This is a genomic window from Paraburkholderia sp. CI2 (assembly GCF_014201055.1).
Taxonomy (GTDB): Bacteria; Pseudomonadota; Gammaproteobacteria; order Burkholderiales; family Burkholderiaceae; genus Paraburkholderia; species Paraburkholderia tuberum.
Map to the genome: position 1 here is coordinate 1 of NZ_JACHDL010000011.1, position 113771 is coordinate 113771.

Here is a 113771-nt window from a genome sequence, read left to right on the forward strand (position 1 = left end):
AGTGCGGATTGCCCGTGTGAAAGTAGGTAATCGTCAGGCTCCCCCCCAGTCAGAAACCCCACCCGCCGCGGTGGGGTTTCTGCGTTTACGCGGCCCAAATCAACAGCAACATGCTCGACCGAGCACGAACAATAAGCGTGGTCGGACGCCGTTGCCAGCCACTGCCAAAAGTAGCCTGTTGATCGACGCTTTTTTGCGCATACCGACGTTGACCCAGAAAAACGGACATCTATCCTTTGGAGAAGGAGGTGCCGATTATGGGCAAGCATCGTACCCCGTACCCGGCGGAATTTCGGGCGCAAATGGTCGAGCTGGTGAAGGCCGGACGCAGGCCGGAGGAACTGGAAAAGGAGTTCGAGCCGACTGCACAGACCATCTACAACTGGGTGGTGCAGGCTGATCGCGACACAGATGTTCCGGTGCGACGATGGCACGCCGTTGCGCGTAACGTTCGCACTCGACTGCTGCGATCGGAGAGGCGATTGGCTGGGCGGCGGGGACCGGCGGGCATAGCGGTGATGTAGTGCGCGACGCGATGCTGGCCGCCGTCGCGCAGCAATTCGGCACCGGGCAGGTCGCGCCGCCCATCGAATGGTTGACGGACAACGGCTCGGCTTATGTCGACCACCGCACTCGCAGCTTCGCTCGCGAATTGGCCCTGGAGTCATTGACAACGCCGGCACGTTCTCCGCAGAGCAATGGCATGGTCGAATCGTTCGTGAAGATCATGAAGCGGCAATTACGTCGCCTGTATGGACGAGCCTGACGCGCCTGCGGCGCTCTCGTGTCTGGCTGTTGCATTTGAACACTACAATGAGCGCCATCCGCACAAAGCCCTGGAATACCGCTCGCCGCGTGAGTTCAGGCGTGCTGCCGCGATTTCATTGACCTAACGGTGTCCTGCGCGTCCTGAGTTACAGGGGCAACTCCAACCAGCTGCACTGGGTCATCTCCGCCCCCCAGTTGCCCGACCTCAGCAAGCAATGCTTCGTCGCGTGCAATCACCTTCGGCAGATGCGAGCGCAAGAATTCGACCCACGTGCGCGTCTTTGCATCGATGAATTTGCGCGACGGATAGAGCGCATAAACAGTCGTCTTTTGCAGCGTATATTCCGGCAACACGCGCACCAGCGTGCCATCGCGCAACCCGGAAATGGCCGCGTAGAGCGGCACCATGCCGATGCCCATGCCTTCGCGGATCGCCACGATCAATGATTCGGCGATGTTCACATGCACGGGGCCGTCGACTTCCATCAACTCACTGCCGTTCGGGCCGTCAAGCGTCCATTCATGTGGCGGGAACGCCGGCGTATGCAGGATCAGACATTCGTGATGCGCAAGGTCAGCCGGTTCTTGCGGCGCGCCGTGCGCCCGCACGTAGGCCGGCGATGCGCACAGGATGCTGAACGTCGTCCCCAGCGGAAACGATACGAGGTCCGAATTCGGCAGCGTCGATGCGCCGATCACGGCCACGTCGGCGCTGCCCTCGAACAGATCGGGCATGCGCTGCGATAGCGTCAACTCGACGGTCACATCAGGATAAAGCTCGCGGTAACGCGAAATGGCCGGCAGGACGTAGTGCTGGCCGATGCTCGCAAAGCTATGCATGCGCAGTGCGCCGGTTGGTCGCTCGTGTGCGCAACTGGCTTCTTCTTCCGCAACATCGACATCCGCGAGGATCTGCTGCGATCGTTTCAGATAGCGCTCGCCGGCGGTGGTCAGCGCAAGCCGACGCGTCGATCGATTCAGCAGGCGCGTGCGCAGATGTGCTTCAAGCTCCGAGACCGCGCGAGACATCGCGCCGGTCGTTGAATTGAGCGATTGCGCGGCCGCGGTGAAGCTACCGGCTTCGACCACGCGCACAAACACTCGCATATTTTGTAGCGTGTCCATCAAACCTTCTGTTTCATGATCAAGATCATATTTTCCGTCAGTCTCAGAACACTATTGTTGTCCGTTCTGGAACAGATGTTCTGCACCCATCGGCTTAATGTACACATCGCGGACTCCTACAATCGGCGCCTCGCCTGCCGGTGTCGGCCATTCTATCCGGAGGCTCTCTCAGCGACCACGTAGGGTGCACTGTTTTCAGATGAAACCCGATCATGCGACCGAACCGTCGGCGGATTTCGTCGGTCCGCGCGGCGTCATGCGGCGACGCCTCAGCCGAGCCAAACTCAATCGCGCCGTGCGCGACTGGGCCACCAGCGACGGTCTGACCTGGCTGCATCTGCTGAAGACGGTCACCGCCGGTCTGCTGGCGCTGGGCATCGCGATGCTGCTCGATTTGCCGCAGCCGCGCATTGCGATGACCACTGTCTTTGTGTTGATGCAACCGTTCAGCGGCATGGTGCTCGCGAAGAGCTTCTACCGGATTCTCGGAACGGCAGTAGGGACCGTGGCCGCGCTCGTGCTCGGCGGGCTGTTCGTTCAGCAGCCCGAACTGTACATGCTCGGCATGATCGTGTGGGTGAGCGCCTGTATTGCTGCGGCGGTCCGGTATCGGCATTTCAGATGGTACGGTTTTGTGCTCGCGGGTTACACCGCCGCGCTGATCGGCATTCCAAACGTGACGACGCCTCAGGGACTGTTCCTCGCCGCACTCACGCGTGCCGCGGAAGTGGCGGTCGGCATCGTGTGTTCGAGCGCGGTCAGCGCGTTGCTGCTGCCCCAGCGCTCGATCCTTGCGCTGCGACATAACCTTCAGATCAGGTACGCGAATTTTACTGCGTATGCTGTCGAGGTGCTCGCACGCGGGCTCGAGCGCAATCAGTTCGAACGGCGTTTCGCGGATTTCGTCGACGAAATCGCTGGCTTCGAAGCAACCCGCACGTTCGTCGCATTCGAAGATCCGGCGATGCGCTCGCGCAGTGCGCATCTGGCGCGTCTGAATCGCGAATTCATGGATGCGTGCGCGCGTCTGCATGCGCTGAATCAGTTGCTCAAACGGTTGCGCGCCAGCCGCGCTGTGTCGATACTCGCGGCCATCGGTCCGTACCTCGACGAACTGGGAGGCTTGTTCGAAGCACAAGCTGAAGCCGGCGTCGAAGCATCGCACGCAGCAGCCGATCTGCGCCCCTTTCGAGCGAGCTTGCCACGCCGGGTACGCGAAACCAGGCGGGCACTCGAAGCCGCGTCCGCGGAATCGCTTGCGGACTTCGACACGGCAGCCGAATTGCTGTATCGATTCGTGGGCGAATGGATAAACTATTCGCAAACCTGTGCATGCTTGTGGCGCAAAACAGCAAGCCGGCAGCACAGCCTACGATGCAGCTCAAGCCCAACCAAGAGCCACCGCACAAGCAGACCTATAAGCCGCACAAACCATTTCGCCGTATTGTTCACATTCGTGCGCTCGGCTGTCGTCATCGGAATCGCCGGTGCGTTCTGGATCGCGACCAACTGGCCGAGCGGCGGTCTCGCCGTAATTGGCGCAACACTGGTCTGCGCGTTGACGTCCACCGCGCCAAGCGCCACCAGAATGGCCATCCAGATGGCGATCGGCGCGGTGCTCGCGACGCTGGCCGGCTATGTGTTCATGTGCTACGTGTATCCGAACATCGATGGTTTCCCGCTGCTTTGCGCGGTACTCGCGCCGGTGCTCGCGCTCGGCGCATTCATCGCGACGCGTCGCGGCGCGGCTGGGCTTGGCATCGGCTTTTCGGTGTTCTTCTGTCTGCTGGCCGGGCCGGACAACGTCGTCAGCTACGTGCCCGATCTGCTGATCAACAACGGCATCGCGCTCACCGCGTCGATGCTGCTTGCAGCGGTTGTTTTCGCGGTGGTCTTTCCCGCCGATATGCGCTGGCTCATCGACCGGATCATGGGCGACCTGCGAGCGCAAACGGTGTCGGCATGCAAGGACGCGCTGCCGGGTCTGAACCAACGTTTCCAGTCGGGCACGCATGATCTGACTTCGCAGCTGCGCGTGCTGTTGACGCACCGTTCACGACGACGGCGCGACGCACTTCGCTGGATGCTCGCGACGATCGAAGTAGGTCACGCCGTCATCGATCTGCGCAACGAAGCCGCACGCGCCGATTATGCCGACCTCCTTCAGCCGCGTTGGCGCAGCGTGATCGAACACACGTGCGACGATCTCGCCCGGCTCTTCGAACGCCCAGGTCCACGTTCGCTCGAACGCGCACTCGTCGCCGTGCGCTCGGCCACCTGGCTCGCGCAAGACATGCTGCAGGCAGTGCACGCCGAGCGCGACCGGCATCACGATCTGCAACGTATCTTGAGCTGTCTGCACTTCATTCGCAGCGCGTTGCTCGACAAGGACGCGCCCTTCAATCGTCGCTGAGCAATGCTGCGTGGATCTTTCTGCCAGATGGAAAGATCCCTTCCGGGCGGCCCCGTTTATTCGCGTAGGTGGCGGTCATATAGTTTCGTCACTGCCTCGCAGTATTCGTCGCAGTAGTCGTAAGTCCTGGAGAACGAGATGAAAGTGTTGAAGATGGTCCTGATTGCCTGTTCTTTGTCCACCGCTGCCGCCGCCTATGCACAGACGGCGCCGGCCGCGCCGGAGCAGCAGGTCGCGCAAGCGGATGGCCAGCGCACCGATAAGGTTGCCCCGCGCAAGCATGTGGAAGCGCCGAAAGCGAAAGCTGATGAATGTGTCGGCCCGATGAGCTTCTGCAACATCTACTTCGGCAGCTAAGTCCGGCTGCCTCACGCGCAAGACCTGTCGCGGATCCTATCGCGCGACCCAACACCTGCTCGCGACGCCGTCCGATCGAGACGCCGCGGCGGGTGCGGCAACCGCCTATCGAGCGAAGCCCACCGCAGACGTGCGCACCAGTAGACGAAGCTGGCGACTATGGAGAGACTCCCTTTCATGTACGAAGACCGAATTCGCTGCGCCGCGCTGCGCGGAAAAATCACCACGGCCGCCGACGCGGCGCTTCTGATTCACGACGGCATGCGGGTTGGCGCAAGCGGCTTCACGCGCGCGGGCGACGCGAAGGCCGTGCCGGTCGCGCTCGCCGAGCGTGCGCGCCGGCTGGGCGAGCCGCTGCGCATCACGTTGATGACGGGTGCCTCGCTCGGTCATGACGTTGACCGCATGCTGACCGAAGCGCATGTGCTCGCGCGCCGTCTGCCGTTTCAGGTAGACAAGACGCTGCGCGACGCCATCAATCGCGGCGAAGTGATGTTCGTCGATCAGCATCTGTCCGAGACCGTCGAGATGCTGCGCGCGAACCAGCTCGGCAAACTCGATGTCGCGATCATCGAAGCCGCCGCGATCACGGAGAGCGGCGGTATCGTGCCGACGACGTCGGTCGGCAATTCGGCGAGCTTCGCGATTCTCGCGGACAAGGTCATCGTCGAGATCAATCTTGCGCAGCCGCTCGGGCTCGAAGGCTTGCACGACATCTGGATTCCGGGGCGCCGGCCGCATCGCGAGCCGCTGCCGATCGTGCGCGCGCAGGATCGCGTCGGCACACCCGCTATCGAGATTCCGCCCGAGAAAATCGCGGCGATCGTGATGACGGACATGGCCGACAGCCCGTCCACGGTCCTGCCCGCGGATCGGGAAACCGCGTTGATCGCCGGTCATTTGATCGAATTTTTCCAGCACGAAGTCACGCGTGGCCGCATGCCGAAGCAGTTGCCGCCGCTGCAGGCGGGCATCGGTACGATCGCCAACGCGGTCCTGGCAGGATTCGTCGATTCGCCTTTCGAGGTGTTCGAAATTTATTCGGAAGTCCTTCAGGATTCGACGTTCGATCTGATGGACGCTGGTAAGGTCGCGTTCGCGTCCGGCGCGTCGATCACGTTGTCGGCCGCGCGACAGGCGCAGGTATTTGGCGATATCGAGCGCTATCGCGACCGGCTCGTGCTGCGTCCGCAGGAAGTCAGCAACCATCCCGAGGTGATTCGGCGGCTCGGTCTGATCGCGCTCAATACCGCGCTCGAATTCGATATCTACGGCAACGTCAATTCGACGCATGTCGGCGGCACGCATATGATGAACGGCATCGGCGGCTCGGGCGACTTCGCGCGCAATGCGTCGTGCGCGGTGTTCGCGAGCAAGTCGACCGCGAAGAACGGCCGCATTTCGAGCATCGTGCCGATGGTGCCGCATTGCGATCACAACGAACACGACGTCGACGTCGTCGTCACCGAGCAGGGTCTCGCCGATCTGCGCGGCCTCGCGCCGCGCGAACGTGCGACGCTGATCATCGAGCATTGCGTGCATCCGCGGTATCGCGAGCTGTTGCGCGACTACTACCGCGATGCGTCGCTTTGGGGAGGGCAGACGCCGCATTGCCTCGATCAGGCGTTTGCATGGCATACACGGCTGCGCGATACGGGGTCGATGCTGCCGGCCTGATTCTGCGGCGGCCACAACCGCGGCGATAAAAGCAGAAGCAACAGGCCATAAAAAAGCGCCAGCGATTCGAACCCGCTGGCGCTTGATGACGTCGGATGCCGTGCTCAGGACCCTCGTCGCACGAGCCGGATAATAAACAGCAGAATGACCGCGCCGATCAACGCGGTGATGATCGAGCCGATCCAGCCGCCGCCAAGCGAGATATGCAGCACGCCGGCGAGCCACCCGCCGATGAACGCGCCGATGATCCCGACGATGATGTCGACGATCAGGCCGAAGCCGCCGCCCCTGACCAGCACACCCGCGAGCCAGCCCGCGATCGCGCCGATGATGATCCATGCGATGATGCCGTGTTCCATATTCGAGACTCCCTGGTTGAGTGTGAACAAATCACGGTGACAGAGCTTAGTCGAAGGTTATGGGACAGTCCACGTTCACGACGCGGAATTAACATTATCTGAATCTGCTGCCAGCTAAGTGTAGACGATGCGCGCGAACAAAGGAGACTTACGCGCCTCGCTTCACTCGGGCGTCGGCTCTGCTTCCCGCGCGGTCCAACTGACGCTGGACACGCTCTTTTCCATGCTCAGGCGGCTCGCCATCTGTTCGAGCTTCGATTGATCCTTCGGATGCATCGTCAGCGTCGCCGTCACGCGAATGCGCGCCGGTTCGTCCTCGACATCCTCGCTCGTGAGGCTCTGGAACGACAGCGGCGCCGAGTACATCGAGTTGGAAATCGCGGCGCGAATGTTGATCTCGTCGGCTTCGCGGCAGACGATCGTCAGCACGTACTCGCGCACGAGGTCGGCGTTTGAAACCGGCGTCGAGTTGATCATCCGGCTCACTTCACGCAGCGCGGTGTTGGCCAGCAGCACGACCGCGGTGCCCGCGAGCGCCGGTCCGTAATGTCCCGCGCCGCTCAACACGCCGACGGCCGCCGAGCACCACAGCGTCGCCGCGGTGTTGATCCCCTGGATCGAGCCTTTGTCGCGCATGATGACGCCGCCGCCAAGAAAGCCGACGCCGGACACCACATAGGCGGCAATCTGCGTGACGCCGCTGACGCCGTTGCCGGTCAGCACGCCGAGCGTGACGAACAGGCACGCGCCGCTCGCCACGAGCGTGATCGTGCGCAGGCCGGCAGTGCGCTGGCGCATCTGTCGTTCGAGGCCAATCGCGACGCCGCAAGCAAAAGCGGTCAGAAGCCGCAGGAAGAATTCGAGTGTCATCGTTCAGAAAGGTTGGCGTGCGTGCTGCCGCAGGGTGAAGCCTACGCGTGGGAACGTCAGGTCGTCTACCTCGTGCACGGTAAGCGCATGAGGGTGGAACGAAATACGCGCGCACACGCGTGCAGCGGCCGCAAGCGTGCGGCATCGGCATGGCATCGAGCCACGCTGCGCTTCACCGATAGTACGCGAATGACAATGAAATGAGAGCGACGTGCGCCATCGAGCCCGAGGGCAGGACGGCGACAGGGACACCTGACGCGGAACTCCTGCCGCTCAGGCGAGCGGGCAAATCGATACTCGGCTGGTACAACTGCTACTGTCCAAGATCGTGATTCCGGTTAGAAGAATTGCGCGAATTTTAGAGGGCGGCGCAAAGTTCAGTCAAGCCGCGATCGGCGGAGAGTGCGCATGTGGGTTTGCTACAGCCGTATCGTAGACAGGCCGTAATTAATTGCTCCGGACTGCGAATGTTGAGTTCAATCCGGTTCGCCCGGCACGAGTCTCAAGCGCGTGATTTCCGAAGGCGCACCGAGTCGTTTCGGCGGACCCCAATAGCCCGTACCGCGACTCGTATAAACCCAGAGTCCGTTCAGGCGCGCGAGGCCTGCCGTGAACGGCTGTTGCAGGCGCACAAAGAAATTCCACGGAAAGAACTGACCGCCGTGCGTATGACCCGACAACTGCAGCGTAAAGCCGGCCGCCGCGGCCGCTTCGGCCGAACGCGGCTGATGCGCGAGCAGCACCCTGATCAGCACGTCGCCCGGCGCGCCGGCGAGCGCCGCGACCGGGTCGCTGCGATGCGCGGGGTCGTGATGACCCGCCGAGTAATCGGTGACGCCGGCGATCACGGCGCGCGCGCCGTCATGGTCGACGATCACGTGTTCGTTCAGCAGCACCCGCAAGCCGAGCCGGCGGAATTCGGCGATCCACGAGTTCGCTCCGGAGTAGTACTCGTGATTGCCGGTCACGAGAAACGCACCGTGCCGCGCGGCGAGCCGCGACAGCGGCTGCGTATGCCGGCTCAGCTGCGGCACGCTGCCGTCGACGACGTCGCCCGTCACCGCGATCAGATCCGGCTTGAGCCGGTTCACCGCGTCGACGATCGCATCGACATAACGGCCCTTGATCGTCGGGCCGACGTGGATGTCACTGATCTGCACGATCGTGAAGCCGTCGAGCGCGGCAGGCAGATCGTCGATCGGCACGTCGATCGTGACGACGCGCGCGCGACGGCGCGCGTTGAACAGGCCGATCAGCGTCGACAGCAGCGCGAGCAGCGGCACCGCCGCCGCCGAGCCGGTGCGCCAATGCGCGATCGTGAGCGTGTTCGGCCAGATCGCGTCGATCGTCAGCAGCGACGCCAGCACGAGGTCGCGCGCGAACGTCAGTACCAGCAGCGACGAGAAGAAGCCCATCGCGAGCAGGCCCACCCACGCGAGACGGTCGCCGAGCGGCTGGCGCTTGAAGCCGCGCGCCATCATGCCGACCGGGATCAGGTAGATCGACAGCACGAGCCACAGCACGCACAGCCCGCGGCCGGCCGCGTCGATCGGCATGTCGGGAATCAGGCGCAAGCCGACATAGATATGCAGCAGGATGCCAATCAGGATGATGCGGACAAGAAACGATGAACGTCGCATAAAGAGGATCAGGGCGGGAAGGAGGCCAAAGGGCCGGCATCAGCGACAGCGCGGCGGCGATCGGTTAACGAACGCGGCGAATCATTCTACCGACATGTTCAGTCCCTTGCCGTAGCCGCAAAATTCGTGCTCCCGCACCGCACGACACGCCGGCCCCGAAGCCGCCGGGACGCGCCACGAAAGGTGTTCGCCGGGGCAGGCGCATTCCGTGCTCAGCACATACTTACAGGGCCGCGCGCCGCGCATTCAATGCCTATGCAAGCGAATTAAATGGGCTTTGAATCGTATTCATGCGTGGAGTATGCTTGAAACAAGCCAGCTTGTTGCCGGGGCAGTGTAGGGCGCTTCGGCCATGACTGGTTCTGTCGCCGGGAAAGATCGGGCGGGGGGAGGCACACCATGAAGCTGCTCAAATCGGGCCACCTGTGGCATCACGCGCACGACGTGCATCATGTTCATCATGAGCATCATGTCGGGCGCGAGGGCAGCCACGTGATGCTGCCGCTCGTCGGCATCTCGCTGATGGCGATTGCGCTTTACGTCGGCGTACGCAACATCGATTTCTCCGAACTCGGCAAAAGCGCGCTGTTCGACGTCGTGATGGTGTGCGTCGCGCTCGGCATCGCGGGCCTGTTCGGTGCGGTCGGCGCGTGGCTGCGCTCGAATGGCGACGAAGCCGAAGAGGGCTTCTGCTTCATCGGTGCGCTGATCGGCACGGTGGTCTTTTATATCGCGGTGCTGACCTGACGCGATCCGATCCAGCGCGTGGCGCGCACCCGCAGCGCCATCCATCATCAACGCCCCGTCACACTATGCGCGCGGCTTCGTCGAACGAAAAACGCGGGCTGCGCGCAAACAGCTTTGACGGATCGCCGTGGCCAAGATTGATCAGGAAGTTCGACTTCAGCGTCGTGCCCGCAAAAAACGCTTCGTCGACCTTGGCCTGATCGAAGCCCGACATCGGCCCAGTGTCGAGACCGAGCGCACGCGCCGCGAGAATCAGATACCCGCCTTGCAGCGTCGAATTGCGAAACGCCGTGTCCGCGATCAACCGCTCGTTGCCGACGAACCAGCTGCGCGCATCCGCATGGGGAAACAGTTTCGGCAGATACTCATAGAAGGCCATGTCCATGGCGACGATCACCGTGACGGGCGCGGCCATCGTTTTCTCGAGATTGCCAGCCGACAACGCCGGGCGCAGTTTCTCCTTGCCCTCCGGCGTCCTGACGAACACGAAGCGGCCCGGACTGGAATTGGCCGAGGTCGGGCCGAGCAGTACGAGCTCCATCAGCTCGCGCAGCACGGCGTCGTCGATCGGCTTGTTCTGCCAGCCATTTTGCGTACGCGCGTCGCGAAAGAGCTGCGCGAGCGCCTGATCGGAAAGTGTCATGGAGTGGTCCGTGCGAAAGAACAGAGGGAACGCGGAGAGCCGCGTCGAATGAAAGAGCAACGCGCGTGAATCAGCGGGTGAGCCGGTGTCGCCATAATAGTCAGGGTTTTGACTTGTCCGCTTGCACCCAGACATTCCGATGAGCACCGATTTATTCAACGACCTGCCGACGCCCGACGTCGACTGGTATCCAGACTGGCTCGCAGCGGCCGACGCCGAACGCCTGCTGGCCCGACTGATCGACGAAGTGCAATGGCGCCAGGACATGATGGGCACGCCCGCCGGCCGTGTTGCACTGCCGCGTCTGACCGCCTGGCAGGGCGAGCCGGACGCGGTGTACGTGTACTCGGGCATCCGCAACGTGCCGCAAGCATGGACGCCCGCCGTCGCCGAACTGAAGGCGGCCGTCGAGGCGACCAGCGGCGCGCGTTTTAACAGCGTGCTGCTGAATCGCTACCGCAGTGGCGCCGACAGCATGGGCTGGCACGCAGACCGCGAGCCCGAACTCGGCAAGCAACCGGTAATCGCGTCGGTGAGCCTCGGCGTCGCGCGCAGGTTCGATCTGCAGCACAACCGCAGCGGCGTCGTGCAATCGTTCTCGCTGAAGGGCGGCAGCCTGCTCGTGATGAAAGGCGACACGCAGGCGCAGTGGCGTCATCGGGTGCCGAAGGAGCCGCGCGTGAGCGGCGAGCGCATCAATCTGACGTTTCGCCGGGTCACTCCGAGAATGACGCCGACCTGAGGCAGCGAGCGGCAATGCTCTGACCGGCGCGCCATACCAAAACTGATATCGAGGGCGCGAATCATATGATTGGACGGTTAACGCGTCGCACAGTACGCTACCTCACGATCCATGCGTCGTGAGGGCCGCGAGGGCCGGGCAGACCGCTGGGTCGTCTACACAACAACTATTGGAGACTGTCATGGCGAATACACGACGTGCCGCGTGTCGCGCTCTGGGCGCGCTCGCGCTTTGCGCGAGTCTCGGAGCGCTGACGCTGGCCACGCCCGGCGCGCATGCCGAGGACAAGAAAATTACGCTCGGTTTTGCGCAGGTCGGTGCGGAAAGCGCATGGCGCACCGCGAATACCGAATCGGTGAAGTCGGCGGCGACGGAGGCCGGCATCAACCTCAAATTCTCCGACGCGCAGCAGAAGCAGGAAAACCAGATCAAGGCGATCCGCTCGTATATCGCGCAGAAGGTCGACGTGATCGCGTTCTCGCCGGTCGTCGAATCGGGCTGGGAACCGGTGCTGCTCGAAGCCAAGGCCGCGAAGATTCCGGTGATCCTGACCGACCGCAACATCGACGTGAAGGACACGTCGCTGTACGTGACGATGATCGGCTCGGACTTCCTCGAAGAAGGACGGCGCGGCGGCCACTGGCTCGCGGATCACTACAAGGACGATAAAGGTCCGGTCAACATCGCCGAGCTGCAAGGCACGGTCGGCTCCGCGCCGGCCAACGACCGCCACGCGGGTCTGATCGAAGTGATCAAAAGCGATCCGAAGTTCAAGATCATCGCGTCGCAAAGCGGCGACTTCACGCTCGCCGGCGGCAAGCAGGTGATGGAAGCGTTCATCAAGACCTACGGCAACAAGATCAACGTCGTCTATGCTCATAACGACGACATGGCGCTCGGCGCGATCCAGGCGATGGAAGAAGCCGGCATGCATCCGGGCAAGGACGTCGTCGTAGTTTCGTTCGACGCAACCAAGGGCGGCTTCCAGGCGATGGCCGCCGGCAAGATGAACGTCGACGTCGAGTGCAGCCCGCTGCTCGGACCGCAGCTGATGTCGGCGGTGAAAGACGTGGTGGCCGGCAAGCCGCTGCCGAAGCGCATCCTGACTCAGGAGACTGTCTTCCCGATGAGCGTGGCCGCGCAAACTCTGCCGTCGCGTAAGTACTGACGCGGCGCGCAACGTCGCCGCGGCAGCGCTCGCGCGAGCGCCGCGGCGTGTGCGGTGTTCAGGCGCCGGGGCCAACGGGCTCACGGCGCGAAGGAGATGTGCAGTACGGACGCATCGAACAGGTTTCTCCAGTGGTGCCTGACCGCCCGGGCTGCTTTCTTCTGCAGCGGGCGGTCTCTTTTCAGGAGCATGCGCCCGCGGGAGCATGCCGCTGGGGCCTGCCGAACCATGCATAGCCGATCGAGCGAGGTCCATGACCCATTCCGCTACCGAACCGAATCAGCCGGACCAGCCGCGGCGCGGCAGGCCGCCGGGCGCGCCAGGCCAACAGAATGACATGAGCGCGCGCGAACCGATTCTGGCGACCTCCGGCGTCAGCAAGACATTTCCGGGCGTCAAGGCGTTGCAACACGTCGACTTCCGCCTGTTTCCCGGCGAGGTCCATACGCTGATGGGCCAGAACGGCGCCGGCAAATCCACGTTGATCAACGTGCTCACCGGCGTGCTCGCACCCGATGCCGGCACGATCCGCCTCGGCGGCGAGGTGGTCGCGTTCGCGTCGCCGCAGGAAGCCGAGGCGGCCGGCGTGCGCACGCTGTACCAGGAAGTGAACCTGTGCCCGAATCTGTCGGTGGCGGAGAACATCTTCGCGGGCCGGCAGCCGCGCCGCTTCGGCGCGATCGACTGGCCCGACATCAAGCGGCGCGCGCAGGAAGCGCTCGCGCGCCTCGACGTGTCGCTCGACGTCACGCGCTCGCTCGACGCCTATCCGATCGCCGTGCAGCAGATGGTCGCGATCGCGCGAGCGTTGTCCGTCGATGCGCGCGTGCTGATTCTCGACGAACCGACTTCGAGCCTCGACGACAGCGAAGTCGCGCAGCTATTCAAAATACTTCGACATCTTAAGCGATCGGGCATTGCGATCCTGTTCGTCACGCATTTCATCGAGCAGACTTATGCGATCTCCGATCGCATCACGGTGATGCGCAACGGCGAGCGCGAAGGCGAATATCTCGCGCGCGATCTGTCCGCGGATCAGCTGGTCGCGAAGATGGTCGGCCACGAGCGCATGAGCGCGCGTCTGCGCGAAGCGGCGCACGAAGGACAGGCCGCCGACGATCAGGAGGTCGCGCAAGACCACACGGAAGCAACGGCCACGCAGCCGTTCATCGAGCTGCGCGGCGTCGGCCGTCGCGGCACCTTGCAGCCGATCGATCTCGAGATGCAGGCCGGCAAGATTCTCGGCCTCGCGGGTCTGCTCGGCTCGGGCCGCACCGAAACCGCGCGGCTTCTGTTCGGCGCGGATCGCGCGGACAGCGGCACGATCCTCGTCGAAGGGCGCGCCGTGCGGCTGCGCACGCCGCACGACGCGGTGCGCCACGGCATCGGCTATTGCGCGGAAGACCGCAAGAAGGAAGGCATCGTCGCCGAACTGTCGATCCGCGAAAACATCATGCTCGCGTTGCAGGCGCGGCGCGGCTGGTGGCGCAAGATCAGCCGGCAACGCGCGCGCGAGCTCGCCGATATGTGGATCGAGCGGCTCGGCATCAAGGCGTCCGACGCCGAGCAGCCGATCGCGCTGCTGTCCGGCGGCAACCAGCAGAAGGCGCTGCTCGCGCGCTGGCTGGCAACCGATCCCAAACTGCTGATCCTCGACGAACCGACCCGCGGCATCGACGTCGCCGCGAAGTTCGACATCATGGACCGGCTGCTCGCGCTGTGCGCGAACGGCCTGTCCATCCTGTTCATCTCGTCGGAGATCAGCGAGGTGCTGCGCGTGAGCCATCGCGTCGCGGTGCTGCGCGATCGCCGCAAGATCGCCGAGGTGGCCGGTAAGGCATCGAACGAGGACAACATCTACCGACTCATCGCAGGGAGCGGCGAATGAAGCTATCGAACTGGTTCGCGCGCGACGGGGTGGAGCGTCCGCTGCTGTGGCCATGCGTGACGCTCGTGTTGCTGGGCGGACTGAACCTGCTGGCCAATCCGCATTTTCTCGCGCTGCGCACGCTCGACGGCCACCTGTTCGGCGCGCCGATCGACATCCTGAATCGCGCGGCACCGCTCGTGCTGGTCGCGATCGGCATGACGCTCGTGATTGCGACACGCGGCATCGATATTTCGGTCGGCGCGGTGGTCGCGATCGCGGGCGCCGCGGCCGCGACGATACTCGCGACCCAGGCCGTGCCGAGCGGTGCGCTGATCGCGCAGGCGCTGCTGGCCGCGCTCGTCGTCGGCATCTTGAGCGGCATGTGGAACGGGCTGCTCGTCGCGTTCGTCGGCATGCAGCCGATCATCGCGACGCTGATTCTGATGGTCGCGGGCCGTGGCATCGCGCAACTGCTGACCGCCGGGCAGATCATCCCGATCGGCGCGCCCGGCTATCTGTTCGTCGGTGGCGGCTACTGGCTCGGCGTGCCGTGCTCGGTATGGATCGCGACCGTAGCCGTGCTGGCGACCGCCGCCCTGGTGGAGGGCACGGCGCTCGGTCTGTTCATTCGCGCGATCGGCGTGAACCCGGTTGCGACGCGGCTCGTCGGCTTGCGCTCGAAGGCGATCGTATTCGCGGTGTACGGTTTCTCGGGCTTGACCGCGGCGCTGGCCGGCATCCTGATCAGCTCGAACGTGCGTAGCGCGGACGGCAACAACGCGGGCCTGCTGCTCGAACTCGACGCGATTCTCGCCGTGACGCTCGGCGGCACGTCGCTGCTCGGCGGCCGCTTCAGTTTCGCGGGCACGGTTCTCGGCGCGCTGATCATCCAGACGCTCACGTACACCACGTATTCGATCGGCGTGCCGCCGGAAGCGACGCTCGTCGTGAAGGCGGCCGTCGTGCTCGCGGTCAGCGTGATCCAGTCGCCGGTGGCACGCGCGCTCGCGGTGTCGTTCGGCGCCTCGCTCGTCAAATCGCGCGGGGTGGCACGATGACGCGCGTTCTCGAAGCACTCGCCCGCCTGGTCGATCCGCGCACGCTGCCGATCGCGGTGACGGTCCTGCTGTTCTGCGCGCTGTTCGGCTTTGGTTCGGTGATGTACACCGGTTTCTTCGCGTGGCAGGTGTTGCTCGATCTGCTCGTCGACAACGCGTTCCTGCTGATCGTCGCGATCGGCATGACGTTCGTGATCGTGTCGGGGGGCATCGATCTGTCGGTGGGCTCGATCGTCGCGCTGACGACGATCGTCGAAGCCGTGCTGTCCGAGCACATGCATGTGTCGGTGTGGCTCATCATTCCGATCGTGCTGTTGATGGGCACGGTATTCGGCGCGGTGCAGGGCGCGCTGATTCACTACTTCCGCCTGCAGGCGTTCATCGTGACGCTGGCGGGGATGTTCTTCGCGCGTGGCCTGTGCTTTCTGATCACGACGCAGTCGATCACGATCACCGATCCGACGTTCAAGGCGATCTCCGCGTTTCGTCTCAGTGTCGGCGTCGGTTCGGTATCGGCGAACGTGCTGATCGCGGCCGTGACGCTCGCGGCCGCGATCTATGTCGCCCATTTCACGCGCTTCGGACGCAACGTATATGCGGTCGGCGGCAATCCGCGCTCGGCGCTGCTGATGGGCCTGCCGGTCGCGCGCACGCGGGTCGGCGTGTATGCGCTGAGCGGCTTCTGTTCGGCGCTCGGCGGCGCGGTGTTCACGTTCTACGTGCTGTCGGGCTATGGGCTGCAAGGGCAGGGCATGGAACTCGATGCGATTGCGGCCACGGTGATCGGCGGCACGCTGCTGACGGGCGGCGTCGGTTATGTGGTCGGCTCGCTGTTCGGCGTCGGCATTCTGGGCACGATCCAGACGCTGATTACGTTCGACGGCACGCTCAGTTCGTGGTGGACGCGGATCGTGATCGGCGCGCTGCTGTGCGCGTTCTGTTTGCTGCAGCGATTGATCGAGCGGCACGCGAAGTCGGTGCGTCGGCCCGGCGGCACCAATGCGATCACGACGACGGGGCATGGGCACGGGCGTGACGAGACGTCGACGACGGCGTCGGATTCGCAGGTGTTGGGGCGGGCGCCGGGCTAGCGCGCGGTCTTCCAGTCGCTTCGAACCACGGCGGCGCGGCGCACGCCGCGCCGCGTTCACGTTAGTCCGCGCGGCCGCTTCCGAGCGTCCAGCTCATGCCGTTCGCACCGGCATGGATCGCGAGCTCGGCGCATTCGCGGCTTTGCGCGTCGCCAGCAGGTGCATGCAGCGCCTGAGCGCTGCAATCGTCAGCGCACTGGGCAGCAGACCCGCAAACACATCGGCGAGATAGTGACCGCCTTGCGTCGGCGTCGACGGGATCATCGTCACGTTGAGAGGAATCGCAAACAGCAAAAGCCGTGGCATGCGACGCAGCGCATAGATAAAGACAATAGCGGGTAACGCCCACTACTCCGCTGTTCCCCGTGTTCGTGTTCGTGGCTCGACATTGTGCTCGTCCATTTTTTTGTTGGCGCTGTCTGGTGAAGGATAAGCACAGGTAATGCCTATCGTCTGACGGCCTTGTCGCGACTGGGTCGACGGGGCCGACAGGCGGTGATCGACCGGCATGGCGGTCCGGAACGTGGCAGCGTTCAGACGTGTGTTTTCCCGTCGCTATGCGGGTGCGTAGCGTCGGTGCCGATGAGCACGTTTCCGTTTGCGTGACCTATTATCAGAAAGAGTTGTGAACAGTACGACTGCGGTTGCGATGCAATCCGCGAATCGTGCAACTGAATGCAGATGCCGTGGAGAAAGAGCGATGGTTCGCATGGAAATACTCGACGCGCTGCGGGCATACACCGAGCCGTTCCGCGTCACGAGCGGCAAAGATTTCTTTCTGAAGGATTTCGATCCCGGCGAGACGCTGGGACTCAGAATGCATAAGGAAGAGGCGCAGCAACTGCTCCAGCGCGGGTCGAAATGGCTCGCGATGGAGCAGGAGATCCTCTACGCGCAGGATTCCTGGTCCGTGCTGCTGGTGTTCCAGGCCATGGACGCCGCGGGAAAGGATGGGACGATCAAGCACGTGATGTCGCGCGTCAATCCGCAGGGGTGCGATGTCATCTCGTTCAAGCAGCCGTCGGATGAGGAACTCTCCCACGACTTCCTTTGGCGCTATTCCAGGAAAGTGCCCGAGCGCGGGCACATCGGCATTTTCAACCGCTCGTACTATGAAGAGGTGCTGGTGGTGCGCGTGCATCAGCATCTGCTCCATGCGCAGAAGATCCCACCGGCACGGGTCGGCAACAACATATGGGACGAGCGGCTCGCCGACATCGCGCGCTTCGAGGACTATCTGACGCGCCAGGGCGTGGTCATTCTCAAGTTCTATCTGAACCTGTCGTACGGGGAGCAGAAGAGGCGATTCATGGATCGCCTCGACAATCCCGACAAGCACTGGAAGTTTTCCGCAGCCGACGTTCGCGAGCGTCGCTACTGGAACGACTATATGCGCGCCTATGAACAGGCGATCCGCGCGACGGCCTCCGAAGCGGCTCCGTGGTTCGTCGTGCCCGCCGACAACAAACCTTTCACGCGCCTCATCGTCGCGGCCGCGATCGTCGAGGCCGTCGAGAAGCTCGACCTCGAATATCCGAAAGCCACGCAAGAGCAGACGAAGGATCTCACCGCCGCGAGGGAGGAACTCGACGCTGAAGCGGTGGGCGAGACGAGACCCGATCAACCCGGGGACGATCCAGACCATTGAGAGCGGCCCCCTGACCCGAAATCACTGGAACCGGGAGACACGAGGATGAGCTCAGTTGAGAGTGCGACGCCGTGGCATGCGATGCCGGCCGGTGACATCGAACGGCAGTTCAACGTCGATCCCGCGCAGGGCCTCGATGCAACGGAAGCGACCGGGCGGCTGGCCACCTATGGGCCGAACCGCCTCCCGCAGGGCAAGAAGAGGGGGCCGGTCGTACGCTTCCTGATGCAGCTCCACAACGTTCTGATCTACGTGCTGCTCGCGGCCGGTTTCGTCAAGTTCATGCTGGGCCTGTGGCTCGATGGCTCGGTCATTCTGGCCGTCGTCATCCTCAACTCGCTGCTCGGCTTCCTGCAGGAAGGACGCGCCGAGAAGGCGCTCGACTCGATTCGCAACATGCTGTCCGCGGAAGCGCGCGTGATGCGTGGCGGAGCGGTTCGCTTGATCCCCGCCGAGGAACTCGTGCCTGGCGACATCGTGCTACTGGAATCGGGCGACAAAATCCCGGCGGACATGCGTCTCGTCGACGCCAGGAACCTGCGCACGGAAGAAGCGGCTCTTACGGGGGAATCCCTCCCGGCCGAGAAGGGCACCGCGCCGGTACCCGCCAAAGCCACGGTCGGCGACCGCGAGAACATGGCGTTCTGCGGCACGATGGTCTTGTCGGGCCGGGCAACCGGCGTCGTGGTGTCAACTGGGAGCCAGACGGAACTCGGCCGGATCAACCAGATGCTCGCCGAGGTCAGCGCGCTCGAGACGCCGCTGCTGCGCCAGATCAAGAAGTTCGGCTACGTCATCACGGCAGTGATTGCCGTTGTCAGCGTGCTGCTCTTCTCCTGGGGGCACTGGCTCGGACACATGACTTTCGTCGAGCTGTTCCAGGCGATCGTGGGGATTGCGGTATCGGTCATCCCGGAAGGCCTGCCGGCGCTCATCACCATCACGCTCGCCATCGGCGTGCAGCGCATGGCCCAGCGCAACGCCATTATTCGCCGCCTGCCGGCGGTCGAAACACTGGGCGCCGTCTCGCGCATCTGCTCGGATAAAACGGGCACGCTGACCCTGATGGAGATGATGGTGACCTCCGTCGTAACGGCCGAAGCGGCCTATGCCGTGACAGGCGACGGCTACGCCAGCGAAGGAGAGGTCAGCGCGGATGGCAAGCCGCTCGGCGCCGCGCCGGACGTGCTGAAGCTGATGGGCCGCGTGTCGCTGTTGTGCAACGACGCCGAGCTCTTCGAGGAAGACGGAAAATGGAAAGTGGAGGGTGACCCGACCGAGGGCGCGCTGTATCCGTTCGCTTCCAAGCTGGGCATGGACCGTGCCGCCGAGACGGCCGCCGCGCCGAGGATCGACGCGATCCCCTTCGAGTCCGAGCACAAGTTCATGGCGACGCTGAACCGTTCGACGGACGGCGAGATGCTGCTGGTCAAAGGCGCGCCAGAGGTGATCCTCGACCACTGCGACCGGCAGCAGACGGCGCAAGGCCCGGCGCCGCTCGATCGCGAGCACTTCGCGAGGGAGGGCGACCGGCTCGCCGCGCAAGGCGAGCGCGTGCTCGGGCTCGCGTGGCTGTCGGACCCGGGCCTGCGTACGGGCGGCCTCGGGCCGCAGGACCTGCCGCGTACCCTCGTACTGCTCGGCCTCGTGGGCCTGATGGACCCGCCGCGCAAAGAGGCGATCGACGCCGTGCGCGAATGCCACGGCGGCGGCATTCGCGTGACGATGATCACGGGCGACCACAAGATCACGGCGGCGGCAATCGCAAGAATGCTGGGCATCGGCGACGGCAAGACCGCCGTGTCCGGCACCGAGATCGAGGCGATGAACGATGCGGCGCTGCAGGAATGCGTGCGCGGCGTCGACGTGTTCGCGCGCGCGAGTCCCGAGCACAAGCTGCGGCTCGTCAAGGCGATCCAGGCGAATCGGCAGATCGTCGCGATGACGGGCGACGGCGTCAACGATGCGCCGGCGCTCAAGAAAGCCGACATCGGTGTCGCGATGGGGATCAAGGGCACCGAGGTGACGAAGGAGGCGGCGGGCATGATCCTCGCCGACGACAATTTCGCGTCGATCTCCGCGGCGGTGAAGGAAGGGCGCACGGTCTACAACAACATCGAGAAAGCGATGCTGTTCATGCTGCCGACCAATGTCGCGCAAGGCGCGGTGATCGCGGTGGCGATCCTGTTCGCCTTCACGCTGCCGATCACGGCGCCGCAGATCCTGTGGGTCAACATGGTTACTTCCGTCGCGCTCGGCCTGACCATTTCGTTCGAGCCGCACGAGGCAGACGTGATGCGCCGCTCGCCACGCGCAATCGACCGGCCGATCGTCACGCGCTTCGGCATCTGGCGCATCCTGTTCGTCGGCGCGGCACTCGTGATCTATACGCTGTCCACCTTCTTCTGGATGAAGTCGCAAGGGGCGTCGGATCAGATGGCGCGCACGGCCGCGGTCAACGCCATTACGCTGGGCCAGGTGTTCTATCTGCTCAACATCCGATATCTGCTCGATTCGTCGCTGTCCGTGCGCGCCCATACAGGCAATCGCAATCTCTGGTACGGAATAGCCGGCGTCGTGGTCTTGCAGCTTCTGTTCACCTATACGTTCCCGTTCCATGCCGTTTTCCACACCGAGGCTCTGCCCTTGTCGGCGTGGGGGTGGCTCGTCGGTGGTGGCGTCCTGTTTTTCCTCGTGGTGGAGATCGAGAAGCTCGTTTTCCGGCTCACCCCTGCATTGAGAGGATTTGTGACGTCGCAACAGGAGGGCGCGGCCTTGCCCAATGATCCCGCCAGGTAGGCCGCCTTGGCGGCCGCCTGCTACATCTCATGCACGCGGCGGAGGATGAAAAACAGATTAGCCGAGACTGCATTCACGATCGGTATCCGCTCGAAAGGCCGGTTCAGCTTCATGCCGATATTGGCCAGTGCGTTGAGCGCTCCGCCGCCCTTTATGCCTTTTGCGAAGGTGGGAAAGACCTGGTGATAGCCGCATTCTTCGAGCACAAACCCTGACCTGAGAAACAGGCGTTTCGCGTCGCTGAGACTGTACAGCCGATTATGGCCCGTGTACTTCTTCATGACTCTGCACGCGTTTTCGGTCACCGACAAGCGGTTAGGTAAAAATGTGATTATCAGCAAACCGTCGTTTTTCAGCACGCGCCATAGCTCATCGAGGCTCTTTTGCTCGCGGGCCACGTGCTCGAGTACACCGCTTCCGATCACCACATCGAATTGATTGTCTTCGTAGGGCAGCAGAAATTCATGATCGAGCGATGCGAAAGATAACCCGGCGTACTCATGGAATTCCGCGAATTGCCCATCCTTGCAGATGTCGCAGCCATATATATCGATGTCATGGTAGAGCGTGCGAAGCATGCACGAATCTGGCGCGTGCCGGCATCCCCAGTCGAGCACTTTCATGCCACGCTTGATATACGGTGCGTAAATTTCGAACGCGCGCACGTGGCGATCGAGACTCGCGTTGTTGGCAATGACCGATTGCACATAGTCCCGGTATTCACCATCGCTACGATGTGCAATGTAGTCCTCGCAAAGCTTGGCATAAGTCGCCTTGACCTGCTGCAATTCATTGCTCGGGATCGTTTCAGTGTCGATGGGTTTATGCATATCTCCCTCATGGCGGTGCGAACGATACGACGAATTTCAGGCTCTACCGGGCCAGTATGCTGGTAATCCTTGGTCCATGTTGAGGTCTGCGCAATCCGTTTCCGCAGTACCGGCTTTCGCTGCCCGAGTGACATCGGGGTTGAGAGGTTCGCGGGATGTTGACTACTCCGATTTTGAGCGCTGATGGACTGCGTTTGGCGAGACCTGCGGCAGCAACTACCTGGATAAAGCCGCGATAGTGAACGGGTTCAAGTTTTGAAGGATAGCAGTTGAATTTGTCAAAACCGGTCGGGGAACCTCTCCATTTCGCGCCTTATTCTGATGGTTTTGCGCCTTGACGCTCATCCGTTGTGTTCGAGCGAACATCAGTGCCAACCTCCCGTTGCTCGGCCGTCTTATTCAGCGTTAACTTAACAATGCGGTCGAACAGCGCGATGTGCGTCCTCCAACCGGCCAGTACCTCGTAGCTATCCATGTGCGCATCGACCGGCGATAGCGCTCTATCTAGCCCCCACGACCAGCGATGCGGCGAGCCCAGAAGGCGTCTCGACCCCAATTTTTTATGTTGCGGCGCATCTAAAACCATCCTATAACCATCCATATGGATGGTGCAAGGATGGTGCGATGAAGAAACCCGCGGTATTGGACACCCCCCGCTCGAAAGGCGGCGACTCGGAAAAAATCACGATCAACCTCGGACCCGTCGACCTCGGACAGATCGACCTGCTGGTTGAAGAAGGCTTCTATGCGAACCGGACCGACCTGATCCGAACGGCGATTCGCAACCAGCTCGCGCTACATGCGCGGGTCGTCCAGGAAACGGTTGCGCGTCGTTCGCTCGTGCTCGGGCTGCAGCATTTCTCCAGGCAGGATCTCGAGGCGATTCGAGCCGCGCGCGAGCGTCTCAACATTCAGGTCCTGGGATTGGCCAGCATTGCCGCCGATGTCTCCCCGGAACTCGCGCTCGCGACTATCGAAAGCGTCGTGGTGCTGGGAGCCTTTCACGCTTCGCCCGCAGTCAAGACGGCGCTTGCCGGCAGAATCCACTAGCCGCGCGAGGCCCACCCCCTCAACACCGGTAATCGGACAAATGTGATGAAACTCAACGAAGGCTTTCTGAACTCAATGCACGAAGCGATGACTTTGCTGCGTACCCGCGGCGTTGCCGAAGCGACAGAAGCGATACAACGCGCACTGCGAGGGGAAAGCGTCGGTGCAGTGAACGAAACTGCGTCGCGGGACAAGACGCCAGAGCCCGTTGTCTTCCCGTTTGCAAAGACCAAGGACGCGACTGCGCACAAGGCGCGAGAAGACTGCATTGACGTGGAGGAACGAGGACTTTTCATCACGCTTGCGTATGCGAATGCCGCCGGTCGCCGTCAATATCGGCTGTATGTGCCGGCGGGTGGCGCCGGCGAGCCGCTGCCACTGATTGTGATGCTGCACGGCTGCACGCAGGACGCCGACGATTTCGCAGCAGGCACGCAGATGAACGCGCTTGCCGAGCGGCATCGATGTCTCGTAGCTTATCCGGTGCAACCGCAGCAGGCGAACCCGTCGAAGTGCTGGAACTGGTTCAAACCTGACGATCAGCATCGCGAGCGCGGCGAGCCGTCGCTGATCGCAGGCATCACGCGCGAAATCATCTCGGCCCACAACGTCGATCCTGCGCGCGTGTACGTCGCGGGGATGTCCGCGGGGGGCGCAATGGCGGCGATCATGATCGCCGAGTATCCCGAGCTGTATGCCGCGGTCGGCGTGCATTCCGGTCTTCCGGCACGGTGCGCGCACAATTTACCCTCCGCGCTCGCGGCGATGAAAGGCGGCAAGCACCCCCGAAATGCACGGCGTGTGCAAGGCGATACAGACTTGTCACCGAGACGGCCCATGATCGTCTTTCATGGTGACGCGGATGCCACCGTTCACGTAGCGAATGCCACGCGGCTCGTGCAGAGGTTCGACGCACGGCCGGACGCCGGCAGCGAACCGCGTCGGGTCGACGCGGGCCGACGCGCCTGTACCGTCTCGCGGCTGGTTTCTGGCGACGGTATCGACGCCGAGTTGTGGACCATTCATGGCGCAGGGCACGCTTGGGCAGGCGGCAATGCACGAGGCAGTTATACGGACGCTACTGGTCCGGACGCGAGTGCCGAAATGCTGCGCTTCTTTCTTGATCATCCGCAACGACAATAATGCAGGCCTCTCTTGTGGTTACCATGATTGCGACGGAGTGGCGTCCGCTGTGCATGTAGAGCAAGTCCGCTTGCTCTACTGCATATAAAGGCTGCCCGATGAATCACTTCCGGGGCGAATCCTGGGCGGCAGGTCGGCGAAGCCGGATTTGCGCCGCAATCAACGTACGGCGGGTTGCCATTCAATTGGAGACATCCACGCGTGTTCGTCCATCGTCAACAACGGGCCGCGTGTCGCCGATCGCGGCCTTGCGAAGTTCGAGCGATGTGTGCCCATTGCATGAGGCAGTCATCGGCCAGAAGGCGACCTTCGCCCGACGCGTCGCGAGGACATTCAGACGGCAGCTCCACCGAGCGGTCATTCGATCGCCGGATGCCGGCGTCGTGTCATTGGCCTAAGCCGACGTTTGTGTATCGACGCCGATATGCCCGCTCACTGCTGGAGACCGGTCGTTCGGCAAGGCAATGGCGCACGGCCGCCACCGACTTCAGCGAATGAGTACTTTCGACCCACTTCCGCCTCTCCGGTAAGTTTCGCGAACGACGGCTCCCGAGCGGCCAGGAGACGATGGCAGATGACGTTTTGAAGTACTTGTCGTTGGTGGGTCGAGTGAAGATGCGCCACCATCGCACGCATGACGGCCTGATCAAAAGAGAAGACGCATCCGTTAGCAAGCACCGCAATCAGGTCGTCCGCGTCGCCGGGGTTTCAGTCGCCGATCGGCATGCGGTCGGTCTCGTGTTGCTGGCATTCGGCCAGGGCGGCATGTTCACGCTCCGTGCGCTGTCGTTCGGCGTGGTGGCGCTTGCGGTGTGGGCGATGGGCATCGAGACGAAGGGGCTCGCGCTCGAAACGCTCGTATCCCGCGTGCAACCGCAAGCGGCACGACTTCGCGTGGCCATCGACGATGTCCGCTAGATTGTCGCTTACGCTGCCACTCCGTGACGAGCGTGGCGAGTCGAATCAATTGCCGCGCTGCCCGCCTTCGCCTGGCCGTACCCCTTCCTGTCGCAGCGCGTCCGCCGTGCGATCGCTCTGCGCTTGCGTGGCGGCCGTCGCGTCGGCCGGGTCATCACGCTGTCGCATCAGCCAGTAGACGCTCCCCAGCGCAACCAGCGCAAACCCAAGCGCCGCGATCTGGGCAGGCGCACTGGCCGGATCGAGAATGATGAATTTGCGGGCGATAGCGAGCAGGGCAACGAGAAGCACCGTTTTGACCTGCACGATGTGATCGCGCCGCGCCATCACGCGCGTAATCGAATGTTTGAACTCCATCGCGATCAGCAGCGTCATGACCATGCCGAAGATGGTCTGAAACACCGCGTGATCCAGCGGGTTCAGCGCGTCCGAAACCAGCAATGAAATCACCGCGCGAATCAACTGCCAGAGCGACACGAGGATGATGATGGAAATCACCACGCTCAGCACATGCGCGACAAGCTGCTCGAAGCGTTCATAAAAGGTGAGCATGTCCCACTGCAGACGCAACGCATCGAGATCCCTGCGCAGCCAGCTTTTCTTTCTTTCCATGATTTGGCTCCCGGGCGGCCGTCGCTGCGCCGCGAAAGCACCGCGCGCGTGCATGGATTGCACATGCGTCGCGCACAGTTCATTCGATGATCGCGTAACGCATATGCTACGGTCTTTTGCGTTTGCGCGGGTTCCTTACGGATAACTGCCCAAAGCAGAACGGACGTATGCAGTTATTGATAACAGAGGCCGAACTATTTCGCGCTTCTGATACGAGGGTACCTTTCATGTACGCGAAGAGGTACTAAGCTTGAAGCAGCAGGTCCATGCACTGTACCCCGACGATTGCGCAATATGGAACACGCCATTTTGGCAGCGCCCCATCAGGGATTACGTCACTACCCGCCCCGCACAGGCTGCACCGAGCGGCGCGGCGGAGCACATGCGGACATCTGCCTGCTCGTCCCGGCAGACAGGACAGCTGTGGAAGCAAGTGGACGGAACAACGCCGGCACGCGAAGCCAGGTCAACGTTCGCGCGCCGTGCATCGGCCTGATTCCGGCCGGTGCAAAACTGACTGCCGCCGAGGACGATCCCCAAGGGCTCGTCATCGCGCTCGACTCGCGCATACTCGAAAGCAGATCACGTCAGGTTTTCGGCTCGTCGTCGAGCCGCGAATTGCCACTGTGGTTTCAGGCCTGGGATCCGTTTCTGCGTGAGGCCGCGAGCACGTTGATATTGCTCGCTCAAACGGCCTTCGTGGAGGCCGGCTGTCTCGATGGTTTCGCCGATGCCATCGCCCTGCATGTCTCGTACCATTACAGCCGCGATGTCCACGCACGCGTTCGTGAAGCGCCGCTCAGCCAGCTAAAACTGATGCTGATCAACGCGTTCATCAGCGAACACATTGCCGAAAACATTCAGGTCGAACAACTCGCCGCCCGGGTGCATATGAGCCCATCGCATTTTGCGCACGCGTTCAAAGAAACAACCGGCTCCCCGCCTCATTTTCATCTCACCACCGAGCGCGTGACGCTGGCCAAAACGATGCTGTCTTCGAGCAGATTGCCGCTGATTGATGTCGCGGCCCGCACGGGTTTTCGGACCCAGCAGCACTTCACCGAGGTATTTCATCGCTACACGGGCATGACCCCGCGCGTGTTCCGCCTTGCCGCCCATGGTGCACAGACTGCGACAGCGAATGACACGGCAGGAGCGCAGAAATCCGACACGTCTCGGCAGGAATGAGAAAGAAGCCTCTGCTGTCGGCGCGTACTGTGGAAATACATCGCTTCAATGGCTCCGTCAGCGGCGCGAGGCGCGCTGAGCGGGCATCTGTTCATTGTCTCGCGAGGCCCACAATGCACAATCTGCTTGGACACGCGTGGTGGATGCTGGCGCTGCGCGGCGCGGCCAGTTTCATCTTTGGCGTGCTGGCGTTGGCTCTGCCCGGTCTTACACTCACCTTTCTGGTCGCGTTGTACGCTGCGTATGCAATCGTCGGCGGCGTTGGGGCGATCAGCGGGGCCGTCCGTCATCGCGGTGATACGCCTGGCTGGTGGGCGCCGCTGCTGCTGGGACTGTGCAGCGTCGCCGCCGGGTTGATCGCGATCCTCCTGCCGACGATCACCGCCCTCGTGCTCGTCCTCGTGATGGGCGTCAATGCCATCGCGACGGGCGTGTTCGACCTTATCACCGCGTTCCGGCTGCGCGTTCATATTCGCGGCACCTGGCCGCTGTACCTGAGCGGCATTCTTTCCCTGGTGTTCGGCGTGCTCGTACTAGCGTGGCCCGGCGCCGGCGCGCTCGCGCTCGTCTGGATGATCGGTGCGTATGCCATTTTCACCGGCGCGTTGCTGCTGGCGCTCGGCGTCAGTGCGCGGGGCTGGCTCCGCGATGGGCTGAGGGGCCATCCGTCCGCCGGATGAGGGCGCGCATCGTGTAACTCAATTCATGAAAGGAGTCAGTCATGTCACTCGATCTCGACAAGTGGAACCCGTTCAGGTTTCTACGTCATTCCGCCGATGAGAAACAGAGGCAGGCTTCGTCCGGCGTCCCGCAACAGGCCCAGCAGCAGGGCACCCAGCGAACAGCCGGTGCGCAGCCTTCAGGCGCCGCCGCCTTGCCGTCGATATGGGCCGATTCGGCGCGCTGGCCGCTGGCCGATCCCTTCCAGCTGTTCACCGATCTGATCCGCGATCCGTTCGGTGGCCTCGGTCCGCTGGAACAGTGGTTCGGCGACTTCAGCCCTAGCCGGTTCCAGCCGCGCATCGACGTGGTCGACGACGGCGACGCGCTGCGTATCGTCGCCGAACTGCCCGGCCTGAACCGCGACGACGTGAAACTCGAAGTAGTCGAGAACATGCTGCTGCTGAGCGGCAACAAGCAGATCGAGTCCAAAGGGGAAGAAAAAGGCTGTTACCGGATAGAACGTGCGTTCGGGCAATTTCAGCGCGCGGTTCCGCTGCCGGCCGGCATCGATCCCGATCGCGCCGAGGCGCGCTTCGAGAATGGCGTGCTGACGGTACGCGTGCCGAAGGCCGGAGAGGTAGCACAAACCACGAAGCAGATCGAGATCAAATGACACCGGGTGACGCGCGGACCTCGCGGCATTTCCGCGAGGCCGCGCCCCCGTGCGTCAGCTGCCTGGGAATCGACAGGCAGCTGATGCTGCGCCACGAACATCACATGGAGTTCATGGCACGTCACTGAGTCGCCCGATCAGATTCCACGTCGTTTCGGGCTCCGGCCCGGTCGCAAAGGCCGCTCGGCACAAACCACGCTTGGGGATCCTCGATCACGAATCTCGGCTAGATGAAAGACTCATGGGGAGAGTCATCCTGATGACGACGGGGTTGCTCTCGTCGAGCCAGCGGTCGCTTGGCGTCACGCGTGCATCGTTCCGCAATCGCGTGAATCGTTCGGCTTCAACTTGAGCCGTCCTGTAAATGGAGAGGTTGACCATGCCTGCCCTTTGCGAAATTTGTCATGCCCGGCCCGCAGTTGCACAAGTGACGGTAGTACAAAACGGCCAGCGTAAATCGATGTCGATCTGTGATTACGATTACCGTCAATTGATGCGCCATCAAAGCATGCTCAATCCGTTCGATTCCCTGCTCGGCGGCGGTCTTTCGCGTCTATTGGGCGAGCTTCCCGGCGCGGCCGGAGACGAGCATGACGACGACGCTGGACTCGTCGCTTCTGTGCCGCGCGAGTCCGTCGATGCCACCGATGCGTTCAGCGAGCAGACAATGGAACTGCTGCAGCGCGCGGCGGAAAAAGCTCACGAACTGCAGCGCACCGAGCTCGACACGGAACATGTGCTGTACGTCCTCGCCGACACCGACGTTGTCGCGGCGCTCTTCAAGGAATTGAAGCTTTCGCCGGAGGACATCAAACGATACATCGACCAGCACGCGCAAAAGGGTCACGCCGACTCCGACGCGCCCATCGACAAGATGACGGTCTCGCCGCGGCTGAAGAAAGCGTTTCAATACTCGTTCCAGGCGTCGCAAGAACTGGGGCATTCCTATGTTGGTCCCGAGCACGTGCTGATCGGCCTGGCCGCCGTTCCGGACAGCATCGCGGGCGCGTTGCTCAGGAAATACGGCGTCACGCCTGAGGCGTTGCGGCAGAAAGTGGTGAAGGTCGTCGGCAAGGGTGCGGAAGATGGACGCGTCGACACGCCCAGCGGCACGCCGACACTGGACAAGTTCGGACGCGATCTCACCGCAATGGCGCGGCAGGGCAAGCTCGACCCTGTACTGGGACGCGCGCAGGAAATCGAGAGCACGATTGAAGTGCTCGCGCGGCGCAAGAAGAACAATCCGGTGCTGATCGGGGAACCGGGCGTGGGCAAGACCGCGATCGTGGAAGGATTGGCGCAGCGCATCGTGAACGACGACGTGCCCGAGGATCTGCGCGGCAGGCGGCTCGTCGAGATCAACCTCAATTCGATGGTCGCTGGGGCGAAGTATCGCGGCGAATTCGAAGAGCGCGCGAAGCAGCTGATCGACGAAATCACCGCGAAGCAGAGCGAGCTGATCGTCTTCATCGACGAATTGCATACCATCGTCGGTGCGGGACAGGGCGGCGGCGAAGGCGGTCTCGATATCGCCAACGTGCTCAAGCCCGCGCTCGCGCGCGGCGAGCTGAGCCTGATCGGCGCGACGACCCTCAACGAGTATCAGAAGTACATCGAGAAGGACGCGGCGCTCGAGCGGCGTTTCCAGCCCGTTCTGGTACCGGAACCGACCGTCGAGCAGACCATCGTGATTCTGCGCGGCCTGCGCGACAAGCTCGAAGCGCACCATCAGGTGACCTTCGCGGACGACGCGTTCGTCGCGGCGGCAGAGCTTTCCGATCGCTATATCACCTCGCGTTATCTGCCGGACAAGGCGATTGATCTCATCGATCAGGCAGCGGCGCGCGTGCGCATTGGCTCGACTTCCCGGCCGCCTGACATCCAGGAACTCGAAGCGGAGATCGCGCAGTTGAAACGCGAGCAGGACTATGCATCGTCGCGCAAGCGCTTCGACGAGGCCAAGGGCTTCGAGGAGCGCATCAAGGAGAAGCAGGCGAACCTCGACGAGCTAACCGAAGCGTGGCAGCGCAAGACCGGATCGGAGACGCTCGAAGTGACGGTCGCCGCAGTCGCTGAAGTCGTATCGCGTCTCACCGGCATACCGGTCACCGAGCTGACGCAAGAGGAGCGGCAGAAGCTGCTCGACATGGAGAACAAGCTGCGCGAGCGCGTCGTCGGGCAGGACGAAGCCGTGCTCGCCGTGAGCGATGCCGTACGTCTCTCGCGCGCCGGCATGGGTCAGGTCCATCGGCCGATTGCGACGTTCCTGTTCCTCGGTCCGACCGGTGTCGGGAAAACGGAGCTTGCGAAGGCGCTCGCGGAAACCGTGTTTGGCGACGAGCAAGCCGTGATTCGCATCGACATGTCGGAATACATGGAGCGACATGCGGTCGCTCGATTGATTGGCGCGCCTCCGGGCTATGTGGGGTATGACGAAGGTGGTCAGCTCACCGAGCGCGTGCGCCGCCGTCCGTATTGCGTGATCCTGCTCGATGAAATCGAGAAGGCGCATCCGGATGTGAACAACGTGCTGCTGCAAGTGTTCGACGACGGCAGACTCACCGATGGCAAGGGCCGGGTAGTCGACTTCAGCAACACGATCATCATTTCGACCAGCAATCTCGGGTCGTCGATCATCATGGACAACCTCGAGAAGAGCGACAAGGATCGCGATTCGGAGAAGGAAATCCGCGAGAAGCTGATGGACGTGTTAAAGGGGCACTTCCGTCCCGAGTTCCTGAACCGCATCGACGAGATCATCGTTTTTCACGGACTTTCGCGCGGGAACATCCGCGCGATTGTGCAGATCCAGATCGATCGCGTAGTGCGGACCGCGGCGGCGCAGGGCATTACGCTCAGGGTGCAGGACTCGCTAATCGATCATCTCGCCGACGTGGGCTATCGACCGGAATTCGGTGCGCGCGAGCTGAAGCGCCAGATTCGTCAGGAACTCGAGACGAGGCTTGCAAAGGAAATGCTGGGCGACAAGATCAAGTCCGGCGATACCGTGGATGTGGCCTTCGACAAGGGCTCGGACAAGGTGACGCTGACGACGGTCGAAGCTGAAGCAAAGCCGAAGGAGAAAAAGGGCAAGCCGGCGAGCAAGAAGGGCGCGCCGAAGTCGGACCAGGACAGGAAGGAATCCTCGAAGACCGATTCCTGATCGCCATCGTCGGCATTTGTGTATTTCGTGGAGCGCCACGCTCGGTGAAGAACACTGCCGGAGCGCAGCGGCGATATCAGTTGCCCGCGGTCACGGCTGCCGTGACGAAGATCGATGCTCGCATCGGCCTGCTCGGCGGTGATGAGCGACATGTCGGCGTAGCGTGTGATCGGCGACGACAGGAAGGACGTGATGCAGACAGTATGGGCTCCTCGCTCGCGCGCGATCTGAAGCGCGCACCGTGGCCTTTGTCCGTCGCGAATTGCTGATCCGGAACACGACGCATTTGTCGTCGAGATCCACGGACGTGAACTGCTGGATGCTCTGATCTCGGTAGAAGATGCACTTCTTGCCCACGCGAAAGAATCGCACCACGCCATTTTCCGCGGCGAGCGCGAACGGCGGGACGACCGGCACGAAAGCATTTCCCCGACGGTTTCCGTCGCCGGCAGCGCCCGGCGTTGAGAAACGCGCGAAAGATGCGACCATACAGCCGTGGCCGGCTGCTCGCGACGTCAAGATGCGCAACGCGATTGCGCCCGCCAGCCACACGGTGCGGGACTGCTGCGCGCTTGCCGCTATACTTCCCCCTCCACCACGGACCGGCCACATCTGCTCCCTTGGTTGACGAAGTGTTCGGCTGTTCGAATCTCTTCATCCCTTGGACGTCATCCTTCGGAAACGTCGCTTGCGCTACGTTCCGGGGCCATCGAGTGGCTCGCCATCTGGCTATCCACGCTCCATCACCGACAACGCGATCTCCTTCTGCGACTCGAGACTCGCGAGTTGCTTTGTCAGCGACGCACGTATCGATTCGTACGCAGACTTGCCCAGCGCAAGCCGTAGCGGAGGGGACGGACTGTCGATCGCGGTGATCATTGCGTCGACAGTTTTCGCCGCATCCGCAAAATCGAAATAGCCAGCGTCGAGTGCGCACCGGATTTCACCGACGGGCGTGTCGTCGTACACGCGCATCGGCGCCGCGCGGTCGAGACCCGCGCCAAAGTTGGTGCGCGTAGGACCGGGCTCCATGATCACGAAGTCGATGCCGAACGGTCCGACTTCTTGCGCGGCAGCTTCGACGAAACCCTCGATTCCCCATTTCGTCGCGTGATAAATGCTAAAAGCCGGATAGCCGATTCGGCCGCCTTCCGACGACACCTGCACGATCCGTCCGCCGCCCTGTTCCCGCAGACGCGGAATGACCGCGCGTATCAACTGGATCGACCCGGTCAGATTCGTCTCGATCTGCCGTGCAATCTGGGTGTCGTCGAGCTCTTCGGCCGCGCCGAACAGCCCGTAGCCCGCGTTGCTGACGACGACGTCGATGCGCGCGAGCGCAGCAAATGCCTGCGCTACAGCGGCTCTGATTGCATCGACGTTCGTCAGGTCGCAAGTGACGACCTCCAGTCGGTCGCCGTGTTGCTTGCGCAGATCGTCCAATGCGCCGGGCCTGCGCAGCGTCGCGACAACGCCGTCGCCGCGTGCCAGCAGCTTTTCCGTCAGCCCACGCCCCAGCCCGCTCGATGCGCCCGTGATCAGCCAGTTCTTCGTCATGCTCATGCTCCGTTGGAAGGATCAGGAGTTCATGCTAGAACAATGGAATTCGTCGGAGAAGCCAGGCCGATCGGCATGACGTGTTGAAGGAAATTCACCAATGGGCAAACCGACTCTCAACGATTTGCAGGCGTTCATGGTCGTCGCCGCGCGGCGGAGCTTCGTGCAGGCCGCAGGCGAACTGGGCGTGTCGCGTTCGGCGCTGAGCCATGCGATGCGCGGACTCGAGAACGATCTGGATGTGCGCTTGCTGCACCGGACCACGCGCAGCGTATCCGTGACAGAAGCGGGGGAGCGTCTGCTTGCACGTCTGCGCCCTGTGCTGAGCGATCTCGATCACGTGCTCGACGAGGTCGCGCGGGAAGATGAGGCGCTTCGCGGCACGCTGCGCATCAATGGAAGCGACGGGGCGATCCGGCAACTGCTCCAGACTGTCGTGCCGCGCTTTCTGGCGATGTATCCGCAGATGGAGCTGGATCTCGTCTCGGACGGACGTTTCGTCGATATCGTCGCGGAAGGCTTTGATGCAGGCGTAAGGCTCGGTGAAGCGGTACCCAAGGACATGATCGCGGTACGGGTCAGCGAGGATTCACGCTTTGTTGCAGTGGCGTCGCCGCGTTATCTGCGCAAGTATGGCCGGCCTGCCGTGCCGGACGAATTGCAGGCCCATCGCTGCGTCCGGCAACGTCTGCCCAGTGGCAAACGCTATCGATGGGAGTTTGCGCATCACGGTCAGGCCTTCACGATAGATCCGCCCGGCGCGCTCACGATGGACAGCAATACGTTGATGATCGAAGCGGCACTGGGGGGACTCGGTATTGCATACGTACCCGAGCCGTATGCGCGCGACGCGATGGCACGCAAGCGGCTCGTTGCGGTGCTGAGTGATTGGTGCCCGCTCATTCCCGGACTGTTTCTCTATTTTCCCGGAAGCCGACATATTCCCGCCGGGTTGCGGGCATTCATCGAGCTGGTGCGGCAACTGCCCGGCAGCGTGTCCGAGCCGTCGAGGTAGCTTCCGCGAATCAGCAGCTTCGCACGGCCTTTGATGCAACCGTTAGCTGAACTCGAGCTCAAGTCGTAACTGGATTGAAAACAGTCATGACGGTGGTCGCCATCGAACGACCTGATCGGGCAGACCAGCGCGGACTGCCTCGGGCAGCGGGCGGCCATTTTCTGCCGTTCGGCTACGCGCCGGCGCTGACGCTCCAAGTCATGCGCGGCCGAAGCTCCCAGAGGCCCCTGGCCCAGCCGTATTCGCACACCGCAAAGCACACCCCGTCAGCCACGCTCCAACCGCCTGCGTACCGTCCCCACCAACCTGTCAAACGGCAATGTACTCGCAGCCAGCGCACTGACCTCAGAAAAATTCTCCCTCACGATATCTGTCAACACCTGCCCCGGCGGCGCCTCGACCAGCACCTGCGCGCCCATTTCCTGCATCACGGTGAGCGCATCGAACCAGCGCACGGTGTAACGCATATTGGTCGCAAGATCCTCGCGAATCGCATCGGCCGTATATAACGGGCGTCCACCGCGATTGCCGATATAAACACCGCGCGGTCTTTCAAAATGCAACGTGCGCGAGTACGCCAGCAGTTCGTCGCTCGCACGCGCGAGCAATTCGCAATGCGAGGGCACGCTGACCGCGAGCCGCGTGGCCTTGCGCGCGCCGGCCGCGAGCGCGCGTTCGATGAACCCGTCGAGCGCATCGTCCGCGCCGGCCATCACGATCTGGCGCGGTGCATTGACGTTGCCGACATACACGCGTTGCCGTTGCTCCGCGGCCTGCTGTGCAACGAGCGTTTCCGCCTGCCGCTCGCTCAAGCCGGAGACGGCCGCGAGACCATAGCCCGCCGGATAAGCGGTTTCCATCAGCTCGGCGCGTCGCTGCACCATCTTCAGCGCGTCGCGGAACGCCACCGCGCCACAACTGACCGCCGCCGCATACGCGCCGATCGACAGTCCCGCGCTGATCTGCGCCGCCAATCCTTCATCGGCGAGCGCGCGCATGATCGCGACGCCCGCGATGGTCAAGCCCAGTTGCACCGCGACCGTCGAATCGAAAGCGTCGGATGAGTCGAGCGTCAGCACGTCGATGCCAAGTGTGTCGGAGGCTTCAGCGAGCGTGTCCTGTACCGCGCGATGCTGCGGCAGTCGATGCAGAAAGCCTTCGCTCTGCGCACCCTGGCCGGGGAACAGAAGCGCGAGCATCAGGCAATGCCATGGTGAGCAACCGCCGCCCACGGATCGGCGATCAAGCGGGGGCCGCTCGCATCGCGGGCAAGCACGCGCGCCTTGCCTGCGGCCCATTCCGCGAGCGCCACGCCACCCGCGGGCGTTTCGAGTTGCGCATCGATGCGGATACCGATATGCGCCGCGAGCGTTTGCAGTTGCTCCAGCAAAGCACTCGCGACATTCAGCGCCAGCGGTTGCGGCACGCGGATCAACAGATCGAGGTCGCTCGTTTCGTTGACAGTCGGCACGTGCGTCGCCAGTTCAAAGCCGGTGCTGCCAATAGGTCCCCAAGCGAATCCACCAAGCGGACCGCCCGAATCACGTTGCAACGAAAGCAGTGCAACGAACGAGGGCAATGCAGCACGTCCAGCATCGGTTTGCGTCTGCGCGAGCGATTCCGGCGGCACGGCACCGACGATATCGTCCGCATGCACCCATGTGCCGTAGCGTTGCGCTCGCTTCGCACCGCGCACGCCGATCGCGACGAAACCATCAGCGGTGAGCGCGCGTCGAACGACCGCATACGGCGCGCGTTCGAACGCGTCGCGAACCCACGCTGGTTCGTCATCGGGCGAGTCCAGCCGCCGCAAGCGCAGCACATCATGCGGCCGCCACCGCGCGTCGCACGACGTGGCGTGCACGGTGGAGAAGGGCGCAGCCGCGCACACGCGCATCACACGGCATCCCATTGTTCGGCAAGACGCCGCCGCACCTCGATCGACGCCGCGCGAGTCTGCCGCGCCGCCGCCGATTCCAGCCGACGCGCGAGCGTACGATCCCCCTCGCGCGCGCTGCGAATCTGCTCGACCAGCACCGTGCGCACGCGCTCGATCTGTGCCGCGTCGGGCGCGTCCGCGTCGATGCCTTCGATCAACTGATCGAGCAGCCCCAACTTCGCGAACGACGTCATCGAATACGACATCGGCACGATCGTGTCGCCGAGTTCGTCGAGTTCTTCGACCGTGCGGCGCGTGACACGCGCGGCCGCTTCCTTGCCCATCGCGTGGACCATCGTGCCGGGCGCGTCGAGCGCGACGATGCGGTTCGCCTGATAGCCGTGCGCGAGGAACGCGCCGGACATCGCCGGACCGACGATCAGCGCGATCACCGGATGGCCGGCGTCGCGCGCGCTCGCATAGGCGTCGACGGCGGCCGCGCAGGCGAGGTGGATGCCGAGCATTTCCTCGCGATAGCCGTACGCTTGGCTCTTCACGTCGACGATCGCGACGATCGGGCGGCGCGTGCCGGCGTCCACACCCGCATCCGCTTCGATCGCTTCACGCACCGCGCGCGCGAGTTGCCAGCCTTGTTCGAGCCCGACCACGTTGGTGGTCGCGCGCGGAAAACGGTTCGCGGGATCGGGCACGACCGTGATGAAGCGCGCGGTGTCGCCGCCGAGCGGCGCATCGCCGCTCCAGACGGGCGCCGCGCTCGACGGTTCACCGGCCACCAGTGCGTTGAACCAGCGCGCGCCGCGTGTGAGTGTCGTGTCGTTCATGCCTGCTCCTCGTTCGACGCATCGCGCCCTTGCGGGTTGTACACATCACGCAGCGTCTCGGGCGTGACGCTCGCCGGATCGATCCGCGCGAGCCTCTGCAAGAACGTGTCGACCTGCTCGCTGCGATGCGTGGCCGGCACGCCTTGCGCGAACGCGGCGCGTACGGCGGCGCGCACGGCCTCGGCATCGTCGTCGACGAGTGTGTCGGCGAGCGCGCTCGCGACGCGCTGCTCGCCGCCGATCAGTTGCCATACGCGGCGGCGGTCGCTCGCGTCGAGTTCTTCGATACCGGCTTCCTGCTCGATCACTTCAGGTCCGTTCATGCCGAGCCGTCCCTGCTTCGTCACGATCAGATACGAGCACAGCGCGGCCGCGAGCGACATGCCGCCAAAGCAGCCGACCATGCCCGCGATCACGCCGACCACCGGCACGCGCCGGCGCAGCGCGACGATCGCCGCCTGAATCTCGGCGATGACCGCAAGCCCAAGGTTCGCTTCCTGCAACCGCACGCCGCCGGTCTCGAACAGCACGACCGGGCGCACGAGCTTGCCACGCTCGCAGTCGCGTAGCGCCATATCGAGCGCCGCGGCGATCTTGCTGCCCGACACTTCGCCGATGCTGCCGCCCTGGAACGCCGATTCGATCGCGGCGACTACGGCCGGTTCGCCGTCGATCGTGCCGCGCGCGATCACGCAGCCGTCGTCGGCCTGGCAGACGATGCCCTGCAAGGGCAGCCAAGGCGACCCGATGCGATCGAACGGTCCGAGCAGTTCGCGAAAGCTGCCCGCGTCGAGCACCGAGCGGGCGCGCTCGCGCGCGGGCAGTTCGATGAAGCTTTCGCGCAGCAGCGGCGCGCTAGGTACGCTGGCGCTCGTGCTCATACGCCGTCTCCTTCCTCGGCCGCTTCGACCGCTTCGGCGAGCCGCAACGCGACCACGCCCGGCGTCGCGCCGAAGTCGTTGATCTCGATGTGCGCGGCGCCGTCGTAGCGCGTGAAGAAGCGGTCGAGCACGCTCTTCCAGATGTGGCTATAGCCGTCGACGCTGGTGCGCACCACCACGTGCGCGGCGAGCGCCGAACCGCCTGGATCGGCGGCGGCAGGCGACAGCAGCACTTCCAGATCGCCCGAGCCGACCACGCCGACGTGCGCGCGGGTCGTGACGGCGCGTTGCGCCGGATAGTCGAATGTCAGATGTTCCATGAGGCTCAGCTCCGGCTGGCGTCGCGATGCGCCAGCATGTCGAGAAAGAGGGTGGCGGCGAGCAGATCGGCCGCGCCGCCCGGCGATGCGTTCAGCGACAACAGTTCGCGTTCGAGCGCGTCGAGCGCGACGCGGCCCGCGGCTGTCGAACTGCCGCCCGCGTCGAGCACGCGCCGCGCGCCGCGCTGCCCCGCATGCAAGCCCGCGAGTCCCGCGCGATGCAGCAGGCAGGTATCGTCGAGCGTGCTCATGATCGCGAGCAGCGCATCGATGCGCGCGGCGTTTTCGTCGAGACCGCGTGCGCGGGCCGCGTGCAATGCCGGCAGGCCGACCTCGAGCGCGTGCGGAAAGCCGTCCTGCGCTTCGCGCCGCGCGCCGCCGACCTGATAGCGTCGACGCGCGCGTTCGCCGTGGCTATCGGACGAAGCGGCGAAGCGGTCCGGGAAGCAGGCGATCTGCGCGGCCACCGTGCAGATGCGCGAGGTATCGACACGGTTGGGATCGCCAGGTCTGTGCGCACGCATGGAGGAACTCGAAGCCGTTTCGAGCGCCACGCCCGCAACAAGCAAGCCGATGATCCAGATCGCGCCGCGATGCGCATTGCTCCCTCCCGTCGCCTGCATCATCTCCTGTTCGCCCGCGCGGCCGATCTGCGCGAGCTCGGCGCGCAGCAGCGCCGAGGGTTCGCCGCGGCGGCGCGCCGTGCGCGCGAGTGCCGCGAAGGTCGGTTCGAGCGCGTGCGCGGAGCGCCGCATGATCGCGAGATCGAGGTCGCGATGCGCGCCGCTGCCGCGCCGGTCGACGAGCGCGGGCTTCGGCGTGAGCTCCGCCTCGTCGATCAGCGCGATGATCGCGTCGCGCGCGAGTTGGGCGTCGGAAAACGGCGCGACCGGCGAGGTGCCACATGCATCGTGTAGGACCGAAGCATGCGGCGCGTCCAACCGTTCAGGAAGAACAGCAGCGGATGCCATCGTCACCAGCTCCGGAAGCGCGCGGGCGGCGCGTACAGTCCGCCCGACCACGTGACCAGATCGTCGATGCTGCGCGCCGCGAGCAGCGAACGCTTCGCGTCGCCGCGCCGGATGCCGAGATCTTCCGGATACGCGACGATGCCGCGCCGGCGCAATTCCGCGGTTTTCTCGGGCTTCGCGCGCAGACCGATCGGCGTGACACCGGCCACCGCCGCGACCGCCGCGCGCCGCTCGTCGATGCCTTCGGCCTTGTGCAGATGCGCGATGCCTTCCTCGGTGACCACATGGCTCACGTCGTCGCCGTAGATCATCACCGGCGCGATCGGCATGCCGTTTTTCGCGCCGACCGCGACCGCGTCGAGTTCATCGACGAAGGTCGGCTCGCCGCCTTTCTTGTACGTTTCCGCGAGTTGCACGACGAGCTTCTGGCCACGCGACACCGCGCCGTCGCCCTTCAACAGCTTCAGCCACGCCTCGCTCGAATGACGCCGGCCGCGCGGATCGTGGCCCATGTTCGGCGCACCGCCGAAACCGGCGAGCCGTCCGCGCGTGACCGTCGACGAATTCGCGTCCGCATCGATCTGCAGCGTCGAGCCGATGAACAGGTCGACGCCGTATTGCCCGGCCAACTGGCACAGCACGCGGTTCGAGCGCAGGCTGCCGTCGTTGCCGGTGAAGAACACATCGGGGCGCGCCTCGATATACGCCTCCATGCCGACCTCGCTGCCGAAGCAATGGATGCTGTCGACCCAGCCCGATTCGATCGCCGGGATCATCGTCGGGTGCGGATTGAGTGTCCAGTTGCGGCAGATCTTGCCCTTGAGACCGAGCGATTCGCCGTAGGTGGGCAGCAGCAGTTCGATCGCCGCGGTATCGAAGCCGATGCCGTGATTCAGCGACGCGACGCCATACGGCTCGTAGATGCCGCGTATCACCATCATCGCGGTCAGCACCTGCAAGTCGCCGATATGGCGCGGATCGCGCGTGAACAGCGGCTCGACCGCGAACGACCGGTCCGCCTGCACGAGCACGTCGACCCACGAGCCCGGAATGTCGACGCGCGGCAATTCGTCGACGATCTCGTTGACCTGCACGATCACGATGCCGTGACGGAACGCGGCGGCCTCGGCGATCGTCGGCGTGTCCTCGGTATTCGGGCCGGTGTACAGATTGCCGTGACGGTCGGCCTTGTCCGCGCACAGCAGTGCAACGTGCGGCGTCAGGTCGACGAACATGCGCGCATACAGCTCGACATACGTATAGATCGCGCCGATTTCGAGCTGGCCGTCTTCGAGCAGTTGCGCGACGCGCAGACTCTGCGGCCCCGCGAACGAGAAATCGACCTTGTGCGCGATGCCGCGCTCGAACAGCGTCAAGTGCTCAGGACGACTGATGCTCGAAATCAGCAGATGCACGTCGTGCAGCTTGTGCGGATCGACCGTGGCGAGCGAGCGCGACAGGAAGTCGGCCTGTTTCTGGTTGTCGCCTTCGAGCGCGACGCGCTCGCCGGGCTGGATCAACGTTTCGAGCGCATCGACGATGCGGTGCGTGGGCAGCACGCCGTCTTCGAGCCACGGCGCGATGGCCGCGAGGCGGCGGTTCTTTTCGTCGCGCCGGGTCGTCCACGAACGGACAGTGGACCGCGATGCGGCGGCTTCGGCGGGGTGGTTCATCGGCTCGGTCATCGGTTCGATCAGCTCCCGGTGGTGACGCGCGGACGGCGGCCGCGCGGCTTCGGTTGATGCGCAAGCGCTTCTTCGCGCGTGCGCTCGGTCAGGAAACGATGCAGAAGCTCGCCGGTGCCGAGCAGATGCGCGACCACCAGCGACTGCGCGGTCGCGATATCGCGGCGCTCGACGGCTTCGAGCAGGGCGGCGTGCTCACTGTCGGACTCGCCCTTGTACGACGGCAAGCCGAACTTCAGGCGCAGATAGCGTTCGCCGCGCCGGTGCAGCAAGCCGATCATGTCCTCGAGCTGCGGCCGGCCGGCGGGCGCGTAGAGACACATATGAAACGCGGCATTGCGCGTGACGTATAGCGACGGGTCCTCTTCGCGCTCGGCGGCGCGGCACAAGTCCGCGGCTTCGCGCAGCGTCGCGGCGGTGTGATGCGGAATCGCAAGGCCGAGCGCGAGACTTTCGAGCGCCGAGCGGATCTCGTAGATCTCGCGCGCTTCGTTGGCGGACAGCGGCGCGACGCTCGCGCCTTTATGGACCGCCGCGCGTGCCCAGCCCTCGCTTTCGAGCTGGCGCAGCGCCTCACGCACGGGAATCGCACTGACCGAGAAATGCCGGGCAATCGCGTCCTGGCGCAGCGGGGCGCCAGGCGCGAGCGTGCCGTCGACGATCGCCGCGCGCAGCGCCTCAGCAATCATGTGCGAGGTGCTTTCGCGCGGCGCGGCGGCCGGAAGAAACGAACCGGACATGGCGGCTTCCAGGGGAAAACCTTCAGTTGCGTCGGTCATGGTATCAAATATTATATATAAAAAGACGCGCATTTCAGCGCGGGCAAACCCGGAAGTCTTGAACCACATTCCAGGCAGGTGCTCGCGCCGTCCTCTGAATGAGTTGTACGAGGACATCGCCGATCAATCAACGTCGTCGAGCCATCCCCAAGCGCGCCCGTCCCTTTCTTCGTTACGTTCAACTATCGTAGGCCGGAGGAGCATGATGAATACAGTAACCGACCGACGAGCGGTCGCGCGTCAGCGCACACCGCTCAATCGTTCGCAGATCGCAGGGTTCTGGGGAGCGTGGGCCGGCTGGACGCTCGACGGCATGGACTCGTTCATTTACGCGCTGGTGCTCACGCCCGCGCTGACCGAGCTGTTGCCGCGTTCGGGCTTCGCGGCGACGCCGTCGAATGTCGGCCTCGCGGGATCGATCCTGTTCGCGCTGTTTCTGGTCGGTTGGGGACTGTCGTTCATCTGGGGACCGCTCGCCGATCGCTTCGGCCGCACCAAGGTGCTCGCCGCCACCATCTTCACGTTCGCGATTTTCACCGGGCTCGCCGCGACCTCGACCAATGTGTGGCAGCTCGGTATTTATCGCTTCATCGCGGGCGTCGGGATCGGCGGGGAATGGGCGCTCGCGGGCACCTACGTTGCCGAGGCCTGGCCGGAGGATCGTCGCAAAATGGGCGCCGGTTATCTGCAGACCGGCTACTACGCGGGCTTCTTTCTTGCGGCTGCGCTCAATTACACGGTCGGCGTGCATTTCGGCTGGCGCGCGATGTTCCTGACCGGCGCGGTACCGGTCGTCGTCGCGATTCTGATTCTGCTGCGCGTGAAGGAGCCGCAGAAGTGGCAGAAAGCCCACGCAAAGACGGTGCGCGTGAAGCCGTTGCGCGAGATCTTGGGGCCGGCTTACCGGCGTCGCACATGGGTCGCGTGCATTCTGCTGACCATCGCGATCATCGGGCTGTGGGCGGGCGCCGTCTACGAGCCGTCCGCGGTGATCCAACTGGCGGCGCGCGCCGGCATGTCCAAGGGCGATTCGATTCGCACCGCGTCGCTCGCGACCGGCCTGCTGTCGATCGGCACGATCCTCGGTTGTCTCGCGCTGCCGCCACTGGCCGAGCGCATCGGCCGCAAGATGACGCTCGCGGTGTACTTCGCGGGGATGGCGGTGTCGATCGCGGCGAGCTTCGGTTGGGCGTTCTATCTGCCGAACGGGCTCGCGCCGTTCATCGCGTGGCTGTTCGTGCTGGGCTTTTTCGGCGGCAACTTCGCGTTGTTCAGCCTGTGGCTGCCCGAGCAGTTCGAAACCCGTGTACGCGCGACGGCGTTTGCGTTCTGCACGTCGTTTGGACGCTTCGTCGGCGCCGGCGTCAACTTTCTGCTCGGCGCGGCGGTGCTGCATATGCAGACGCTCGGCGTGCCGATCGCGTTGACCGCGCTCGTGTTCGTCCTCGGCCTGTTCGTGATTCCGTTCGCGCCGGAGACGAAGGGCGAGACGCTGCCGCAGTAAGAACCGGGCGGGCGGCGCGCTTTACTTCGCGTGACTGCGTGCCCGCCCACCCGGATGGAGCAGCGTCAGCAACGGCCAGCCGAGATTGACGCCGAGACTCGCGGCGACGATCAGCGCCATGCCCGCCAGTTGAGACAGCGACAGCGCACGGCCATACACGAGCGCATCCACGACGATCGCGGTCAGCGGATAAACGAACAACAGCACCGCGATCACTGGCGTGCTGAGCCTGGGCAGCGCGCCGTAAATCAGTACATACGACAATCCCGTGTGCAGCACGCCCATGCCGATCAGCCAGAACCACTGCATCGGACCGATATGCGTGAGCGTCAAAGGCGCGATGAGCGGCGCGATCAGCGGCAGACAGGTCACGCCGACCGCGCATTGCGTGAGCGTCAGCAGATGCGGGCGCATTTCGCCGAGGCTCTTCGCGATCAGCGTGACGCTCGCATACAGCAGCGAGCCGAGCAGCGCTTCGCTCAAGCCGATCAGATAGCTGCTGTGGCCTTGCAGGTTTCCGGCCGCGATCACGCCCGACGCGAGCACGAGCCCGACGAACGCCGTCGCGATCCAGCCGAGCCGGTCCGCGCCGAGCCGCTCGTTAAAGAGCGCCGCGCCGATCAGCACGACCCAGAACGGCTGCACATGAAACACGACGGTCGCGACCGCGATGCTGGTGCGATGAATCGCATCGAAAAAGCCGACCCATTGCGTGACCATCAGCACGCCGGAAATCAGCGCGAGCGCGACCGTGCGGCGCGTGAACTGCGCGCGCGTGAAAAAGCCCTTCCACGCGCAATAGGCGGCGAGCGAGAGAAAGCCGAACAGGCAGCGGAAGAACACGAGCGTCAGCGCATCGAGCCGCGCCTCCTCGACGAAAACGCCGATCGTGCCCATCAGCAGGCCGCCGCTCGCCAGCGTGATCGCGCCTTGTTGACGTGAGGTGAGGGACATGCGCAACGACTCCGAAACATGATGCCTGCGAGTATTGCGCCGCTTGTGGCCTGTTCACAAACGAATTAAATTGAGCAATTCCATAAGCCCGGTTGATAAATCGTGAACCCTGAATTCGACGTCGATCTGTTGCGCAGCTTCGTCGCGGTCGTGGAGGCGGGCAGCTTCACGAAGGCGGCGGCGAGCGTGCATCGCTCGCAGGCGGCGGTCAGCATGCAGATCAAGCGGCTCGAAACGATGCTCGGCACGACGCTGTTCGCACGCACCACGCGCAACCTGTCGCTGACGCGGCCCGGCAGTACGCTGCTCGAATACGCGCGGCGCGCGCTTGCGTTGCAGGAGGAGGCGTGGTCGGCGATCGTGCGGCCCGAGGTGACCGGGCGGGTGGTGCTCGGCGCGCCGGACGACTATGTGTCGTCGCTGCTATCGCCGGTGTTGCGGCGTTTCGCGACGCTATACCCGCGCGTCGAGATCGAGATCGTCTGCGCGCAGAGCACGGCACTCGCGCCAATGCTCGCGGACAACAAGATCGACCTCGCATTCGTCACGCGCGACCGCAGGATGCGCGGCGAATTCGTGCGCAGCGAACCGATGGTGTGGGTGGGGGCGTCGGTCGATACGCCGGTGCTGAAGGCCTCGCCGTTGCCGGTGGGGTTGTACGAGCCGGGCTGCGTCGCGCGTCAGCACACGCTGGCTGCGCTGGATGGCGCGCGCATCCGTTATCGCGCGGCGTTCAGCAGCGCGAGCCTGATGGGGCTCGTCGCGACCGTGGATGCCGGTTTGTCGGTGATTGCACTGACGCGGTGCAGCGTGCCGCCGCGGCTCGCGATACTCGGCGACGCGCAAGGCCTGCCGAGAATCGCGCCGCTCGAAATCGTGGTCGCGCGCAGCGCGAAATCGGATCGGCCGACCTGCGATTATCTGGCGCAGCAGATGGTGCAGGATCTGTCGCTGCGGTAGCCGAGCGCGCCAGCCTTGGTCGTTCAGGCACGCGAATAGGCGGTCACTTCACCCTCGACCGCGAGCCGCACGCGCTCACCCGGACGCGGGCACAGATAACCGGGCACGCGCGCGCGCACCATCGCCCGCGTCGCGGACTGCAATTGCAGCGCGACGCTTGCGTCCTGCCCCTGGAAGATCACGTCAGTGACGAGCGCGTCGTGTGCGGCGCCTGTGCGCGCGGTTTCATCGGCGCGCAGCAGGCGGATCTGCTCGGGACGCACCATCACGTCGACCGCACCGTGACCGACGGGCGCGACCAGTGGGAGTTCGCCGAGTTCGCAACTCGCGCGATCGTGTTGCGCGATGCCCGGCAACAAGACCGCCTCGCCAATGAACGACGCAAGCTCGCGCGTCACCGGCCGGCGGTATAGCACTTCGGGCGTCGCGGTCTGGATCAGCCTCCCATTCCACAGCACCGCGACCTCATGCCCGAGCGACAACGCCTCGGACTGATCGTGCGTGACCAGCACGGCAGTCGCGCCGGCCGCGGCCAGCGCACTTGCGACCGCCTGGCGCGTTTCGACGCGCAGCGCGGCGTCGAGCGAGGAGAACGGCTCGTCGAGCATGATCAGCGTCGGCGTGGGTGCGAGCGCACGGGCGAGCGCGACACGTTGCTGTTGACCGCCCGACAGTTGCTGCGGCGCGCGCTCGCCAAAATGCGCGGGCAGGCCGACCAACTCCAGCAACTCAGCGACGCGATGGCGCGCGCGGCGCTGCGTGCGAGGCAGACCGAACACGATGTTGTCCGCGACCGACAGATGCGGAAACAGCGCGCCTTCCTGCGGCACGTAGCCGATGCGGCGTTGCTCCGACGGTACGTGCAGGTTGTCGCCGACGACGCGCCGGCCATCGATCTCGACGCTGCCGCCGTCCGCGCGCTCGAAGCCGCACAACAGCCGCAGCAGCGTGGTCTTGCCGCTGCCCGAGGGCCCCAGCAGCGCGAGCAGCGTGCCGCGCTCGACCGAGAGATCGAGGCCGTGCAGCACCGGGTGACCGTCGAACGATTTCTGCAGTCCGCGGATACGAAGTTCGCTCATGAAAATCCGAAGTAGTCGAACAAAAGCAGCGATGAAAAAGCCGGCGCGTGTCAGCCGCGCTCGCCGAGCAGCGCCGAGCGGCCGAGCAGCGCGAACAGCAGCCCCGACGCGCACAGCGAGATGCCGGTCAGCAGCGCCGCATACGGCGCGGCCGCGGCGAACGCCATCGTCGACGTGTCGGCCCACACCTGGGTCGCCAGCGTTTGCGTGTCGAGCGGCGACAGCAGCAGCGTCGCGTTCAGTTCGGTGACGACCGAGATGAACACCATCGCCGCGGCAGCGCCGAGCCCGGGGCCCGCGAGCGGCAGCACGACGCGCACGAGCGTCTGCGTCCAGTCAAGGCCGAGCGCGCGCGCGGTTTCCTCGAGGCGCGGTTGCGCCTGCATGAATGCCGCGCGCACGCTGACGAGCGCGACCGGCATGAACAGGATCGCGTAGGCGACGATCAGCAGCGTCGCGCTTTGATAGAGCGGCTGCAGCGCATGCACGGCGAGCGAGACGATCGCGAGCGCAATCACGAGCCCCGGCACGCCCTGCGCGAGAAACACGGTGCGCTCGAACAGCGTCGCGAAACGCGTCGGATAACGCACCAGCAGAAACGCGAGCGGCACCACGAGCAACGTGGTCAGCGCGGCGGCCGCGAGGCCGAGACCCAGCGACGAACACGTCGCGTTCCACAGCAGTTCGGGCGATACGTCGGCCGGCGTCACGGCGGCCGCGCCCGGCTGCGTGAGCCAGAAGCCGATCATGCCGAGCGGTACGCCGAGCGTCGCAAGCGTCAGCAGCGCAAAGCCCGCGACGACGAGCCAGCGCCACCCACCGAGCTCGTAGCGCAACACCGCGCGGCGCGTGCCGCGATCGACGCGCTCATAGCGCGCTGCACCGCGCACGCGAAACTCGAACGCAAGCACGACGAGGCAGATCACGATCAGCAGACACGCGAGCAGCGATGCACCGCCGCCGTCGAAGCTGGTGCGATATTCCGCGTAGATCTGCGTGGTGAACGTATGAAAGCGCAGCAGCGTGAACGCGCCGAATTCCGATAGCACGCCGAGCGCGACGAGCAGCATGCCGCCGAGCAGCGCCGGCCGCAGTTGCGGCAGCACGACGCGCGCGAAACTCGTCCAGCGGTTGCAGCCGAGTGCGCGCGCGCTTTCTTCGAGTGCCGGGTCCATGCCGCGCAGCGCGGCGGCGACCGGCAGATAGACGAGCGGAAAATACGCGCAGGTCAAGACCAGCAACGCGCCGTTGAAGTCCTGCAAGTCCTCGCTCAAGGACACCCACGCATAGCTCGAAATGAAGGCCGGCATCGCGAGCGGCGCGGCGCACAGCACCGCCCACGCGCGCCGTCCGGGAAGATGCGTGCGCTCGACGAACCACGCGGCGGCCGTGCCGATCACCGCGCAAACGAGGGTAGTCGTGACGGTGATCAACGCCGTATTGACGAGCAGCTCGCCGACGAGGGGCCGCCAGATCAGATCGAGCGCGTCGCCGATCCCGAAGCTCGCCGCGCGCCAGAACGTAAACGCAATCGGCAGCAGCACCAGCAAAGCGCTGAGTGCTGCCGCCGCAAAAAGGCCGCGCGGCGCGCGCGTCCGCCCGCGCGCCGGGGCTGGGGGGACAGCCGGCGGACCGGCTGACAGTGCTTCGCTCATTTACAGCAGGCCTGCCTGACGTAGCAGCTTGCCGGCTTGGCTATCGTCGCCGAGCTGCTGGATCGTCAGCGTGGGCGGAGTCAGTTCGGCAAACGGCTTGAGGATCGGGTCCGGCGCGACACCCGCGTGCAGCGGATATTCGAACATCACGTGGCTGTTGGCCATCAGCTGCTGTGCGCGTTCGCTGACCAGATAGGCGAGAAACTTCTGCGCGCCGTCCGCGTTGTGCGCGGACTTCAGCACGCCCGCGCCCGATACGTTGACGAGCGCGCCGGCGTCGCCGTGGCCGAAGTGATAGATCGCGCTGCGGGTTTTCGCATCGCCGATTTCCGCATGCAGACGCGACCAGTAGTAGTTGTTGATCAGACCGGCCGCGACCCCGCCGCGATTGACCGCGGCGACCACGCCTTCGTCATCGTCGAAGATCTGCGCGTTGGCTTTGAGACCCTTCAGCCACGCGAGCGTCTGCTCTTCACCCTTCAGGGCCAGCACCGCGCTCACGAGTGGCAGGAAGTCGGCGTCGCTCGGCGCGATGCCGACCTTGCCTTTCCATTCAGGCTTCGCAAGGTCGAGCACCGATTGCGGCAGTTGCGACGGCTGCAGCTTCGTCGTGTTGTATGCGAGCACGCTCTCGCGCGCGGTCACGGCGACCCATACACCGCTCGGCGAATTGAAACGTGCCGGCACCGCGCGGAGCGTCGCTTCGTCGACCTTCGCGAGCAGACCCTTTTCCTCGAGCAGCATCAGCTCAGGCGAGTTCTCCGTGAAGTACACGTCGGCGGGCGACGCCGCGCCTTCCGCGACGATCTGCGCGGCGAGCGCCGGGCCTTCGCCGCTGCGGATTTTTACCGAGATGCCCGACTGCTTTTCGAAGTCCTTTGCGAGCAGATTGACGACCTGCTCGTGCTGCGCGTTGTACAGCGTGATCGACGCCGAGTGAGCCGCCGACGGCATCGTCGCGAGCGCGGTGAGCGACAGCGCGGCCATGCTGCCGAGCGCGCGCAGACGGGTGGCAAACCAGGAATGAGCCATGTTGCAGAAGTCCGTTTTGATTGTGTTGAGTGAGCCAGGCGCTGCACGCCCGGCGTGCTTCATTTGCTGCATCACGTCTCGAACAGCCCCGCGCCGACATACGAACCCGGCTTCGCGCCCGGCGGCACGACGAAAATCGCGCTGCCGACGTGAGTCGTGAACTGGTTCATCATGTCGAACTTCGCGAGCCGGTCGTTGATCGGGATGAAGCCGGTGCGCGGGTCGCTCTGGTGCGCGATGAAAATCAGCCCCGCGTCGTACTCGGTTTCCTGGCGCCACGGCGGCCAGCGCTCGATATAGAAGTTCGTGCCTTCGTTGTACGAATACGAGCGGCGCAGAATCTGCGCGCCGTTGTTGCTCGCCGGATTCGACAGACGCACGTGCGAGTTCTCGGGGATCACCGGGTTACCGTCCTTGTCCTCGGCCTTCAGATCCACCGCGTCGAATTCATGCTTGCTGCCGATCGGCGCGCCGCTGTACTTGTGGCGGCCGAACACCTGTTCCTGGAAACCGAGCTCGGTGTTGTCCCAGTGTTCGAGCGTGATGCGGATGCGGCGCACGACCGTGTAGGTGCCGCCTTCCATCCACGGCGCGTCGTCGGTGGCACGAGCCCACACGAACTGGTTCATCAGCTCAGGCTTCGCGGTCGCCGGATTGTTGGTGCCGTCCTTGAAGCCCATCAGGTTGCGCGGCGTCTGAGCGCGCGGACCGGACAGAAAACCGGCCTGGCCCCAGCGCATCGCCGCGACGCCGTAGGCACGGCGCGTCAGTTGGCGTACCGCGTGAAACGCAACCTGCGCGTCGTTCGCGCACGCCTGGATGAACAGGTCGCCGCCGGTCTTCTCCTTGATCAGCTGATCGCCGTTGAAGCGCGGCAAATCGACGAGCGCGGCGGGGCGGCGCGACGCGAGCCCGTAGCGGTCCTTGCCGTCCTTCGTGAAGAGGCCGGGGCCGAAGCCGAACGTGATCGTCAGACCGTTCGGGCCGAGGCCCAGCACGTCGCCGGAATCGGGGGCGGCCCGGTCGCCGCCGCCGTCGCCGTCGCCGGCGGGCAGCGCGAAGGCCGTGCCGCCTTGCGTCAGGCACGCGGCTGCTTCGGTCCACGTGCGCAGCAGGGCGATCACTTCGTCGCGCTTGTCGGTGCTCAGCTCGAGCGCGGCGACGTAGGTGTGGCTCTGCTGCGGCGTGACGATGCCGCCTTGATGCGGACCGTAGAACGGCTCGGCCGCGAACTGCGGATCGGCGTTCTGGGCGCTATGCGCGGGCGCCTTCGCGAGCGCGGGCGGCGAGGTCGCGAGGCCTGCGCCGAGACTCGCGCCGGCGGCGACCGCCGCGCCCCCCGCCTTCAGGAAGCCGCGTCGTGACGGCCGTGGGGGGTGATCGTTTGTCATGGCCAGTTCACCTTCTTGAAACTGCGTGGGTGCCGCCTACTTCGCGAGCACCAGTGTGTTCACGTCGTCTTCGACGTAGTAGAAGCCGTCGCCTTCCGGCGTCATCGCGATACCGAACAGGTCGCCGTTGCCGGGGGGCGATTGCGCCTTGTCGGTATCGATCCAGCGTGCGTACAGCTGCTTGCCGGTCGCCGGATCGATCTCGACGACCTGGCCGTTCAACGCGTTGGTCACCAGCAGGTGGCCATTGGGCGCGGTGACCATCGCGAGCGGACGATGCAGCAGGCCGTCGGCGGTCAACTGGCGGCCGACGCCCGCGCTGCTGTCGCGCGTGAGCGGATCGTCGATCTCGGTGATGCGGTTGCCGATCGCGTCGGACACGTACAGCAGTTTCTGATCGGCCGACAGCGCGAGGCCGGTCGGCCCGACGAGGAACACGCCCTTGTCGGCCTGCGCGCCGAAGCCGCTGCCGATCACGGTTTCCTGCTTCACGACGGGCGGCTTGCCTGCCGGCACGTCGAGGTCGAGGCGCAGCACGGTGGCCTGCTTGAACACGGGCGGATTGCCTTGCGCGTCGCCGACGCCGAAGCCCGCGTTGCTGACGAACAGCGTTGCGCTCGTGCCGTTGTCGACGACCGCCATGTTGCCCCACGGATCGTTGATGTTCGGCGTCGAGATCGTCGACGCGATCTTGCCTTGCGGGTCGATCACGATCAGGCAGCCAGCGCCCTTGGTGCCGGTCGTGCCGTCGTTGCTCGGCGTGCTGCCGACGATCACCCAGCCGGACTTCAGCATCGTCATCGCGGTCGACAGGCCGATGCCGCCCGGGCATTCCTTCAGATCGCGCGGCACGGTCGCGAACACCGTCATCTGTCTGGTGTCCGGGTGATAGTTGATGATCGTGCTGCCGGTGCCCTGCAGGTTTGTCGAGTTGTTGAAGTTGCCGACCAGCACGTCGCCTTTCTTCACGGTGCCCGCGCTGACCGGCGCGACCACGAGCGCGTACGGATTCTGGTCGCCGTTATCCGGCACGGTGTTGATCAGCGTCGTGTGATGCTTGATCGTTTCAAGGAAGCCTTGCGGCTCGGCCTGCGCGCTGGCGGCCATCGTGAGAGCGGCGGCGCCGGCCATCGCGGCGAGCAGGGCTCGCGCGGCGCGCGCCGCAAGCTTGCGCGTGAGTTGATTCACGATCGGGCCTCCGTGCGGGTGCACAAAGCGGGAGTGGCGGTGACGATTAAAAGCATGGGAAGCGCTGGTCCGGTTGCGTGGGGTCGCATGTGCTTGCGAGGATGAAAGCGCGCGGCGGGCGCCGTCAGAAGTTGATATTGGTCCGCATACCGACGACGAAGGTGTTGCGCAGCGGCTGCGTCGGGTCGTTCGGGTTCTGGCCCGCACCGGCGTTGAACGTGTATTGCGCGTCGGCCTGCAACTGCCACCACGGATTGACCTGGTATTGGTAGGTCGCCTCGAGCGTGGTTTCGCTGGTGCGCACGCCGTAGGGGCTGCCGTTGAATGCCAGGAAGTCCTTGTCGAGTCCGTTCACGTGACTGCCGACCTTGATGTAGGTCAGCGCGAGACCGGCGCTGTCGTTGTCACGGCCCTTGAACGGCGCCTTCAGCACGACGCCGAGGTTGGCCGCGACTTGCACGAGGTTGCGGTCGCCCGGCGCGCCCATCACGCGCGCGAACACGCCGAGACTGCGAGGTTCGTCGGAGTCGGGGCGCCACACCATCTGATCGGCGACCGCATAGAAGCTGTAGTTGCCGCTGTGATTCACCGGAATGCCGGTCGACGCCGGATTCGCGAGCGACAGCCCCATGTTGTCGTAGCGCTGATCGGCGAACTTGTTGGTGTTGTACCAGACGCCGAGCTTGTAGGTGCCCGGCAGACCGCCGCCGCCCGTGCCGACCATTTCGCCTTCGGCCGGCTGGTTGATCGAGTACTGCAACTCGCCGATCCACAACGCGCCGTTATGCAGGTTGAAGTTCGTGCCGCTCATGTTGTCCGGGTCGTTGCCGAGCGGGTCGCCCGAATACACGCCGGCAAGCGCGGTCAACGAAGGGGTGATCTGGCCGCGCACGCGCACGCCGAGACCCGCGAGCGGATAGGCGGGACCGCCCGACGGCATGTCGTACGAGGGCAGCGCGGGCCAGCCGAACATCGTGTTGAGGAACAGGGCCGCATACGTGCTCGTGATGAATTCCTGGTCGAGACTCTGCTGACCGATCTTCACGTCCACGCGCTTGTTCAGGAACGACTGCTGATACCAGAGCTCCCACAGACGCGTCGCGTCGTCGGCCTCGATGCCGCTCGCGGTATTCAACGTGCCGAGCTTGTTCGCGCTCAGGTTCGCGCCGTGAATTTGCAGTGCGCTGACGTTGAAGAGGCCGCCCGGCAGGCCGAACGCCTTTTGCGTATCCATCTGCAAGGTGGCGGTGGTCACGCCGTCGTAGTTGGCGCCGCGCGCGAGACCGCCGCGCAGATTGGCCAGCACTTCGCTGGTTTCGGTCAGCGTGAAGGTCATGCCGTACTTGCCGAGCCACGGACGCAGGCCGCCCATGTCGCCGAGCAATTGCTGGCGGTTCCAAAGGCCTGTCCACTGGTCGGTCTGCGTCGCCTGAATGTTCAGGTCGGCCTCGGGCGCTTCCGGGTTCGCATCGGGATTGGCTTCGGCCAGCGCCGCGTGGCCGGTCAACGAGGCCCACGCGAAGGCCGTGCACAGTGCGACGCGCCGCATCGAAGGCAAACGCGTACGATGAGTTGCGCCGGGACCTGCGCAAGCGTCGCAAACCGGACGCGCATTGGCACGCGATCCATTGAGTTGGGCGAACTTCATCGAAATCCTTATGAGTGTTGTTTCGATCGATGTGATCAATCTGCGACTGCCTGGCGCGACATCGCGTGTTGTCCCAGGCTGCCAAAGCGGCTGATGGCGTGATCGTACGCAGGCGTATTGCGGCAGTCAACACAAATGAGAACGATTCGCAACAATATTGCTGGCATGTAATTCCCGGATTTACGGACTGCGCCTAAACTTTATGAGGACGTAAACAGATATTCATTGGCGCGTAATGAAAATGTATTGATGTAGTCAGGCCGAACGTGCGAAACGGCGAGGTGTCGAAGCGCACGAGTCACCCGAAAGTCAAAGTAAGGAGGTAGAAATGGGCAAGCGCATTCTTCTGGTTTCGTTGCTGGTGAGTGGTGGTCTGTTGCTGGGCGGCGCAGCGCACGCGCAGTTGAATCTGAAGCAGTTCGGCATCGGCGGGGGCGGCGATAGCGCGGCGGGTGCCGGGGCGTCGTCGGGCGGCGTGTCGCAGTTGCTGCAGAGTTACGTGGGCGCGAACCAGCAGGTGCTGAGCGGACAGTCGAGCCTCGCGTCGGCGATGGGCATGACGAGTGCCGCCGGCCAGGCGCAGCAGGCGGCGGGGCTGCTCAGCGGCGGCACGCCGTCGGTCAGTCAGTTGACGCAGGTCGGCAGCACCCAGCAGTCGCTGTCGCAGAAGCTGACCGATGCGTTCGCGAATCATGCAAGTGGCGGCGCGTCTGCGACGCCGGTCAACAAGGAAGCGTTCACGCAAGGTCTGTCGTCGCTCGGCAAGGGTGTGAGCCAGTATTCGAGCTTGCAGTCGGGGCTCGGCAGCCTCGGTCAGATGAGTCCGTCGTCGCTGCTGCAATCGGGCCTCAATCCGCAGACCGCGCAAAGCGCTTCGTATATCGCGCAATCGGCGCCGGGGCAGTTGCAGTCGCTGATGTCGACGCTGAGCTCGGCCGTGCAGTTCGCATCGAGCCACGGCATTACGGTGCCGTCGATCGCGACGTCGGCGTTGAAGGGCTTGTAGGCGCGTTTTCGCTTCGTCCCGCGCGCGGTCGATTCAGCGCCGAAAGCCGCTATGATCGCGTCGAACCCGCAGTCCAACCGGAATTCCGCCGATGTCCCACACCATCAATCTGGAAAACTACTTCGCCCGGATCGGCTATCAGGGCCCGCGCGCCGCCACGCTCGACGTGCTGCGGGCGATTCACCGGCTCCATCCCGCCGCGATCCCGTTCGAGAACCTGAACCCGTTGACGCGCCGGCCCGTCAGGCTCGAGCTCGAAGCCGTCGAACGCAAGCTCGTGACCGAAAAGCGCGGTGGCTACTGCTTCGAGCAGAACATTCTGTTCGCGAACGTGCTGATGCAACTCGGCTTCAGGGTCACGCCGATGCTTGCGCGCGTCGTGTGGGGCCGCGAGCCCGGCACGATCTCGCCGCGCACGCATATGGTGCTGCGCGTCGATATCGACGGCGACGCATGGATCGCCGACGTCGGCTTCGGCGCCGTGACGCTGACCGCGCCGCTGCGGCTGACCGCCGGCCTCGCGCAGCCGATTCCGCTCGGCACGTTCCGTCTCGCCGACGCGGGGCGCGACACCGTCTATCTCGAGGTGCTGGCGCCGGACGAGAGCTGGACCCGCGTTTATCACGTCGATCTGCGCGCAGTCGAGTGGATCGACTACGAAACCTCGAACTGGTACACCTCGACGTCACCGGATTCGAAGTTCGTTCATAACCTGCTGGCGTGCCGCGTGTTGCCCGAACTGCGCCTGGCGCTATTCAACGATCAGTTCAACGAGCGCGACGCACGAGGGCAGATCGTCAACGAACGGCGCCTCGCGAGCGCCGCCGAACTCGCCGACTGTCTGCGTGAGCGTTTCGGCTTGAATCTGGAGGACATCGATATCGCCGACGTGTTCGAGCGCGTGCGCACGCGCGATGAGGCCGCATGAGCCGACCGCTCGAGGGAGCCGCGATGGTCGCACGTCTGATCCTGCAATCGCTGGCGTGGCTGGTTTTCATGGGCGTGCTGCTGTTCGGCGCGGCCGGCACGCTCGCGTGGCCGCCCGCGTGGTGGTATCTGTTCGAGCTGGCGGTATTGAGCCTGTGGCTCGGCTTGTGGCTCGCGCGTCATGATCCCGCGCTGCTCGCGGAGCGGCTCGCGCCGTTCGTGCAGGCGCAGCAGAGCCGCTGGGATCGCGTGTTCATGGCCGCGATCGGGGCCGCGTGGTGCGGCTGGCTGGTCCTGATGGGTTTCGACGCGATGCGGTTTCGCTGGTCCGCGCCGCTGCCGTCGTGGCTCATGGGCCTCGGCGCGTTGTGCGTGTTCCTGTGCATCTTCATGTGCCGGTTCGTGTTTCGCGCGAACAGCTATGCCGCACCGGTGGTCAAGATTCAGTCGAGCCGCGGGCACAAGGTCGCCGACACCGGGCCCTACGCGTACGTCCGTCATCCGATGTACGCGGCCGCGCTGGTGTTCTTCGTCGGCACGCCGCTGATGCTCGGCTCGTGGTGGGGGCTCGTGGCGCTGCCCGTGATGGCGTACGGGATGGGCTGGCGCGCGGTGCGCGAGGAGCGGCTGCTCGCCGGGCAGCTCGACGGCTACACCCAATACATGGCTCGTGTGCGTTACCGTTTCGTGCCGTTTATCTGGTAGCGCGTTCCAGCCGTCTCCCAGCGTCGAACCGGGTAAGATTGGGCCCGGCCGTCGGAGAACCGGCCACGGTGTACCTCATGTACCACCGGCGAACCACCGATGAGGTTTGGAGTGAAAACAACGACACAGGCGCGTATAGCGCCCGCCGCACAAGCGGAGCAGAAACAGCATTCCGCCGAACGCGATCGCGATCGCGACACGCCGGTCAAGGCGATGCCCGCCTACGAGCAGATCAAACGCTACGTGCTTCAGCGCATCAGCGAAGGCGCATGGAAGCCGGGCGGGCTGATCCCTTCCGAAACGGAACTGGTCAAGGAGTTCGGCGTCGCGCGCATGACGGTGTCGCGCGCGCTGCGCGAGCTGACCGCCGAGCGCGTGCTCACGCGCGTGCAAGGCTCGGGCACCTTCGTCGCGCCGCAGCGGTATGAATCGACGGTGCTGGAGATCCGCAATATCGCCGATGAAATTGCCGCGCGCGGTCATCGTCATTCGGCGCGCGTGCTGACGCTCGAACCGAGCGACGACGCCGACGCGCTCGAAGCGCTCGGTCTCGCGAACGGTCCCGCGTTTCATTCGTGCATCGTGCACAGCGAGGAGGGCGAGCCGATCCAGTACGAGGACCGCTTCGTCAATCCGAAGGTGTTTCCTGAATATCTGCAGCAGGACTTCTCGGTCGAAACGCCGAATCACTACATGGTGCGGCTCGCGCCCGTGCAGCGCGCCGAGTTTCGCATCTACGCGCAAAAGCCCGACGCCCATGTGCGGCGTCATCTGATGATGGATATCGGCGAGCCGTGTCTGCTGCTGTGGCGGCGCACGTGGGTCGGCGAGAACGTCGCGACGTCGGTGCGGCTATGGCATCCGGCGTCGCGTTTTCATCTGGCGGGGACCGTCTAGTACGGTTTCGGAAGCGCGCGTTATCCCTGGCGCTGCGAGATGTTCGGCGAAAAACGGCAGCCGAGCCGGTAGCGCGAACCCGGATGCACGAAACGCGCGAACGTCACGGCGACGCCGCCCGTCCATGTGCGGCGCGTCAGCGTCAGGCACGGTTCTTCGGCGTGAATTTCGAGCAGCTCTGCTTCGGCAGGCGTCGGCAGCGCCGCGTCGACCACGTGTTCGAGATCGTGCATCGGCACGACCCTCAGCAGATACTCGGACGGCTTCAGCGCCGAGAAATCGTGCTGCAGAAAATCCGGCGCGACGGCCGGATTCACATAGCGATCTTCGAGCTGCACCGGCAGACCGTTCTCGCGATGCACGCAGATCACATGAAACACCGAAGCGCCCGGCGCCAGCCCCAAGGCGTTCGACACCGTGACCGACGCGGTCTCGCGCTGCAACAGCACCATATCGCAGCGATAAGCGTGGCCGCGCGAGCGGATCTCGTCGCCGATATGGGCGATCATCAATAGCGTGGACTGCGGCTTGTTCGCCGCGACGAAAGTACCGACGCCCGATAGGCGAGTGACGAGCCCCGCGTCGGCGAGTTCGCGCAGCGCGCGGTTGACCGTCATGCGCGAGACGCCGAGCGTCGCGACGAGGTCGAGCTCCGAAGGCAGGCGGTCGCCCGCCTGGCGTTCGCCCGAGCCGATGATCTGGCGAATGTGCTGTTTGACCTGCTCGTAGCGCGCGGCCGGCGCTTCGTCGCTGCCGCGCGCGATTTTGGCCGCGGCGCTGGCCGCGCTGGCGGACGATTTGCCATGAGGCTTGTTGCGAACGGCGGCGCTCATAGGGGCGGGGTGTCGTCGGGGCCGCGCGTCCAGAACGCATTGCGGTCGAAGTAGTTTTGCAGAAACTGCCGCAGACGCGGCTGCGCGGCATCGTGAAACACGTCGCGCGGTTTGCCCTGCACGGCGATGCGGCCTTGATCGATGAACACGACCTTGTCGGCGACCTGCGCGGCAAAACCCATTTCGTGCGTGACCACGGCCATCGTCATGCCGTCGCGCGCGAGCTGCTTCATCACCTGCAGCACCTCGCCGACCAGCTCCGGATCGAGCGCCGAGGTCGGTTCGTCGAACAGCATGATGTGCGGCTCCATCGCGAGTGCGCGCGCAATCGCGACGCGTTGCTGTTGACCGCCCGACAGTTTCGCCGGATACGCGTCGCCCTTGTGCGAGAGGCCGACCGTCTCCAGCATCGCGCTCGCGCGGCGGCGCGCTTCGTCGTGCGAAAGGCGCCGCACGCGCAGCAGCGCCTCCATCACGTTGCCGAGCGCGGTCATGTGCGGCCACAGGTTGAACTGCTGGAACACCATGCCGACGTTGCGGCGCACGCGGTTGATCTCGCCCTGCGAGGCGCGCACGCGTTTGCCGTTGCGCTCGGCATAGCCGAGCAGCTCGCCTTCGATGCGCACGTCGCCGTGATCGTAGGTTTCGAGCGCGGCGAGGCAGCGCAGCAGCGTGCTCTTGCCCGAGCCCGACGGCCCGATGATGCAGACCACTTCCGAGCGCGCAATCTCGAGATCGACGCCGCGCAGCACCTCGACATCGCCGAAGCGTTTGCGCAGATCGCGCACCTCGATCAGCGGCGCGGCATTCGATGCGTTCGCCGCTGCGCTGGCGGACGGCGCGGAAGATTGCGCGGGGGAGGACATGTCGGCGATGGCGTTCATAGGTGTTCCGGAATCATGCCATGAAGCGTGCGAGGCGGGCTTCGGCCCACATGCCCGCGCGCGAGGTCAGCTCGACCAGAGCGAGATAGCACACGCACAGCACCAGCAGGGTTTCGACGAAAGCGAAGGTGGCCGAGCCGATGCCGGTCAGCACGAACGTCAGTTCGGGCACCGTGACGATCGACAGCACTGCCGTTTCCTTGCTCAACACGATGATCAGATTGGTCAGCGCGGGCACGATCAGCACCAGCATCTGCGGCGCCTGGATGCGCAGGATCGCCTGCCAGCGCGTGAGTCCGAGACACGCCGCCGCTTCGAGATGGCCTTTGGGCACCGACTGGAAGCCGGAGCGGAACGCCTCGGCGAGATACGCGCTGCCGTAGAGACCGAGGCCGACGATGCCGGCCGTCATCGGTTCAAGCGTGATGCCGATGGACGGGCCAGCGTAGTACAGCAGAAACAGCTGCACGAGAAACGGCGTGCCGCGCAGCAACTCGATGTAGACACGCAAGATGGCGCGCAGCCAGCGTCCGCAGAACAGTTGCAGCACCGCGATCAGAAAGCCGATCGCGAGACCGATTGCGACGCCCGCGGCCCAGCTGGCGAGCGTCGTCGCGAGGCCGGCGGCGATCGGCTGCAGGTTGTGCGTGATGACGGTCGGGTCGAACGTTTGCATGGCGAGGTTCGCTTAAACGTGAGTCGATTCAGGCGTGCTGCAAACGGTGTTCGGCCGCATGCGCGACCAGCGCGAGCGAACCGCAGATCACGAAGTAGATGAGCCCGGCCGCGACATACGCTTCGAGCGGCCGGTAAGTGCTCGCGGCGATGTTCTGCGCGGTGCGCGTCAACTCGGCGACGCCGACCACCGAGATCAGCGAAGAAGCCTTGATCAGCAGCACCATTTCGTTGACGAGCGACGGCAGCGTCAAACGGAATGCTTGCGGCACCAGAATGCGCCGCAGCGTATCGAGCGGGGAAAGCCCGAGCATGCGCGCGGCTTCGAGATGTCCGGGCGGAATGCTCAGAAAACCGCCGCGCAGAATCTCCGCGATGTACGAGGCCGAGCACAACGACACCGTGCTGATCGCGGCGACGATCGGCGACACGTTGATGCCGGCGAACGGCAGCAGGTAGTACACGAGCAGCAGCTGCACGAGCATCGGCACGCCGCGAAAGAAGAACACGTAGGCGCCGCCCGCGAGGCGCGCGGCGCGATGCTGCGACAGCCGCGCGGTGCACACGCCGATGCCGACGAAGAATCCGATCACGAGCCCCGTCAGCGAAATGCCGACGGTGGCGAGCGCCGCATGCAGCAGCAGCGGCAGGCCCTGAACGAAGACGGTCGTGTTGAACATGGGTCGCGGCCGATGGAAGGGGAAGGGCGACGCGGACCGCGCGACGGCGAAACTATTGCACGATGCGGGACGCCCACGTTGAAGACGCTCAGTAGTTCGGCGTGGGCATCGTGGACGGCATCTCCATCGCGACACCGAACCACTTTTTCTGCAACGCGGCGAGGCGGCCATCCTTCTGCATCTTCACGAGCGCTGCGTTGAACGCGTCGGCGAGCGGTTTGCTGTCGGCGTCCTTGCGCAATGCATACGCGAAGTACACCTTCGCGCCGAACGGCGGCTGCACGACCGCGAACATCTCGGGGCGCTGCTTCGCGACATACGCGATGTTGGTCATCGAGTTCGCTGCCGCGGCGATGCGGCCCGCCGCGAGGTCCGCGTAAGCCTGATTGTTGTCGACGTACTCGCGGATTTCAGGCTGCTTCGGCAGCGTGGCCGCGTAGCTCTTCAGCTGGTCCAGCTGCGCGGTGCCTTTGCCCGCGCCGACCGTCTTGCCCGCGATATCCGACGATTGCTTGATCGACGCATCGTTCGCGCGCTTGAGCAGCGCGTCGGTCGCATCGGCGACGGGCAGCGTGTACGTGTAGCGTTCCATGCGCGCCTTCGTGACCGTCAGCGGGCCACCGACCATATCGAACTTGCCCGCTTCGAGACCGGGCAGCACACTCGGCCACGGCAGATCGATGAAGCGCACCTTGACGCCGATTTCCTTGCCGATCTGCGCGAACAGCTCCTTGTTGAAGCCGGCTTGCTGACCGTTCTCGAGAAAGTCGAATGGCGCGAACTGCATTTCGGTGCCGACCACCAGTTCGCCGGCTTTCTTCACTTTGGCGAGCTGGTCTTCGGCGTGCGCGGCGACGCTTGCCGCGCACAGCGCCAGCATGACCAGACGACATTTCCAGCCTGCAAGGATACGCATGGGGTTCTCCGGGGGCGAATTGGTGTTGGGTCGCCGGCGTGTCGAAGTGTTCGTTCCAGACCCGCCGCGCCGGCGGCGCGATGCGGGCTTCGCTGGGCAGTATATACCGCGTTTCCGGCGAAAAATAAATGCTCGCTTGAGTAGAGAAAAGCCCTGATCTCGAGGCGTGCGAAGCAACTTGCGGCGCTGCTTTTGGCGGTATATACCACTGCAATACCGATCCTCGAAGGAGCCGCGCGATGCCCGTGACCCGCATTCCGATCATCGATGTCGCCGACGTGCGCGCGGGCGATCAGCAGGCGCTCCGACGCGTCGCGAAGGAAATTCATGAAGCCTGTACGACGATCGGTTTTTTCTACATCGTCAATCACGGCGTGCCGCAAGCGAAGATCGATGCCGCCGCGCAGGCCGCGCGCACTTTCTTCGCGTTTCCGGTCGACACGAAACGACACGCGGCGGTCAATCATCGGCATCGCGGCTTCAATGCGCTTGGCGACGCGACGATGTATCAGGCGAAGCGGCCCGATCACAAGGAGTTTTTCAGCATCGGCCTCGAACTGCCGGAAGACGATCCCGACGTGCTGGCGGGCCAGGCACTACGCGGGCCGAACAATTGGCCGGACTTCATGCCCGGGTTGCGGCCGGTGCTGTATGACTATTACGAGGCGGTCGGCGCGTGCGGGTCCGATCTGCTGCGCGCGGTCGCGGTGAGTCTCGGCATCGAAGAAAATTTCTTCGCGCCGCGCTACACGAAGCGCATGCAGCGCACGCAAATGGTCTACTATCCGCCGCAGCCGCCGCAGCCGCCGCAGTCGGGCGAAGATCAGTTCGGCGTCGCGCCGCACACCGACTACGGCTGCATCACACTGCTGTGGCAGGATCAGGTCGGCGGCCTGCAGGTGCGCGAAATCGCCAACGATACGTGGGTCGAGGCGCCGCCCGTCGAAGGCAGCTTCGTCGTGAACGTCGGCGATCTGCTCGCGCGCTGGACCAACGACCGCTTCCGCTCGACGCTGCATCGCGTGATCAATGCATCGGGGCGCGAGCGCTATTCGATCGCGACGTTCTACGATCCGACCTACGGCGCGCTCGTCGATCCGCGTGAGCTCGGCGCGAGCGACGCGCAAAGCAAATATCAGCCGGTCGCCGCGGGCGACTATATCCTCGGCCGCATCAACGATTCGATGGGCTATCGCAAGAAACTCGCCGCGACCGCACAGTAAGGACCTCCTGCATGACAGAACCGAGCATCACCGACGACAAGACGACCCAGACCGCAACCCCGACCGCACCGCTCGCGACGACACTCGAGGCCTTGCGCGCCGCGCTCGGCGTCGACGCGGTGCGCGTCGGCGAGCAGATCGGCGAACGCGCGCTGACCGACTGGACGCGCCACGAGCCGACGCGTCCGGCGGCGCTGCTGATGCCGCGCACGACCGACGAAGTATCGTGTGCGCTCGCGATCTGCCACGCCGCGCATCAGCCGGTGGTACCGCAAGGCGGTATGACCGGACTCGCGGGCGGCGCGATCGCGCGCGCCGACGATATCGCGTTGTCGCTCGAACGTCTGGCCGGCGTCGAAGAACTCGACACCGCGTCGGCCACACTGACCGTACGTGCCGGCACCACGTTACAGGCCGCGCAGGAAGCCGCCGAAGCCGCGGGCTTCGAACTCGCGCTCGATCTCGGCGCGCGCGGCTCATGCCAGATCGGCGGCAATCTCGCGACCAACGCGGGCGGCAATCGCGTGATCCAGTCCGGCACCGCGCGCGACCAGGTGCTCGGGCTCGAAGTGGTACTCGCCAATGGCGACGTGCTCAGTTCGCTCGGCAAGATGGTCAAGAACAACACCGGCTATGACCTGAAGCACTGGTTCATCGGTTCGGAGGGCACGCTCGGCGTGATCACGCGCGCGGTGCTGCGGCTGCATCCGCGACGTGCGGCGCGCCATACGGCGCTCGTCGCGCTCGACGATTACGATGCCGCGGTGAGCCTGTTGCGCCGTCTCGCGACGCGCTTCGGCAACGACATCGGCGCGTTCGAGATCATGTGGCCGGACTTCTACGATTTCGGCGTGAAGCTGACCGGCGCGCGCTCGCCGTTCGACGCCGCGCATCCGCTCTATGCATTGATCGAGCACGCGGGCTTCGATGCCGACGACGCTGGGGAACGTTTCGCCCAGGCGCTGACCGATGCGCTGCAAGCGGGCGCGCTGTGCGACGCGGTGATCACGCAATCGGTCGCCGATGCGCGCGCGCTATGGGCGATTCGCGAATGCACCGCGGAGTTTCCGATCAAGCTCGATCCGATCAACTTCGACGTGAGTCTGCCGATTGGCGAGATCGGCACGTTCGTCGACCGTTGCCGCGCGGCGCTCGATCAGCGCTGGCCCGGCAACGAAGCGTATTTCTTCGGGCATATCGGCGATTCGAATCTGCATCTGACCGTGGATGGTCATTCGATTCCGGGCGTCGAACATCACGCGGTCTATGCGTTCGTCTACGAGATGCTGAGGCCGTTGCGCGGGTCGGTGTCGGCGGAGCATGGCATCGGTTCGCTGAAGCGCGAGTTCCTGCCGATTTCGCGCTCACCGGCCGAGCTTGCGGCGATGGTCGCGATCAAGCGTGCGCTCGATCCGCACGGCATTTTGAATCCGGGCAAGCTGTTCTGAGTTTCGATGAGAAGCAAATCAACGACTTCTGCCTCGCGTGCAAGTCCGCCATATTTTCACGATCAGCACATAAAGAACGATCGCCACAATCAGATCTATGGCCGTCATTGCGGCGATGTAAAGCAGTTCATAATCGGCCACTCCGAGCTTATCGGAGATTTCGATCAATATTTGCTGCTGCTCCAGCGTCATGGGTGATGGGTACGTGTGGACATATCGCACCGATAACAAAAACAAAGCCAAAAAAAGAAACAGCTGGCAAAGTCTACGGGCAAGTGTCGCCAATTGTCGTTACCTCGATCCATCCGTAAGCGTGTAGCCCTGAACTACCGGCCAGAACAGTCGGCGTATGCAGGAGCGTATGTCGAAGCCTGCTAAAGTCCGCGACGCTTTTCAGCGTGATACATCCGAATGAAACACCGTCGCCGCCAACCGGATGCAATCGGAAGTTACCGCGCTTGACGCCGTTCACCCAGGTCCAGTCATCGATTGTTCCGTTGTTCCGATAGAGGGCGAACCATTCGTCATGATGAGACGGATTTCCACGGGCAGCATTGTATGCATCCTTGATCAACGCCTGTAATCGCGATGCGATTCCGCCGGTCGGCCGCGCCACTATCCAATACTTCCCGGCTGGTAGAGGCCCCTTGCTCGCGGCCGCTGTACATCCCCCGCGATTGCGGTAAATGCCGTCACCAGAGAAAGCCGGGAACGCCCCTACACCGGGCACTACTAGCGTCAAGGTCGGCGCGTTATCGACTACAAATTTCCCTTGTAGAGGCATGATCAGGATCGCTCCGTCCAACTGTTCGTGAACTGGATGTTGCCGTCGATATAGTGCCAAGTGATGCGCTCATACGATAACCCGACCGATTCGACATGGTTAAGTTGAGACATTGCAGCGATTTTGGCGTTCGCCATTCCAAGATTGATGCCGACCACCTTCACACCCTCCAGCAACATGACAAAATAGACTCTTTGCGCCTCGCCTTTACGAGAGGGTCGATACTAACGTATTAATCGCGCCTCGTGATTTTGAGATAATGGTCGAACAAATCCACGCAATATTGCGACACGCCGGCTTCTATCAAAATCTCTTGTTTTATGCCTGGCTTTATTGTCCGAATGCGTGGCGCATCGGCAATGCAGCCGTGTCAATGCGCATTCAGATAGCCGACGATCAACGGATAAACATCGACCGCCGCGTTCTTGCCGAAGATGCAGTCGATATGCCCATACCCCGGGATCAGATGCCGCTCGTACGGCTGCTCGGGGAAGCGCTCGCGCAGCAGGTCGTAAGTGCGCGCGGTGCTGACCGGCAGATAGGTTTCGTTCTTCTCGCCGTGAATGAAGCCGATCGGCAAACGCATGCCCTCGAGTCCTTTCATGCCGTCCGCGCCGGTCAGATACACGTCGTCGCCGCGCGCATCGACGACCTGGCCCGCGCGCACCATCGTGGCCAGATGCTGGAACACGGCCATGTCGTGAATGCCGAACAGTTCCTGCAGGTTCGCATGCAGCGCCTCGTTCAGCTTGTCGTGCTCGTAGAGCAGGCCATACAGGAACGTCGCGCGATGACAGATCGGATTGCCGCAGCCCTCGCCGTGATCGAGCGGATAGAGACGCAGCGCTTCGTCGAACAGGTTCGCGGGCCACGAATCTTCCTGCGTATAGGCGGTGAGCTCGCGTATGCGCAGATGCTGCATCAGGTCGGGAATATGCAAGCCGGCCTTGATCCGTTGCAACGTGCCCGGCACCGGATGCGCGGACACCTGCGAAATCACCGCCGAGCGCACGCCGTCGAGTCCATGGAGAAGCGACATGCTGAGCGCGAGGCCGCCCAGGCAGTGGCCGAGTACCTGAATGTTCGGCGCGCCGGTCACTTCGCGAATCTTCGCGACGGCGGCGGGAATGTCCTCGCGCGCGACTTTGTCGACGCTGGTCGGCACGAGCACGCTCGGCAGTTCGATGCTGACGCGCAGATCGACGAGCCACACGTCGTAGCCCGACGCGTACAGATATTCGACGAGGTTGGTCGGTATCAGATCGGTCGAGAAGATGCGGCTCGATACGCCCGAGCCGTGGATCAGCAGGATCGGCTTCGCGGCTTTGCCCGCGGGCGGATCGCAGTAGCGCGTGAGCTTGAGCCGCGTGCGGTCGGGTGTGTCGAAGTACGTGACCTGCGGCGCCGGCGCGCGCAGCGTGCGTTTCGCGCGCGGCGGTATGCATGGATCGTAGAACTGCAGCGGCGCGGCCACGCCGCCGTATTCGGTGAACAGCACGCCCGCGAAGAACTTGCCGAACTTCAGCGTCCATTCGAGGCGCGTCTTCAGGTCGGGCGCGTGTGTGACTTCGAGCGTGCGCTGCTGCTTCAGGAAGTTTTCGGGCGTGATGATCAGCGTCGCGGTGCCGACGACGGGCGCATCGTCCTGCGCCGCGGCGCGAATCTCCGCATACAGCGTGTTGGTCTGCTCCCACAGGTTGATCGGCGACGTGCGCGTGATGATCTTCTTGCCGGTCAGATACCAGGTGTTGCCTTCGACCGCGTCGAGCGTCATCCGGTAGTTCATGTTGCGTTCGTCGACGTCGGATTCGTCGACGACGAACAGGTTGAAGGTGCCGTCGCTGATCGTCAGCGGTTGGGCGGACAGGGCGGGGCAGGTCAGGGTGCCGGCGGTGCGCGCGAGGTGATTCGGGTTGCTCAGCATGTCGGCGAGATCGTCGGACTCGACCGTCAGCGTGAATTCGATCGCGCTCTTCGCGGCTTCGCCCGCCACGCTGGGCGTGTAGGTGCCGACCATCGTCTCGGTGAAGCGCAGGCCGATCTTCTGTGCGGGCGGCGCGGCGGCGGTGCCCTTCGACATGTAGTCGATCGACCAGTCGTGCGCTTTGGCCAGTAGCGCGCAATTGCGCTCTGCGAGCGCGGAGATGGTCAGGAGCGGATTGACGCCGAGCGACATCGGCATCACCGCGCCGTCCATCACGTAGAGGCCGTCGTGCACCGCGACGCCGGCCGTGCCGCTGAACACGCGGCCCAGATGATCGACCACGCCATGCGCGGCGTCCTCGCCCATGCCGCAGCCGCCGAGCGGATGCACGGTGACGGTGTGCCGGCCGGCGATCTTCGTCGAAATCGGGTTGCGCAGATATTTGCCGCCGAGCGGTTTGGTCGCCTCGATCAGCACGTTCTCGATGCTCTCGAAGATCGGTTGGCGTCCCGCGTTTTTCCATTCGATGCGCGCACGGCCTTTGTCGCCGACCGTGATGCGGCCGCTTTCGTCGTCGTGCGCCATCACGAGGTAGCTTTGCGTGTGATTCAGCGCACCGTGGTACGGGCCTCGGATCAGGCTTTCGAGCGCACGCGCGTCGTAACTCATGCGCTCGAGCAGCGACGGGGCCCCAGCCGCATCCACGCCTTCGAGCGGCGCGACCGCGCCGAGCATGCCGACGAGCGCCTCGCCGACCGCACCGGCCAGCGAGCCTTCCTCGATCACATAGCCATCCCTGACGTTTTTCCCGTCGGCGCGATTGTCGATCAGGCCGGTGATGGTCGGCCCGACCGGCGGAATCTGCCCCGGCTTGTGCTCGCCCCAGCCGACGCCGTTGATCGTGTCCCCGGTGTTGTACGCGAAGGCGAGCACGTCGCCGTTGCCGGTGAAATGCTGGCCGAGCATCTCCGACGTGCTCAAGCCCGCCTCGCGCGAGCGCAGCAGCAGCGCGGTCGAGCCGATCGTGCCCGCCGCGACGATGACGACATCGGCCAGCACGAACAGATCGGGCGCGTCGTAGCTTTCGCGGCCGAGCTTCACGAGCTGGAAGTTGACCTTCCATTGCTGCGTGTCGGGATCGCGCAGTACCGAATGCACGGCCGTGCCGGTGAAAATCTGCGCGCCGTGGGCGACCGCGTCCGGCAGATAGTTCATGTGGGTCGAATTCTTCGCGTCGTAGTTGCAACCGGAGTTGCAATCGCCGCAACCGACACAGCGCTGCTGCTCGACGCCCGCCGCGTTCGGACCGTCCTTGAACGTGACCGTGATCGGCGGACGGCTGAAGCGGTCGGCCATGCCGAGCGCCTGCGCCGATTTTTCGAGCGCCTGCAGCTTCGGCAGCGGCGGGAAGTCGTCGGGCACCGGCGACGGTGACAGCATTTTCCAGGCGAGTGCATAGCCGTCGTCGCGTCCGGCCTGGTCGGCGCGCAGCGCGGCCGGCCAGCGCGGGTCGTCCCACAGGCGCGGATCGGCCTTGAGCGCGACGTTCGCATTGATCAGAGACGTCCCGCCGAGCCCACAGCCCACCACCGCGTTGACGTCTTCATTTACGTGCACTTCGAGCAGCGCGAGCGGCGAACCGATCTGCGCCTCGGCCGTGTTGTACTGGATCTGCTCGGCGCCCTGCACGGGCGTACGCGGATACTCGCCGGCCATGAATTCGCGGCCGCGCTCGAGCACGCACACGCGACGGCCCGCGCGCGCCATACGGCTCGCGGCGATCGCGCCGCCGTAGCCCGAGCCGATCACGACCACCTCGTAATGCCGTTGCAGCGCCGTCGGCGCGCTCGATAAGCGGTTCATCAGGACCACCTCGTCTGGAATCGGATGCGGGGAATGGAAGCTCGACTTCGGAACAAAGACGGCGTGCTGCGGGAGCTTTTTTATCGTAGGCGGAATATCGGCGCAAAAAAAGCGCGCCGTGGAGGGCGCGCCGAAGTCGTAGCGTGCGACGTTCAGGGCGGCACGACCGGCCGGCCGTTGCCGGGTGTACCCGGCCGTACGGGCATGCGCACTTATCGCGCTTCTTATGTGGCCTGTTGGTTATCCGAACTATTACGCGGCCACTTCATTGAATTCGCTATCGCTCGATTCCGCCGCGAGCAGATTCAACGCAACCAGAATCGCCGCGCGATTGTCGACGTCGATCTCGATGCCGAGCGCGTCGGTGAGCCAGCGGCCGATCTTGGTGTTGGAAAATTCCTCGGCGCCGGCCGTCTTTTTCATGGTGACGCCGAGTTTGACGGCGCGATAGTGATAAGAGGGCACCCGATGCCGAGCCGCGACCGCCGAAAGCCCGCCTTTGCCTTCGGAGCACCAGCCGAGGCTGCCGGCCAGCACGATCCGCTCGGGTTCGTCGAGCCCTTCGATGAACTCGCGCGCCGCGCGCCGCACGCGCTGTTCGTCGAGGCCGTATTGCAGCAGCACGCTTGCCACCGGGTCTTCGAGCGCGTGCGCGTGCAGATCGATTTCCTGCGCGACGCCCTCGGTCTCCATCGACACATTGCGCTGATGGCACGCGCTGCGCAGGCAGTCGATCAGATAGCGGCGGAAATACGCGCATACCGCGTAGCTGTTGGACGGTGCGCTGTCGGCGCGCGCGTTCGTTTCGGTGTGGCCGGGCGCAAGGCGCAACACCTTCGCGTAGATGAACTGAGCGACCAGTTCTTCCTTGTCCTCGCCGAGCGCCTGCAATTCGAGCGGGTGGTAGGTCCGCAACGCGCGCTTGACCAGTTCGACCATCGACACCATTTCGTCCGCTGAGAGCCGGGTGCGCCTGCGCCACAGATCGGGGAGGATCGCGTCGTCGAGTTGGCGGGCGAACTCGTAGCTCGGGACTGCGCCCATGGAAAACCTCCGTCGGTTGGCAGGGAGCGCGGCGAGCCGCGGCGCATGGGCCGCGAGTCGAGGGAAGGTGGCTGAAATGCCGCGCTGAAACGTGAATGCAGTATGGTTCGCGGCAAGGCCTTCGCCTATATGGATTAAGTGTTAGCCGATGGGTAAACTGCCGGGTAAACCTTCTGGTGGATTCCTGACGATTCGTCTGAAGAGCGGGCATTCGCCGTAGAATAGACCGCGAGGGCGGCGCGTTCGGTCGCCCGATTCGACCCGCGGTTGCCACGAAGCGCCGGAGCGCCGCCGCTTCGTCAGTATTTCGTCTCAACGAAGTTGCCATGCCCGCGCGATAAAGCTGCGTGGGATCGGCGTAAGCGCTAAAGCGCTCACGCCGATCGACAGAGGAGACCGCCCCATGCGGGCCGACCCGATCCAGCGTGCCATCGACGAAGACCTCGTGCGCGTGCTCTACGCGCAGGATCCGATCGCGTTCTTTTCGCACTGGTTTTCGATCGCGGTGCTGGTGGCGATCTACTGGCCGCATGTGCCGGCCCCGCCGCTGTTTATCGCGTGCTTCGTTTTTTATGCGCTCGCCAATTGCGCGGGCCTGGCGCTGTGGATTTGCAACCGCCGCTATCCGCAGCTCGTCTCGCCGCGCGACTGGATCTATCTGCACGCGCTGCGCGGTGTGCTCCTCTATAGCGGGCCGGGCTTCGCGGTGTGGTTCGCGTTCCAGAGTCCGCAAACCGATCTGCCGTTATTGCATACCGTGATGCTGGTGACGCTCGCGGCCGGCGTGTTCATGTCGAATGGATTCGATCTCCTCAATTTTTCGACCTCGATTCCATTTCTGCTGCTGCCGTCGATCGTGCTGCATTTCGGCTCGCATACGTTCGATCGCACGATTCTCGCGATCGTGCTGGCGTTCTTCTTCTGCGCGATCAACGTCTACGCGATGAGCTATCGCAAGCTGTTTCGCCAGGTCGTGCAGGCGCGTGTCGATCAGCAATACCTCGCGGAATCGCTGGCCGCGCAAAAGCGCGTCGCCGAAGAAGCGAGCCTCGCGAAGACGCGCTTTTTCGCGGCGGCAAGCCACGATCTGCGTCAGCCGCTGCATGCGATCGGCCTGCTTGCGGCATCTCTGAACGATCCGGCGGCGACGTCCGCGCAGCACGCGAAGACGGCCGGGCACATCGTCTATAACGTCGAGGCGCTCAATCAGCTGTTCAACCAGGTGCTCGATCTCGCGCGGCTCGAAAGCGGCGTGACCCAGGTGATCCGGTTGCACTTCCGGCTCTCCGAGCTGTTCGAACGGGTCGGTAGCCAGTATCGTCCGCAGGCCGCGGCGAAGGGGCTCGCGCTGCGCATCGCGCCTACGACGATGGTCGTCTACGACGATCCGGTGCTGCTCGAACGCGTGTTGAGCAATCTGCTGTCGAACGCGGTGCGTTATACGGAGCAAGGCGCGATCTGGCTCGGCTTGCGGCGCGCGGGGCGACAGAAGGGCGGCTATATCGAGGTGCGCGATTCGGGCGTCGGCATTGCGCCGCAAGAGCACGAGCGGATTTTCGAGGAGTTTTACCAGGTCGAGAATCCGCAGCGCGACGCGCGTCAGGGGCATGGGCTCGGGCTGCCGACCGTCAGGCGGCTCGTCGGCCTGCTCGGCGGCGAGTTGCAGCTGCGCTCGGCGCCGGGGCGCGGCTCGGTGTTCCGCTTTGCGGTGCAGGCGGGTGACGCGAGCGGCATCGTCGCGAGTCTGAACGATTCGGTCGCGGGCGGCCCGGCCGCGCAGGGGCGGCGCGTGCTGTGCATCGACGACGAGCCGTCGATACTCGAAGGCCTCGCGAGTCTGCTCGAGCGCTGGGGCTGCGACGTGCACGGCGCGCGCGACGAAGCCGGCGCGCTCGCCGCGCTCGCGGACGGCTTCGTGCCCGACGCGGTGCTGTGCGACTACCAGCTCGCCAATCACCGCACCGGCGCGCAGGCGTTGAGCGCGATACGGGGCGTGCTTGCGCGGGAGGGGCACGGCAATGTGGTGACGCTGCTGATCACCGGCGATATGGCGTCGGCGGAGCTGACGGCGCTCGCGTTGCAGGGGATTCCGGTGCTGCACAAGCCGGTGACGCCGGCGCGGTTGCGGCGCACGCTGGAAATGCTGTGGCAGCAGGCGGAGCTCGATCAGGGGCGGCCGGCGGGTGCAGTGGTGTTGGGGGGCGGAGCGCCGGACGACCCACCGCCGTCGCCCGCCGCGGCCGGCTCGCCGCAAGCCGAAGCGGGCTCAGGGGCGCAAAGCGAAACGCAGCCTTAGAGGCTGGAAACCAAGACGGGTTGGGCTTGCGGCGCAGCACAAAGCGCTACAACGTCTTCCCGGCCTCCAGCCATCCATTGATTACGGCGATCGCCGTCGACCGGTTATGCACACCAAGCGCCCGAAAGATCACCGACAGATGCACCTTCACCGTGCCTTCGGCGACGCCGAGATCGCGCGCGATCATCTTGTTGGTCCAGCCGCGATGCACGAGCCGCATGATGTCCTGCTGACGTGGTGACAGGTTCTCCAGCAGATGCTGCTGATGCGGCTGCAGCGACGGTACCTGCGTGACCGGTTCGAGCTGCGGGACGGTGCCGGGGCCCGGCCCGCGGACGGCTTGCGCGGCGGCGCCCGGGGCCGGCACACGTGCCGATCCATCCGCATCGGTGCCCGCGCAGCCGGCCGCCCGCGTCTCGCGCGAGCCGAGCAGACTCAGCGCCTCCATCGGCACATAGGCACCGCCGGACAGCACCAGTTCGATCGCCTTCAGCATCACGCTGGCGGGCTGGCGCTTGGGGACGAAGCCGAGCGCGCCGGCCGCGAGCACCGCGCGCATCTCGTCGGGCGATTCCTCGGCGGACAGCACCACCACCGGCAGCGCCGGATTCGCCTTCAGCAGCGTTTCGAGCGACGTCGCGCCGCTCATGCCCGGCATATGCAGATCGACGATCGCCAGATCGTGATTGGCGTCGGGGCGCGCGGCGGTCGCAAGGGTTTCCCAACTGTCGGCTTCGTCGAACTGGGCGTCGGGATCGAAGCCGCGCAGCATGCCTTTGACGCCTTGCCGGATCAGTTCATGGTCGTCGGCTACAAGAAACTTCATGATGTCTCCGCGAGTCGAGCCTGTCCGTTGAGGGCTGCCGCCGTTGCGCATGCCGCAGTTGCAGGCTGCGCAGTTGCGCTGCGACGCGCGTGGCCGGCTGCCGGAATCGTTCGATGCGCTTCGTGATGTTAAGGCAGGTCTCCCGCGCATAGGTTCCGGCTTGCTACGTAGACGAGCCGCGCGCCCCGTTTTTGAAGCGCTGACGCGCACGATCCGGAAGGTTATGCCCGCCGGATCGACACGGGTTCGCGCGCCGCTATCTGACCGCGAACAGCGTCGCATTCATCAGAAGCTTGAAGGCGAAGCCGAGCGACATCGCCGCGGTCACGCCGAAGCACCATAGAGCGATGAACCAGAGCCAGCCCGGCAGTTTGCGGCTGGGCGTTGCGGCAGTGGCGGTGGGAGCCGACGCACTGGCACCCCGCGTTTCAGTTTCAGTGATAGTGATGTTGGTCGCCATGACGCACCTTGCCTCGAAAGACCCAGTAACCCATCGTCGTATAGGCGACGATGATCGGCAGGATCACCGCCGCGCCGGCCAGCGTGAACGTCTGGCTCGAGCGTGGCGCGGCGGCTTCCCATAGCGTGATGCTCGACGGAATCGCATACGGCCACAGACTCACGAGCAGCCCGAGATAGCCGAGCAGCACGAGCGCCAGCGCGAGCGCGAACGGCGTGTTGTGATGGCGCGCGCGCACCGCGCGATGCATGAAAAACGCGCAGATCGCGACGAGGAACGGCACCGGCAGCAGACGGTAGAAGATCCCGTCATGGAACCAGCGTTGCGCGATGCCCGCATCCATCAGCGGTGTCCACAGGCTCACAAGCGCGATGAAGCCGAGCAGCACCAGCGTCAGCGGCCAGACCACGCGATGCAGCCGTCGCTGCAGATCGCCCTCGGTCTTCGCGATGAGCCAGCAGCAGCCGAGCAGCGCGTAGGTCGCGACGAGTCCGAGGCCCGTCAGCAGGCTGAACGGCGTGAGCCAGCCGAACGCGTTGCCGGCATAGGCGCCATCGGCGACCGGAATGCCTTGCAGAAACGCGCCGAGCACGATGCCCTGGAAGAACGCTGCGCCCGCCGAGCCGCCGATGAATGCGAGGTCCCACAGATGCTTCGTGCGCCGCGACTTCGCGCGGATCTCGAACGACACGCCGCGAAAGATCAGGCACACGAGCATGAACACGAGCGGCAGATAGAGCGCCGACAGCACGGTCGAGTAGACGACCGGAAACACCGCGAACAGCGCGGCGCCGCCAAGCACGAGCCAGGTTTCGTTGCCGTCCCACACTGGCGCGACCGTGTTCATCATCAGGTCGCGTTCCTTTTCGTCGGGGAAGAACGGAAAGACGATGCCGATGCCGAGGTCGAAGCCGTCCAGCACTACGTACATGAAAAGGCCCAGCGCGATGATCGCGGCCCATACGACGGTTACGTCCATTTTTTCTTTCTCTCGAAGCGTAGGTTAGACGGCGTCGATCATCTGATCGGCGGCGGACAGCGGGCGGCGCGCGGTCTGCGCGGGCGTCGGCTGCGGCAGGCCGTGAGGCACGTCGTGCGACTTGGCGCCAGGCAGCGCAGGACCGGAGCGCATCAGCTTCAGCATGTAGTAGATGCCGGTGCCGAACACGAGGAAGTAGACGGCCACGAACGTCATCAGCGACAGACCGACCTGCTGCGTGGTGAGCGGCGACACCGCCTGCGACGTGCGCATCACGCCGTACACGACCCACGGCTGGCGGCCCGCTTCGGTGGTGACCCAGCCGGCCAGCAGCGTGATGAAGCCGCTCGGCCCCATCGCGACGCACAGCCGCTGGAACCACTTCGCTTCGAACAGGCGCCCGCGCCGGCGCAGCACCCAGGCCGCGATCGACATCGCGATCATCAGCACGCCGAGGCCGGCCATGATGCGGAAGCTCCAGAACACGACGGTCGAATCCGGCCGGTCCTGAGGCGGAAATTCCTTCAGACCGCGGATTTCGCCGTCCCAGCTATGCGTGAGGATCAGGCTGCCGAGGTGCGGCACCGATACCGCGTAGCGCGTGGTCTCCGCCTTCATGTCGGGGATGCCGAACAGGTTCAGCGCGGTGCCGCCTTTTTCGGTACCCCACAAGCCTTCGATCGCCGCGATCTTCGCCGGCTGATACTTGCGCGTATTGAGGCCGTGCTGATCGCCGACGAATGCCTGGATCGGCGTGAGGATCAACAGCAGCCACAGCGCCATCGAGAACATCTTCTTGACGGCGGGATCGCGCCGGCCGCGCAGCAGATGCCACGCGCCGACCGCCGCGACCACCAGCCCCGCGACGATGAACGCCGCGAGCGCCATATGCGCGAGCCGGTAGGGGAACGACGGATTGAAGATGATCTTGAACCAGTCGAGCGGCACGACATGGCCGTCGACGACCTCGAAGCCCTGCGGGGTCTGCATCCAGCTATTGGACGCGAGAATCCAGAAGGTCGAGATCAGCGTGCCGATCGCGACCATCAGCGTTGCGCCGAAGTGCGCCCGCGGACTCACGCGCTGCCAGCCGAACAGCATGATGCCGAGGAAGCCCGCTTCGAGAAAGAATGCGGTCATCACCTCGTACATCAGCAGCGGACCGGTGATCGGCCCGGCGAAACTCGAGAAGCCCGACCAGTTGGTGCCGAACTGATAGCTCATCACGACGCCCGAGACGACGCCCATGCCGAAGGCCACCGCGAAGATCTTCGACCAGAACAGACAAAGATCTTTGTAGTAGGCCTTGCCGGTTTTCAGCCAACGCCATTCGAGAACGGCGATGAAACTGGCGAGACCGATGCTGAGCGCGGGGAAAACGATGTGAAAAGAAACGGTGAACGCGAATTGAATGCGCGCGAGATCGAATGCCGATAGTGCGGAGTTCATGATCCTGTTGTGCGTGATGGCCGCGTGAGCGGACTTACGCGCGTCGACCGATGTCGGTGCGCTCTGCGCTGGGCAGATGGCGCAAGAGTAGGGGATCGAAACAAAATGTGCTGCGATGCGATGTGCGTCAAAAAACCGCCTTGTTTTATGCGAAATACGCTTATCGATGAGGCAAGCCGTTGTTGAATATCAAGTTTCTTTTGGCGGCCGATACGTGGCCGTGTGTGCCTCGTCGCGTGAGCTGCGTCAATCGACCGCGCTGCAGCAATTCGTTTCGCGCAGCCTTGCGCGGCAAGGTCGCGGGCGGTGTCTGTCGCCAGCCGACAATCGATCCATCCAAACCGACTTCGTCGGTGGGCGTGCTGGTCAGGCGATTTTTTTACTTCTACGATGCACGCTGCCGCGTGGCCGTTTCAGCGATTTCTCTTCAGTATTCGTTGCGCATTATCCGTTCGCCATTCGTTTGGTGTTGATGTTATTTCGCGGCGGAATTTCTCAATAGGTCATGACTCATTGCCGCATTCGCACGGCGTTCTGTCATGCGTCGCGCGCATACTTCGTGAGCAGCGTCCGCTTCATCCACCTGCCGGCGACGGCAGACTTCATCGACAAGGAGTCAGCAGATGAGCACGATCAGAACGAAAGACGGTACCTCGATTTTCTACAAGGACTGGGGCCATGGCCGCCCGGTCGTGTTTTCGCACGGCTGGCCGCTGACCGCCGATGCGTGGGATGCGCAGATGCTGTTTCTCGGCAGCAAGGGCTTTCGCGTGATCGCGCACGACCGGCGCGGTCACGGCCGCTCGGAGCAGCCGTGGGACGGCAACGAGATGGACACCTACGCCGACGATCTCGCCGCGCTGATCGAACATCTCGATCTGCAGGACGCGACGCTGGTCGGCCATTCGACAGGCGGTGGCGAAGTTGCGCATTACATCGGCCGGCATGGCACGGGGCGCGTCGCGAAGGCTGTGCTGATCGGCGCGGTGCCGCCGCTGATGCTGAAGACCGCCGATAATCCGCTCGGCCTGCCGATCGACGTGTTCGACGGCATCCGCAAGGGCGTCGCGGACGATCGCTCGCAGTTCTTCAAGGATCTGGCCGTGCCGTTCTACGGCTACAACCGGGAGGGCGCGAAGGTGTCGCAGGGCGTGATCGATTCATTCTGGCGCCAGGGCATGGCCGGTTCGATCAAGGGGCTATATGACTGCATCGAGCAGTTCTCCGAAGTCGACTACACCGAAGATCTGAAGAAGATCGACGTGCCGACCCTGGTGCTGCACGGCGACGACGACCAGATCGTGCCGATCGACGCAGCCGGCCGACGCACCGCGGAGATCGTCAAGAACGCAACGCTGAAGGTTTATCCGGGCGGCCAGCACGGCATGTGCACGGTGGAGGCCGACAAGGTCAATGCCGATCTGCTCGAATTCATCGGCGCCTGAGCGAACGTAACGATGTGATCTGTTGAGGGCGCGGGCGGCATACGGACGCCGCTCGCGTCGGACGCCACGCGCCCGCTGGCGTCGGGTAAATCCACTCCTGGAACAAAAATCCACTTCGAGTTATACGATGTCGCACGAACGCGACGTTCCTATGCCTTTGCTTTTTAAAGAGGTACGAAACCGCCGCGCAGTAATTTAAGGGTAAATGCGGAGTTGAAATCCGCTTGTCCATCGTCGATAGTACGTTATCGTACAACTTGAGTGTGTTATGCGACGCGCGCAGCGCGATTCGCCGGCCGCTCAGATCCTCTGTCTGTTCTCTGAAGACCTCGCGCGCAGCGCAGTAAAAGGAACCCCTATGAAGAAGATTGCCCTGAGTGGCGCCGGCGGCCAACTCGGCTCCGTGGTACGTGCTGAATTCGTCGCGCGCGGCGTGCCGTTGCGCTCGGCCGCGGGCTCCAGAGTACTGACGCCGCTCGTCGACGGCGAAGACGTGATGAACGGCGACCTGCGCGATCCGGCGGTGGTCGACCGTCTGCTGAACGGCGTGGACGTGCTGATCCATTTCGCCGGCACGAGCGTCGAGCGTCCGCTGCCCGAGATCATCGAGAACAACCTGCGCGGCCTCGTCGAAGTCTACGAAGGCGCGCGCCGCAACGGCGTGGAGCGCATCGTGTTCGCGAGCTCGAACCACGCGATCGGCATGTACCCGGTCACCGAGCATCTGAGCCTCGACTGCGAACTGCGCCCGGACGGCTTCTACGGCCTGTCGAAGGTGTGGGGCGAAGCGCTCGCGCGCATGTACTGGGACAAGCACGGCATCGAAAGCGTGTGCGTGCGGATCGGCAGCTGCCTCGAGCGTCCGACCGAGCAGCGCCATCTGAGCACCTGGTTCGGCCACAAGGACCTGATGCATTTCCTCGAGCGCTGCATCGAAGCGGAAGACGTCGGCTTCCTGACCATCTGGGGCGTGTCGGCCAATACGCGCAGCTGGTGGGACAACAGCGGCGCCGCGCGCCTTGGCTACGAGCCGAAGCAGAACGCCGAGGACTACGCGCAAGACATCCTGTCGCGCCCGAATCCGCTCGATGAGCTGTGCCAGCGCTACCAGGGCGGTAGCTTCGTCGGCATCGACTATTCGCGCAAGGCTTAAGTCCCGTTCGGTTTGACGGGCATTGCATCACGAGGAGTGGCAGCAATGAAGATCAAGGGTATTCGCTGGGGGATGGTCGCGCTGGTCGCGGCCGGCCTGATCATCAATTACCTGGCGCGTAACACGTTGTCGGTTGCGGCTCCGACGATGATGAAGGAGCTGAACATCACGACCGAGCAGTATTCGCACGTGGTCGTGGCGTGGCAGCTCTGCTATGCGTTCATGCAGCCGGTCGCCGGTTTCGTGCTCGACACGATCGGCACCAAGGTCGGCTTCGCGGTGTTCGCGCTGGCGTGGTCGGTGGCGTGCGCGGCGGCGGCATGGGCGACGGGCTGGCGTAGCCTCGCAGTGTTCCGCGGTATCCTGGGTCTCGCCGAATCGGCCGGGATTCCGGCTGGCGTGAAGGCGACCAGCGAGTGGTTCCCGGCGAAAGAGCGGTCGGTTGCGATCGGCTGGTTCAACATTGGCTCGTCGATTGGCGCGCTGCTTGCGCCGCCGCTCGTCGTGTGGGCACTCTTTCACGGCCGCTGGCAACTCGCGTTCGTGATCGTCGGCGCGGCGGGTATCGTATGGAGCGTGCTGTGGATGATCATCTACAAGCATCCGCGCAACCAGAAGCTGCTGGGCAACGCGGAGCGCGACTACATTCTGAGCGGCCAGGAAGCGAAGCATCACGATGACATCAACACGCCGAAGCGCAACTGGCGCGCGATGCTGGCGAGCCGCGATTTCTGGGCGATCGGTATTCCGCGAATTCTGTCCGAGCCGGCCTGGCAAACGTTCAATGCGTGGATTCCGTTGTACATGATGACCGAGCGTCACATGAACCTGAAGGAAGTCGCGATGTTCGCGTGGATGCCGTTCCTCGCCGCCGACATCGGCTGCGTGCTCGGCGGTTATCTGAGCCCGCTGTTCCACAAGTACGCGAAGGTGTCGCTGTTCACGTCGCGCAAGATGGTGTTCGTGGTCGGTGCGCTGTTCATGATCGGGCCGGCGTGCGTCGGTCTCGTCGAGAGCCCGTACATGGCGGTGGCGCTGCTGTGCGTCGGCGGCTTCGCGCACCAGACGTTGTCGGGCGCACTGTACGCGATCACCTCGGACATGTTCGGCAAGCACGAGGTCGCGACCGCGACGGGCATGGGCGGCATGGCTGGATATCTGGGCGCCGCGGCGTTCACCGCGCTGTTCGGTGTGCTCGTCACGCAGATCGGCTATAGCCCGCTGTTCGTCGTGCTGGCGGTGTTCGATCTGATCGCCGCGGTCGTAGTCTGCCTGATGGCCAGGAGTTCGGACAAGATGCCGGAGCCGAAGTGGGCGTCGGCCGGTGCGGTGACGGCGAAGTAAGGCGAAGTGCGGTCGGCTTTAGTGGGCCGATGTTGTGAAAGAAGCGGCGCCCATGAGTGGGCGCCGTTTTTTTGTCGGTTTTGCGGCCGTTTGCAGGATGGCGCTGTTGCGCCGTGAGCGTTGCAGCCGGCAAGCAGATTAGTCGCCCAGCAGACGTTTTAATTCGTCAAAGAAGGATGCGGTAGTGTATCCCCACAATTTCGGATGGAAATTAAATCCATAATCTTCGTAAAACTTTTGGTCAAGATTTTCGCCTGCTTCTTTTTTATATTTATCTATTTCGCGTAGCGTCTCTGCAATTTCTTCTGTAGAACTGTCTCCCTTGAAGCATGATACAACCTGCTCCAGAGTGTCACCCCAGAGATCGCTATCTTGGTTGAGATATCCCCCGAACAGGACATAGAACTGGGGATATGATTCTTCGTTCATCATTTCAGTAGATAAGACGTCAAAATGTAATATGGCATTCCATTGTATTTCTCATATTTCAAGACAACCTGAACCGTACTCATACCCTTTACTTGCCCGGTTTCTCGGATAATTCCATAACCTACAGTTTTTCCAACGTTATGGAATAGAGTTAAAACATGTCTCGGATTTGATTGAGCCCAATTCCTGATTTTCAGTGTGTTGGATTCCATGGCATTGGAGATCGCCCATTCCGCCGTCGGTAAATCCCGAAACGACGATACTACTTCTCTTTTTGGTTCCAGGCGCAGCCGCTCGCGCAATTGCGCCTCAGTCCGCCCGACATGCTTTTCGATTGTATGCCCGCCGATCCGGCTACCGTCCTTTGCTTCGTGCTCCATCAGTCTGATCCGGCCCATCACGATCCGCGAAGTCCGTATAGCCTTGACCGAACTAGCGAAGCCAAACGGCACGACCATATCGAGCCACAGACCGATATTGTTCGCCATATCGGGACTGGCCTTCATCGCCTCGGCAAGTTTCGTCGTGCCCTGCTGGGTCAGCGTCGCCGTATCTCGCGCCGTCCAGATCTGACGCAAGCCAGCGGCCGCTGTGTCCGAGCCGTGTACGCCGAACACAACGCATCCGGCCTTGCTTGCCATGGTCGGCTCCGGCATCACACACAGCGCGCCGGCCCCGACCATTTCCAGCAGACCGCCGACAAGTTGCAATCCGCCCCATAGCCGGTTGGAAAGCATTTCGCTCTGGCTGATCGATTGGCGCGTTAGCACCGCCGCCAGTTGTGGCGCACTGAGTACGACGCGCACGCCATCCGAATCCTGGTTATATGACACTCCGGACTCCTCTGTCGTTGTTGGGGCTATCAAGCTAACAGCCGGGTGCAGAGCGAGGGAATGGGCGAAGGATGATTCTTGTGCCAGCCCGTGCGTCCCGATGGTTCGCTCGATCGGACGTTAGTTGGATTGGATGGCGCAAGGGCATGGGGCGAATGCCATGGCAGCCCGGCCACTACCCACGCCGTACGCTTTGACAGCCGCAAGAGGGGCGCGTAGCTCGCAATAAAATTGCGAAAGCATCGGCCGTTAATGAGGAGACGAAAGGTCGCGAGCTATGCTCACGCGTTGATGGTCATACGCTGGTTAGAAGCGCTGGATCAGGCGGCAATTCAGAGCGATGCCGCGGCGGAAGCCGTAATGGTCGACCGCGAGAAGAGCATCGCTCCCGATCAGACGACGAATTGCGATCAAGCCGGCCATCGGTCACATGCGGACAGACGGAAAACCCGATCGCGACTGTGAAGTGGCGCCGCGCAACAGCGCGCTTACGCGCTCTTCTGACCGATCTCGTGATTCGCGAGCACTTCGAGCGCGCGCACCATCGCCGAGTGGTCCCACGCCTTGCCGCCGTGCGCGACGCACGCGTTGAACAGCGCCTGGCAGGTGGCGGTGTTCGGCAGCGACACGCCGAGCGCCTGCGCGGTCGACAGCGCGAGGTTCAGGTCCTTCTGGTGCAGTTCGATGCGGAAGCCCGGATCGAACGTGCGCCTGGTCATGCGCTCGCCGTGCACTTCGAGAATGCGCGACGATGCGAAGCCGCCCATCAGCGCCTCACGCACGCGCGCCGCATCGACACCCGCCTTCGACGCGAGCAGCAGCGCTTCGCCGACCGCCTCGATGGTCGCCGCGACGATCACCTGGTTGGCGACCTTGCACACCTGGCCCGCGCCGACCGCGCCGATCAGCGTGACGTTCTTGCCCATCATGTCGAACAGGGGCTTCACGCTGTCGAACGTGGCCTGTTCGCCCCCGACCATGATGGTCAGCGAGCCGGCCTTCGCGCCGACTTCGCCACCGGACACCGGCGCGTCGAGATAATCGGCACCGGATTCGCGCACGCGCGCCGCGAAATCGCGGGTCGCCATCGGCGAGATCGAGCTCATGTCGACGACGGTCTGGCCGGCGCGCAGCGCGCTCGCGAGGCCGTTCTCGCCGAACAGCACGCGTTCGACGTCCGGCGTGTCAGGCACCATGATGAAGATCACGTCCGCGTTGGCGGCGACCGCGGCGGGGTTGTCGCATGCGAGGGCGCCGGCCTGCGTGAGCTCGGCGGGCACGCCGCTACGCGTAAAGGCGGCGAGCGACACGCCGTTTTTCAGAAGGTTGGCGGCCATGGGCTTGCCCATGATGCCGAGTCCGATAAAGCCTGCTTTTTGCATGGAATGCTCCGAAGATGTCGTGGCGGCCGCGTTCAAGCCTCGCCCGCCGGTTTCTGCATGAAGTGTTTCTGTGCCGCCTGCGCGGCGCCCTTGAGCAACCCGAGATCCGCGCAGACCGCGACGACGCGCGCGCCCATCGACAGATATCGTTCCGCGTCGGCCTGCAGCGGCGCGAGAATGCCGCTCGACTTGCCGGCCGCCTGCGCGCGCGCGAACACATGCGCGATCGCCTGCTGCACGTCCGGATGGCTCGCATTGCCGAGGTGGCCATACGACGCCGCGAGGTCGGACGGACCGATGAAGACCGCGTCGATGCCGTCCACCGCGAGGATGCTGTCGATATTCTCGACCGCCTTGCGGCTTTCGATCTGCGGGATTACGCAGACGTTGTCGTTGGCGATCGCGAAGTAGTCGGACACGGTGCCGTAGCGATTGCCGCGATGGCCGACCGACACGCCGCGAATGCCCTGCGGCGGATAGCGTGTCGACGCGACCGCGCGGGCGGCGTCGTCGGCGCTGTCGACGAAGGGCACGAGGAAGTTCGAGAAGCCGCTGTCGAGAAAACGTTTGATCACGACGCTGTCGTTGGCCGGTGGTCGGACGACCGGTGCGCTGCCGCTGTCCTTGAGCGCCATCAACTGCGGGATCAGCGTGAGCACGTCGTTGGGCGCGTGTTCGGCGTCCAGCAGCATCCAGTCGAAGCCGACCGTGCCCAGCAGTTCAGTGGCGATCGGGCTGGCGAGCGACGCCCAGCAGCCGATCTGGGTTTTTCCCTCGCGCACCGCGCGCCGGAAGCGGTTGGGCAAGGACTCGTAAGGCGTGACGGCGGGCATGCGGTGTCTCCTCGAACTGCGATGGATCGGGAAAGGCTGCGACAATGCTAAACCGCGAAATGCGAGTTATAAGTCGTCGTATGACAAGCTGCAGACTAGCACCGCACGGCCCGGTTGTAATGGGCGAGTATACCCGTATGCCCCTGTCAGACAAGCGTTTCGGGTTGCATAGGGCCCCCGCGACGTTGTAGGATGACCTATATCTTTAGCCTTCATTAAAGGAAAGTCAAAAATGCCTATTACCGGCGAAATGCTGATCGGTCGCAAAGCCGTGCGCGGCGAAGAAAAACCGCTGCGCGCGTTCAATCCTGCCACGGGTTCCGAGATTGCCGAGCCGGTGTTCGGCAGCGGCACCGTCGAGAACGTCGAGCACGCCTGCGCGCTCGCGCAACAGGCGTTCGACGCCTACCGTCAACTGCCGCTCGCAGTGCGCGCCGAGTTCCTGGACCGTATCGCTGACGGCATCACCGCGCTCGGCGACGAGCTGATCGAGCGCGCGCAGGCTGAATCGGGACTGCCGAAGGCGCGTCTGGAAGGCGAGCGCGGCCGCACCACCGGCCAGTTGAAGCTGTTCGCGCAGACCGTGCGCGCGGGCCAGTGGCTCAACGCTACGCTCGATTCGCCGCTGCCGGAGCGCAAGCCGCTGCCGCGCTCGGATCTGCGCATGCAGAAGATCGCGCTCGGTCCGGTCGCGGTGTTCGGCGCGAGCAACTTCCCGCTCGCGTTCTCGGTGGCGGGTGGCGACACCGCCGCGGCGCTGGCTGCTGGCTGCCCGGTCGTCGTGAAGGCGCATCGCGCTCACCTCGGCACGTCGGAGCTGGTCGGTCGCGTGATCCAGCGCGTCGCGCAGGAAATGGATCTGCCCGAAGGCGTGTTCTCGATGATCGTCGGCGCGGGTAACTCGGTCGGCGAGGCGCTGGTTGCGCACCCGGCCATCAAGGCGGTCGGCTTCACCGGTTCGCGCGCGGGCGGCACTTCGCTGATGCGCGTCGCGGCGGCGCGTCCGGAGCCGATCCCGGTGTACGCGGAAATGAGCAGCATCAACCCGCTGTTCCTGCTGCCCAACGCTCTTGCGGCACGCGGCGACGGCATCGCGCGCGGTTTCGTCGACTCGCTCGTGCTCGGCGCGGGCCAGTTCTGCACCAACCCGGGCCTCGCCATCGCGATCGACAGCGACGCGCTGAAGGGCTTCGTCGCGACGGCATCGGAAGCGCTCGCGGCGAAGCCGGCGCAGACCATGCTGACCTCGGGCATTCACGCCGCGTATGAGGACGGCGAAGGCAAGCTGGCCGCAACGAAGGGCGTCGAAGTCGTGGCACGCGGCGTCGCCGCGACCGGCCCGACCCAGGCTTGCGCGGCGCTGTTCGTGACCGACGCGCAGACGTTCCTCGCGAACCCGGCACTCGAAGACGAAGTGTTCGGCCCGGTGTCGACGATCATCCGCTGCAAGGACGAGCAGGAAATGCTGAAGGTCGCCGAACACTTCGCGGGCCAGCTGACCGCGACGCTGCAGATGGACAGCGCCGACGTGGCCGCTGCGAAGAAGCTGGTGCCGATTCTCGAGCGCAAGGCCGGCCGGATTCTGGTCAACGGCTTTCCGACCGGCGTCGAAGTGTGCCACGCGATGGTCCACGGCGGCCCGTTCCCGGCAACGTCGGATAGCCGGGCGACCTCGGTCGGCACCACGTCGATCGACCGCTTCCTGCGCCCGGTCTGCTACCAGGACTTCCCGGCCGAGCTGCTGCCGGAAACGCTGGCCGACGGCAATCCGCTGGAACTGTGGCGTCGTCGCGATGGCGAACTCACGCGCGGTTAATCGCGTGACGCCGTCCTGAACGGATGCGCGCCCGGGCCGGTCGGCCGGGCGCGGATCGAAGGGAAGGGCGGACGCAATCGCAAGATAAAAAAATGGCCGGGAGATCCCGGCCATTTTTTTCTCCCGCGAGCTTGGTGAGAATCAGCTGTTCGCTTCGCTCACTTCATTCGCGCGACGCAGCCGCTCGCGGCTATTCGACAGATGCATGCGCATCGCGGCGCGTGCGCCTTCGGCGTCGTGCCGGCTGATCGCCTCGAGGATGCTTTCATGCTCGAGGTTCACGAGCGACAGATACGCATCAGGATCGGCGCGCGCGATGCCGGCCGAGTCGAGCCGGTTGCGCGGAATCAGCGCGCTGCCCATTTGCGACAGGATGTCGACGAAATAGCGGTTGCCGGTTGCGCGTGCGACCGAGATGTGGAACTGCAGGTCGGCCTGCACGCTGTCGAGCCCGTTGTGGCGCGTGGCCTCGATCGCGTCGAGCGCGGTGCGCATGCGCGCGAGGTCGTCCGGCTTCGCGCGTTGCGCGGCGAGACCGGCACATTCGGTTTCGAGGCTGATGCGCAGCTCCAGAATGCACAGCACGTCGCGCAGCGTGGTGGCGGGCACCATGTCGATGCCGAGCTTTTCGCGTTGCGGCTCGAGCACGAAGCTGCCGATGCCGTGCCGCGTCTCGATGACCTTGCCTGCCTGCAGGCGCGAGATCGCCTCGCGAATCACCGTGCGGCTCACGCTGAGTGTGCTCATCAGCTGCGATTCGGTGGGGAGTTTGTCGCCCGGCTTCAGCAAGTTGGCCGTGATCTGCTCGGTGACGTAGTTGACGACGAACTCGGCAAGATTGCGAGCGCGTCGTGGCGGTGCCGCGGATGCTAGTGGTGTAGCCATCGAAAACGCTCCTTGTTTGAAAGATCGCTGGGAATCGTGCATTTTTATTATATCGTCGTCTGACGACTGATTATATAAGGCCGGATCGTTTCCGGCGCAAATGTCACGTATATCGGCGCAGGCCCGAAGTTTGGCGGCTCGGCGCGGATAAATCGCGCGAGGCGCCGGGCCGGTCGGCCGGAAGTACGATAACCGCGACGATAACCAAGCCTATAACGGGCTCACGCCGGGCGCAACTCGACCCGCCGGATATCCTTGACGATCACCAGATAGCTGATCACGGTCAGCAGCGCGTTCGCGCCGACGAACACCAGCGCGCCATTGAACGAGCCCGTGCGGGCGACGAGATAGCCGATCACGATCGGTGTCACGATGCCGGCGATGTTGCCGAACATGTTGAAGATCGCGCCGGACAAGCCGAGCGCTTCCTTCGGCGAGGTATCGGCGACCACCGCCCAGCCGAGCGCGCCGATGCCCTTGCCGAAGAACGCGAGCGACATCAGCGCGACGACGACCCAGTCGGTCGACACGTAGTTGCAGCCGATGATGCAGGTCGACAGCAGCATGCCGCCGACGATCGGCACCTTGCGCGCGACGGTCAGCGAACAGCCGCGGCGGATCATTCCGTCCGACAGCACGCCGCCGAGCACCCCGCCGAGAAAGCCGCAGATCGCCGGCAGCGAGGCCACGAGGCCCGCGTGCAGGATCGTCATGCCGCGCGCCTGCACGAGGTAGATCGGAAACCACGTGAGGAAGAAGTAGGTCAGCACGTTGATGCAGTACTGCGCGAGATAGACGCCGAGCAGCATGCGGTTGCTGAGCAACTGACGCACGAGCGTCCAGCCGCCGGCCTTCGAAACATCGTCCGGGCGCGTCTTGCGCGCACCGCTGACGAGCCCGCCACCTTGCTCGATGTACTCGAGCTCGGCGCGCGACACGCGCGGATGGTCGGCGGGATTCTTCATGACCTTCAGCCACGTCAGCGCGAGCAGCAGCCCGGCCACGCCCATTACGACGTAGACCATTTCCCACCCGAACGCGTGCGTGAGCCACGCCATCAGCGGCGTGAACACGACCGCGGCGAAGTATTGCGCGGCGTTGAAGATCGCCGACGCGGTGCCGCGCTCGTTGGTCGGGAACCAGCTCGCGACGACCTTCGCGTTCGCCGGGAACGCCGGCGACTCGGCCGCGCCCATCACGAAGCGCAGCGCGAACAGGCCGGTAATCGCCGCACCGGCGCTGCCGAGCAGGCCGACCGAGCTCTGCAGCAGCGTGAATAGCGACCACGAGAAGATGCTCGCCGCGTACACGCGGCGTGCGCCGAAACGGTCGAGCAGCCAGCCGGCCGGCAGTTGCGACAGCACGTAAGCCCAGCTGAATGCGGAAAAGATATAGCCCATGCGGATCGCGTCGAGGCTGAACGCGGTGCGCATTGCGGAACCGGTGACGGACAGTGTCGCGCGGTCGGCGTAGTTGAGGGTGGTGATCACAAAGATCAGCAGCAGGATCCCGTAGCGGACCTTGGTGCGTGCCGCGCTAGAAGCGGCGTCGGTGGAACTGGCCGAGCGGCTCAAGTCCATGGGTCATCTCCTGTATTGTCGGCGAGGTGTAGTCTGCACACCGGGCGGTCCGCAGACCACCTGCCTGTCGGGCAAACACACGAACGCCCGGCGACGTTGCTGTGCCGGGCGTTCGCCACGCGGCCGTCCAGGCGGCCCTCATCGATGAGGCTCGCGAGCTACTTCGCTAGAAGCCCTGACGCCGGTGCCTTACTGCGGTCCGAGCTTCTTGATCAGCGCGTCGAGCTGCTCCATTTCTTCCGGCGTCAGATCGGTCAGCGGTGCGCGCACCGGACCTGCGTCGTGGCCGACCAGCTTCGCGCCAGCCTTGACGATGCTGACCGCGTAGCCGGCGCGGCGGTTGCGGATCTTCAGGTACGGCAGGAAGAATTCGTCGATCAGCTTGCCGACGGTCGCGTGGTCGTCAGCGGCGATCGCGCGGTAGAAGTCCATCGCGGTCTTCGGGATGAAGTTGAACACCGCCGACGAGTACACCGGCACGCCCAGCGCCTTGTAGGCGGCAGCGTAGACTTCCGCGGTCGGCAGGCCGCCGAGGTACGAGAAGCGCTCGCCGAGGCGGCGGCGGATCGTCACCATGTTTTCGATCTCGCCCACGCCGTCCTTGAAGCCGATCAGGTTCGGGCAACGGTCTGCCAGACGCTCGAGCATGTCGGCGTTGAGCTTCGAGTTCGCGCGGTTGTAGATGATCACGCCCATGCCCGGAACAGCCTTGCAGACCTCTTCGGCGTGCGCGGCGATACCGTCCTGGCTTGCTTCGGTCAGGTAGTGCGGCATCAGCAGGATGCCGTGCGCGCCGAGGCGCTGAGCTTCCTTCGCGTAGGCGATCGCCACGCGGGTCGGGCCGCCGGCGCCGGCGAGGATCGGTACCTTGCCCTTGCAGACCTCGACCGCGGTCTTGACTACTTGCGTGTAGTCGTCTTGCGTCAGCGAGAAGAATTCGCCCGTGCCGCCGGCGACGAACAGCGCCGATGCGCCGTACGGCGCGAGCCATTCGAGACGCTCCGCGTAGGTGTCGGCGCGGAAGTCGCCTTTAGCGTCGAAGTCGGTGACGGGGAAGGACAGGAGGCCTTCCGAAACGATCTGCTTGAGTTCCTGCGGTGTCGTCATGATCAAAGTATCCAGGCGTCGGATTGGGTCGTTGTTGGTTCCAACCAGTACAACGGACGTCGTACTAGTAGAAGATCTTTGGAAATCAGATTTCTTATACGTCATCGTACAACAACAAATCCGGTAACTCAACGGGGTTTTCACGGCATAATTCACGCTATAGGGTAAATACGGAACATCCAGGCGAAACTTCACGTTGTAGGATGACGTATGATTTCTGGCGAAGCAGGTCTATCACGCCTCAAGGATCGATCAATGGAACAAACTCCGCTCTACATCCGCGTTCATCCCAATGACAATGTCGCGATCGTCGTCAACGACGGCGGTCTGGGCGAGGGCGCGGTATTCGCCGATGGCCTCAGGCTGCGCGAGCGTGTGCCGCAGGGCCACAAGGTCGCGGTGGCCGATCTCGCCGAGGGCGACGAGGTCATCCGCTATAACGTCGTGATCGGTTATGCGCTGAAGCCGCTGCCGAAGGGCAGCTGGATCAACGAACACTTGATCCGCATGCCGAGCCCGCCGGGACTCGAAGACCTGCCGATCGCCACCATCAAAGCGCCGGACATGCCGCCGCTCGAAGGCTATACGTTCGAGGGCTACCGTAACTCGGACGGCTCGGTGGGCACGCGCAACATCCTCGCGATCACGACCACCGTGCAGTGCGTCGCCGACGTCGTGCAACACGCGGTCACGCGCATCAAGGCCGAGCTGCTGCCGAAATATCCGAATGTCGACGATGTCGTCAGCCTCGGTCACACCTACGGCTGCGGCGTCGCGATCGACGCGCCCGACGCGATGGTGCCGATCCGCACCGTGCGCAACATCGCGCTGAACCCGAACTTCGGCGGCGAAGTGATGATGGTGAGCCTCGGCTGCGAGAAGCTGCAGCCCGAGCGTCTGATGCCGCCGGGAACGATTCCGATCGCGGCGGCGGCGGTCGTCGACGACGTCGCGGACATCGGTGATGTCGCGCTAGACCAGAACGGCGACGTCGTGGTGCTGCAGGACGAATCGCACGTCGGCTTCCAGTCGATGATCACGTCGATCATGAGGATGGCCGAAGGGCATCTGAAGCGCCTGAACAACCGCCGTCGCGAAACCTGTCCGGCGTCGGATCTGGTGATCGGCGTGCAGTGCGGCGGTAGCGACGCGTTCTCGGGCCTGACCGCGAACCCGGCCGTCGGATTCGCAACGGACCTGCTGGTGCGCGCCGGCGCGACCGTGATGTTCTCGGAAGTCACCGAAGTGCGCGACGGCGTCGATCAGCTGACCGCGCGCGCGGCCAATGCGGACGTCGCACAGGCGATCATCCGCGAGATGCAGTGGTACGACGATTACCTGAAGCGCGGCGGCGCGGACCGCAGCGCGAACACGACGCCCGGCAACAAAAAGGGCGGCCTGTCGAACATCGTCGAAAAGGCGATGGGCTCGATCATCAAGTCGGGCAACTCGGCGATCTCCGGCGTGCTGTCGCCGGGTGAGAAGGTCAATCAGAAGGGCCTGATCTACGCGGCGACGCCGGCCAGCGACTTCATCTGCGGCACGCTGCAGGTCGCCTCGGGCATCACGCTGCACGTGTTCACGACCGGCCGCGGCACGCCGTACAGCCTCGCCGAAGTACCGGTCATCAAGGTCGCGACGCGTTCGGACCTCGCGCGTCGCTGGCACGATCTGATGGACATCAACGCCGGCACGATCGCGACCGGCCAGTCCAGCATCGAGGAGGTGGGCTGGGAACTGTTCCGCCTGATGCTCGAAGTCGCGAGCGGCCGCAAGGAAACCTGCGCGGAGAAGCTCGGACTGCACAATGCGTTGACGCTGTTCAACCCGGCGCCGGTGACCTGAGCAGGCACCGTGCCCCGTCAATACTCAGGCGAGCGCCGGTCCAGCCGGCGCTCGCTTTTCCGTTCAGAAGACCCGATCGCAATCACAACAGCAAAGAGACATGACCGATTTGAACGTTGACCGCTCCGCGGCAAAGAAACCCTTCCGCCGTCTGCTGCTCACCGGCGCCGCGGGCAACCTCGGCAAGCAACTGCGTCCCGCGCTCGCGCAATGGGCCGATATCGTGCGCGTGTCCGATATCGCTGCGCTCGGCGAAGTCGCCGCGCACGAGGAAGCGGCCGTCGTCAATCTCGCCGATGAAGCAGCCGTGCACGCGCTGCTCGAAGGCGTGGACGCGGTGGTGCATCTCGGCGGCATCTCCGTCGAAGCGCCGTTCGAAGACCTGCTCGAAGCGAACATCCGCGGCCTCTACAACGTGTACTCGTCGGCGCAAAAGCATGGCGTGAAGCGCATCATCTACGCGAGCTCGAATCACGCGGTGGGTTTCCATCCGGTGACGTCGGTTCTCGATACCGAAGTGCCGCTGCGTCCGGACGGCATGTACGGCGTGACGAAGTGTTTCGGCGAATCGCTGTCGCGCTACTACTTCGACCGCTTCGGTCTCGAGACCGTGTGTTTGCGGATCGGCTCGTCGTTCGAGCAGCCGAAGACCGCACGCATGCTCGTCACGTATCTGAGCTACCGCGATTTCATCGAGCTCGTGCGCTGCTCGCTGTTCACGAACCGCGTCGGTCACGCGATCGTCTACGGCGTGTCGAACAACCGCATCTCGTGGGTCGACAACACGAACGCCGCGTTTCTCGGCTACCGTCCGCAAGACAGCTCGGCGCAGTTCGAACACCTGTTCCCGCCGAGCGCTCCCGACACCCGCTTCGACGACCCGACCCAGCTGTACCAGGGCGGCCCGTTCGTGCTAGCCGGTCCGATGGAGCCGAAGCGGGAGCCTGAACAATGAGCGCGAATCCGCAAGTGGAGCGCTTCGAAGCGGCCGGTCCGTTGCCCGCGGCCACCGGTGAAAGCCCGGTCTGGCGCGCGGCCGAGCAGGCGCTGTACTGGGTCGACATTCCGGCGAAAAAGATCGTGCGCGGCTCGCTCGAGACAGGCAAGCGCACCGAATGGCTGCTGCCGGAGCAGGTTGCCTGCATCGCGTTCGGTCACGCCGGCACCGTGCTCGCCGGCTGCGAGACCGGGTTGTTCGCGGTCTCGCTCGCGGACGCGTCGAAAGCGGCGAGCGGCGAGCCGCTGACGGCGTCGCTGCGCAAGCTCGCGGCGCCTGAATTCCCGCACGGCGGAATGCGTTTCAACGACGGCCGCTGCGACCGGCAAGGGCGTTTCTGGGCCGGCACGATGGTGATGGATATGGCCGCGGCGATCCCGGGCGGCGCGCTGTACCGCTTCGACGAGAAGGGCGTGCTGTCAGCGCCGGTCGTCGATTCGCTGATCACGCAGAACGGCCTGGGCTGGTCGCCGGACGGCACGACGATGTATCTGTCCGACTCGCATCCGCTGCGCCGGCTGATCTGGGCGTTCGACTACGACGTCGACACCGGTGAGCCGCGCAACCGCCGCGTGTTCGCCGACCTGCATCACTATTCGGGCCGTCCGGACGGCGCGGCGGTCGATGCCGACGGCTGCTACTGGATCTGCGCGAACGACGCCGGTCTGCTGCTGCGTTTTACGCCGCAGGGCAAGCTTGACCGGCAGGTTCCGGTGCCGGCCATCAAGCCTGCCATGTGCGCGTTCGGCGGCCGCGATCTCGATACGCTGTTCGTCACCTCGATTCGTCCCGCCAACGGCGCGAGCGAGCACGACGGCCACGTGTTCGCGCTGCGGCCCGGCGTGAGCGGGCTGCCTGAGCCCGAGTTCGCAGGGCAACTGTAACGTTGCTTGCATGAAGCATGCGCCGGGATGAAGTTTTTCTCCCGGCGTTTTGATTTTTCGGGACCATTCGTGTGGCCCTTTATTTGTCACTCGTCGTACAACGTGTTGTGTGAAGACCACGCCGCCACGTATTTCTTCAGCAAAAATACCACAGCTCCGCAGACTGTACCGATTCCGTCCCCATCCAATGCCGGACGGCGCGGGACCTTGTGGCATGCCACGCCGGTCATCCGTACCGGCGCTTTTCTTGATGCGGGTAAATACCGTCTGTACAAGATAAAACCCCTTTTATAGACTTCGTATGTTGTCGTACAACATATAAGCCCAAACAAATGGCTTTCTGTGTTGGTGTGACAGTGCAATTCGGTGGGTTTTCAAGGCATTCATGCCGCCGCGGTCGATGCGGCATGCATGTCCGAAGCCGGCCGGCGTGATTGAAGTAAGTAGTCGAGTTGTCGACTGGAGTGCTGGGTCAACTGTGCCGGGGAAGTCGCACAGCCAGTACGGCCAACGCCCGCACCTGCGAAGGCAGTGAGCGTGAAGCCGGAGACGCGTCAAAACCATGTCACATCCGCTGTTGCTGGGATGGTCTATTTTTCAAGGAATGTCACGATGAACAAGAAGTTTGCCTCTTCCCATGTTTCGATGATCGTCGCGGCCGCGGCGTTGGCGTTCAGCACGATGTCGGCTGAAGCGCGCGTGTTCCGCGTCGCCGATGTGCACGGCGACACCTTCCCGACCAACATGGCCGTGAAGTACATGGGCGAGGAGATCAGCAAGGCGACCGGCGGCAAGGACTCCGTGAAGGTGTTCGGCAACAGCGCGCTCGGTTCGGAAAACGACACGATCGACCAGGTCCGTATCGGCGCGCTCGACATGGCCCGTGCCAACGGTGCTGCGTTCAACGAAATCGTGCCGGAATCGATGATCCCGTCGCTGCCGTTCCTGTTCCGCGACGTCGACCATTTCCGCAAGGTCATGTACGGTCCGGAAGGCCAGAAGATCCTCGACGCCTTCACCGCGAAGGGCATGATCGCACTGACGTTCTACGAGAGCGGCGCACGCTCGATGTACGCGAAGAAGGCGATCAAATCGCCGGCTGACATGAAGGGGCTGAAGGTCCGCGTGCAGCCGTCCGACCTGATGGTCGACGAAATCAAGGCAATGGGCGGCACGCCGACCCCGATGCCGTTCTCGGAAGTCTATACGGGCCTGAAGACCGGCCTCGTCGACGGCGCCGAAAACAACCTGCCGTCGTACGAAGAAACCAAGCACTTCGAAGTCGCTCAGGTCTACTCGGAAACCGAGCATTCGATGACGCCGGAAGTGCTGGTGTTCTCGAAGAAGGTGTGGGACACGCTGTCGCCGCAAGAGCAGCAGATCATCAAGAAGGCCGCGGCTGACTCGGTGCCGTACTACCAGAAGCTGTGGACCGCGCGCGAAGCCGACGCACAGAAGGCCGTCACGAAGGGTGGCGCAACGGTCATCGCGGCTTCGCAGATCGACCGCGCGGCTTTCGTGAAAGTGATGCAGCCTGTGTGGGCGAAGTACGAAAAGACCCCGCAAATGAAGCAGATCGTCGACGAGATCGAAGCAATCAAGTAAGTCACGCGTCCCGGACGCAATCAGCAATAGCAACGCTTGTCGCAACAGCGGCGTGAATGGTCCCGCGAGGAAACTCGCGAGACCTTCCGCCGCGTGATTTCGCGCGCGCGTGCGGATCGTGTCGCATCGGGACGGCTGAATCTCAAGCACAGGTCGGTCGTAAGCAAGGACAGGGTCATGAGTTTCCTGAAACGCCCAAATGATTTTCTTTTTCGCGTGCTGCTGGTCGTGGCGTCGCTTAGCCTCGCGGTGCTTTGCCTGCTCGTGATTTATAGCGTGGTGATGCGCTACGTGTTTAGCGACGCGCCCGATTTCGTTGAGCCCATCGCATTGCTGCTGGTGATCCTGATCGCGATGTTCGGCGCCGCGCTGAAGGTTCGCGAGGGCGGTCACATCGGACTCGACTCGCTCGTCAAGAAATTGCCCGAGAAAGGCCAGGTGATCGCGAAAGGGATTCAGCACCTGTGTCTGGTCGCTTTCGCGGTGGCGGTCTTCGTCGGTTGCCTCGAGATGGCGGAAACCACGATGGGCGACCGCATTCCGATCATCGGCGTGCCGGAAGGCGTGCGCTACTGCATCCCGATCTTCGCGAGTGTGTGCATCGCGTTGTTCTCGATCGAGCATCTGCTCGAGCTCTTCGCGGGGAAACGGGAAGAGCCGGCGCTCGAACTCTCCGCCACGGAATAAAAGTAGAACCATCATGGAACTTGCCCTTCTTGCCGCCAGTTTTCTAATCTTCCTCTTCCTCGGGGTTCCGGTTTCATTCGCGTTGGGCCTGTCCTGCGTTCTGACGTACCTGTTCGAAGGCTTGCCGACCGCGACCGCGATGCAGTCGATGATCTCGGGCATGAACGGTTTCTCGTTCCTCGCGGTCCCGTTCTTCATCTTCTCCGGCGAGTTGATGCTCCACGGCGGCATCGCTGACCGCATCCTGCGTTTCGCGCAGGCCACGGTCGGCCATTTCCGTGGTGGCCTCGGCATGGCCAACGTGGTCGCCTGTACGCTGTTCGGCGGCGTGTCGGGTTCGCCGACCGCGGATACGTCGGCCATGGGCGGTGTCGTGATCCCGCTGATGAAGCGCGAAGGTTATAGCGCCGCATACGCGGTCAACGTGACCACGCACTCGTCGCTCGCCGGCGCGCTGATGCCGACGTCGACCAACATGATCATCTACGCGTTCGCCGCGCAAGGCGTGAGCGGCGTGCTGAACGGCAAGCAGATGAGCGGCGTGTCGATCGGCGATCTGCTGTTCTCGGGTCTGTTGCCGGTGCTGTGGGTGATGGGCCTCGTGCTGATCGCCGCTTACTGGCAGGCCGTCAAGTTCGGCTATCCGCGCCGTCCCGACGGTTCGACCGAACTGCAGCGTTTCCCGGGCTGGATGGCGGTGCTGCGCACGTTCATCGGCGCGGTGCCGGGTCTGATGGTCATCGCGATCATTCTGTTCTGCGTGGCGCGCGGTATCGCCACCGCGACGGAGGCGGCCGCGATCGCCGTGGGTTATTCGCTGATATTGACCATCGTCGTGTATCGCTCGCTGTCGATGAAGAAGCTCGGCCATGCGCTCGGCAAGGCCGCGAAAACGACCGGCGTGGTGCTGCTGCTGATCGGTGTGTCGAACATGCTGCGCTTCCAGATGGCCTATCTGGAGATCCCGGAGGCGATCGAACGCATGCTCGACGGCGCGACCTCGCTGCCGTGGCTGATGTTGTTGTACATCAACGTGATTCAGGTGTTCCTCGGTACGTTCGTCGACATGGCGGCGCACATCCTGATCACGACCCCGCTGTTCCTGCCGATGGCCATGCACAACGGGGTGGGCCCGGTTCAGTTCGGCATCATGATTCTGCTGAACTGCGCGTTGGGTCTCGTGCATCCGCCGATTGGCTCGGTGCAGTTCATTGGTTGCGCAATTGGCAATGTGTCGATAGGGGAAACTACTAAGGTGGCTTGGCCGTATTACCTCGCTATCTTCTCGGCCATCAATATTGTCACCTATGTCCCGTGGTTCTCGACCTGGTTGCCGAGCATCATCAACGGCCATCCGGTGTTCTGATCCAAATAAAACGTATTTCCCACACTCAGCGGCGCTCGCATAGGCCGCATTAGAAAGTTTTTAACAGAGGAGTAAAAATGAAAAAGACTCTCTTAGCTTCGGCCTTGGGGTTGGTCGCCCTGGGCGCACATGCGCAAAGCAGCGTGACGCTTTACGGTATTGTCGATACGGGCCTGGGTTGGCAGAACAGTTCGGCGTCGCTGACCACGGCGGCGAAACCGCAGACCGTCCCTGGCAACTCGCAAGTCAAGATGATCAACGGCATCTGGGCAGGCAGCCGTTTCGGTTTGAAGGGCTCGGAAGATCTGGGTGGCGGCACTAAGACGATTTTCACGTTGGAAGAAGGCTTTAACAGCGCAACCGGCGCGCAAAGTGTGTCGGGTCTGGCATTCAACCGCCAGGCATGGGTCGGTCTGACGAACGCGCAGTTCGGTACGCTGACGGCAGGCCGCGGGTACACCTCGTACTACACGCTGCTCTCGCCGTATAGCCCGACCACATGGCTGACCGGTGCATACGGTGCGCATCCGGGTGATATCGACTCGCTGGATACGACGTTCCGGGTGAACAACCAACTGGTTTATACGTCGCCGAGCTTTGCCGGTCTGACGGTTAGCGGTTCGTACGCACTGGGCGGCAATGCGGGCAGCTTCGCAGCCGGCCAAACCTGGAGCGTGGCGGCACAGTACCTGAACGGCCCGATCGGTATCGCAGCAGGTATCCAGCGCATCGACAACGCGGCAACCGTTGGCACCCCCGCGTGGAATTCCACGGCGACGAACAACGGCGCTCAGCCGTCCGTCTCGGCAATCAACAACGGCTTCCAGACCGCAGCGAAGCAGCAGCGCATTGCGGTGACGGGTGGTTACGCGTTCAACTCGCAGTGGGACGTTTCGTTCGCATACTCGAACGTTAAATACACTGCGGGCGAGGCTTCGCTGTTCCACGACACGCAGATCTGGAATACCGGTGGCGCAGTGCTGCACTGGAAGCCGATCTCGGTTCTGGACGTGGCCGCTGGCTATAGCTACACCCGTGCAACGTCGTCGAACGGCATTCAGAGCACGGCTACCTACAACCAGTTCAACCTGTCGCAGTACTACTCGCTGTCCAAGCGCACCGGCCTGTACGCACTCGAAGCGTATCAGCGCGCTAGCGGCCAGACGCTGTCGGGCAACGGCAAGTCCATCATCAACGCAGTGGCAGGCATCGGTGACGGCCAGAACGGTTCGCCGTCCTCGTCGCGCAGCCAGACCGCGGTTGGCGTGGGTATCATCCACAAGTTCTAAACAGTTACTGAATACGTGGCGGCGCGTTGTTTTGTCGCCACATCGACGCGTTTTTTTCGCGTCGTCAGTCTCGCAAAGCTGCGCACATTACGTGCGCAGCTTTTTTTTCGATGCTTCATTTTGATGCATCGCAGGCGCTGGTCTCCCCAGCTGTGCCAGATCTGGGTTGGGATTGCCTCGCGCGCGGGCTTTCGCGTTACGATGAGAGCCCGGCGCGCTTTCCTGCGCCGTTTCGCGAGGAGACGCCGATGCGTGAATTACGATGGGCTTCGGAAGAGGGCGACGGCATCGAACATCTGGTATTCGATGCGCGCGACGATGGCTTCGCCGTTGAAAGCGTCGTGGTCGGGCAGCGCTTCGGCAAGGCGTACGGGCTGCATTACGCGGTGCGCTGCGACGCGCGCTGGCGCACGCGCTACGCGCGGCTGAAGATCGTCGGCGGTGGCGAGCTGGAGCTGCATGGCGATGGCGACGGCCACTGGCACGACGGGCACGGCCTCGCGCTCAGCGCGATCGAAGGCTGTATCGACATCGATATCGCGGCGACGCCGTACACCAATACGTTGCCGATCCGTCGGCTGCAACTCGCGCAAGGCGAACGTCAGCCGATCGAAGTCGCGTATATCTCGACGCCGGACTTGCAGGTCACGCGCGCCGAGCAGGCCTACACGTGCATCGAGTTGAATGGCGAGTACCGCTACGAAGGCATTTTTCGCGAGTTCACCGCCAATTTGCGCGTGGATAGCGATGGTCTCGTGATCGACTATCCGACCTTGTTCACGCGTTTGCCGCGCGCGCGTTAGGTTGTGCGTTCGGCGTCGCCCGCTGCGTTTGAGTCGTCGTCGGGCCCAGTCGATGCGCCGCGGCCGAGCGGGCGTTGCATCAGCGTCGTGTCGAGCCAGCGGCCGTGCTTGTAGCCGACAGCCTTCAACGTGCCGGTCAGCTCGAAGCCGAGTTGCGCGTGCAACGACAGTGAGCCGCCGCTGCCGCCATCGGCGATCACTGCGATCATCTGACGCCACGGTCCGGTCTCGCAACGTTCGATCAGCGCCTGCAGCAGCACGCGTCCGATGCCGCGGCCGCGATACGCGTCGTTGACGTAGATCGAGTCTTCGATCGTGTTGCGATAGGCGGCGCGCGGGCGATACGGCGTCGCATAGCAATAGCCGGCCACGTCGCCGTCGATCTCCGCGACCATATATGGCAGTCCGTGGCTGCGCACGCTTGCGAGCCGCGCGCGCAGATCGTCGACGGACGGCGGGGTTTCTTCGAACGACGCGACACCGGTCAGCACGTGATGCGCGTAGATCGCCTGGATCGCGGGGAGGTCGGCTTCGCTGGCGTCGCGGATCAGCGGGGCGTCGAGCGGAGGGCGGGGTGAACTCATGCGGGGTCCTGTCGTGGCGGGCGCAGTTTGGCGGAAGTCTTCACTATGCCTGTCGCAGGGGCGGATTTGAAGCGGGTCAAAGATCGAATTGATCGAACTCGCTCTGCAGCTCGCGATTACGCGCCACGCGTTCGTCGATAGCCGGTCCACGCCGTTCGACGACCGCCGAGATCAGCAGATTGAACAGGCATGTCAGCGGCGCGAGCGAATCCCAGAACTGACCGACGTCGGTCGTCACCTGCAGCAGATCGCCGTCGAAATCGCGCGCCCACGGACAGTAGATATCGGTGACGAGCGCGAACGGCAGGCCGCGGCGCGAGGCCGCCTGGCAATAGCGTCGCGCGATCGTCGAATAGGCGCGCGTGTCGGTGACGATCAGATAGGGCGTGCTGAATTCCGAGTTCAGCGAATCGACGTAGGAACCCGACATGCCGTCCGAATAGAACACGCGCGGGCGGATGTATTCGAGATAGCTGTAGAACGCGTTGCTGATGCCGCGCGTCGATTGGATGCCGAGGATGTAGACCGCATCGGCGTTCGCAATGCGGTCGGCGACGCGCGCGAAGGCCGGCGAGCGCGCGAGTTCATACACGTGCCGGATCGCGCCGATCTCGAGTTCGAGCGATTGGGCGAGCGCGGCGTCGCGCGGCGAGGAGCCGTCAGCGACGCTCGGTTCATGAAGCTCACCGGTTTGCGCGCAGTCGCTCGGGCCACGGCGGAACGCGTCGAGCCGGTCCGTGATCAGCCAGGGCCGCTGCTGCGTGCCGCGCAGCTCGCGTTTCAGATCGTCGAGATTGCGATAGCCGACGCTGCGCAGAAAGCGGCCGACCGAAATACCGCTGGTGCCGGCTTGCTGCGCGATCTGATCGGCGGTCTCGAGGCCGAGCCGGTCGAGATTCGCGAGCATGTAGCTGGCGACGCGTTTCGACGTCGGCGTGAGTTCGGCAAAACGGGCTTCGACGGTTTGGGCAAAAGCGGTCGTCATCGTCAGTCGCGGCGCGGGCCGCTGGTTGTGCCAATCAGCGAAATGATGACAGATCGATCCACGGCTCGCGCAATTCGATCCTGAAAAAGTCTGTTCGCCGTGCGACGGTCGAGCCGCGTCAGACCGGCCGCCGCACCGGCGCGGCGCGCGAAAAATGCCGTGCGCCAGCCACGCAGGCGACCACGATCACGGTGACGATGATCATCGATGGCGGTACCTGCTCGTGCAGCAGCACGCCGGCGAGCAGCAGCCCGAAAAACGGCTGCAGCAACTGCAGTTGGCCGACCGCCGCGATGCCGCCGAGCGCGAGCCCGCGATACCAGAACACGAAGCCGATCAGCATGCTGAACAGCGACACGTACGCGAGTCCCCACAGCGCGGCGGCGCCGACACCGTCGAACGACACGGGCCGCGTCCACCATGCGAGCGGCAGCATCAACGGCAGCGACAGCACGAGCGCCCACGAAATCACCTGCCAGCCGCCGAGATGACGCGACAACCGCGCGCCTTCCGCGTAGCCCAGCCCGCACACGACGATCGCCGCGAGCATCAGCGCGTCGCCGAGCGGCGAGGCGTCGATGCCGTGACGCAGCGCGAACGCGGCCACCGCCGCGCTGCCGAGCGCCGAGAACAGCCAGAACGCCGGCTGCGGCCGCTCGCCGCCGCGCAACACGCCGAAGATCGCGGTGGCGAGCGGCAGCAGGCCGATGAACACGACCGCATGCGCGGCGCTCACATGACGCAGCGCGAGCGCGGTCAGCAAAGGAAAGCCGACCACGACGCCGAGCGCGACCACGACGAGCGGCAGCAGATCGCGCCGCTCCGGGCGGGTCTCGCGGAACACCAGCAACAGCAGCAGACCAAGGATACCCGCGATCGTCGCGCGCGCCACGGTCAGAAACACCGGCTCGAGGCCCTGCACGGCAAGTCGCGTGGCCGGCAGCGAGCCGCTGAAAATCAGCACGCCCGCGAAACCGCTGAGCCAGCCGTTGGTGGTTTTGTCCATGGCAAACATCCCTGCGCTGAAAGAGTCTCATGATGCTCGCCGCGGCCGTAAACGTTAAGCTACAGATCAGTACAGTCCGTACAAACTGTACCGAACATGGGAGCAGTACAGATGGCGGAAAGCGAGAACAACGAGACGGTGCCGGGCACGCGTGTCGGCCTCGTGATGAACAATCTGCGGGAGCGTATCGCGAGCCGCTCGCTGATGCCGGGCGCCCGCGTGCCGTCGATCCGCGCGATGACCGACACGCTCGGCGTGTCCAAGTCGACCGTGGTGGAAGGCTACGACCGTCTCGTTGCGGAAGGGGTGATCATCGCGCGGCGCGGCTCGGGCTTCTTCGTGTCGGGCCATGCGCCGCCGCTCGCGCTCGCCGATCTCGGGCCGCGGCTCGATCGCGAGGTCGATCCGCTGTGGCTCACGCGGCAGTCGCTGGAGACCGGCTCGAAAGCGCTGAAGCCCGGCTGCGGCTGGATGCCGGCTTCGTGGTTGCCGGAAGATGGCGTGCGGCGCGCGCTGCGTGCGGTCGCTCGTGATCCGCAATCGCTGCTCGCGGACTACGCGAGCCCGGCGGGCTTGCCCGCGCTGCGTCAGCAGCTTGCGTGGCGGCTTTCCGCGCACGGGGTCGACGCGCCGCCCGAGCAGATCCTGCTGACCGACGGCGGCACCCATGCGCTCGATCTCGTGTGCCGCTTCCTGCTCGAACCCGGCGACACGGTGCTGATCGACGATCCTTGCTATTTCAATTTTCAGGCGTTGTTGCGCGCGCATCGCGTGCGGATCGCGAGCGTGCCGTACACGCCGCAGGGACCGGATCTCACGGCGTTCGAGCGCGTTCTGGTCGAGCAGCGTCCGCGGCTCTACGTGACGAACTCGGCGATCCACAATCCGACCGGCGCGACGCTCGCGCCGGCCGTCGCGCACCGGCTGCTGAAGCTCGCCGGCGAGCACGATCTGCTGATCGTCGAGGACGACATCTTCGCGGACTTCGAAGACGAAGCCGCGCCGCGCCTTGCCGCATTCGACGGCCTCGCGCGCGTCGTGTCGATCGGCAGCTTTTCGAAGACGCTGTCGGCGGCGGTGCGCTGCGGCTATATTGCGGCACGCGCCGAATGGGTCGAGCCGTTGATCGATCTGAAGCTCGCGACTTCGTTCGGCAATGGTCAGCTCGCGGCGAGCGTCGTGCATCGGATGCTCGTCGACGGTACCTATCGGCGTCATCTGGAGGCGATGCGCGCGAAGCTGGCCGATGCGATGGGAGAGACCATCAGGCGTCTCGGCTATGCGGGCCTCGATATCTGGACACGGCCGCGCGCGGGCCTGTTCGTATGGGCGCGCTTGCCCGGGGCGCTCGATGCCGCCGACATCGCCCGTCATGCGCTGACGGCGGGCGTCGTGTTCGCGCCGGGCAACGTGTTCAGCGCGTCGCAAGCGGCGGCGGGCTTTCTGCGTTTCAACGTGTCGCAATGCAATCGCCCGAAGGTGTACGAGGCATTGCAACGGGCGATGGAAGCGTGCACGGTGTCGGCCGGCGCGGGGCGCGAGCGGGTCTGAGACGAACTCAGGGGAAGCAGGCGTTCGCGGTCCCCCGCTACAGCGTTATTTGCACAGCAGAAGCATCCGTTCTTCTTCCGAGCAAGGCGTGTGCGGTTTCGGCGCGGGTTGCGCGGCCGCCGCGCTCATCGCCGCGCTGCGGTTCGCGAGACACGCGCGCAGATGCTTCTCGACCGGACCGTAGTACTTCCACCCACGAACGAGCGTCGGCAATTCGAGCTTCACCTGTTTCCATTTCGGATGGCCATGCTCCTGCAGATTGTCGAAGTTCGCGCACAACGAGTCGGCGAAATGATTCAGATTGCTGACTGTGTCGCGCAAGCCGTAATCGTAGGTGACCAGAAACGCTTTGACGGTCAGACCCGGCACGTCTTCCTTCAACCAGCCTGGGTAGCTGCTTTGGTGGATCGTAGTCGGAAAGTAGGTCTGCTTCGCGCGGTTCGTCTCCGACGCGTTGGGATCGACGGGCAACAGACGCAACTGTGACAGCAGGTCGGGTTTCATGTCGTTGAACAGCTTTGCCGGCTGCCCGACCACGATGATCGCGACGTCGATCTTCTTCACGATCAGCGCGGCGAGCGCGTCCTCGTTGCTCAGATGCACGACGTTCTGCTCCGGAATCGGCTGGCCGAACATCAGGCGGTAGAGCGTCGTCGCCGACTGCGCGGTGCCGCTGCCTAGCAGGCCGACGCTGATGGTCTTGTCCTTGATGTCGGCGAGCGTTTTCAGCGGCGAATCCGCCCGTACGACGACGTTAATTTCCTCGTCGTAGAGCGGCATGATTAGTCGCAGCGGCCGGATCGTCGTGCCCGCATCGGGGTTGCCCGAGTTGGCCATGTCGATGAACGCCTGATACACGTCGGACTGCACGAGCGCGAGCTTCACGCCGGGCTCGAAACGCATGCGCTGCACGTTTTCGGCCGAGCCTTTCGACGCCACCACTTCGAGGTCGATGCCAACCGGCTGGGCCACCCATTTCGACAGGTCATTGCCGATCTGGATATATGTGCCGCGCTCCGGCCCGGTGACGATCTTGTAGTGCGCCGGTTCCGCGCCGGCCAGCGAACATACGACCAGTACCACCAGGCCCAGCCAGCCCGCGAGGAGTCTCTTCAGCATGATCTTTCTACCTATCGGTCAGGTTGATCCCGCTTCACGCGTGGCGCGTGGAAGCACCAGTGATCCGGTTGCCCTGTCATGTTCAAACTGCTGCCAGGGTCGCTCCGTCTGTTTCCGCTCAGAGGACGCACGATAATGTGCGAATCGGCACAGACGGCGGCCATTTGATCTGGTATGCGAAGCAATGTTTTTGCGCGACGGCGCAGCAGTTTGCGTCTCCGGGACCCGGTTCGGACCGTCGCGTCGCGCGTGAGCGCTAGTTGCTCCGCGGCGTCGCGGTTCTCACGACGCCGACTTTCGTTGCAGTCACGACCAGTTCGCCGTGCGCTTGCATGCCGACGGGCAGCGGTGCCTGCTCTTGCGCTTGCGCGAGCGGCGCGCCCGGCGCGGCATCCGTCGTCGCCGCATGCGGCGGAGTCAGCGGCGCCCAGCCGGTCTCGCGAATGACGCGCTCGAGGATCACTTTCGCCGCGTCGTTGCCGCTGTCGATCGCGAGCGCCTCGTTCGCGTGCTGACGCGCGCACGGCCACGACTGCTGCGCGACGCAGGCCTGCGCGGCCTGTAGCGCAGTATCGCGACGCTGGACGAGCGGCCGCATCTGATCGGCCAGACCCTGCGCGTCGCTGTTTCCGGGTTGTAACGTTTGCGCAGCGGCGAGAGCGGCTTGCGCGGCGGACAGATCGTTCGCGCGGAACGCTGTCCTCGCGACCTGCAATGCTTGTCCGGCGTCGTGGAATTGCGGCGCGGGCCGCATGGGCGTCGCGGCCATCGGCGGCGCGGCAGGCGGTGCGGCTGGTGTCGCTGGAATGACGGGAGCCGCGGGCACGACGGGCGCGGGCTTCGCCGCCAGTGCGGTCACGGGCGGTGGCGCAGGCTTGGCCGCGGCCGGCGCGTGCATGGTCTGTGCTTGAGCAATCACCGGGGCGGACACAAGCGGCGCGATCATGCCGGTCGTTGTTCTGGCATCCGGCGTAATCTGCTCCACGCCTGTATCTTCCGATTCGCCGCCGTCGCTGAATAGCGTATAAGCGACATACGCCAGGCCGATTGCGACAACCGCGCCGATCACGTACAGCACGCGCCAGATCGTCTGCGCAGTGTTGGGCGGCGCATACATCGGATCTTCGTAAGGTGGGATAGTGGTGTCGGTCGACACGAGCGCCGTGTGCATGACCGGCTCGGTCTGCAACAGGGGTTCGGACGCCATCGCGGCAGCGGCGATGGCGGGCTCGTCGTCGAAACGGGGCAGGGGCTTGTGCGTGGCGCTCGCACGGCTGCCTGGAATACCGGTGCGGATGTGCGGATCGTCCTGGTCGAACGGATGCGCAGCGCCACAGTAGGGGCAGGCGTCGACTTGTCGGTACAGTGCGCCACCGCAGCGTTTGCAGGGCGTGGGGAAACTTTGGCCGGATGCTGTCTGGGTGGACATGCCGTGGACCCACCTTTGGAAAACGATGCCGTAAAGGCATGCTTCGGATCGTGTTGAGGCAGGAGCCTTGTCCGCGGAATCACGATCCACATGCGCCGGAAGTCGTGGAGACGGAGGCAGCGGCTGCGTTTCCACGGGTTCCAATATGTGGCGTTTCACGGGGGACGTCAACGCGGTTGGCCCCTGGATTGTGTGCGCTACCGCTCATTGGGAGGTATGAAGAAACCCTGGCCATACATTCGAAAACGAGTGTATGTGTCTGTTGTTTCACGACAAATGGAAGGTAACCGGAAGCATCGCGCTGCATGAAGCGAGCGCGCCAAAAAAACAACGAGGCCGACGCGTCGTGCGTGCGGCCTCGTGATCAACCTGCTATCCGGCGCTTGCCGGTACGCGTTTGCATCAGCTTGCCGATCAGGCGTCGAAGTACGCTCAGTGCTTGCGCAACGGATGATCCTTCAGCAGCCATGCGAGCACGAAGGCGAGCACCACGACGCATGCGGCCGACAGATACACGGTGTGCAACGCACCCGCGAACGCATCCAGATAGTCGTTGCGCAATGCTTCGGGCAGCTGATGAATCGCTGCGGGACCCAATGCCTGCGGAAGTTCGGTGTCGGGCGGGATCAGCTTTTCGAGGCGTCCGGCGAGGCCGTTCGAGAACACCGCGCCGAAACCGGCCACGCCGATCGAGCCGCCGATCGAGCGAAACAGCGTGACGCCCGACGTCGCCACACCCATATGCTTGAACTCTACGGTGTTCTGGACCGCGAGGACCAGCACCTGCATCACCATGCCGAGGCCGCAGCCGAGCAGACCCATGTACAGATACATCACATGAATCGGCGTATCGATCTGCAGGCGCGCGAGCAGCAGCATCGCCACGGAGACGAGGAACGTGCCCATGATCGGGAACAGCCGGTACTTGCCGATCTTGCTGATCACGCGGCCCGTCACCATCGACAGGATGAACAGGCCGCCCATCATCGGCAGCATCTGCATGCCGGCGTGCGACGGCGTGGAGCCCTTCACGACCTGCAGATAGAGCGGAATGAACGTCACGGAGCCGAACAGCGATACGCCGATGATGAAGCTCACGAGGCTGCTGATCAGAAACGTGCGCTGTTTGAACAGTCCGAGCGGCATGATCGGTTCGACCGCGCTGCGTTCTTCGTGAATGAATCCCCAGATCGCTGCGAGACCCATGCCGAGCGTGAACCACAGTTGCGGCGACGACCACGGCAGGATCGTGCCGCCCTGACTCGTGAACAGGATGATGCAGGTCAGCGCGCCGGCGAGAAACGCGGCACCCATGTAATCGATCGTGTGCTTCACGTGGCGCGCGTGCGGCTTGAATACCGCGCCGATCACGATGAGCGACAGGATGCCGAGCGGCAGGTTGATGTAGAAGATCCAGCGCCACGTCAGATGCTCGACCAGAAAGCCGCCGAGCAGCGGACCGATGACGGTGGCAAGACCGAAGATGCCGCCGAACACGCCCTGGTAGCGGCCACGCTCAGCGGGCGGAATCACGTCGGCGATCGCCGCCATCGTCACGACGAGCAGGCCGCCGCCGCCGAGCCCTTGCAGCGCGCGCAGCACGATCAGCTGACTCATGTTCTGCGCGATGCCACACAGCGCCGAGCCGACGAGAAAGATGACGATCGCCGTCTGCAACACGATCTTGCGGCCGAACAGGTCGCCGAACTTGCCGTACAACGGCACGACGATGGTCGAACTGAGCAGGTAGGCGGTCACGACCCACGACAGGTTATTGAGCCCGCCCAGTTCGCCGACGATGGTCGGGAGCGCGGTCGAGACGATCGTCTGGTCCAGGGCGGCGAGCAGCATGACCAGCAGCAGCGCCGGAAACAGCAGCCGGATCGGCGGATGGTCGGCCGCGGGCGCGGGGTTGACTGACAGGGTCGTAGCGGGTTGTTCCATGGCGGCAATGCGTTGAAATTAATTAACTGAGAGATTAATATATGTGACATCGCCTCTCACGTCAAATTCAATGCAATGACAAGGATCTCGCCTGACGACGCCGCGGCGCACAATGCCGTGGCCGATACGGGGCCGCCCGCGCGAATTGCCGCGAAAGAGCGCGACGCGTCGAAGCCCAAACTCACGGCAGCGCCAACGGATATTCATGCTGCGAATATCGGAAGCAGCGCACCGGCTGGATCGGCCGCGCGCCGCCCCGGCCGGCCGTCGGGCGCCGCGCGCGGTCCCGCGCAGCGTGCGCGCTTGCTCGACGCCGCGCTGACGCTGTTCGCGAGGCAGGGCATCGTCGAGACATCGCTGGGTGAGATCGCCCGCGAGGCCGGCTTCACGCCCGCGATGGTGCACTACTACTTCAAGACGCGCGATCAACTGCTCGACGTGCTGATTGACGAGTGTTTCGCACCGTTGCGCGCGAGCCTCGGACTGCCATTTCAGGAGAATCCCGACGATCCGGTCGCGGCAATCACGCAACTCACGGAGCGGCTCGTGCAGATCGCGAGCGACAACCCGTGGTTCGCGTCGCTGTGGGTGCGCGAAGTGATCAGCGACGGCGGGCTGCTGCGCCAGCGCATGCATGAGCGCTTTGGTTTCGCGCATCAGAAGGCGTCGCTGCTGGCGATCGCGCGCTGGCAGAAGGAGGGGCGCCTGAATGCATCGCTCGAACCCGCGCTCGTGTTCGTCACGCTGCTCGGCATGACGATTCTGCCGCTTGCCACCTCGAAGCTGTGGCGCAACGATCCGCTGCGCCGCAGTATCGGCGGCGCGGAGATTGCGCGGCACGCGGTGGCGTTGCTGTTGCAGGGCATTGGGCCCGGCAAGGGCGATTGAACTGGCGCCCGGTGTGGCGCACCGGGCGCCGCGCCGTTTGAAAAGGCCCTAGATTTTGCGATTTTTCTTCCACTCGTCGAACGCCGCCTTCGTCTCGTCGTTCGGCGGATAGGTGCCGGGCAGCGCGGCGCCGGCACGAATCCTTTCGGTGAGAAACGCCTCGAGCTGTTCCTGTCCGGCGGCGGCTTGCGCGACGTCGTCGGCCATCTTCAGCGGAATTACCACGACTCCATCCACATCGCCGACGATCACGTCGCCCGGAAACACCGCGACTCCACCACAGCCGATCGGCACGTTGATATCGACCGCGTGATGGCGGATCAGATTGGGCGGCGCGCTCGCGCCGGCGCAAAACACCGGCATGTCGAGCGCGGCGATCGTCGCGCTGTCGCGCACCGAGCCGTCTGACACCATGCCGGCAACACCGCGCACCTGCAAACGAAGCGACAGAATCGAACCGAACGACGCGCTGCCGCGCTCGCCGCGGCAATCCTGCACGAGCACGTGGCCCGGCGGAATGGTCTCGACGCATTTGCGCTGCGCGTACTCAGGGTCCGCGAATAGCTCCAGTACGTCGATGTCTTCGCGCGATGGGATGTTGCGCAGCGTGAACGCCGGCCCGACCAGATTCGCGCCGCGCCGCGAACCGAGCAGCGCGACGCCCTGCATGAAGGTGTTGCGCAGACCGCGCTTGAATAGCTGCGTGGTCAGCGTGGCGGTGCTGACGTGACGAAGGATGTCGAGCGTCGCGGCGGAAAGCGCGGGCGATGTGGCGGACATGGTGTCGGTTGACCTCGGGTTGAGATGAGGGGGCATCGGTAGGCGCGCGTGCGCGCCCACGATGATAGCGCCGCGACACCACCGGTTAGCAGACCAGCGCCGTTCATCGCCGCGATATCGGCAACCCCGACCGAGCCCTTCTTTACGTGACGCGAACCGCTGCAACGAGGCACGCGACGTGCTTGCAGTGTCGTCGGATGCGAGCGGCGCAAAACGAACGGCAGCGCCGCGTTGTGCAAACAATACGAAGGGCAGAATCGATACCGGGCGGGGAAGGCCGTACGAACGGGGTTCGTACGAACCGCGCCGGAACATCGGGTGCCGGCGATCGGCGAGCCGCGGAAAAACTGCGGACACTGAGCGGCTAAATCGCGGTGTGCGTCGAGCGCCGTTTTTTCATCGACGTGCAATTTGGGCGCGTTACCGTGCGTATGCCTTGTACTCGGGAAGATGTTGCGCAATGTTTTACAAGCGCGGACCTGTCTGCAACTCGGCGTGCGAAATCGAGTCGGAATCATGGACAGCAACACCCTGGCCGCGCGAATCAACGGCAATCAGCAAAGTGAAATACAAAGTGAAACCTCCGCCCCCTCGGACGGCCTAACCGGTTTTTCAGAGCAACAACATACGATGAACGCAGCAATGAGGCTCGATCAGGCCACGATCGTGCTGGTGGAGGACGACCCGGACAGCCGGGAATCGTTGACCTTGTTACTCGAGGCGGAAGGCGCGAAGGTTTGCGCGGTCGCCGATGCGGAAGAGGGCGTCGTGGTGGCGATGCGGTTGCTTCCCGACGCGGTCGTCTGCGACCTCGACTTGCCGGCCATGGATGGCTTCTATCTGATCCAGCGGCTGCGCGACCACGAGATTTGCGGCGGTCATTCACCCTCGGTGGCAGTGGCGCTCACCGGCCATACCGACGACGCATACCGCCTGCGCAGCATCGGCGAAGGCTTCCAGCATTTCATGACCAAGCCCGCATTACCCGAAGCGCTCGTGACGCTGCTGCACGACGCGATCGACGCCCGCGCGGCGGGTTGATCGACGCTTCGTAGCGGCTCTCGTGGGAGCGGGTTTTAGACAGAGCAGGCCGGCGCGCGGCGGGGAGATGTCGTTTCTCGAAGCAGCGCACGGCCATCGACGCTTTGCAGCGCGTCACACAGCGTTGCGCACCCAATGTGGCGCGCCGCTATTTCGCCGCGGCCACCGGCGCGGCCGCGCTGGCCGCTTTGGCCGCCTGACAGGCCGCACACAATCCCTTCAATTCGATTTCGTCGCTCGCGAGCCGATAGCCCGCGTCCTCGATCTGCGCGACGAGGGCCTGACGCAGCTTCGGTTGATCCAATTCGGTGACGCTGCCACATTGCTGGCATACGACGAGAATGCCGTGCTGGCATTGCGTCAGATCATGGCAGACAGTGAACGCATTGATCGATTCGATCCGATGCACGAGCCCCACCGACAGTAAAAAATCCAACGCGCGATAGACGGTCGGCGGCGCCGAGCCGGCGTGGATCTGGCGCATTTCGTCGAGCAGCGAATAGGCCTTGGTCGCGCGTCCCGAGTTCAGCAGCAGTTCGAGCACCTTGCGCCGGATCGGCGTGAGTTTTTCGCCGCGTTCTCGGCAATATTCCTCGGCGAGTGCGAGAGCCGCTTCCTGCGACGGGCCATGTGCGTGCGACGACTCGTGCACGTCGTGATGCGCTCGATGATCGTGTGCATCGGCGGCGGGGGCGGCAGGTGTGGGAGCGACCGGACGGCCGGTCGCGGCGGGCTTGGCGGTTTTCATGCGTCGATTATAGAGGCAGGGGGATGCAAGTGCCGCGCCGGTCGAAGTGTCGAGAGAATCGGCATTGCCCAGATTTGGCTTACAACTGACAACAAACGAAAAATAGGGTCTTTACTGGCAAAAAATGCCTATTCTTTGTCAGTCAGTCTCTGAATGTGTTTGATGGGATCTCGATGAGACAACTGCTTCACCCATCGCGGGCAGTAGCCTTAGCCTTTCTCTTTGCGATTGCCGCAGGGACGCTCCTTTTGAGGTTGCCCTTGTCGCAGGCCAAAGGTGAGGCAGCGCCGTGGCTGAGCGCTTTTTTTACCGCTACCTCCGCGGTCTGCGTGACTGGACTCGTCGTTGTCGATACGGGCACCTACTGGTCAAGCTTTGGACAGTGGGTCATCCTCGGCCTGTTTCAGATTGGCGGTTTCGGTATGATGACCGCAGCCACCATGCTGGGACTCATGGTCAACCGGTCCTTGCCGCTGCGAGCGAAGCTGATCACCCAGGTCGAGACGCACACGCTCCGTCTCGGGGACATCGGCAGCGTGGCGCGCCTCGTGCTCGTCGTGACGCTCGTCACTGAACTGACCACGGCACTCTGGCTGACGGTCAGGCTTCATCTCGGGTACCACTTCCAATGGGGCGAGGCCGCATGGAGTGGATGGTTCCATGCGGTCTCCGCGTTCAACAACGCGGGCTTTTCAATTCACCCGGACAGTCTGATGCGCTATGCCGCCGACGCGTCGATGCTGGTACCGGTGATGGTCGCGATTGTCGTCGGCGGAATCGGGTTTCCGGTTCTGTACGATCTGCGGGAAAAACTTCGGGGTGCCCGTCGGCTTTCATTGCACACCAGGCTCACTTTAGTGGTCACGGGGGTGCTGCTGCTCGGCGGATTTCTTGCGTTGCTGCTGTTCGAATGGACCAATCCAAAAACCCTGGGTCCGATGCCGTTCGGTGAGAAGCTCCTTTCGGCAGCTTTCGCCTCGGTATCCGCGCGCACGGCGGGTTTCAACTCGCTCGACGTCGGCGCAATGCGTCATGAAAGCTGGGCCCTGCATTTCTTCCTGATGTTCGTTGGCGGGGGCAGCGCGGGGACGGCAGGGGGTGTCAAGATCGGCACCATCGCCATTCTGGCCTTGCTGGTGATCGCAGAGATCCGCGGGCGTGGCGATATCGAAGCGTTTGGGCGCCGTGTCAGCGTGTCGGCGCAGCGGCAAGCGATTACCGTGGTGGCGCTGGGTGCCGTGATGATCACGGTCGGCACACTGATCATTTTGCACATCACCGATTTTCCTACCGATCAGGTCATCTTCGAAGTTGTTTCGGCGTTCAGTACGGTCGGTCTGTCCACGGGTATCACGGGTGATCTGCCTGCGCCGGCACAGTTCGTGATCATCACGCTGATGTATGTCGGCCGGGTTGGAACCATTACCTTTGCAACGTCGTTAATACTGGTTGAGCGGCGTGCGCAATATAGCTACCCCGAGGAGCATCCAATTGTTGGCTGACCTGTTCAAGATTTCGCTCTCTTTTTCGAAAGGCGACAGTGTGGTCGTCATCGGTTTGGGGCGGTTCGGCTGTGCCGTGGCCCAGTCGCTGCTTCGGCTTGGCCATGACGTGATGGGAATCGACCGGGACGAGCAGCAGGTGCAGTTATGGGCGGACCGGTTGACGCATGCCGTCCAGGCCGATTCGACCAACGTGAATACCCTGCGCCAATTGGGCGTTGCCGACTTCCCTCATGCGATCGTGGGCATTGGAAGCGACCTGTCGGCGAGCCTGATGACCCTGATGGCCCTAACGGAACTTCAGATCAAGGACATCTGGCTGAAGGCGGTGACCACGGAACACGGCCAGATTGCCCAGCGCATCGGCGCGCATCACGTGGTTTATCCGGAAGCGGAAATGGGTGAACGGATCGCTCACCTGATCACAGGCCGAATCGTGGACTACGTTGAATTCGGCGAAGGATTTGCCGTCGCCACGATTCAGGCCCCGGTGCCGACACACAACCGTCCGCTCGCAGATTGCGGCGTTCTGGAGGCGTTCGGTGTCATGGTCATGGCCGTCAGGCGCGCTGGCGAAGAGTTCCAGCACGCGGGGCCTGACACCGTTGTTGTGCCGGGGGATCTGCTGATCGTGTCGGGCCCCGCGAGCAGGGTTGAAGAGTTTGCGGGTCGCGCGAATACCTGAACCGTTTCCGCCGACCCGCGCCATGCTCAGGTCAACGGGAAATCCACATACTTCTTGAACCCGGAACGCGTCGTGAGACGCGAATACCAGCGCTCCAGACTCGGCAGCGACGGCCGCTGCAAACCGTCGAGGCCGAACCAGCGCTTCGCGTACGCGCCGATCACGATATCGGCGAGCGTGAACTTGTCGCCTTCGAGAAAGAAGCGGCCCTGCAGATGCGTGTCGAGCAGGCGCCACAGGACGGTGACCGCCTTCGCGTCGGCGGCGAGTTTGGCGGCGTCGCGCTCGGTCTCGGGCGTGCGCACGAGGGTCCAGAACACGGGACGTTCCACAGGCTGCAGCGTCGACAGCGACCAGTCCAGCCAGCGGTCGATGCTCGCGCGCAGTTTCGGCTCGCCCGGATACAGCAGGCTCGATTCGCCGTATTGCATCGCCAGATAGCGCAGGATCGAGTTGGATTCCCACAGCACGAAGTCGTCGTCGACCAGCGTCGGAATCTTGCCGGTCGGGTTCATCGCGAGATAGTCGGGTTCGTTGTTGCGGCCGAATTGCAGGCCCGCGTCGATGCGGTCGAACGGCAGCACGAGTTCGTCGCAGCACCACAAGACCTTCTGGACGTTGACCGAATTGGCGCGTCCCCAGATCGTAATCATCCGGTAAATCCTTTTCTCTTACGGTTGGCAAGCCGCGCGGCGTGCGCGGCGTTCAGCCACTAACGATACACGATGTGCGCGCCTTTGCGCGACGGGCCGCCCGGCCGACATTGCGTTGCGTACAATGACCGCACTCCGGATTGCCCGCTGAAAACACGCATCCCAACTCATTGAGGCATCGCATGGCCCGCATTGTTCCCGACGACTGGAAGAGCCTCGAAGCGACCGGCGCGGCGGCGCGCGAACGTGAAACGCTCGCGCTGCTCGAAAAGGCACTGCCCGCCGACTACACCGTCTACCACGGCGTGCATTGGACGCGCCTGAACCAGAACTTCTCCGTGTTCGGCGAGGCCGATTTCGTGATCGTGAGTCCCGCCGGGCGCCTGCTGATCATCGAGCAGAAGACCGGCTTTCTGCGCGAAACGCCGAAGGGGCTCGTCAAGGTGTATCTGCAAACCGAGCGAAACGTCGCGATCGCGCTCGCGCATACGATCGAGAGTCTGCACCGGCGTTTTACCGCGGCGTTCGGCGCGGGCGCCTATTTCATCGAGGAACTGCTGTACTGTCCCGATCACATCGTCAAGGATGCGGCGATCGCCGGCGTGAATCCCGCGCGCATCGTCGACGCTACGCGGCGCGAGCGTCTCGCGGCGATCGTCCGCGAAGCGCTGCCGGCCGATGAACCGCGGCTTCCCTGCGCGGCGAAAATCCACCACTTTCTCGCCGACGAACTCGCGTTGACGCCCGACACGAGCGCGCTCGTCGGGCAGGCGGGCATGCTCGTCACGCGCCTTTCGGGCGGACTTGCGACATGGGCCCGGCGGCTCGAATTCGCGCCGTTCCGTTTGCGCGTGATTGGCACGGCGGGCTCCGGCAAGACGCAACTCGCGGTGCAGGTGATGAAGGACGCGGTCGCGCGCGGCGAGCGGCCGTTGTACGTGTGCTTCAACCGACCGCTCGCCGATCACATCGCGCGGGTCGCGCCGCCGGAGGCGAAAGTCGCGAACTATCACCAGCTTTGCGACTGGATCGCGCGCGACGCGGGCCGCGCGCCCGATTTCCGGTCGGCGCAGGTGTTCGATCAACTGGAGGCCGTATTCGCCGACACGCCGATCGAACCGCGCTGGCAATTCGACGTACTGATCGTCGACGAAGGGCAGGATTTCCAGCAGCCATGGTTTGCCGCGCTCGAGCGGCTGCTGCGGCCGGGCGCCGCGCGGTGGTGGCTCGAAGACCCACTGCAGAATCTGTACATGCGTGAGCCGGTCTCGTTGCCCGGCTGGACCACGCTGAGAGAAACCACCAATTACCGCAGTCCTCGCGACATCCTCGATTATCTGCGCGACGTGCTGGGCGCGTCGGTGCCGCTGGCCGCGGCACTTACGTCGGGCAGTCCGTTCGACGGCTCCGAGGTTTCGGTGTCGGTCTACGACGAAGCGCAGGGCGCCGATAGCAGTATCGACGCAACCAAGCGCGCCATCACGCAGGCGCTATCGCTCGGTTTTCGCAAGCAGGACATCGCGGTGCTGTCGTTCCGCGGCCGCGAGGGCTCGGCGATGAGCGCGCTCGATCATCTCGGACCGCATCGGCTGCGCAGTTTCACCGGCAAATACGATCTGTTCGGCAACCCGGAGTATCGTGAAGGCGACGTGCTGTTCGAGTCGATCTACCGCTTCAAGGGGCAGGCGGCGCCGTGCGTGATCTTCACCGAGATCGACTTCGACGCGTTCGACGAACGCAGCGCGCGCAAGCTGTTCGTCGGCGCGACGCGCGCGACGATGAAGCTGATCGTCGTCGCGTCGCAGCGGGCCGCGCGGCATTTGCAGTTGCGCGAGGCGAAGGACAGGTAGCGGCGGCGTTCGGGCGCTGCGCCCACAAGGAACGTTGCGCTCAACTCCACGCCCTTGCGCTCACCAAAATCCCCGTGCGCGTCAGCGCATCCCACCAGATCACGCGCAGCAGCGGCGCTTGCTGCGCGATCAGCAGCGCCTGCACCGGATCGCTTTCGACGAAGTGCGTGACAGCCGCGCGCAGCGCCGCGCTCGCCTTGTGCGCGGCCGCGCCGGCGGGGCTGTCGTCGTGCAGGCCGGGCGTGCGCATCGCCAACTGCATGTGAGCGAAGCCGTGTCGCGCGAGCCACGCTTCGGTGCGCGCGCGATCCATCTCCGGGCGGCCCGTGATGATCGTGCGCACCTGCTG

Annotated in this window: 101 protein-coding genes and 4 pseudogenes (1 of these 105 running past the window's edge); 49 read left to right on the plus strand and 56 right to left on the minus strand. The window is 64.0% G+C overall.

All coding sequences use genetic code 11. The features are described 5' to 3' along the window. Positions 1–414: 414 nt before the first annotated feature. Positions 415–893, plus strand: a pseudogene (locus tag HDG32_RS16755) (DDE-type integrase/transposase/recombinase); the annotation flags it as partial. Here HDG32_RS16755 and HDG32_RS16760 read toward each other — a convergent pair. Further along, the gene (locus HDG32_RS16760; RefSeq protein WP_184069068.1) at positions 862–1893 is read right to left on the minus strand and encodes a LysR family transcriptional regulator; all 1032 of its coding nucleotides are present in this window, start codon (positions 1891–1893) and stop codon (positions 862–864) included. The pseudogene HDG32_RS16755 and the gene HDG32_RS16760 overlap by 32 nt on opposite strands. Positions 1894–2092: 199 nt before the next feature. On the opposite strand from HDG32_RS16760, the gene HDG32_RS16765 reads away from it, so the two are divergent. The 3 genes from HDG32_RS16765 to HDG32_RS16775 all read left to right on the plus strand — a co-directional run bounded on the left by HDG32_RS16765 (position 2093) and on the right by HDG32_RS16775 (position 6340). Next, on the plus strand, positions 2093–4306 hold the full coding sequence (locus HDG32_RS16765; RefSeq protein WP_184069070.1) for an FUSC family protein: 2214 nt from the start codon (positions 2093–2095) through the stop codon (positions 4304–4306). Positions 4307–4444: 138 nt separating this feature from the next. After that, positions 4445–4663, plus strand: a complete 219-nt coding sequence (locus HDG32_RS16770; protein ID WP_090806192.1) for a hypothetical protein — start codon at positions 4445–4447, stop codon at positions 4661–4663. Positions 4664–4840: 177 nt separating this feature from the next. Then, entirely contained in the window at positions 4841–6340 is a 1500-nt protein-coding gene (locus HDG32_RS16775; RefSeq protein WP_184069072.1) for an acetyl-CoA hydrolase/transferase family protein, read from the plus strand. Positions 6341–6444: 104 nt separating this feature from the next. Here HDG32_RS16775 and HDG32_RS16780 read toward each other — a convergent pair whose 3' ends face one another. From HDG32_RS16780 to HDG32_RS16790, 3 genes are all read right to left on the minus strand, one after another. Then, positions 6445–6699 carry a GlsB/YeaQ/YmgE family stress response membrane protein gene (locus HDG32_RS16780; protein WP_018420763.1) on the minus strand — a complete coding sequence of 85 codons (255 nt, stop codon included), beginning with the start codon at positions 6697–6699 and terminating at the stop codon, positions 6445–6447. 162 nt (positions 6700–6861) lie between these two features. Then, positions 6862–7569, minus strand: coding sequence for an MgtC/SapB family protein (locus HDG32_RS16785; protein ID WP_090806188.1), 708 nt, complete (start codon positions 7567–7569; stop codon positions 6862–6864). Between the two features lie 476 nt (positions 7570–8045). After that, positions 8046–9209, minus strand: coding sequence for a metallophosphoesterase (locus HDG32_RS16790; protein ID WP_184038688.1), 1164 nt, complete (start codon positions 9207–9209; stop codon positions 8046–8048). A 399-nt stretch (positions 9210–9608) separates the two neighbouring features. Here HDG32_RS16790 and HDG32_RS16795 point away from each other — a divergent pair, with 399 nt between their 5' ends. After that, entirely contained in the window at positions 9609–9956 is a 348-nt protein-coding gene (locus HDG32_RS16795) for a hypothetical protein (RefSeq protein ID WP_184069074.1), read from the plus strand. A 58-nt stretch (positions 9957–10014) separates the two neighbouring features. Here the strand turns inward: HDG32_RS16795 and HDG32_RS16800 are convergent, their stop codons facing one another. Further along, complete coding sequence (locus HDG32_RS16800) at positions 10015–10599, minus strand: malonic semialdehyde reductase (protein ID WP_184069076.1); 585 nt, start codon at positions 10597–10599, stop codon at positions 10015–10017. A 139-nt stretch (positions 10600–10738) separates the two neighbouring features. Here HDG32_RS16800 and HDG32_RS16805 point away from each other — a divergent pair, with 139 nt between their 5' ends. From HDG32_RS16805 to yjfF, 5 genes are all read left to right on the plus strand, one after another. Continuing rightward, positions 10739–11341 (plus strand): alpha-ketoglutarate-dependent dioxygenase AlkB, encoded by a 603-nt coding sequence (locus HDG32_RS16805; protein WP_184069078.1) that lies wholly within the window; start codon positions 10739–10741, stop codon positions 11339–11341. Positions 11342–11522: 181 nt separating this feature from the next. Then, positions 11523–12509: an ABC transporter substrate-binding protein gene (locus HDG32_RS16810; protein WP_090806177.1), complete on the plus strand. Its 987-nt coding sequence runs from the start codon at positions 11523–11525 to the stop codon at positions 12507–12509. Between the two features lie 253 nt (positions 12510–12762). Further along, positions 12763–14397 (plus strand): sugar ABC transporter ATP-binding protein, encoded by a 1635-nt coding sequence (locus tag HDG32_RS16815; RefSeq protein WP_184069080.1) that lies wholly within the window; start codon positions 12763–12765, stop codon positions 14395–14397. Next, entirely contained in the window at positions 14394–15437 is a 1044-nt protein-coding gene (locus HDG32_RS16820; RefSeq protein WP_184069082.1) for an ABC transporter permease, read from the plus strand. The genes HDG32_RS16815 and HDG32_RS16820 overlap by 4 nt, the downstream gene beginning before the upstream one ends. Further along, on the plus strand, positions 15434–16528 hold the full coding sequence (yjfF, locus tag HDG32_RS16825) for a galactofuranose ABC transporter, permease protein YjfF (RefSeq protein ID WP_184069084.1): 1095 nt from the start codon (positions 15434–15436) through the stop codon (positions 16526–16528). Before HDG32_RS16820 ends, yjfF begins: the two co-directional genes overlap by 4 nt. 93 nt (positions 16529–16621) lie before the next feature. On the opposite strand, the pseudogene HDG32_RS16830 reads toward yjfF, so the two are convergent. Beyond that, positions 16622–16864: pseudogene (locus tag HDG32_RS16830) on the minus strand (phosphatase PAP2 family protein); the annotation flags it as partial. 364 nt (positions 16865–17228) lie between these two features. On the opposite strand from HDG32_RS16830, the gene HDG32_RS16835 reads away from it, so the two are divergent. Together HDG32_RS16835 and HDG32_RS16840 are read left to right on the plus strand one after the other, a co-directional pair. Beyond that, positions 17229–18176 (plus strand): polyphosphate kinase 2 family protein, encoded by a 948-nt coding sequence (locus HDG32_RS16835; RefSeq protein WP_184069088.1) that lies wholly within the window; start codon positions 17229–17231, stop codon positions 18174–18176. A 45-nt stretch (positions 18177–18221) separates the two neighbouring features. Beyond that, positions 18222–20975: an HAD-IC family P-type ATPase gene (locus HDG32_RS16840; protein ID WP_184069090.1), complete on the plus strand. Its 2754-nt coding sequence runs from the start codon at positions 18222–18224 to the stop codon at positions 20973–20975. A gap of 20 nt (positions 20976–20995) precedes the next feature. On the opposite strand, the gene HDG32_RS16845 is transcribed toward HDG32_RS16840, so the two are convergent. Then, positions 20996–21805: a bifunctional 2-polyprenyl-6-hydroxyphenol methylase/3-demethylubiquinol 3-O-methyltransferase UbiG gene (locus HDG32_RS16845; protein ID WP_090806167.1), complete on the minus strand. Its 810-nt coding sequence runs from the start codon at positions 21803–21805 to the stop codon at positions 20996–20998. 313 nt (positions 21806–22118) lie between these two features. Further along, positions 22119–22280 carry a hypothetical protein gene (locus HDG32_RS16850; RefSeq protein WP_184069092.1) on the minus strand — a complete coding sequence of 54 codons (162 nt, stop codon included), beginning with the start codon at positions 22278–22280 and terminating at the stop codon, positions 22119–22121. A gap of 149 nt (positions 22281–22429) precedes the next feature. Here HDG32_RS16850 and HDG32_RS16855 point away from each other — a divergent pair, with 149 nt between their 5' ends. From HDG32_RS16855 to HDG32_RS16865, 3 genes and pseudogenes are all read left to right on the plus strand, one after another. Continuing rightward, positions 22430–22855, plus strand: coding sequence for a CopG family transcriptional regulator (locus HDG32_RS16855; RefSeq protein ID WP_018420777.1), 426 nt, complete (start codon positions 22430–22432; stop codon positions 22853–22855). A 45-nt stretch (positions 22856–22900) separates the two neighbouring features. Further along, complete coding sequence (locus HDG32_RS16860; RefSeq protein ID WP_184069094.1) at positions 22901–23998, plus strand: PHB depolymerase family esterase; 1098 nt, start codon at positions 22901–22903, stop codon at positions 23996–23998. 723 nt (positions 23999–24721) lie between these two features. Further along, positions 24722–24916: pseudogene (locus HDG32_RS16865) on the plus strand (MFS transporter); the annotation flags it as partial. Positions 24917–24961: 45 nt separating this feature from the next. On the opposite strand, the gene HDG32_RS16870 reads toward HDG32_RS16865, so the two are convergent. Beyond that, positions 24962–25528: a phosphate-starvation-inducible PsiE family protein gene (locus tag HDG32_RS16870; protein ID WP_184069425.1), complete on the minus strand. Its 567-nt coding sequence runs from the start codon at positions 25526–25528 to the stop codon at positions 24962–24964. Between the two features lie 294 nt (positions 25529–25822). Here HDG32_RS16870 and HDG32_RS16875 point away from each other — a divergent pair, with 294 nt between their 5' ends. The 4 genes from HDG32_RS16875 (at position 25823) to HDG32_RS16890 (ending at position 31215) form a co-directional block, all read left to right on the plus strand. Further along, positions 25823–26716 carry a helix-turn-helix transcriptional regulator gene (locus HDG32_RS16875; protein ID WP_184069096.1) on the plus strand — a complete coding sequence of 298 codons (894 nt, stop codon included), beginning with the start codon at positions 25823–25825 and terminating at the stop codon, positions 26714–26716. 113 nt (positions 26717–26829) lie between these two features. Then, positions 26830–27396: an HdeD family acid-resistance protein gene (locus HDG32_RS16880; protein WP_184069098.1), complete on the plus strand. Its 567-nt coding sequence runs from the start codon at positions 26830–26832 to the stop codon at positions 27394–27396. Between the two features lie 41 nt (positions 27397–27437). Continuing rightward, positions 27438–28052 carry an Hsp20/alpha crystallin family protein gene (locus HDG32_RS16885; protein WP_184069100.1) on the plus strand — a complete coding sequence of 205 codons (615 nt, stop codon included), beginning with the start codon at positions 27438–27440 and terminating at the stop codon, positions 28050–28052. 379 nt (positions 28053–28431) lie between these two features. Then, entirely contained in the window at positions 28432–31215 is a 2784-nt protein-coding gene (locus HDG32_RS16890) for an ATP-dependent Clp protease ATP-binding subunit (RefSeq protein WP_184069101.1), read from the plus strand. 729 nt (positions 31216–31944) lie between these two features. Here HDG32_RS16890 and HDG32_RS16895 read toward each other — a convergent pair. Beyond that, positions 31945–32772 (minus strand): SDR family oxidoreductase, encoded by an 828-nt coding sequence (locus HDG32_RS16895; RefSeq protein WP_184069103.1) that lies wholly within the window; start codon positions 32770–32772, stop codon positions 31945–31947. A 100-nt stretch (positions 32773–32872) separates the two neighbouring features. On the opposite strand from HDG32_RS16895, the gene HDG32_RS16900 reads away from it, so the two are divergent. Next, positions 32873–33787, plus strand: coding sequence for a LysR family transcriptional regulator (locus HDG32_RS16900; RefSeq protein WP_184069105.1), 915 nt, complete (start codon positions 32873–32875; stop codon positions 33785–33787). A gap of 266 nt (positions 33788–34053) precedes the next feature. Here HDG32_RS16900 and mdcH read toward each other — a convergent pair whose 3' ends face one another. The 8 genes from mdcH to HDG32_RS16940 are packed head-to-tail and all read right to left on the minus strand — an operon-like array spanning position 34054 to position 41144. Beyond that, on the minus strand, positions 34054–34986 hold the full coding sequence (gene mdcH / locus HDG32_RS16905; protein ID WP_184069108.1) for a malonate decarboxylase subunit epsilon: 933 nt from the start codon (positions 34984–34986) through the stop codon (positions 34054–34056). After that, the gene (locus HDG32_RS16910; protein ID WP_184069427.1) at positions 34986–35684 is read right to left on the minus strand and encodes a malonate decarboxylase holo-ACP synthase; all 699 of its coding nucleotides are present in this window, start codon (positions 35682–35684) and stop codon (positions 34986–34988) included. Before HDG32_RS16910 ends, mdcH begins: the two co-directional genes overlap by 1 nt. Next, on the minus strand, positions 35684–36508 hold the full coding sequence (gene mdcE, locus HDG32_RS16915) for a biotin-independent malonate decarboxylase subunit gamma (RefSeq protein WP_184069111.1): 825 nt from the start codon (positions 36506–36508) through the stop codon (positions 35684–35686). Before mdcE ends, HDG32_RS16910 begins: the two co-directional genes overlap by 1 nt. Next, the gene (locus tag HDG32_RS16920) at positions 36505–37389 is read right to left on the minus strand and encodes a biotin-independent malonate decarboxylase subunit beta (protein WP_184069114.1); all 885 of its coding nucleotides are present in this window, start codon (positions 37387–37389) and stop codon (positions 36505–36507) included. Before HDG32_RS16920 ends, mdcE begins: the two co-directional genes overlap by 4 nt. Further along, complete coding sequence (locus HDG32_RS16925) at positions 37386–37709, minus strand: malonate decarboxylase subunit delta (protein WP_184069117.1); 324 nt, start codon at positions 37707–37709, stop codon at positions 37386–37388. The genes HDG32_RS16920 and HDG32_RS16925 overlap by 4 nt, the downstream gene beginning before the upstream one ends. A gap of 5 nt (positions 37710–37714) precedes the next feature. After that, positions 37715–38680 (minus strand): triphosphoribosyl-dephospho-CoA synthase, encoded by a 966-nt coding sequence (locus HDG32_RS16930; RefSeq protein ID WP_184069120.1) that lies wholly within the window; start codon positions 38678–38680, stop codon positions 37715–37717. A 2-nt stretch (positions 38681–38682) separates the two neighbouring features. Then, on the minus strand, positions 38683–40353 hold the full coding sequence (gene mdcA, locus HDG32_RS16935; protein ID WP_184069123.1) for a malonate decarboxylase subunit alpha: 1671 nt from the start codon (positions 40351–40353) through the stop codon (positions 38683–38685). A gap of 20 nt (positions 40354–40373) precedes the next feature. Further along, positions 40374–41144 (minus strand): GntR family transcriptional regulator, encoded by a 771-nt coding sequence (locus HDG32_RS16940; RefSeq protein ID WP_184069126.1) that lies wholly within the window; start codon positions 41142–41144, stop codon positions 40374–40376. A 205-nt stretch (positions 41145–41349) separates the two neighbouring features. On the opposite strand from HDG32_RS16940, the gene HDG32_RS16945 reads away from it, so the two are divergent. After that, a complete protein-coding gene (locus tag HDG32_RS16945) occupies positions 41350–42648 on the plus strand; it encodes an MFS transporter (RefSeq protein ID WP_184069429.1) in 1299 nt (432 codons plus the stop codon). A 21-nt stretch (positions 42649–42669) separates the two neighbouring features. Here the strand turns inward: HDG32_RS16945 and HDG32_RS16950 are convergent, their stop codons facing one another. Further along, complete coding sequence (locus tag HDG32_RS16950; protein WP_184069129.1) at positions 42670–43602, minus strand: DMT family transporter; 933 nt, start codon at positions 43600–43602, stop codon at positions 42670–42672. Between the two features lie 102 nt (positions 43603–43704). On the opposite strand from HDG32_RS16950, the gene HDG32_RS16955 reads away from it, so the two are divergent. Beyond that, a complete protein-coding gene (locus HDG32_RS16955; protein WP_184069131.1) occupies positions 43705–44562 on the plus strand; it encodes a LysR family transcriptional regulator in 858 nt (285 codons plus the stop codon). Positions 44563–44585: 23 nt separating this feature from the next. Here the strand turns inward: HDG32_RS16955 and HDG32_RS16960 are convergent, their stop codons facing one another. The 6 genes from HDG32_RS16960 to HDG32_RS16985 form a co-directional block, all read right to left on the minus strand. After that, a complete protein-coding gene (locus tag HDG32_RS16960) occupies positions 44586–45641 on the minus strand; it encodes an ABC transporter ATP-binding protein (RefSeq protein ID WP_184069133.1) in 1056 nt (351 codons plus the stop codon). A gap of 50 nt (positions 45642–45691) precedes the next feature. Beyond that, positions 45692–47296, minus strand: a complete 1605-nt coding sequence (locus HDG32_RS16965; RefSeq protein ID WP_184069136.1) for an iron ABC transporter permease — start codon at positions 47294–47296, stop codon at positions 45692–45694. After that, positions 47297–48328 carry an iron ABC transporter substrate-binding protein gene (locus HDG32_RS16970; protein WP_184069138.1) on the minus strand — a complete coding sequence of 344 codons (1032 nt, stop codon included), beginning with the start codon at positions 48326–48328 and terminating at the stop codon, positions 47297–47299. A 71-nt stretch (positions 48329–48399) separates the two neighbouring features. Beyond that, positions 48400–49719 carry an iron uptake transporter deferrochelatase/peroxidase subunit gene (gene efeB, locus HDG32_RS16975; RefSeq protein WP_184069140.1) on the minus strand — a complete coding sequence of 440 codons (1320 nt, stop codon included), beginning with the start codon at positions 49717–49719 and terminating at the stop codon, positions 48400–48402. Positions 49720–49755: 36 nt separating this feature from the next. Further along, positions 49756–50850, minus strand: coding sequence for a hypothetical protein (locus HDG32_RS16980; protein ID WP_221307775.1), 1095 nt, complete (start codon positions 50848–50850; stop codon positions 49756–49758). 181 nt (positions 50851–51031) lie between these two features. Further along, positions 51032–52555, minus strand: coding sequence for a carbohydrate porin (locus HDG32_RS16985; RefSeq protein WP_184069142.1), 1524 nt, complete (start codon positions 52553–52555; stop codon positions 51032–51034). 328 nt (positions 52556–52883) lie between these two features. On the opposite strand from HDG32_RS16985, the gene HDG32_RS16990 reads away from it, so the two are divergent. The 4 genes from HDG32_RS16990 (at position 52884) to hutC (HDG32_RS17005) (ending at position 56090) form a co-directional block, all read left to right on the plus strand. Beyond that, complete coding sequence (locus tag HDG32_RS16990) at positions 52884–53561, plus strand: hypothetical protein (RefSeq protein ID WP_090806128.1); 678 nt, start codon at positions 52884–52886, stop codon at positions 53559–53561. A 91-nt stretch (positions 53562–53652) separates the two neighbouring features. Further along, the gene (locus HDG32_RS16995) at positions 53653–54489 is read left to right on the plus strand and encodes an arylamine N-acetyltransferase (protein ID WP_184069145.1); all 837 of its coding nucleotides are present in this window, start codon (positions 53653–53655) and stop codon (positions 54487–54489) included. A 23-nt stretch (positions 54490–54512) separates the two neighbouring features. Then, positions 54513–55193: an isoprenylcysteine carboxylmethyltransferase family protein gene (locus HDG32_RS17000; RefSeq protein ID WP_184069431.1), complete on the plus strand. Its 681-nt coding sequence runs from the start codon at positions 54513–54515 to the stop codon at positions 55191–55193. 111 nt (positions 55194–55304) lie between these two features. Then, positions 55305–56090, plus strand: a complete 786-nt coding sequence (gene hutC / locus HDG32_RS17005) for a histidine utilization repressor (RefSeq protein ID WP_090806124.1) — start codon at positions 55305–55307, stop codon at positions 56088–56090. A gap of 20 nt (positions 56091–56110) precedes the next feature. On the opposite strand, the gene hutC (HDG32_RS17010) is transcribed toward hutC (HDG32_RS17005), so the two are convergent. The 5 genes from hutC (HDG32_RS17010) to HDG32_RS17030 form a co-directional block, all read right to left on the minus strand. Continuing rightward, positions 56111–56923, minus strand: a complete 813-nt coding sequence (gene hutC, locus HDG32_RS17010) for a histidine utilization repressor (protein WP_184069149.1) — start codon at positions 56921–56923, stop codon at positions 56111–56113. After that, positions 56920–57807, minus strand: a complete 888-nt coding sequence (locus HDG32_RS17015; RefSeq protein ID WP_311540065.1) for an amino acid ABC transporter ATP-binding protein — start codon at positions 57805–57807, stop codon at positions 56920–56922. The genes hutC (HDG32_RS17010) and HDG32_RS17015 overlap by 4 nt, the downstream gene beginning before the upstream one ends. Before the next feature lie 13 nt (positions 57808–57820). Further along, entirely contained in the window at positions 57821–58483 is a 663-nt protein-coding gene (locus HDG32_RS17020; protein WP_184069152.1) for an amino acid ABC transporter permease, read from the minus strand. 28 nt (positions 58484–58511) lie between these two features. After that, positions 58512–59162, minus strand: a complete 651-nt coding sequence (locus tag HDG32_RS17025) for an amino acid ABC transporter permease (protein WP_018420800.1) — start codon at positions 59160–59162, stop codon at positions 58512–58514. Positions 59163–59250: 88 nt separating this feature from the next. Continuing rightward, positions 59251–60078 (minus strand): transporter substrate-binding domain-containing protein, encoded by an 828-nt coding sequence (locus HDG32_RS17030; RefSeq protein WP_090806118.1) that lies wholly within the window; start codon positions 60076–60078, stop codon positions 59251–59253. 239 nt (positions 60079–60317) lie between these two features. Here HDG32_RS17030 and HDG32_RS17035 point away from each other — a divergent pair, with 239 nt between their 5' ends. Beyond that, entirely contained in the window at positions 60318–61301 is a 984-nt protein-coding gene (locus HDG32_RS17035; protein WP_184069155.1) for an isopenicillin N synthase family oxygenase, read from the plus strand. 11 nt (positions 61302–61312) lie between these two features. After that, on the plus strand, positions 61313–62749 hold the full coding sequence (locus HDG32_RS17040; protein WP_184069158.1) for an FAD-binding oxidoreductase: 1437 nt from the start codon (positions 61313–61315) through the stop codon (positions 62747–62749). 18 nt (positions 62750–62767) lie between these two features. Here the strand turns inward: HDG32_RS17040 and HDG32_RS17045 are convergent, their stop codons facing one another. From HDG32_RS17045 to HDG32_RS17065, 5 genes and pseudogenes are all read right to left on the minus strand, one after another. Continuing rightward, positions 62768–62941, minus strand: coding sequence for a hypothetical protein (locus tag HDG32_RS17045; protein ID WP_260336497.1), 174 nt, complete (start codon positions 62939–62941; stop codon positions 62768–62770). Positions 62942–63014: 73 nt separating this feature from the next. Further along, on the minus strand, positions 63015–63533 hold the full coding sequence (locus HDG32_RS17050; protein WP_184069164.1) for a DUF2778 domain-containing protein: 519 nt from the start codon (positions 63531–63533) through the stop codon (positions 63015–63017). A 2-nt stretch (positions 63534–63535) separates the two neighbouring features. Then, positions 63536–63730: pseudogene (locus HDG32_RS17055) on the minus strand (type VI secretion system tube protein Hcp); the annotation flags it as partial. 173 nt (positions 63731–63903) lie between these two features. Then, positions 63904–67320, minus strand: a complete 3417-nt coding sequence (locus HDG32_RS17060) for an alpha/beta fold hydrolase (protein WP_184069170.1) — start codon at positions 67318–67320, stop codon at positions 63904–63906. A gap of 252 nt (positions 67321–67572) precedes the next feature. Beyond that, positions 67573–68364, minus strand: coding sequence for a hypothetical protein (locus HDG32_RS17065; protein ID WP_184069173.1), 792 nt, complete (start codon positions 68362–68364; stop codon positions 67573–67575). Between the two features lie 403 nt (positions 68365–68767). Here HDG32_RS17065 and HDG32_RS17070 point away from each other — a divergent pair, with 403 nt between their 5' ends. Further along, positions 68768–70660 carry a hybrid sensor histidine kinase/response regulator gene (locus HDG32_RS17070; protein ID WP_184069176.1) on the plus strand — a complete coding sequence of 631 codons (1893 nt, stop codon included), beginning with the start codon at positions 68768–68770 and terminating at the stop codon, positions 70658–70660. Between the two features lie 46 nt (positions 70661–70706). On the opposite strand, the gene HDG32_RS17075 is transcribed toward HDG32_RS17070, so the two are convergent. From HDG32_RS17075 to HDG32_RS17090, 4 genes are all read right to left on the minus strand, one after another. Further along, on the minus strand, positions 70707–71486 hold the full coding sequence (locus HDG32_RS17075; protein ID WP_184069179.1) for a response regulator transcription factor: 780 nt from the start codon (positions 71484–71486) through the stop codon (positions 70707–70709). A 256-nt stretch (positions 71487–71742) separates the two neighbouring features. Continuing rightward, the gene (locus HDG32_RS17080; RefSeq protein ID WP_184069446.1) at positions 71743–71946 is read right to left on the minus strand and encodes a hypothetical protein; all 204 of its coding nucleotides are present in this window, start codon (positions 71944–71946) and stop codon (positions 71743–71745) included. Next, positions 71921–72925 carry a cytochrome d ubiquinol oxidase subunit II gene (gene cydB / locus HDG32_RS17085; protein WP_184069182.1) on the minus strand — a complete coding sequence of 335 codons (1005 nt, stop codon included), beginning with the start codon at positions 72923–72925 and terminating at the stop codon, positions 71921–71923. The genes HDG32_RS17080 and cydB overlap by 26 nt, the downstream gene beginning before the upstream one ends. A 24-nt stretch (positions 72926–72949) precedes the next feature. Then, positions 72950–74374, minus strand: coding sequence for a cytochrome ubiquinol oxidase subunit I (locus HDG32_RS17090; protein WP_184069185.1), 1425 nt, complete (start codon positions 74372–74374; stop codon positions 72950–72952). A gap of 166 nt (positions 74375–74540) precedes the next feature. Between HDG32_RS17090 and HDG32_RS17095 the strand changes: the two genes are divergently transcribed. From HDG32_RS17095 to HDG32_RS17110, 4 genes are all read left to right on the plus strand, one after another. Then, the gene (locus HDG32_RS17095) at positions 74541–74876 is read left to right on the plus strand and encodes a hypothetical protein (protein WP_184069188.1); all 336 of its coding nucleotides are present in this window, start codon (positions 74541–74543) and stop codon (positions 74874–74876) included. Positions 74877–74997: 121 nt separating this feature from the next. Continuing rightward, the gene (locus HDG32_RS17100; RefSeq protein WP_018420811.1) at positions 74998–75819 is read left to right on the plus strand and encodes an alpha/beta fold hydrolase; all 822 of its coding nucleotides are present in this window, start codon (positions 74998–75000) and stop codon (positions 75817–75819) included. Between the two features lie 358 nt (positions 75820–76177). Then, positions 76178–76972, plus strand: coding sequence for an NAD(P)-dependent oxidoreductase (locus tag HDG32_RS17105; protein WP_184069191.1), 795 nt, complete (start codon positions 76178–76180; stop codon positions 76970–76972). Positions 76973–77017: 45 nt separating this feature from the next. Continuing rightward, the gene (locus HDG32_RS17110) at positions 77018–78316 is read left to right on the plus strand and encodes an MFS transporter (protein WP_184069194.1); all 1299 of its coding nucleotides are present in this window, start codon (positions 77018–77020) and stop codon (positions 78314–78316) included. A 138-nt stretch (positions 78317–78454) separates the two neighbouring features. Here the strand turns inward: HDG32_RS17110 and HDG32_RS17115 are convergent, their stop codons facing one another. From HDG32_RS17115 to garL, 4 genes are all read right to left on the minus strand, one after another. Next, complete coding sequence (locus HDG32_RS17115; protein WP_260321424.1) at positions 78455–78745, minus strand: contact-dependent growth inhibition system immunity protein; 291 nt, start codon at positions 78743–78745, stop codon at positions 78455–78457. Further along, the gene (locus tag HDG32_RS17120; protein ID WP_184069197.1) at positions 78745–79578 is read right to left on the minus strand and encodes an RNase A-like domain-containing protein; all 834 of its coding nucleotides are present in this window, start codon (positions 79576–79578) and stop codon (positions 78745–78747) included. Before HDG32_RS17120 ends, HDG32_RS17115 begins: the two co-directional genes overlap by 1 nt. A gap of 488 nt (positions 79579–80066) precedes the next feature. Beyond that, positions 80067–80996, minus strand: coding sequence for a 2-hydroxy-3-oxopropionate reductase (locus HDG32_RS17125; RefSeq protein ID WP_260336498.1), 930 nt, complete (start codon positions 80994–80996; stop codon positions 80067–80069). Continuing rightward, complete coding sequence (garL, locus tag HDG32_RS17130; RefSeq protein WP_184034205.1) at positions 80993–81793, minus strand: 2-dehydro-3-deoxyglucarate aldolase; 801 nt, start codon at positions 81791–81793, stop codon at positions 80993–80995. Before garL ends, HDG32_RS17125 begins: the two co-directional genes overlap by 4 nt. Before the next feature lie 232 nt (positions 81794–82025). On the opposite strand from garL, the gene HDG32_RS17135 reads away from it, so the two are divergent. Beyond that, on the plus strand, positions 82026–83609 hold the full coding sequence (locus tag HDG32_RS17135; protein WP_184069203.1) for an aldehyde dehydrogenase (NADP(+)): 1584 nt from the start codon (positions 82026–82028) through the stop codon (positions 83607–83609). Between the two features lie 141 nt (positions 83610–83750). On the opposite strand, the gene HDG32_RS17140 is transcribed toward HDG32_RS17135, so the two are convergent. The 3 genes from HDG32_RS17140 to kdgD form a co-directional block, all read right to left on the minus strand. After that, positions 83751–84494, minus strand: a complete 744-nt coding sequence (locus tag HDG32_RS17140; RefSeq protein WP_184069206.1) for a FadR/GntR family transcriptional regulator — start codon at positions 84492–84494, stop codon at positions 83751–83753. 221 nt (positions 84495–84715) lie between these two features. Continuing rightward, complete coding sequence (locus HDG32_RS17145; RefSeq protein ID WP_184069209.1) at positions 84716–86074, minus strand: MFS transporter; 1359 nt, start codon at positions 86072–86074, stop codon at positions 84716–84718. 189 nt (positions 86075–86263) lie between these two features. Then, entirely contained in the window at positions 86264–87181 is a 918-nt protein-coding gene (kdgD, locus tag HDG32_RS17150; RefSeq protein WP_184069212.1) for a 5-dehydro-4-deoxyglucarate dehydratase, read from the minus strand. Positions 87182–87436: 255 nt separating this feature from the next. Here kdgD and garD point away from each other — a divergent pair, with 255 nt between their 5' ends. From garD to HDG32_RS17195, 9 genes are all read left to right on the plus strand, one after another. After that, complete coding sequence (gene garD / locus HDG32_RS17155) at positions 87437–89026, plus strand: galactarate dehydratase (protein WP_184069215.1); 1590 nt, start codon at positions 87437–87439, stop codon at positions 89024–89026. 100 nt (positions 89027–89126) lie between these two features. Continuing rightward, positions 89127–89981 (plus strand): NAD(P)-dependent oxidoreductase, encoded by an 855-nt coding sequence (locus HDG32_RS17160; protein WP_184069217.1) that lies wholly within the window; start codon positions 89127–89129, stop codon positions 89979–89981. Continuing rightward, on the plus strand, positions 89978–90907 hold the full coding sequence (locus HDG32_RS17165) for an SMP-30/gluconolactonase/LRE family protein (protein WP_184069219.1): 930 nt from the start codon (positions 89978–89980) through the stop codon (positions 90905–90907). Before HDG32_RS17160 ends, HDG32_RS17165 begins: the two co-directional genes overlap by 4 nt. A 27-nt stretch (positions 90908–90934) precedes the next feature. Further along, positions 90935–91201 carry a hypothetical protein gene (locus tag HDG32_RS17170; RefSeq protein ID WP_184069222.1) on the plus strand — a complete coding sequence of 89 codons (267 nt, stop codon included), beginning with the start codon at positions 90935–90937 and terminating at the stop codon, positions 91199–91201. Positions 91202–91519: 318 nt separating this feature from the next. Then, complete coding sequence (locus HDG32_RS17175) at positions 91520–92512, plus strand: TRAP transporter substrate-binding protein (RefSeq protein WP_184069225.1); 993 nt, start codon at positions 91520–91522, stop codon at positions 92510–92512. 177 nt (positions 92513–92689) lie between these two features. Continuing rightward, on the plus strand, positions 92690–93199 hold the full coding sequence (locus tag HDG32_RS17180) for a TRAP transporter small permease (protein WP_035470962.1): 510 nt from the start codon (positions 92690–92692) through the stop codon (positions 93197–93199). A 13-nt stretch (positions 93200–93212) separates the two neighbouring features. Continuing rightward, positions 93213–94565, plus strand: a complete 1353-nt coding sequence (locus HDG32_RS17185; protein WP_184069228.1) for a TRAP transporter large permease — start codon at positions 93213–93215, stop codon at positions 94563–94565. A gap of 77 nt (positions 94566–94642) precedes the next feature. Next, positions 94643–95854: a porin gene (locus HDG32_RS17190; protein WP_184069231.1), complete on the plus strand. Its 1212-nt coding sequence runs from the start codon at positions 94643–94645 to the stop codon at positions 95852–95854. A gap of 248 nt (positions 95855–96102) precedes the next feature. Continuing rightward, a complete protein-coding gene (locus HDG32_RS17195; protein ID WP_184069234.1) occupies positions 96103–96657 on the plus strand; it encodes a putative glycolipid-binding domain-containing protein in 555 nt (184 codons plus the stop codon). On the opposite strand, the gene HDG32_RS17200 is transcribed toward HDG32_RS17195, so the two are convergent. The 3 genes from HDG32_RS17200 to HDG32_RS17210 all read right to left on the minus strand — a co-directional run bounded on the left by HDG32_RS17200 (position 96654) and on the right by HDG32_RS17210 (position 99232). Then, positions 96654–97241, minus strand: coding sequence for a GNAT family N-acetyltransferase (locus HDG32_RS17200; protein ID WP_184069238.1), 588 nt, complete (start codon positions 97239–97241; stop codon positions 96654–96656). The two genes, HDG32_RS17195 and HDG32_RS17200, sit on opposite strands and share 4 nt — an antisense overlap. 76 nt (positions 97242–97317) lie before the next feature. After that, a complete protein-coding gene (sapR, locus tag HDG32_RS17205; protein ID WP_184069241.1) occupies positions 97318–98226 on the minus strand; it encodes a sap1 transcriptional regulator SapR in 909 nt (302 codons plus the stop codon). 118 nt (positions 98227–98344) lie between these two features. After that, positions 98345–99232, minus strand: a complete 888-nt coding sequence (locus HDG32_RS17210) for a DMT family transporter (RefSeq protein ID WP_184069244.1) — start codon at positions 99230–99232, stop codon at positions 98345–98347. A 111-nt stretch (positions 99233–99343) separates the two neighbouring features. Here HDG32_RS17210 and HDG32_RS17215 point away from each other — a divergent pair, with 111 nt between their 5' ends. Then, a complete protein-coding gene (locus HDG32_RS17215; protein ID WP_184069434.1) occupies positions 99344–100783 on the plus strand; it encodes a PLP-dependent aminotransferase family protein in 1440 nt (479 codons plus the stop codon). A gap of 45 nt (positions 100784–100828) precedes the next feature. On the opposite strand, the gene HDG32_RS17220 is transcribed toward HDG32_RS17215, so the two are convergent. From HDG32_RS17220 to HDG32_RS17230, 3 genes are all read right to left on the minus strand, one after another. Then, positions 100829–101902, minus strand: coding sequence for a TAXI family TRAP transporter solute-binding subunit (locus HDG32_RS17220; protein ID WP_184069247.1), 1074 nt, complete (start codon positions 101900–101902; stop codon positions 100829–100831). Between the two features lie 256 nt (positions 101903–102158). Next, entirely contained in the window at positions 102159–103331 is a 1173-nt protein-coding gene (locus HDG32_RS17225) for a hypothetical protein (protein ID WP_184069250.1), read from the minus strand. A gap of 432 nt (positions 103332–103763) precedes the next feature. After that, entirely contained in the window at positions 103764–105275 is a 1512-nt protein-coding gene (locus HDG32_RS17230) for an MDR family MFS transporter (protein WP_184069253.1), read from the minus strand. Positions 105276–105350: 75 nt separating this feature from the next. Between HDG32_RS17230 and HDG32_RS17235 the strand changes: the two genes are divergently transcribed. After that, complete coding sequence (locus HDG32_RS17235) at positions 105351–106163, plus strand: TetR/AcrR family transcriptional regulator (protein ID WP_184034162.1); 813 nt, start codon at positions 105351–105353, stop codon at positions 106161–106163. 48 nt (positions 106164–106211) lie between these two features. On the opposite strand, the gene HDG32_RS17240 is transcribed toward HDG32_RS17235, so the two are convergent. Beyond that, a complete protein-coding gene (locus tag HDG32_RS17240) occupies positions 106212–106943 on the minus strand; it encodes a ribonuclease activity regulator RraA (protein ID WP_184069255.1) in 732 nt (243 codons plus the stop codon). A gap of 516 nt (positions 106944–107459) precedes the next feature. On the opposite strand from HDG32_RS17240, the gene HDG32_RS17245 reads away from it, so the two are divergent. Then, positions 107460–107984 (plus strand): response regulator, encoded by a 525-nt coding sequence (locus tag HDG32_RS17245; protein WP_184069258.1) that lies wholly within the window; start codon positions 107460–107462, stop codon positions 107982–107984. 148 nt (positions 107985–108132) lie between these two features. Here the strand turns inward: HDG32_RS17245 and HDG32_RS17250 are convergent, their stop codons facing one another. Further along, entirely contained in the window at positions 108133–108732 is a 600-nt protein-coding gene (locus HDG32_RS17250; protein WP_184069260.1) for a Fur family transcriptional regulator, read from the minus strand. 260 nt (positions 108733–108992) lie between these two features. Here HDG32_RS17250 and HDG32_RS17255 point away from each other — a divergent pair, with 260 nt between their 5' ends. Next, entirely contained in the window at positions 108993–110234 is a 1242-nt protein-coding gene (locus HDG32_RS17255; RefSeq protein ID WP_260336499.1) for a TrkH family potassium uptake protein, read from the plus strand. Further along, positions 110227–110919 carry a TrkA family potassium uptake protein gene (locus HDG32_RS17260; protein WP_184069264.1) on the plus strand — a complete coding sequence of 231 codons (693 nt, stop codon included), beginning with the start codon at positions 110227–110229 and terminating at the stop codon, positions 110917–110919. Before HDG32_RS17255 ends, HDG32_RS17260 begins: the two co-directional genes overlap by 8 nt. A gap of 26 nt (positions 110920–110945) precedes the next feature. On the opposite strand, the gene HDG32_RS17265 is transcribed toward HDG32_RS17260, so the two are convergent. Further along, positions 110946–111572, minus strand: coding sequence for a glutathione S-transferase family protein (locus tag HDG32_RS17265; protein ID WP_184069266.1), 627 nt, complete (start codon positions 111570–111572; stop codon positions 110946–110948). A gap of 182 nt (positions 111573–111754) precedes the next feature. Here HDG32_RS17265 and HDG32_RS17270 point away from each other — a divergent pair, with 182 nt between their 5' ends. Further along, the gene (locus HDG32_RS17270) at positions 111755–113422 is read left to right on the plus strand and encodes an ATP-dependent helicase (RefSeq protein WP_184069268.1); all 1668 of its coding nucleotides are present in this window, start codon (positions 111755–111757) and stop codon (positions 113420–113422) included. 40 nt (positions 113423–113462) lie between these two features. On the opposite strand, the gene HDG32_RS17275 is transcribed toward HDG32_RS17270, so the two are convergent. Next, on the minus strand, positions 113463–113771 hold the 3' end of the coding sequence (locus HDG32_RS17275) for a phosphoribosyltransferase (RefSeq protein WP_184069270.1). 639 nt of this gene lie beyond the right edge of the window; the window shows 309 of its 948 coding nt (coding positions 640–948); its start codon lies off the right edge, out of view — the gene reads right to left on this strand; the stop codon is at positions 113463–113465.

Bases quoted from the DNA above. Each gene is read 5' to 3' on its own strand.
- HDG32_RS17250 (WP_184069260.1), bottom strand. From the start codon at position 108,732: ATGAAAACCGCCAAGCCCGCCGCGACCGGCCGTCCGGTCGCTCCCACA.
- HDG32_RS16840 (WP_184069090.1), top strand. From the start codon at position 18,222: ATGAGCTCAGTTGAGAGTGCGACGCCGTGGCATGCGATGCCGGCCGGT.
- HDG32_RS16800 (WP_184069076.1), bottom strand. From the start codon at position 10,599: ATGACACTTTCCGATCAGGCGCTCGCGCAGCTCTTTCGCGACGCGCGT.
- HDG32_RS16930 (WP_184069120.1), bottom strand. From the start codon at position 38,680: ATGGCATCCGCTGCTGTTCTTCCTGAACGGTTGGACGCGCCGCATGCT.
- HDG32_RS16940 (WP_184069126.1), bottom strand. From the start codon at position 41,144: ATGACCGACGCAACTGAAGGTTTTCCCCTGGAAGCCGCCATGTCCGGT.
- HDG32_RS17020 (WP_184069152.1), bottom strand. From the start codon at position 58,483: ATGCAAACGTTCGACCCGACCGTCATCACGCACAACCTGCAGCCGATC.
- HDG32_RS16925 (WP_184069117.1), bottom strand. From the start codon at position 37,709: ATGGAACATCTGACATTCGACTATCCGGCGCAACGCGCCGTCACGACC.
- HDG32_RS16990 (WP_090806128.1), top strand. From the start codon at position 52,884: ATGGGCAAGCGCATTCTTCTGGTTTCGTTGCTGGTGAGTGGTGGTCTG.
- HDG32_RS17245 (WP_184069258.1), top strand. From the start codon at position 107,460: ATGGACAGCAACACCCTGGCCGCGCGAATCAACGGCAATCAGCAAAGT.
- HDG32_RS17115 (WP_260321424.1), bottom strand. From the start codon at position 78,745: ATGAACGAAGAATCATATCCCCAGTTCTATGTCCTGTTCGGGGGATAT.
- HDG32_RS16900 (WP_184069105.1), top strand. From the start codon at position 32,873: ATGGGCAAACCGACTCTCAACGATTTGCAGGCGTTCATGGTCGTCGCC.
- HDG32_RS16960 (WP_184069133.1), bottom strand. From the start codon at position 45,641: ATGAGCGAACTTCGTATCCGCGGACTGCAGAAATCGTTCGACGGTCAC.
- HDG32_RS16855 (WP_018420777.1), top strand. From the start codon at position 22,430: ATGAAGAAACCCGCGGTATTGGACACCCCCCGCTCGAAAGGCGGCGAC.
- HDG32_RS17145 (WP_184069209.1), bottom strand. From the start codon at position 86,074: ATGGACTTGAGCCGCTCGGCCAGTTCCACCGACGCCGCTTCTAGCGCG.
- HDG32_RS17175 (WP_184069225.1), top strand. From the start codon at position 91,520: ATGAACAAGAAGTTTGCCTCTTCCCATGTTTCGATGATCGTCGCGGCC.
- HDG32_RS17160 (WP_184069217.1), top strand. From the start codon at position 89,127: ATGACCGATTTGAACGTTGACCGCTCCGCGGCAAAGAAACCCTTCCGC.
- HDG32_RS16810 (WP_090806177.1), top strand. From the start codon at position 11,523: ATGGCGAATACACGACGTGCCGCGTGTCGCGCTCTGGGCGCGCTCGCG.
- HDG32_RS16945 (WP_184069429.1), top strand. From the start codon at position 41,350: ATGAATACAGTAACCGACCGACGAGCGGTCGCGCGTCAGCGCACACCG.
- HDG32_RS17140 (WP_184069206.1), bottom strand. From the start codon at position 84,494: ATGGCTACACCACTAGCATCCGCGGCACCGCCACGACGCGCTCGCAAT.
- HDG32_RS17195 (WP_184069234.1), top strand. From the start codon at position 96,103: ATGCGTGAATTACGATGGGCTTCGGAAGAGGGCGACGGCATCGAACAT.
- mdcH (WP_184069108.1), bottom strand. From the start codon at position 34,986: ATGCTCGCGCTTCTGTTCCCCGGCCAGGGTGCGCAGAGCGAAGGCTTT.
- HDG32_RS17035 (WP_184069155.1), top strand. From the start codon at position 60,318: ATGCCCGTGACCCGCATTCCGATCATCGATGTCGCCGACGTGCGCGCG.
- HDG32_RS16965 (WP_184069136.1), bottom strand. From the start codon at position 47,296: ATGAGCGAAGCACTGTCAGCCGGTCCGCCGGCTGTCCCCCCAGCCCCG.
- HDG32_RS17070 (WP_184069176.1), top strand. From the start codon at position 68,768: ATGCGGGCCGACCCGATCCAGCGTGCCATCGACGAAGACCTCGTGCGC.
- HDG32_RS17240 (WP_184069255.1), bottom strand. From the start codon at position 106,943: ATGTCCGCCACATCGCCCGCGCTTTCCGCCGCGACGCTCGACATCCTT.
- HDG32_RS16985 (WP_184069142.1), bottom strand. From the start codon at position 52,555: ATGAAGTTCGCCCAACTCAATGGATCGCGTGCCAATGCGCGTCCGGTT.
- HDG32_RS17265 (WP_184069266.1), bottom strand. From the start codon at position 111,572: ATGATTACGATCTGGGGACGCGCCAATTCGGTCAACGTCCAGAAGGTC.
- HDG32_RS17045 (WP_260336497.1), bottom strand. From the start codon at position 62,941: ATGACGCTGGAGCAGCAGCAAATATTGATCGAAATCTCCGATAAGCTC.
- HDG32_RS16775 (WP_184069072.1), top strand. From the start codon at position 4,841: ATGTACGAAGACCGAATTCGCTGCGCCGCGCTGCGCGGAAAAATCACC.
- HDG32_RS17075 (WP_184069179.1), bottom strand. From the start codon at position 71,486: ATGAAGTTTCTTGTAGCCGACGACCATGAACTGATCCGGCAAGGCGTC.
- mdcA (WP_184069123.1), bottom strand. From the start codon at position 40,353: ATGAACCACCCCGCCGAAGCCGCCGCATCGCGGTCCACTGTCCGTTCG.
- HDG32_RS16835 (WP_184069088.1), top strand. From the start codon at position 17,229: ATGGTTCGCATGGAAATACTCGACGCGCTGCGGGCATACACCGAGCCG.
- HDG32_RS16845 (WP_090806167.1), bottom strand. From the start codon at position 21,805: ATGCATAAACCCATCGACACTGAAACGATCCCGAGCAATGAATTGCAG.
- yjfF (WP_184069084.1), top strand. From the start codon at position 15,434: ATGACGCGCGTTCTCGAAGCACTCGCCCGCCTGGTCGATCCGCGCACG.
- HDG32_RS17050 (WP_184069164.1), bottom strand. From the start codon at position 63,533: ATGCCTCTACAAGGGAAATTTGTAGTCGATAACGCGCCGACCTTGACG.
- garL (WP_184034205.1), bottom strand. From the start codon at position 81,793: ATGCCCGCCGTCACGCCTTACGAGTCCTTGCCCAACCGCTTCCGGCGC.
- HDG32_RS17210 (WP_184069244.1), bottom strand. From the start codon at position 99,232: ATGGACAAAACCACCAACGGCTGGCTCAGCGGTTTCGCGGGCGTGCTG.
- HDG32_RS17220 (WP_184069247.1), bottom strand. From the start codon at position 101,902: ATGCTGAAGAGACTCCTCGCGGGCTGGCTGGGCCTGGTGGTACTGGTC.
- HDG32_RS17230 (WP_184069253.1), bottom strand. From the start codon at position 105,275: ATGGAACAACCCGCTACGACCCTGTCAGTCAACCCCGCGCCCGCGGCC.
- HDG32_RS16780 (WP_018420763.1), bottom strand. From the start codon at position 6,699: ATGGAACACGGCATCATCGCATGGATCATCATCGGCGCGATCGCGGGC.
- HDG32_RS16885 (WP_184069100.1), top strand. From the start codon at position 27,438: ATGTCACTCGATCTCGACAAGTGGAACCCGTTCAGGTTTCTACGTCAT.
- HDG32_RS17080 (WP_184069446.1), bottom strand. From the start codon at position 71,946: ATGGCGACCAACATCACTATCACTGAAACTGAAACGCGGGGTGCCAGT.
- HDG32_RS17025 (WP_018420800.1), bottom strand. From the start codon at position 59,162: ATGTTCAACACGACCGTCTTCGTTCAGGGCCTGCCGCTGCTGCTGCAT.
- HDG32_RS16760 (WP_184069068.1), bottom strand. From the start codon at position 1,893: ATGGACACGCTACAAAATATGCGAGTGTTTGTGCGCGTGGTCGAAGCC.
- HDG32_RS16765 (WP_184069070.1), top strand. From the start codon at position 2,093: ATGAAACCCGATCATGCGACCGAACCGTCGGCGGATTTCGTCGGTCCG.
- HDG32_RS17200 (WP_184069238.1), bottom strand. From the start codon at position 97,241: ATGAGTTCACCCCGCCCTCCGCTCGACGCCCCGCTGATCCGCGACGCC.
- HDG32_RS17095 (WP_184069188.1), top strand. From the start codon at position 74,541: ATGAGGCAAGCCGTTGTTGAATATCAAGTTTCTTTTGGCGGCCGATAC.
- hutC (WP_184069149.1), bottom strand. From the start codon at position 56,923: ATGAGCGCCGCCGTTCGCAACAAGCCTCATGGCAAATCGTCCGCCAGC.
- HDG32_RS17135 (WP_184069203.1), top strand. From the start codon at position 82,026: ATGCCTATTACCGGCGAAATGCTGATCGGTCGCAAAGCCGTGCGCGGC.
- HDG32_RS16785 (WP_090806188.1), bottom strand. From the start codon at position 7,569: ATGACACTCGAATTCTTCCTGCGGCTTCTGACCGCTTTTGCTTGCGGC.
- HDG32_RS17270 (WP_184069268.1), top strand. From the start codon at position 111,755: ATGGCCCGCATTGTTCCCGACGACTGGAAGAGCCTCGAAGCGACCGGC.
- mdcE (WP_184069111.1), bottom strand. From the start codon at position 36,508: ATGAACGACACGACACTCACACGCGGCGCGCGCTGGTTCAACGCACTG.
- HDG32_RS16805 (WP_184069078.1), top strand. From the start codon at position 10,739: ATGAGCACCGATTTATTCAACGACCTGCCGACGCCCGACGTCGACTGG.
- HDG32_RS16770 (WP_090806192.1), top strand. From the start codon at position 4,445: ATGAAAGTGTTGAAGATGGTCCTGATTGCCTGTTCTTTGTCCACCGCT.
- HDG32_RS16980 (WP_221307775.1), bottom strand. From the start codon at position 50,850: ATGGCCGGCGCCGCCGCTCTCACGATGGCCGCCAGCGCGCAGGCCGAG.
- HDG32_RS17090 (WP_184069185.1), bottom strand. From the start codon at position 74,374: ATGAACTCCGCACTATCGGCATTCGATCTCGCGCGCATTCAATTCGCG.
- HDG32_RS17040 (WP_184069158.1), top strand. From the start codon at position 61,313: ATGACAGAACCGAGCATCACCGACGACAAGACGACCCAGACCGCAACC.
- HDG32_RS17180 (WP_035470962.1), top strand. From the start codon at position 92,690: ATGAGTTTCCTGAAACGCCCAAATGATTTTCTTTTTCGCGTGCTGCTG.
- HDG32_RS16820 (WP_184069082.1), top strand. From the start codon at position 14,394: ATGAAGCTATCGAACTGGTTCGCGCGCGACGGGGTGGAGCGTCCGCTG.
- HDG32_RS16880 (WP_184069098.1), top strand. From the start codon at position 26,830: ATGCACAATCTGCTTGGACACGCGTGGTGGATGCTGGCGCTGCGCGGC.
- HDG32_RS17065 (WP_184069173.1), bottom strand. From the start codon at position 68,364: ATGGGCGCAGTCCCGAGCTACGAGTTCGCCCGCCAACTCGACGACGCG.
- HDG32_RS17000 (WP_184069431.1), top strand. From the start codon at position 54,513: ATGGTCGCACGTCTGATCCTGCAATCGCTGGCGTGGCTGGTTTTCATG.
- HDG32_RS16970 (WP_184069138.1), bottom strand. From the start codon at position 48,328: ATGGCTCATTCCTGGTTTGCCACCCGTCTGCGCGCGCTCGGCAGCATG.
- HDG32_RS17060 (WP_184069170.1), bottom strand. From the start codon at position 67,320: ATGAACCGCTTATCGAGCGCGCCGACGGCGCTGCAACGGCATTACGAG.
- HDG32_RS16895 (WP_184069103.1), bottom strand. From the start codon at position 32,772: ATGACGAAGAACTGGCTGATCACGGGCGCATCGAGCGGGCTGGGGCGT.
- sapR (WP_184069241.1), bottom strand. From the start codon at position 98,226: ATGACGACCGCTTTTGCCCAAACCGTCGAAGCCCGTTTTGCCGAACTC.
- HDG32_RS16920 (WP_184069114.1), bottom strand. From the start codon at position 37,389: ATGAGCACGAGCGCCAGCGTACCTAGCGCGCCGCTGCTGCGCGAAAGC.
- cydB (WP_184069182.1), bottom strand. From the start codon at position 72,925: ATGGACGTAACCGTCGTATGGGCCGCGATCATCGCGCTGGGCCTTTTC.
- kdgD (WP_184069212.1), bottom strand. From the start codon at position 87,181: ATGACGACACCGCAGGAACTCAAGCAGATCGTTTCGGAAGGCCTCCTG.
- HDG32_RS17030 (WP_090806118.1), bottom strand. From the start codon at position 60,078: ATGCGTATCCTTGCAGGCTGGAAATGTCGTCTGGTCATGCTGGCGCTG.
- HDG32_RS17235 (WP_184034162.1), top strand. From the start codon at position 105,351: ATGACAAGGATCTCGCCTGACGACGCCGCGGCGCACAATGCCGTGGCC.
- HDG32_RS17165 (WP_184069219.1), top strand. From the start codon at position 89,978: ATGAGCGCGAATCCGCAAGTGGAGCGCTTCGAAGCGGCCGGTCCGTTG.
- HDG32_RS16870 (WP_184069425.1), bottom strand. From the start codon at position 25,528: ATGGAAAGAAAGAAAAGCTGGCTGCGCAGGGATCTCGATGCGTTGCGT.
- HDG32_RS16815 (WP_184069080.1), top strand. From the start codon at position 12,763: ATGACCCATTCCGCTACCGAACCGAATCAGCCGGACCAGCCGCGGCGC.
- HDG32_RS17185 (WP_184069228.1), top strand. From the start codon at position 93,213: ATGGAACTTGCCCTTCTTGCCGCCAGTTTTCTAATCTTCCTCTTCCTC.
- HDG32_RS16850 (WP_184069092.1), bottom strand. From the start codon at position 22,280: ATGGATAGCTACGAGGTACTGGCCGGTTGGAGGACGCACATCGCGCTG.
- HDG32_RS17105 (WP_184069191.1), top strand. From the start codon at position 76,178: ATGAAGAAGATTGCCCTGAGTGGCGCCGGCGGCCAACTCGGCTCCGTG.
- HDG32_RS16910 (WP_184069427.1), bottom strand. From the start codon at position 35,684: ATGCGCGTGTGCGCGGCTGCGCCCTTCTCCACCGTGCACGCCACGTCG.
- HDG32_RS16875 (WP_184069096.1), top strand. From the start codon at position 25,823: ATGGAACACGCCATTTTGGCAGCGCCCCATCAGGGATTACGTCACTAC.
- HDG32_RS17100 (WP_018420811.1), top strand. From the start codon at position 74,998: ATGAGCACGATCAGAACGAAAGACGGTACCTCGATTTTCTACAAGGAC.
- HDG32_RS16950 (WP_184069129.1), bottom strand. From the start codon at position 43,602: ATGTCCCTCACCTCACGTCAACAAGGCGCGATCACGCTGGCGAGCGGC.
- HDG32_RS16860 (WP_184069094.1), top strand. From the start codon at position 22,901: ATGAAACTCAACGAAGGCTTTCTGAACTCAATGCACGAAGCGATGACT.
- HDG32_RS17215 (WP_184069434.1), top strand. From the start codon at position 99,344: ATGGCGGAAAGCGAGAACAACGAGACGGTGCCGGGCACGCGTGTCGGC.
- HDG32_RS16790 (WP_184038688.1), bottom strand. From the start codon at position 9,209: ATGCGACGTTCATCGTTTCTTGTCCGCATCATCCTGATTGGCATCCTG.
- efeB (WP_184069140.1), bottom strand. From the start codon at position 49,719: ATGACAAACGATCACCCCCCACGGCCGTCACGACGCGGCTTCCTGAAG.
- HDG32_RS17225 (WP_184069250.1), bottom strand. From the start codon at position 103,331: ATGTCCACCCAGACAGCATCCGGCCAAAGTTTCCCCACGCCCTGCAAA.
- HDG32_RS16795 (WP_184069074.1), top strand. From the start codon at position 9,609: ATGAAGCTGCTCAAATCGGGCCACCTGTGGCATCACGCGCACGACGTG.
- HDG32_RS16995 (WP_184069145.1), top strand. From the start codon at position 53,653: ATGTCCCACACCATCAATCTGGAAAACTACTTCGCCCGGATCGGCTAT.
- HDG32_RS16890 (WP_184069101.1), top strand. From the start codon at position 28,432: ATGCCTGCCCTTTGCGAAATTTGTCATGCCCGGCCCGCAGTTGCACAA.
- HDG32_RS17110 (WP_184069194.1), top strand. From the start codon at position 77,018: ATGAAGATCAAGGGTATTCGCTGGGGGATGGTCGCGCTGGTCGCGGCC.
- garD (WP_184069215.1), top strand. From the start codon at position 87,437: ATGGAACAAACTCCGCTCTACATCCGCGTTCATCCCAATGACAATGTC.
- HDG32_RS17190 (WP_184069231.1), top strand. From the start codon at position 94,643: ATGAAAAAGACTCTCTTAGCTTCGGCCTTGGGGTTGGTCGCCCTGGGC.
- HDG32_RS17015 (WP_311540065.1), bottom strand. From the start codon at position 57,807: ATGAACGCCATCGCCGACATGTCCTCCCCCGCGCAATCTTCCGCGCCG.
- HDG32_RS17170 (WP_184069222.1), top strand. From the start codon at position 90,935: ATGAAGTTTTTCTCCCGGCGTTTTGATTTTTCGGGACCATTCGTGTGG.